Source organism: Acinetobacter sp. ANC_7512 (assembly GCF_056779935.1).
The window spans coordinates 114,369-229,711 of sequence record NZ_JBWYIX010000002.1 but is presented as its reverse complement, the minus strand read 5'-3'; the positions used below and the strand labels follow the sequence as shown (position 1 = coordinate 229,711).

The window sequence follows — 115,343 nt, the reverse complement described above, 5'->3', positions numbered from 1 at the left end:
ATACGCATTCCTATTTTTGATAGCCTGGATGCCAGCGTAATAAATATTTTTCTAAGGCAACCGCGAGTACATCCGCTAATTTACCAAGTAGGGCATACAGTAGAATCCCAACTAAAACGACATCTGTTTGTAAAAATTCACGCGCATTCATGGTCATGTAGCCAATTCCAGCTTGTGCTGAGATGGTTTCAGCCACAATTAACAGAACCCAAACTAAACCTAGTGCGAAGCGCAAACCAACTAAAATGGAAGGAAGAGCACCTGGTAAAATAATTTCTTTATATAACTGCCAGCGTGTTAAACCATAACTCTTGCCCATCTCGATCAGCTGAGGATCTACAGATCGGATACCGTGATACGTATTGATATAAATTGGGAAAAACACGCCAATCGCGACCAAAAATAATTTGGCAGATTCGTCAATTCCAAACCATAGAATCACCAATGGAATTAAAGCTAAAGCTGGAATATTACGGATCATTTGTAGGGTCGTGTCGAGTAACGTAGAGGCGACTTTAGATGAGCCATTTAACAATCCTAAAAATAATCCTAAGCCCCCACCAATCAGCAAGCCAATCAGTGCACGTCCCGCACTGACTTGGACATGTGTCCACAGTTCACCACTAAGCAATAGATGCCAAAAAGCCAAAACCACTGCGGTTGGAGCAGGCAAGACACGGCTTTCTAAAATGCCAGTGACTGAAGCAAGTTGCCAAATCACAATAAGAAAAATGGGTACTAACCAAGGCAACAAACGTTGCCCCAGTTGTTTGATTCCTCGAGAGAGAAAACCTTCAGCTTTAACCACCTTGGTTTTACTCAACACGATAGAATGTTTTTGAGTTTTATCTACCGCTGTTGTCATGCCGGCTCCTGAACCTGATCTCCTTTTTTATTTTCTTCAGGAGTATAGTTATTCGCGACAATCTCACCAAAAGGACCAGTCAGATTAGGTTGAGTCAGTTTTTGGCGTGTTTCTAATGGCAGAAGAGGGAATACCAATTCAGCAAAACGAATTGATTCCTCAAGATGCGGATAACCCGAGAAAATAAAGGTATTAATGCCTAAATCTGCATATTCTTGGATACGTGCCGCCACAGTTTCAGGGTCACCTACTAATGCCGTGCCTGCACCCCCACGGACGAGACCTACGCCAGCCCATAAGTTTGGTGACACTTCAAGTTTCGAGCGATCTCCATTATGAAGTTCAGCCATACGACGTTGACCAACAGAGTCCATTTGTTTAAATTTTTTCTGTGCCGCAGCGATGGTTTCATCATCAACATACTGAATTAATTCTTCAGCAGCTCTCCATGCTTCCTCGTTGGTTTCGCGGACGATGACATGTAAACGAATACCGTAATCTAGGGTGCGACCTTTAGCTGCCGCCTTAGCGCGGACATTTTCAATTTTTTCTTTAACCGCTGCTGGAGGCTCTCCCCAAGTTAAATAGGTATCTACTTGATCAGTTGCCAGTTCAACAGCATCATCAGAAGAACCACCAAACCACAATGGTGGATAAGGTTTTTGGACGGGTGGATATAATAATTTTGCATCATCCACGCTTAGACGTTCACCATGGAACGTGAAGCTTTCACCCGTATGAGAGCGTTTTAAAATTTCGCGCCAAATCGTAGTATATTCAGTCGCAGTTTTATAACGCGTTTTATGATCTTCATAGACGCCGTCACCTTTTAACTCTTGCTCATCACCACCAGTGACCAAGTTCAATAGAACACGGCCATTTGAAAGACGGTCAAAGGTTGCTGCCATACGTGCAGCCAGTGCAGGAGTGGTTACCCCTGGACGCAAAGCAACGAGAAATTTAAGATTTTTGGTGGCATCAATTAAACTTGCGGCAGTCAACCATGGATCTTCACAAGAACGACCAGTCGGGATAAGCACACCTTCATAACCTAGATTATCCACCGCCACAGCGATTTGTTTCATGTAGGCATGGTCGACAACACGTCCGCCTTTGCTTGTACCTAGGTAGCGACTATCACCATGAGTAGGAATAAACCAGAAAATTTTCATTACTTAAGTCCTTAATATGAGTTACTGACCAGTCCATACGACTTGGTTAATTTGTATCGGTTTAGGAATGATTTTGAGCTCAGCAAAGCGATCAGCCAGTTGTTGCTGATCTGCAATGACTTTCGCGGTTAAAGGTGCTGCATAAGATGGACGAGGTCGGCGCTGAACAAAGGTTTGGCTCACATTCGGCTTTAAACCTGTTGTTTTGGCAAAAATCGTTGCTGTAGTTTTTAAGTTCTTTTGAACCCATTTATCAGCAAGATTAATCTGTTCAATGACACCTGAAATCGCTTGAGGATGTTTGTCGATAAACTTGCCTGAAGCGAGATAGAACGTGTAATTCGGGCTCAGCCCTTGTCCAGTGGTCAAAACTTTTGCTTTATCTTCAAGTTCAGCAGCAGCGTAATACGGGTCCCAAATGGCCCATGCATCAACAGCACCTTTTTGGAATGCTGCGCGTGCATCAGCAGGACTTAACCAAATTGGTTTTACATCGCTCCATTGCAAACCTGCTTTTCGGACGGCTTGGACCAATAGATAATGTGAACTAGAGCCACGATGTACTGCGACACGCTTGCCTTTGAGGTGTTTAAGCTGAGTAATTTTGGATTTTTGCGGCACTAAGATTGCTGAAGAAAGAGGCTTCGCCGCCTCATAAGCAATGTAATGCAAAGGTTTGTTTCCTGCTTGAGCATAAACAGGGGGGGTATCACCTGTTGCACCAATATCCACTGAACCCACTGCAAGTGCTTCTAAAATTTGAGGACCACCAGGGAACTCATTCCATGTAATTTTGGCATTGGGAAATTCTTGCTCAAACAGTTTTTGCTGTTGAGCAATCACCAAATTTACGGAAGATTTTTGGAAGCCAATGCGTAATTCTTTCACTGAGGGATCAACAGCCCATGCAGCTGAGCAACCCAACATCGCACAGGCAAATAGCATCGTTGTCATTGAATGACTTGAGGTTTTAAACCAAGTGTGTGCTGTATTTCCTGATTGATGTTGAGTCATGTTCATCACCTTTTCATGTTGTTATTTGGGTGTAGGCGCAATAATTGCGGCCTGAATATTGATTTTGTTTGGAATTAACTTCTGTTGATGGAATACATCGGCAACTTTTTGCTGATGTTGAGCAACTTCAGTACTAATTGGATAAACGCCGAAGCTCATACGTCCAATTGAGGTTTGAAGAATTTTGAAATCTAGGCCTGTAGGCTTCACGAGCAGTTGAGCGGCTTCATCTTTATTGGAAGCAATCCAATCTGATGCTTCATTAAGTTCTTGAACAACGGTTTGTATAATTTCAGGATTCTGTTCAACGAACTTACGATCAGCCATATAGAACTGGTAGTTATTGGCATTCCCTTCGCCAGAAGCGAGAACACGTGCGCCGATTTGATGCTCTGCCGCTGCAAAGAACGGATCCCAGATTACCCATGCATCGACTGCACCGCGCTCAAATGCTGCGCGAGCATCCGATGGTGGTAGGTAAACCACTTCAATATCATCAAGCGTCAAATGATTCTTTTCTAAGATCTTCAAGAGAAGATAATGAACGTTAGAACCTTTGTTTAACGCTACACGCTTACCTTTAAGTTGTTGAATATCTTTGATGTTCGAATTTTTTTGAACAATCAACGCTTCAGCGCGTGGAGTCGCAGGTTGATTTGCGACATAAACCAAATTTGAATTCGCTGCTTGGGCAAAAATAGGGGGTGCTTCACCGACTTCACCAAATGAAACACTGCCGACATTCAAACCTTCTAACAGTTGTGGTCCACCTGGGAACTCTACCCATTTCACTTGAATGTTTTGATCCTTCAAAGCGGCTTCTAATTCACCACGTTCTTTAATCACGGGCAGTAAGCCATATTTTTGATAACCGATATTTAACACTTGGGTTTTATCTTCTTTTTTTGAGTCGCAACCAGTGAGTAGCAAAGCACCTGTTAACGCAGAAGACAAAATGAGTGTTTTTTTCCAAAGATTAGCGTTAAAGCTGCTCATATTGAAAATCCTGAAAACTTAAAAATAAAAAAAATCAAAAAAATAAATGCGTCATGTAACGCGCCTAAGTTAATGAATTTTCTATTTCGTAAAAAATAAGAATTCAGGAATTCCTAATGAATAAAAAAGATAAAATTAAAAGAGAAAAAAATATCTAAAAAAATGCAAAAGGCTCAATCTAAGAATAACGATATTTTTGTTTCTAAGTTTATGAAATATATAAATATATATTAAAATATTAAATTGTGATAAGGATATGATTTGTATGAATATATCGAATGATTGTGAAGATAGTTCACCTAGGAATATCGATATATAAAAGAAAGATAAAGCAGTTCATAAGGGTGCAATAAAAAAGCCACTTTAGAGTGGCTTTTTACAAACAATTGAGTTTCTTTGGAAATTATAAAGTGCCTGACGCGCTTGTGGTAAGTCATCCACCGATGCTTTGACAAACCCTTGTTCCAAAAACCAATGTGCGGTTCGTGTCGTAAGAATAAATAACTGTTGGATATTAGACTTTTTTGCTTTCTCTTCTAAATAGTGCAAGATTTGGCTACCACGATTTGATTTGCGGTAACTTGGATGTACTGCCACACAGGCTATTTCTGCAGAACGAATTTCATTTGATTCAGTTGGTATTGGATATAATGCTGCACAAGCCAGAACCATACCGTCACGTTCAATCACAGCGAAATGATCAATTTCATTTTCTAAGCGTTCTCTAGAGCGGTATACCAAAATGCCTTCTTGTTCTAATGGCCGTAATAAACTGATTAATCCACCGACATCCTGAATCGTCGCTGTGCGGACTTCTTCATAATGTGCATCGGTGATCATCGTGCCATGCCCATCACGAGTAAATAATTCTTCGATTAATGCACCATCATGTTCATAAGATAATAAATGAACGCGGTTAACGCCATTTAAAGAGGCTTCCTTGGCATTTTGTAAATGCAATGCCAATTCATAATTTTGCTCTAAAGCAACGTCAATATGTTGATCTAGCTGATGCGGGGTCACTTCGCGCAACAACTGCTGTGGGCTTTGCATTAAACCTTGTTCGGAACCGAGAAAAATGAGTTTATCGGCACCGAGTTGGATAGCTGTTTTGGTCGCCACTTCTTCAGCAAGCAAGTTATAAACTTCACCAGTGGTTGAATAACCTGAGGGGCCAAGCAATACAATATTGTGATTGTCCAAATGTTTTTGAATCGCATCTGCATCGACTGAACGCACTTCACCGGTAAGTTGAAAATCGATACCGTTACGAATGCCATAAGGTTTAGCTGTTATAAAATTACCAGATACCACATCAATGCGAGCACCATACATGGGTGAATTTGCAAGTCCCATAGACAATAAGGCTTCGATTTGTAAACGGATTGAGCCTACGGCAGACATGACCGCACCTAATGAGTCACGTGTTGTTACTCTACGATGATTATGAAAAGGGCTATCTAAATTCTTCTCAGCAAGATTTGCACTGATTTGTGGTCGTGCTCCATGAACCAGAATGAGTCGAATGCCGAGAGAATGTAAAAGGGCAATATCATGAATAATATGTTGAAAATTTGGTGATTGAACTGCTTCGCCGCCAAACATTAAAACGAAGGTTTTATTACGATGGGCGTTGATATACGGCGCTGAGTTTCGGAACCAATGCACATATTGCTGTGTCATATTTTGAGTTGTATCTATTGAGTCCGATTGCATGCATGTACCGATAGAAGCGGGAAGTGGTCATCAGATTCTAAACAAAAAAATGATTTTCCACACCTGCATTAAAATAAAGACATAAAAAAGCCCAAACTGAGTTTGGGCTGAGTGCAGGGAAGATCAATTTGAGAAGATCTAGGAATAAGCTTATCCGATGATACGCACGATGCGATCTGTACGCTCATTCACTAAGACATAGTCTCCATTAATTTTGTACCACTGCTGGTTACGCGCCGCTTTAGGTAGATTCTTCGCTTGTCGATCACTTAACTCAAATTTTGAAGAGTTGAATTGACGTGGTAACTGTTGACCTACTCGCCATTGACGGCTTGGATTTACATTTTGGAAGCCACGATTTTGTTCATAGCGGTCATGTTGATATTTCCCAGGCTGACCTTTATTCCAATGCGCTGGTGGTGGAGTTGGTTTTGAATAGTGACGACCATCGTCATGTGGACCAGCCATCGCAGATGTTGCCAATAAACCACTCATTGCTAATGTAAGTACTGATACTAACTTTTTCATGTGGGATACCTCTAACTTTGTTATTTATCCGATATCGCTAAAGTACAAAATGATTTGAGATAAACCGTGGAGAGATATAGTCAATTTGTGAAATGTATGAAGAAGTGATGAAGATGAATGATTAGGATTGAACTCAACAAAAAACCCGACATGAAGTCGGGTCGATTTAAACGTCAAAATTAATCTTGCTGGATTTTCAAAATGCTATTGCTGTTTGAATCCACCAGAATAAAGTCATTATTCACTTTGTACCATTGTTGGTTTTTACCAGGTTTTGGTAGGTTATGATCTTTATATTCGGTTTTATAACTATTGCCACGATAGTGTTGAGGCATGACGTAGCCAGTTTGCCATTTATGTTGACGTAAACGTTTTACGCCACGCTCTTCTCTGTTTTTACGACGATCTTGGAACTCTTGATCTGATGAAGCATCATATTGAGTACGTTTCTCAAATCCTTTACCACGTTCACGTGAACCTTTATCTTGGTAGTCATCAGAGTAAGGAGCAGCATTGGCAATATTTGCTGTAAATATTGCACTTAAAGATAATGTCAAAACTGTCATAATCTTTTTCATATTCCGCCCTCGTTGACCTTATAAATTGGGGTTCACACTAATGTACTGAAAAAATGCAGAGAAACTGTGAAGATAGAATGTAATTTAGATTAAAAATAACGAGATAATAAGAACATATTTTAATAGGAATGAAAATAGAAACCGATGCTTTAGCTGAGCAATCAATGCTTTGAGCAATTTTAAATTTTGAATCCTAATATGATTTTTAAATTGTAAATATTTTAATAACACAGAAGATGATTTTCTTTTAAATAAGAAAAATCATCTGATCCGTTTCATCTCAGTGCCACTGATTATGATATTCCTGCAATTGTTGAATAGCTTCGATAATGATCCACGCAGTTTCGGCATGATCTAAACCTTGAACTAATGAAGCATCCAACTGTAACTGTTCGATCGTTTGGATCGTTGATAATTTTCGAGCTTGGTCTGCCATATTATTTCCTTATAAAAGTGTTGAATTTCATGGCATTGATCATAGTTAAAATTTATAAATATAAAAAACCGAATATTTTTCTTAATTTAATCTAATTATTCGATTAAGGTTCAAATCAAATGCTTAAAAGACAGCATAATTTTTTATATCGATAAACTTAGCGTATGTATAGACTTTTGTTATAGTAAGAACAATTTTAAAGCAACACTAGGAATAGGTTATGTCTGTCGCTCCGCGTATTGGGATTTTAGGTGCTGGTGGCCGTATGGGTCGTACATTGATTCAAGCAGTTCAAGATGCTGGTTATCAATTAGCAGCAGCGGTAGAGCGTCCAGGCAGTAGCCTTATTGGCGCGGATGCAGGCGAATTAGCGGGTATTGGTACACTTGGTGTGAAAGTCGTGGGTGATATCCAAGATGTTTTAAATGATTGCGATGTATTTATTGATTTTACTGCACCAGTTGCAACTGAACAGCATTTGAAACTGTGCCGTGAGGCTGGTGTTGCATTAGTGATCGGTACGACGGGAATGAACGATGAGCAAAAAGCATTTTTAGATGAAAGTGCAACGATTGCTCCTGTAGTGTACGCAGCAAACTACTCCGTAGGCGTGAATGTATCCATTAAACTTTTAGAATTAGCATCTAAAGTCTTTGGTGACAGTGTCGATATTGAAGTGATCGAAGCACATCATCGTCATAAAGTTGATGCGCCATCAGGTACTGCTTTAATGATGGGTGAGGCGATTGCTGATGCATTAGGTCGTGATTTGAAGCAAGATGCGGTGTATCACCGTGAAGGGCATACTGGTCCTCGTGAACGTCAAAGTATTGGTTTCCAAACCATTCGTGGTGGCGATATTGTGGGTGAACATACGGTAATGTTTATTGGTGAAGGTGAACGTGTAGAAATCACACATAAAGCCACGAACCGCATGAATTTTGCTGCAGGTGCAGTACGTGCCGCTGCTTGGGTTGTCGGTAAAGCACCGAAAAAATATGACATGAAAGACGTTTTAGGCTTCAACGATATCAAAGTTTAAGTTTAAAAATACTGCGTGATCATCTAAATAATAATGTTAAATATGAAGAATAAAAATGAAGAAAATTTCTATGATCTGCTTGCTTGTCAGTGCCATTGGCCTGACAAGCCAAGTTCAAGCCAATGAAGCCTCTCGACTCACCATTAACAAAAACAATATTAAAGTGTGGACGATGCAAAATCCTGATCATCCTGTGTTGTCCTATCGTGCTGAAACAGTAGTCGATGCTTCACTCGAAAGAGCAGTTGCAATAGTTTTGGATGTGGAAAATGCAAAATCATGGGTACCCAATGTCGGTTCAGCACAGGTGATTTCTCAAGATTTGAAGCAAGGGGAATTTAAACTCTACATGGTGTTAGATTTTCCATTTCCTTTGAAAGATCGAGATCTGATTGTGCAAGGGAAAATGTATAAGGATTCAAAAGGTATTGTTCATATTAAGAATAAAGCTTCGCAAACGGGAAAATCGAAGAATCCTCAGTATATTCGGCTGCAACACTATGTTGGAGACTGGAGCTTTGAACAGATTGGACCGAATAAGGTGAAGGTCAGCACTTCAGGATATGCGGATCCAGAAGGTGCAATTCCACAAAGTGTGACCAATATGTTTGTACAACAGCAGCCTTATCAAATGTTGCAAAAAATGAAAACTGAATTAGCAAAATCTCAATCTGTGCAGATATCGTTACCAGATATTTTGAAATAATGACTTTAGATCAGGCATTTAATCATTTTTCAAAGTGTAAGCTGTAAATTGCTTTAACTCTGCTGCTTGAGGCAAATGAAAACTCAAAATTGGTTGCTTTGTCTTAGATGCCTGATCCAATAGAAAAACTTGGTAGGTCTGTTTTTTGGAATCATCACATTGAAAATTTAAATTTTTTTGTGTGGGACTATTGAGCTTGACCGCATGATCAGAAGATACGGTGTAAAGGTAAATTTTCTCCTGCTCTGGAGATTCAATACTTTTTGTAAAACGATAATGACTGTTGTGCGTCACTTTCAAGAAGCCATCAATTAATGATGTACAAATAAATTTTTGCTCAAGTGCAACTTGATCGATCGCATGCTCTGGTTGGCAAGCTGTCAAAAGTGTTACCAAGGGTAATATCAAATATAATTTATCGTTGTTCATATGGCCTCCTGTGTGTTTTTAGCTGTAAGACCATCATAAATTTGCTAGGTTTATAGATACAGATACACACATTTTATAAAAATGAGCACAGTTCATGTTTCAGTATCAAATCTTAGCCAAACATATCAAACAGAAAATTCTGAGTGGAGAACTGTGTTCAGGACAGAAGCTCATTTCCCTTCGGCAATTTTCAGCATTACATGCCGTCAGTTTAAATACAGCAAAAAATTGTTATGCATTATTGGAATCGGAAGGGCTCATCACTGTTAAAAATAAATCAGGTTATTTTGTACAACATTTGAAATCCAAAAATGATCAACCAGTATTGCCTTATCATCGTGAATTTGAAGCTGAAGCAAAGGATATCAGTAACTTAGATTTGCAAATTGAAATACAGGAGTCTTCAACCAATAATCGATCAATTCATTTAGGTGCAGTACAAATCTCTCCAAATCACGTGCCTGTAGATGCAATCCGAAAGTCAATTCAACGCGCTTTAAAACACAGTCAACCAGAAGATTTCCTTTACAGTAATCGACAAGGGCATTTGAGATTGAGACAAGCTTTATCAGACCATTGGGCTGAAGATGGTTTTTATATCAATCCAGACGAGATTTATATCACCAATGGCTGTATGGCTGCGTTATCACTCGTGGTTCAGCTCTTGACCAAGGAAGGGGATGGCATTGTGATTCCAACCCCAAATTTTAATGGTCAATTACAGTTGTTAGGGACACTGAAACGCAAGTTGATTGAGATACCTGCAAATGTGGATGGTTTTGATTTAGAACGCTTAGAAAGAGCAATGCAGCACCCCGATACCAAAGCCTGTCTATTGACTGTGAATTATCAAAATCCACTAGGATTTGAGCTTTCAAATCATGATAAACAGAAAATTGTGCAATTGGCTGAACAATATCAATGTTATGTGATTGAAGATGATATTTATGCTGAATGTAGTTTTAATTTACAGCGACCTTTACCGATCAAACATTGGGATGAAGCAGGCTATGTCATTTTATGCAGTTCAATATCAAAATCATTGTCGAGCGCATATCGAGTAGGTTGGTTTTGTTTACCGCCGAGGCTTAAATATTTGCATCGTCAAATTGTCATTCAAAATGTCAGTGTGAATACACCTTTGCAATTGGCTTTGGCTGACCTGATGTATAGTAGAGCCTATCGTGAGCATCTACTCCGATTAAAACCAAAATTAAATCATCAAGTTGATGCATATCGAAAAACGATATTAAACGCTTTTCACGGGATCGACATTGGGTTAAGTCAGCCGGATGGTGGTTATGTTTTATGGCTGCAATTGGCGACACATATTGATGGTTTAGAACTCTATTATGCTGCACGTCAACATGGTATTAACATTGTTCCCGGTGATGTTTTTGGAGAAGAACGCCGTTATAAAAATTATATTCGCTTAAATGCAGGGCATGAACTAACTCATGAAATTCATGACTCCATCGTGTTTTTAGCGGATTGGGTGAAACAAAAAATGAGGTCATCATCCCAAGCACCTTCTTAAAAAGATTATGGCGCTAAACTAAGCTTTTTAAAGCAGTGATTTTCATGATCATCAATCATTCCTACCGCTTGCAGATAAGAATAGATAATGGTTGGACCCACGAATTTAAAACCATTCTTTTTTAGAGTTTTAGACAGTTGCAGGCTTAATTCGCTTTGTGTTGGTGCTAAGCGATAGTCTGGCACAGAATGAACTTTGGGTTGATGCCCTACAAAACTCCATAACCATTTGACCATATCAGGCATGATTTGGCGCATATTCAACCATGCTCGAGCATTATCTCGAATCGCCTTTAGTTTACCTAAATGACGAATTATGCCCGGATCTTGTGCTATTTCGAATAAATGTTCATCTGTAAAAGTCGCAATTTCTTCAATGGTGTATTGAAAGAAATGATATCGATATCGCTCGCGTTTTTTTAAAACAATAACCCAAGCGAGTCCTGCTTGCTGACCTTCTAAACAGAGCATTTCAAATAAGGTGTGTTCATCATATACAGGCACACCCCATTCTTGATCGTGATAATTAATATAAATCTGCTCATCGGAGCACCAGCCACAGCGTTGAATCGTCATGCGAATGCTCTGAAGTGATCAAATGGTAAAAGCAACCCACTGATCGTTTTGATTGTCCCAAAAGAACAACTCTGCCTGTTCTAAATCCGAAAAATTAATCCAGAAATCTTTACCTGCTTTATCTGCAAACCCAGTGCTAATCAACAGAGCTTCTTCGGTAATTTCCATAATCCAGCCCTGATGGCTTTGTCCATTTAAGACAATACGTTGTTGATTGCCAGACTCTGCAAATTCAACTAGACGATTTATCAAGGCTTCTGACATGAAAACTTCCTAATAATAAAAACTTTAATTTAACGTAAATAAGGGTATGGATTGACAGGGCCTCGACCGCGACCATCTAAGTAAATTCCATAATGTAAATGAGGGGCAGTATGTCGAGCATTACCCGTATTGCCGACATAACCAATATGGTCACCTCGTCGCACGAAGTCACCCTCATTGAGACCTTTTTTATGCTGATCTAAATGCGCATAATAATGCCAAGAACCAGCGGGTCCTAAAATCCAAATGACTTTCCCACCCAGCTTATTATCGCGCATACTGCGAACAATTCCATCAGTTGCACTATAAACTTTTGTACCACGAGCCGCCAAGATATCAATGCCTTCATGTGTTCGACCGTGACTTCGTGATGCACCCCAAGTGTCAGTGAGTTGTCTCGCTTTTACACCTTGTACTGGGATAGGTAATTTGCGGTCCAAAGGAAGCATATGTAAGCGAGCAACGAGGGTTGGGTCAAGCGGCCTTTGTTTTGGAGGTTGGCTACTGCAGGCAACAAGTAAAATAGCTACACTTAGGATGATGTAATGTCGCAAATACTTAGTCACTCCAACTCCTTGATTGATACAGCCACACTTATTTGAATCGACTATGTCACAATTTCACGGCTGAGATCAATTTTTTCATCGCAGTTGGAATGCCCATTTCTGTTACAACTTGTGGAGCGAGCCATTCACCTCCTAATTCTGTTTGGAGGTATTCCATCTGGTCGAGATCAACATGGAAAATATGTGCATTCAGTAACCAGGTAAAGTGGGTGAAACTGTGTGAAATTTGAGTTGGTAATTGATTACTCACCAAACCATATTGCTGAGTCAATTGACTAAATTCTGAAGTTTCATCAATGATGGGTAAGGTCCATAAACCACCCCATAAGCCTGAATGCGGACGTTGTTGCCATAACCATGTATTTTCAGTACTTCGCAGTAATAAAACATCCGCAGTCTTTATAGGCACTGCTTTTTTTGGCTTTTTAAATGGTAACTCTTGTGTCAGACCCTGCTTTAAAGCTTGGCATTCTGACTGCATTGGACAGTACAGGCAAAGTGGTTTTTTAGGAGTACAAATTGTTGCACCCAAATCCATAATGGCTTGCGTGTAATCATGGTTGCGTTGTTCAGGACAGAGTTGCTCGGCTAATTCCCACATTGCACGTTCATGGACAGGCTTTGATAAATCATCTTCAATGGCAAAGAAACGTGCTAAAACACGCTTAACATTTCCATCCATTATCACGCCGTATTTGCGTAATCCAAGTGACATCAATGCACCAGCAGTTGATCTACCTATTCCTGGCAGGGCCATCCAAGCTTCTAAAGTCTCTGGAAAATGTCCATTTTGACTTACGATTGTGGCTGCTTTATGCAGGTTGCGAGCACGCGCATAATAGCCTAGACCTGCCCAGTAAGGAGCAACTTCATCCCAAGTAGCACGACCTAAATCGGTGACCGTCGGAAAGCGCTGAATAAAACGATCATAGTATTTCAGAACAGTTTTCACTTGGGTTTGCTGCAACATAATTTCAGAGACCCAAACTTTGTAAGGATCATCTGCGACTTGCCATGGCAGGTCATGTCGACCATGTACATCAAACCAATCCAGTAACGCAGTTGAAAAAGAAAACATGAAAATACCATTAATACAATCTGTGCTCAGTATAACCAATCTAGGCAAAGACCTTTTAAAAAAGCATGAAAAAAGGCGCATATTGCGCCTTTTTGTAAAATCAACATTACTCTTGAATAATGCCCCAACGACTATCTAATTTAAGCGGTTGGTTTTTGTAACGAGGAATAATATGGATGTGTAAATGTTCCGACTCTTCATCGCCAAAAACTTTGCCATCATTAAAAGCGATATGAAAGCCTTCCGGATGATGACGGATTTTTAACTCGTTACGTGCCAGTTCTAACAACGACTGTAAACTTTTACGCTCTTTATCGGTAATTTCAAAAAAAGAACTCACATGACGTAAAGGAATAATAACGGAATGTCCTTTAGTCAACGGCTGCTGTTCTGGCAAAATCACACCGAATTCATTTTTATCAATCACATCATATTCATCGTGATTGCAATAAGTACATTGTTCACTCATCCTTATATTCCTCTTATATTTTATCTTCTTTCTTCAATAATCTTAGCGCTAATAAACTTTGAAAGTAATTAATCTAAGTGACGCGACAGTAACTCATACATCGCAGCTAAGCTTTTTTCCTCAGCTTCAGCGTTATAACCGAGATCTACACCATTGGCTTTTGCCCGTTCATCAGCTTGTGGATTGCTAAAACCATGTTTTGCATCCTCAAAGATAATGACCTCATGTGGCACCTGAGCTGCAAACATTTCTTCTTTAAATTGTGCCACATCATCTAGCGTGACCATGCTATCTAGCTCACCATGCAAAACCAGAATTTCAGCTTTTACTTGACCTTGTTGAGCAGGTGTTTGCGCAGATAAATTAGCATGGAAGGTAGCAACTGCTTTTAAGTTCGCACCAGAGCGAGCAAGATCTAAAACAACTTTTCCGCCGTAACAAAAACCAATCGCAGCTAATCGAGTTGCGTCAACTTCAGGCTGTGCAGATAAAGTGTCTAACGCAGCTGTAGCGCGTTGTACAATCGTTTCAGGCTGTGCGAAAGTTTGCATCATCCACTCATTTGCTTGAGAAGCTTCAGTGGTTACCTTTTTGTCGCCGTACATATCAATGGCAAAAGCAGCATATCCTTGTTCTGCAAGTTCTCGAGCACGTTGTTCTGTATATTCATTACGACCCCACCACTCTGGGGCTACAATAATACCTGCAGCTCCTGAAGAGTTTTCAGGTGCGGCAAAATAACCAATCAATTGAGTACCATCTGCCGCTTTATACTGAATTTCTCTTGTTTGAATTGCTGAAGTCATTATTGAAAGTCCTTTCGTTTATGAAAATCAGCAAAGATTAAAGCATAAATGTTTTCCGAAGTGATGAATTTGCATTAAGAAAGTAAAATCAAATGTGAGAATTTATGAAAGATTGGAATATATAAAACGCGTATCAATGAACAGATAAAAAGAAATAAAAAAAGAAGAAGGAGTACCTTCTTCTTTTCATCAATCTTGTGTTTTCAATTTAATCTAGTGATTTAGAACACTAGACTTTGCCTCTTGAGATAAAGCCTACAATTGCGAGAATCACTGCAATCACAAGTAAGATAATTGCGAAATCTTTAGATAAGCCTGCTACACCACCAAACCCTAGCAAACTTGCTATCAATGCAATCACTGCAAAAATAATCGCCCAACGGAACATTTTGATTCTCCATAAATTTTTATTAATGTTCATTCAGTATAAGAAAATTAACTGAGCAAAATGTATACAAAGGGTATTTTAACGTAGAGTATTGATATTCTTTAGTTAATCAACTGTAACTGAGATTGATGAAATTTTATGAGAATTATTAGTGATATACTGACTCAAATTTTTGATATTTAGCTGAATCATGAGCACATCTTTACGCCCTGAATTTTGGAAACATTATTCACTGTTTGAAATGAACCAAGCAGAATGGGAGGCACTGTGTGATGGTTGTGGTATGTGTTGTTTGGTTAAATTAGAAGATGATGAAACCGAAGAAATCGCATATACCAAAGTTGCGTGCAAACTTCTAGATTGTCAGACGGGGCATTGTTCAGATTATGAAAATCGTCAGGTGCATGTACCTGACTGTATTCAGTTAACGCCTGAAAAATTACAACAAATACGATGGCTACCTTCGAGTTGTGCATATCGACGTATTAATGAAGGTAAAAAGCTACCGAATTGGCATCACTTGGTGACAGGCAATAAACAAAGTGTGATTAGTGCTCGAAAATCTGTAGCAGGTCGTTGTATATCTGAACAGCTTGTTAATGAAAATGAAATAGATGAATACATCGTGCGGTGGGTACGCTAGTACATTCAATTGCTAGACTACACATATTTTGTAATATAAAAACACTTTTAAAATGATCATTGCCGTTTAATCCTTGAGACTGATATTCAAGGATTTAAAAAGGGAAAGGCATGTTAAAAGCTGCAAAACTAATTTGGATTGTTGGTTTGAGCGGAATCATAGTGGCGTGTCATGCCAATCAAAATAAAGCCACTGAAGCACAGAATCCGCAGGAATCAACAGTCAAAAACGAGAATTCAAAAGCTCAAGAACAACGATATCAAGTTGAAAAAATTGCTCTATTTGATGAACCATGGGCGATAGCAACTTTACCAAATGGTCAACTGTTAATTACAGAAAAGTCAGGCATACTTAAGTTGTTTGACCCACAATCAAAACGTAGTTTTAACGTGGCTGGTGTGCCTCAAGTTGCTTATGGCGGACAAGGTGGGTTAGGTGATGTTTCGATTCATCCTAATTTCAATAATAACGCTTGGTTATATCTCAGTTATGCCGAAGAAAAAAATGGATTGTTTGGTGCAGTGGTAATCCGAGCGAAATTGGATTTATCGAATATCGAAGCACCGAAACTGACGGATATCGAACGCATATGGGAGCAAGTCCCTAAAGTGTCGGGTCAGGGGCATTATGCACATCGTATAGTGTTTGACCAGCAAGCGAATTTATGGATTAGTTCAGGGGAACGGCAGAAGTTTCAGCCTGCACAAGATATGCAGTCTAATCTAGGTAAAATTGTATATTTGTATGATGATGGTCGTGCTCAAGAATCTAATCCATTTGCCAAACAAGGTGGTGTCTCAGCGCAGATTTGGAGTTTAGGTCATCGTAATCCTTTAGGTATGGCATTTGATCATCAAAATCGTTTGTGGGTGGCAGAAATGGGCCCTAAAGGTGGCGATGAGTTCAATCTTATTGAAAAAGGTAAGAATTATGGCTATCCAATTGTATCTAATGGTGATCACTATGATGGGAAACAGATTCCGAATCATGAAACGCGACCTGAATTTATAGCCCCTAAACTTGATTGGTCTCCAGTGATTTCACCCTCGAGTCTGATTTTTTATAAATCTAACTATTTTCCACAATGGAAGAACAAAGCCTTAATCGGTGGATTATCATCGAAAGCCATTATTGTGGTAGATCCACAATCTGAACCTGTACGAGAAATTCAGCGCTTGGATATGGGGGTTCGAGTAAGAGACTTGCATGAAGCGAAGGATGGCACAATTTGGGGAATAGAAGATGGACCGCAAGCTTATTTATTCAAATTAAAAGCAAAACTTGAATCTGAGTAAAATGAAAAATGTTGAATAGTGATGGTTGTTTTGACTATTAATATTGGAATTTGACTATTACATAGTAGACTAGTCAACAGCACTTTGAGATCTATAAAAAATATGTCCGATACACAAATTCCGCTACCTGAACGCTTACGTCCACGTGATTTGTCTGAGATTATCGGACAAGATCATTTACTTGGTGAAGACGCACCTTTACGTCAAATGATTGACCAAGGACATTTACCTTCGATTATTTTTTGGGGGCCTCCAGGCGTCGGCAAGACCACCATTGCGCTATTGTTAGCTCAAGCTGTAGATCGTGCTTTTATTAGCTTGTCTGCACTCAACACTGGTGTTAAAGAGCTTCGAGAAATCATTGGGGAAAGTGGTGATCTCATTGTGCCAGTGGTTTTTATTGATGAAATTCATCGTTTTAATAAATCTCAACAAGATGCCTTACTGAGCGCAGTAGAAAAAGGCAAGATTACTCTGGTTGGTGCAACCACAGAAAATCCTTCTTTTGAAGTCAATAATGCTTTGTTGTCGCGCTGTCAGGTGTATACGCTGAATGCATTATCTGAGCATGATATTCAACATTTAATTGAACGTGCACTCAAGCAAGACCAATTTTTGAAAGACCGTCATATTCACATCGAAGAATATGATGCATTAATTCAATTTGCCTCAGGTGATGCTCGTAAAGCACTGAATTTATTGGATCTCATTGCGAGCACATTTGAAGCAGATGTTGAAAATATTGTCACCAATGCCATCGTGGTGAAAGTAGCTCAACAAAATATTGCGCGATATGACAAATCTGGTGAGCAGCACTATGATTTAGTCTCAGCATTCATTAAATCAATTCGTGGAAGTGATCCTGACGCTGCACTATATTGGATGGCGAGAATGTTAAAAGGGGGGGAAGATCCAGTCTTTATTGCGCGTCGGATGTTGATAGCCGCTTCGGAAGATATTGGAAATTCTAATCCTAATGCGTTGTTATTGGCTGGGGAGTGTTTTAGGTCCGTTCAAGCGGTTGGGATGCCAGAATGCCGTATTATTTTAGGACAATGTGCAGTGTATTTGGCCACAAGCGCGAAAAGTAACAGCACTTACTTAGCAATCAATAAAGCATTAGAGTTGGCTGAACGTACGTCAAATCTTCCAGTTCCATTGCATTTAAGAAATGCTCCAACCAAGTTAATGAAAGAGCAGGGATATGGTGTAGATTACTTATATCCACATCACTATCCAGAACATTTCGTGTTGCAGGATTATATGCCTCCAGAGCTGAAAGGCACCAAATTGTACGAATCAGCTCGTAATAAGCGTGAAGTCGAAGCAGAGCGTTTACAGCAGCGACGTTGGCAGCAAGAGCAGCAACAACAATAAAAAAAAGCCCAGTTCTATGGGAAGCTGGGCGAAAAGCGATTCATCTGGTCGGCAACTACAGTCTCTCTCTTGAGCCACCAACTCCTGTAGTTGCCTGGTATAAAAATATATTAGTTGAACTTAGTAATATTGTAAAAACGATCATTTTAATAAATAGCATTAATTTATTCGATTAATGGGTGTAAATTTAAAAACAAAAAAAACAATTGAGTTTTTTAATGATCAAAACCCCAGATTTGTCATCTTATTTAAATATCGATTCGATAAATTAATAGCATTACCAATGAGGAGAGAGCATTGGTAATGCGACTTAACAAAAATAATGAATGTATAACAACAATTTGAAAATATAAAAATAATATCAACAGATACAAAAAAGCCGAGTCATATGACTCGGCTTCATTTTATCTAAATTTTGATTTAGATATCAGAAAGGTCAACACCGATACGTGTAGCAACTTCTTCATAAGCTTCAACCACACCACCTAAACCTTGGCGGAAACGGTCTTTATCTAATTTTTTCTTGGTATCTTTGTCCCATAGACGGCAACCATCTGGAGAGAATTCATCACCAAGAACGATACGATCATGGAACACACCAAATTCAAGTTTAAAATCAACTAAAAGCATGTTGCCTTGAGCAAAAAGATCTTTTAACACCACGTTTACTTGGTGAGTTAACTCTTTCATACGCTCAAGTTGTTCAGCAGTAGCCCAACCTAAAGCAATGGCTTGAGATTCATTCACCATTGGGTCGCCCAAAGCGTCATCTTTGAAAAATAATTCAAATGTAGGTGGTGTAAGTTCTAAACCTTCTTCAACACCCAAACGACGGCAAAGCGAACCAGCTGCATAGTTACGGATTACACATTCAACTGGAATCATGTTTAACTTTTTAACCAAAACTTCGTTTGGTGTTAAAAGTTTTTCGAAATGAGTTTCGATACCTGCAGCTGCAAGTTTTTCCATGATAAAGGCGTTAAAACGGTTGTTCACCTTACCTTTGCGATCTAGCTGTTCGATTTTTTCGCCATTAAATGCTGAGGCATCATCACGAAAGACTAAAATCAGGTGGTCTGCACTATCGGTTTCATAAACGGATTTAGCTTTACCAGTATAGAGCAAGGTTTGTTTTAACATGGTGGAACCTTTTTCAGAAAAAATATGCCTAGAACGACTAGGCTGGCCAGTTTTGATAAATCTGGGTTAACAGGCTCGCAGCTTTTTGTTTGTCTGCAAACGCGTTAGTTGGGGTAAACACGGCCAAGGTATGACTCGAACCTACAGATGTCAGTTTAAGCACTAAACTTTCACCATCCACTTGAATTGTCGCGGAATGGGGATTCTTAGGTTGATTGACAAAGTTGTAGTTGAGGCTACTGAGGGTGGCGATTGTGTATTGCCAAATTGTAGCAGAATTTCCGTCAATTTTGATCAACGGATTGCCATTTCCATCAGTTAAAAGTTGTGGACGACCGACAGCAGTTGATTGTTCACTCTCAACAGGATTAGAAACGGTTGGTGCCACATTAGGACGAGGTAGCTCAAAACGATTACCTCGCTTATTAACCATTTGTGGCGCATTGTCTATTGCAAGCTGTTCAACAACAGGCGCTGGATAAAGCGGTGTTGCTGGTCTAACCATTGAACCTTCAGGGAATTTAAGCGGGGCTTGTGCAGTAGATTTTTTATAATCGAGTGAACCATTATCGATACCAATCGTACTACAACCGACCATGCTGAGGGCTGAAAGGGCAAGGGGTAAACCAAAACGTAGTTGCATAGTTGTTAAACTCTTCTTTAAATAATGCTCGCAGCTTTTAATGCATCACGCAGTGAAGCTCGATATTGTTCTGCTAATGGAGTAAGTGGTAAACGGATACCTGTACCAATTAATCCCATTTCATGAAGTGCCCATTTCACAGGAATTGGGTTTGATTCACAAAATAGAATTTCGTGTAAATTTGCAACTTGATCATTAATTGCTTTTGCTTGAGCTGCATTACCCACTAAACCAGCGGCACACACTTGGCTCATTTGCTTTGGAGCAACGTTAGCGGTCACAGAAATATTACCTTTCGCACCATGCTCAATCAGTTGATATGCTGTTGCATCATCACCTGAATAGACCACCATATCTTTGCCTTCAAGTGCTTTTAAAAGCTCAGCACCGCGAGGAACATCACCTGTTGCATCTTTAATCCCTACGATTTGAGGAATATCAGCAAGACGAACTACAGTTTCATTGCTCATATCAACGCCAGTACGGCCAGGTACGTTATAAAGAATTTGCGGTAAATCAACAGCTTCAGCAATTGCTTTGTAATGCTGATACAAGCCTTCTTGAGTCGGTTTGTTATAATATGGCGTTACTAAAAGTGCAGCATCTGCACCAAGCTCTTTAGCTTCTTTGGTAAGCTCAATCGCTTCATGCGTTGAGTTTGCGCCTGTGCCGGCAATAATTGGAATGCGTTTATTGGCCACACGAATGATTTCTTTGATCACTTGAGTGTGTTCAGCCATGCTTAAGGTCGAAGCTTCACCTGTTGTTCCCACGGCAACGATACTGTTTGTACCTTGTTCAATGTGCCATTCAACAAGCTTCTCGAGACCCTTCCAATCAACAGTTCCATCTTCAAACATTGGAGTGACGATTGCGACGATTGAGCCTTGAATTACCTGAGCTTGCTGAGTAGTCATTTTAAAACACGATCCTATTTTTCCATCCAGTGAAGGTTGAGAAGCGAAGTTTGGATGGGTATGTATTTTGATTTATATCACGATCCAATATGCCTGCATACTGGATAATGCGTATGCAAATTATGAACTAAGCTACCAATAAGAACAATATGAATTCACTTCAGTCAAAAAAAAGTTTAGTTAAAACAAGTAACTTTTTTTAAAAAAAGCAATTTTAAGACCTTATGGTTAGGCATTTAAATTACAGTGAAGATAGATGTTCGTCTATGAAAGTATTGCGGATAAAAATGAAAATTCGAACTAAAATCTGACCAATTTACCCTGAATTAATAGCTTATATCACTTACATCAGATTTAAGATGTATGTATATACAGGTGAATAGACTAATAATTTTTAAATTATGTGATTATTATAATTTATAAAACGTCTTATTTTTTTTACTTAAAGGTTAAATTATTCTAATACTTATAGATTTTATAATAGATTTTTCTTGGTTTTTTCCTAAATAAAAAAAATAATTAATCGTTTTGAAGACTAGAATTTATTTTGGTTGGCAAGAGGTATGAAATTTAATCTTATTTTGATTACATTTTATTACACCATTTGATAACTCTCACTTTCATTGACTTACATAGATAATCGGGCATCGGACTCAAATGCTGATGAGTGAGGGAAGTTCAATGCAAGAATCAGTAAGTAACAAACATGCAATTTTGACGGTAGGTATCTGCTTCCTCATTGCAGTAATTGAAGGCTTAGATATTCAGGCTGCAGGTATTGCAGCTGCGGGTATTCGTGAACATTTTGGTTTAGATAGTTCACAATTAGGTGTGTTTTTTAGTGCTGGTATTTTAGGTCTGTTACCTGGGGCACTGGTAGGTGGGCGTATTGCGGACCGTATTGGTCGTAAAACAGTTTTAATTTGGTCTGTTGCTGTTTTCGCTGTATTCACTCTATGTACGGTATGGGTAAATAGTTTTAACAGTTTATTGGCTGTACGTTTCCTTGCAGGTGCAGGACTAGGTGCAGCAATGCCAATTCTCATCACTTTGGCTTCTGAAGCTGTAACCCCACAAAATCGTGGTCGTGCTGTAGGGCTAATGTATTGCGGTATGCCTGTCGGTGCTGCGATCTTATCTTTAATTGCAAGTACAGATTTCGGTGCTAACTGGAAAAATATTTTCTATCTTGGTGGTTTATTACCATTAATTGTTATTCCAGTAATGATGAAGTTCTTACCTGAATCTAAAGAATTCTTGAAAACGCAAAATAGAACTGAAGCTGAAATTGCAGAAGCTCCACAAGGTTCGTTTAAAGATTTGTTTAATTCACAGAATCTTCTTCGTACGATGTTCATCTGGTGTAGCTATTTCTTCACGCTCATGGTGGTTTACATCATGCTCAGCTGGTTACCTTCTCTATTCCAAGAATTAGGTTTCTCAAGAAAAGAAGGTGCGACAGCGCAATTCTACTTCATGGTAAGTGCTACTGTAGGTACTGTGATTTTAGGTGTATTAACTGACCGCTGGAAAAAAGCTTATGTGATCTTGTTAATGTACGGTGGTATTTTGGCTGGCCTTCTTGCGTTGAATGCAGCAAGCTCACTCACACAAATGTATTTGGCTTCAGCATTGGTTGGTGCTTTCGTGATTGGCTGTCAAGGTGTGCTTTACGCATTTGGTGGTATTGTGTACCCAACAGAAGTACGTGGTACAGGTGTTGGTGTTGCATCAGCAGTAGGTCGTATCGGTGCTATGCTTGGGCCAGCAATTGCAGGATCATTATTAACGGCTGGATTTGGTGCAGCAGGCGTAATCTCTGCAGCAATCCCTTGTATTATTATTTCTGCAATCTTCATGTTAATGTTGGTACGTCGTATCCAGAATTAAGACAAAAACATAGATTAAAGCCTGCTTGATGCAGGCTTTTTTTATAGAATTTTGATATCAAATTTTCAACTCAAGCAATTGTAGTTCTCTTGATCCTATGCAATAGTCCCTAACAATTTTAAAAATATTGGGAGCTGAAAAGGATGTTCCAACCACAACAAAGTGCACTTATCGTTGTTGATGTTCAGAATGGATTTACCCCTGGGGGAAATTTGGCGGTAGCAAATTCAGATCAAATTATTCCAACCATTAATTCACTTGCTCGGCATTTTGACAATGTTGTCCTTACCCAAGATTGGCATCCTCAAGACCATATTTCATTTTTTGAAAATCATCCTGGAAAGTCTGCTTATGAGACGATTGAATTAGCTTATGGCCGCCAGGTGTTATGGCCTTCACATTGTGTGCAGGGTACACATGATGCAGATTTTCATCCAGACTTGAATATATCCAAAGCGCAGTTGGTCATTCGTAAAGGTTTTCATCCACATATTGATAGTTATTCTGCCTTTTTAGAAGCTGATCATCGAACATCGACTGGCTTAGCAGGTTATCTGCGTGAGCGTGGAATTCGTGACATCTTCATTGTCGGGATCGCCACTGATTTTTGTGTGGCTTGGACGGCAATTGATGCTGCAAAATTAGGTTTTAACAGTTATGTCGTGTCAGATGCGACTAAAGGCATCGATTTAAATGGTTCGTTGCAACATGCATGGCAAGAAATGCTTGCACAAGGTGTGAAACGAATTTACGCCAAAGAACTGATGACTCTCAGACACTCAGCGCAGACCATTTAAAGGCATGGCTCAAGATCATACGTCGTTAATCCAACAAGTGAACTTCTAAATGAAAGCTAGCAATCAATTCGTGCAGAAAACCTTTGCGCTGTGGGTACTCCTATTTGCAGGAATTGCCATGTATATGCCAGAAGCTTTTATTTGGCTTAAGTCTTATATCACTTGGATGCTCGGGATTATCATGTTTGGCATGGGAATGACCCTGTCGTGGGAAGATTTTAAAAGTGTTTTCAGCCAGCCTAAGGCGGTTGCCGTTGGCGTGAGTGCTCAATTTATAGTGATGCCATTATTGGCATGGGGATTGTGCATAGCATTTCGATTACCCGCTGAAATTGCCGTTGGCGTACTCCTTGTTGGATGTTGTCCCGGAGGTACAGCATCTAACGTCATTGCTTATATGGCAAAGGCAAATGTGGCTTTGTCCGTCGCGTGTACCTCAGTTTCAACGATGTTAGCACCTTTGCTGACACCATTGATTTTTTATCTCTTAGCGAGTCAGTGGATCGATATAGATGCGGTAGCAATGCTTGTATCGGTAATGCAAGTGATTTTGTTCCCTATCATTTTAGGGGTGATCGTGAGCGGCCTATTTAAGCAAAAAATAGATCGATATATCGCAATGATGCCTATGGTTTCAGTCATCGCGATTGTATTGATTGTGGCTGCGATTATTGCTGGAAGCAAAATGCAAATTTTACAGTCAGGGTTACTGATCCTTGCTGTTGTAATTTTACATAATGGATTAGGATATTTTATAGGTTATTGGGCTGCAAAATTATTGCAGCTTAATCAAGCAGATGCTAAAGCAGTTTCGATAGAAGTAGGGATGCAAAATTCTGGCTTAGGCGTTGCTTTAGCTGCGGTTCATTTTGCGGCAACACCCATTACAGCACTTCCAAGTGCGATTTTTAGTTTATGGCACAATATTTCGGGACCCATCTTGGCGAGTTATTGGGCGACGCGTGACAAAGCTCACCTTAAAAAACATGAATATGACGATGATGTGATTAAGTAGCTGATTTTATTTCATTAACTGATCTAGAAATTCTTTTTCAGTCATGATGTGAATACCATGTTGCTTTAAAAGCGCTGCTGTAACACCGTCCGCATTTATTTTTGACCCCGAAAAAGAGCCATCATAAATCTGACCAAAACCACATGATGGACTTTTAGCTTTCAAAATCGCATGAGTAATCCCATGTTTTTTCGCAAAAGCTAAGGTCTGTTTGGCACCTAAAATAAATGCTTCGGTAACATCTTTTCCCGAAAGATCAAATACTTTTGCATGGCCACTCAAAACATCGGAGCCTGTTCCTTTTTGAATTTCAGCAGGGGCTCTGGGAGTGCTAAGTCCTCCAGAAATTTCAGGGCAGATTACGACGGCCTGATCGGTATCAATGAGCATTTTAATTTTTTGTTGAAGGCAATGTTGACCATCGTAGCGAACTGGATGTCCGACTAAACATGCACTGATAAGATATTTCATTTGATAAAAAAAAGACCGATAATTTTCATTATCGATCTTTTTGTAGGCGAGTAATAAAGTTTCATACTGATCAAACCGTATCTCATTGATATTTTGACTTACCAATCAAAGGAAGAAAAAATAAAGTTTCATACTCAGCTCTATCTTTTCTTCCATTTTTATTTTTTATGGAGTAATAAAGTTTCATACTGAAATGAAACTCTAGGCTCGTTTAATTTATTTTCATATTATATCAATGATGTTAGAAAGTCAGTGTAAGCTTTCAGTTTTTCAATATCTTGAAGTAATTGGTTTTTTCTCCTTAATATTTCAGTTTTAAGTTCTGGAAATTCTATAAGGGCTTGTTCAGAAGCTTTAATTTGATTTTCATAAGTTTTTTGCTTTTCTTTTAATTCATTAGTCTTGAAATTAAGTTTTTTTGAATCACTTTTAATTGATATTAAATCAAATTGCTTTCTAAATTCGTGCATGCTTTCTGTTTCAACAAATGTTGAAAGCCTTGGATTGTCAGAATGAATATGTTTGACCAAGTGCCCTTGTCGTACCAGTTTTCTCAGAAGTCTATACAGTTGTTGCTGGTTGATTTTTTCCTTTTCATCATTTGAAAGATGCAAGTTGTTCCAAATTTCGTTTGATGTCCATCCATCGATCTGATTATGAGATAGAAGTACTACAAAAGATTGGAAGATAGGCGAAGCAATTTGTTTCATGATAAAAAACTAGAAAAAATAAAAAAGAGGATTATAGTCCGTGGATATATAGTCCTCAAATAGTGATAGTTCTGTTTTTTAAGCATTTGAATGTTTATGTCAGAACTTACTATTCAATTTGGGCAATTGGTTCGCAAATACAGAAAAGAAAGAAACATATCACAAGAGCAATTAGCATTGCTCTGTAACATGGATCGTAGCTATTTAGGACGGATTGAAAGGGGAGAAGTAAACCCTACTTTAGAAAAAATTTATGGAATTGCAGAAAAACTGGAAGTAAACCCAATAAATCTACTTCCAAATAAATTCTAAGAATTTAATTCCTTATGCTTATCAATAAATTCTTTATGATAAGTTTTTGATTGCTGTAATAACTCTTCATAGGTTTTAGCGAATACTTCACCAGATCTTTGATACGTTAAAAGTTTATTTCTTGTTTTAAAATCATCTTTCTTTGTACCACCTATTATATAGCAAACAACATTTGATATTGATGTATCAGTTGCGTATTTTTCTTTAATAAATGCCTGATATTCATATGCTTGTTCTAAAGATTTTTCATCAATCTGATACTGGCTTCTTTTAATTTCAACTATATATAATACTTGCCCTAATAAATTAGAACACAAAAAGTCAATTCTACGATCTTTCCCTTCTAACTCCTCATCTGGATATTGTTGTTTTAATATCTGGGAGTATCTTACCTCATCTTGAAATTCCAAAATTCTAGGGTCAATCAACCATGGGAACTCTTTTAAAAAGTTATGGAGGGTGGGAACTTCTTTAGTATTTTGAACAATACATTGTTCAAATTGTTTAATAACTTCAATACGTGTTTCTGCTAATGCTGCATATTGTTTAGCTTCAATTACTCTCCAATCATTTAATAATCTAATTAACTCAACCTTATTATCATCATTAATATCTAATTCAACAATGCTATGAGCATACTCCTTAAAATCTTCATTATTGAATTTAGCAATCACATTTTTAGTAACATCTAATGCCGTATCATTATCAATATTAGGAGCAAAAAGAATCGGGTCTATTATTTTTTTCCCTAATTCACGTTGATGAGAGGGCAAAGTTTCAACAAATTTTTGAACATCAACATTCTGTTTTGCCAACTCTTTAGATCTTTCTTCACCCCTTTTTTTTCTCCATTCATTATTTAGTTTTTTAATGATTTCTTGAAGATATTCTTTTAATTCTTTTGTTAAGTCATTCTCCCAATTTAAAGAGTGACGATCTGTGGAGATAAGATCTTCATCTTCATCATCAATAAAGTCGATGGCTAAATAACCTGTAACATAGGTATGAAATTGATCGTTATCACGAGCTCCGTAAAACTCTGCTTGATTTACAATCTTACCTCTAGACGTTAAATAAATACCTCTCATGTCCTGTGAACTAATAGGCGTTTTAGTGGTAATAATTTTTCCAGTAATTAAGGCTTTATTAGTATATTCATGGTTTGTTAAACTTGTTTCAGGAAAATCCCAAGAAAATTGTTCATTTAGTCCATTAAATTTTAATTCATTAGTAATTAATAACTTTCCATCTTCTAAAATAAAAGGCTCTTTTTTTTTCAAATTAGAATCTTCGAGCGTGACATTAAGTTGATCAAAAATTGTAAACTTCTTAGCTAAACTAATAGCAATATTAAGTGTATCAAAATCAGTTTTTCGTCTGATATTTTGCAGAATAATTTTCGTAGAGTTTAATTCTTCAGTCGCTTCGTTTTTTAAATTAATAATAGGAGTATATGTGCCACTAGATGAACTTAAAATTTCTTTTAGGTTCATAGTAAAACTATTTTTTAATTTATTTTTTACCGATATTACTGTAACAAGGTCACATATTCCAAATACTGAAAGTTTACCAAGACCTTTTTTGCCAATTGGTTTTCGTCCCTTAGGGGACATTGAAGTTTCTTCGCGACGATTTCTACCAATTACTAGATATTTGTCATTTAATTCGTCAAATGTCATTCCATGACCATCATCCAAATAAATAATTTCTTTTTCATTTTCATTATTAAATGAGATAGTTACATTTTCTGCATCAGCATCCCATGAATTAGATACCAATTCTGATAATACACTAGGCAATTGTGAATAAAGAGATACACCTAAGTGCTGAATAGTTTTTGGATCAAAACTTAATTCAAGATTAGTTTCCTCAACTGTCTTAGCAGTTTTTTCAATCCCCTCTAAATTTTCATTAGATTTATCTGATACCATAGCGTTTTCCATTACCATCCCTCTAATATTTTTTCGGCAATTTTCTGTGCAAGTAAAACAGGTACTGCATTTCCAATCTGTTTAAAGGCACTTGTACGTGCTGGCTTTCCTGAAACATTTTCAAAATAATAATCATCAGGAAAACTTTGAATTCTTGCTGCTTCTCTAGGTGTTAATGAACGATTTTGTTCTATATCAGGATGGATATAATGATGTCCATCTTTAGAGATATGTGCAACAACAGTATGGCAGGCGGTCAAATCTCCAGCAACCACTTTAAAACGATCAACAAAAGAATTACGCCCTTTATGACTTTTTAAGTATTCAGGTAAATCGTCATAATGGAGACGTCTTTTTTCAGTATCCCATAAATTAACAGCGTGCTTATAAATTTCTAGATCTTGCTCAGAGTGTGGACGTGCTTCATGCCAAGTTAAAGGAAGATCAGTTGATATCTGAGCATCTTTAAGCCATTGCGATGGTTCAGAGGTCGACTCTAATGGGGATGATTTACCTCCACCAGCATTTATTTTAGGAAGATCTTTGAGTAGATCCCAAACGGTTGCTTCAGGAGTCCATTTTTCAATCTCAGGGTAAAAAGATTTTTTACTACGATGTCCTCTTTTTCCTACCAAAATGATTCGCTTTCTATTTTGAAGAACACCATACTCACTTGCTGATAAAGTTTTATATTCAATTGAATAACCTATTTCGATAAATAGACTTTTCATTTTCTCGAAATAAAACTCACCATTTGGATCTTTAGCGGTTAATAGTCCAAGTACATTTTCAAAAACAAAATATTTAGGCTTATATCTTTTCAAAAATTCTGCATAGTATTTATATAGGTGATTGCGAGGATCATTAACCATGTTACTGCGTGAGCGTCCAACTAGAGAATAAGCTTGGCAAGGTGGACCACCAACAATAAGATCTAGTTTGGTATTCTCCAATAGGATATCAATTTTTTTGAAGATTGATTTAAGAGTATCGGGACCAATAAATTCATTGATTACTGAATCTATTTCGGTGGAGGGGACAGTATCATAAAGTTCTTGACGTGTTATTTCATTTTTTAAATATTTTGAATAGATGTCTAAAGCATTATTTTTTTTTAGCCAATGGAATGCTTGTCGCGTTTTAAGCGTATAGCAGGCTGAAGCATCTGCTTCGACATGGGCGACTGGTTTGAAGCCAGCACGGATAAATCCCTCAGACAAGCCTCCAGCACCAGCAAATAAATCGAGAAATTTTAAAGGGCTAGACATACAACATCAAAAGCAAATAAATAATAGCCAGGATACCAGGAAATTCTAGATTTAGCAAAATTAACTCACTTACTTTGTCAACAAAGATTCTAACCGTTTCATCCATCCTTCTAATTCTTGTTCGGATATTTCCTGATGCTTTGAATTCATCCTAGGGTGATTTAATGTACTATTTTTATAGCAAATATTTTTAAAAATTCCTTTTGGCCAACGCAAACATTGAGTGACGACAAGCTCAAGAACTTTGGCACGATCAGTTTGGTTCCATTGATTCATGTCTTTAAGTGATAAGACACGAGTTGAAAGAGGCTTTTTATTATCAGAAGTATCTACCTCTAAGATCACAATATTTTGACCATTAAATTGGAAGCTAACTTCTGCGACACATCTAGGATTTCCATCAGTTTTTATATGTTTGGAGTGACCTTGAATGTTGGGTAATTTATGGAGTTGAAAGGTAGAATTTTTAACTGTGTTTTCCTTGCAAAACAAATCAATCATTTGTTGAAATGCAGAGAAACGATCAAGATACAAATGAAGATCTTCAGTTTCATCTTCAACACCATTAAATTCAGCAGAGGGGATAGTACCCTCAGAAATAGGCTCGTTGGTGCTAACTTCCGATGTCGCATTAGTGGATGGTAAGTCTTGATCTTTTGTACCATGATTTCTATGCCTAGTTTTTTTAGAAGTTTTCCTTGTTTCAATGGCTTCTAGGAAGTCGAAGTGTGTCGGTACAACATCAATGATTTGAACATCATCACTATTGCCATCCTCGTCATCTTTGATGGTCGGTTCTTTTCCGTTATTTTTAGTTCCTGAAGAGTTTTCACCTTTACCGCCTGATTTAGACTCAATGAATTTATCGCTATAGAACTCAACTTCTTTCGAAATTCGGCTTGAGATTCTTTCGAAACCTGATATTTCATTGACAAAAAACTCAGAAGTTTCAGCCTTGTAATAGCCATATGAATCAAAGATCACTCCATTGAGTTGAGGGGGATTAAAACAAAAACTCCATATACGATATTGGTCAACGTCATAGCCATATTTGGTACAAAACTGACTGATACTTTCAAAAGATTGTCGAATATCAGGATCGAGAAGAATCCAAGATAAGATCCGTCGGATACCTGAATCATTGAAATGCGAAATTGGGTATGAACAGGCTGGTAAAATATTGATGAGGTAGTGATCTCGATTTGAAGCAATATCGAAATCGATACTCAAACTATTCTCTATGATTGCTGATCTTGCTAAATATGGAGTGTAGAAAAACAGAGATCGAGCAAGTTCAAATTGAGGGAGCTTAATTTTGATGGTTTCGGACATTGGCTGACCGAATTGATCCACACGGACTGCATCAAACAAGAAATAATGTTCTAGAAACTTTCCTTTCGGTAAGTTTGTATTATTGACAGAAGATAGCCAATCTCGAGTTGAACTAATTTTAAAGCGTAAATTGTAGCCTTTGGCATATTCTTGAGTGGGGTTGATGTGGCTATTTTTTCTTAATAATTTTGCATTAGAAAAATTAGTGAAAGTCGTCTCAGGTATTTTATTTTCATTTTCCAAAGCTAGATTTATTGCCCAACTGCCTGAGTTATGTTTTTTAAACAAAGAACCAATCTTTTTTATTTTCATATTCTTAGCGATGTGACTGATCTTAGCCATGATTAATCCTTTTAATTTGATTTAGGAATTTGAGTGCTTCATTTGTTAATCGTTCTTCACTTAATCCCGAATATCGTAATAATTGCCAACTCGCTTGGTGTTGATTAATTTTTTGAAATTGAATAATGGTTCGAGTAATTCTTCGGATTTGATATGAGCTAATATCTTCTGAAAAAGTACTCAAAAATTTATGTGTTAAGGGCAGCTGATATAGGTTTTTCTCTACGGTGGAGTGTTGCGGTAGTTGCTTGAGATACCAGTTTCTAGATTGCCTAGGTAAACTCAAATCGTCTAATGATTGATAGAATATTTTGAATAATCGCCTCACCATGTGCCAATCCCTCAGAGGCCAATCTACTTTCATGGGAATACTTGCGGGCAAAGCGTGAAAGCTTTTATTTTTTGTGAGTAACCAAGTTTTATCATTGCGATAAAGCCATGCATATAAGGCTGCATTTTTGACTCTAGATGGCTTTATTCCAAAATTTTTAATTAAAGACATCCATTCATTACGTTTTTCTTTGAGCATCAATATGTCTTTACATTTAGTTCTTTCACTAGGTGTATTAGTATTCGAGTGCTTAGCAGGTAATTGATGAATTTCATCCAGAATGGCTACCCATGTCCAGCCTTTAGGTAAAAACGTCTCTAAGACGATAATATGCTCAAGATAACTGAATGACTTACGATGCTTTCTAAAGATAGCTTTAAGCCAACTTGTTTCGGACTTCAGTTCATCTAGGTGATGTTGCTGTAACCATTTTAGATCCCATATTTTTATAACGGCTGAATAAATTTTTGAATGATCAGTGTGTTTAGAACCTTTGTTGAAACCTAACCGCTTTGCAACACGTTGATAAAATTGACTCCATTGATGAAAGGTAGGCGATGATGTTGGAGGAAGTTTTAAGAGTTCATCAACACGTCTACTCACCATTAGATCTAACTCATGAGCAGGGGTATAAGGTTGCTTGCGATCTAGGATAAAACTTGCAGGAATAAATTGATGTCGTCCATTCAAGTGGGCTGGTGGTAAAAATTCTGACAATTTAACTTTATGTTTGCTACAGCAATTTGCGCCTTGAATGTACCAAAGTCTTGACCAAAAAAATTCTCCATATTGGTGATATTGTTCTTCTAAGCAATGGTGACAATAGCGATGCGTTGTTATCTGCTTAACTTTGGATGCCGCAACTCCTAATGCTAAATGGATAGAACCTTTTGATTGACTCCCCATCCAGTGAAGGCATTTTAACCGTGTATTTTCAGGAGAAAATAGAGCGTGGATTGGAAAAAGAGTATGTTCATAAACAATCTTTTCAAGTGTGTAGTTCGGTGATAAATGTGTTAACAGGCATATGAGATGGCTAGGTAAATCAATCGTGGCAATAACCTTACGATTAGCAAATACTTCTTCAAGTAATTGCTTAGGGCTTGTAATGGCATGATGAATTCCAGCTCTAGCTATCGTGCTATAAATTAATTCATTGGGATATGGTGTAGGAAAATTCAATATGCCAATTTCACTATTACATTGATTGCACCCAAGTTTGAGTATCAAAAATTAAATCGCTCGATTGAAGAACGTCATAAAAATTTTGGGATTTTTGCTTTTGAGAAAACTTAAACCTTAAATCATCTGACGGTAAGCTCACCCATTCACTTTGTTTTATTTTTCTGAGATTCATTTTTTCAGGTTTGATTTCTTTATCCACCTCGACCTCAGTGAGCCAATTAGAAACGATAGGCATGAGTTCTTGCATATTGAGATGAGGGAAATCGACAAAGGCTTTTTTGATTACAGAAATTACTTTAGATTCTGGATATCCAGTGGCAATCAATAGGTTATGCAATCTTTGTGCATGTACATTTCCGTTATATTGTTCAACTTTTTCTTGTTCTTCTTCTATTTTTTTCTGAAGTAGAAGTAAGGTTTTGTCCACATATGGAATAGTTAAGTCAGAATAGAGTGCGATGCGATTAGGATCTCCAGACTTGAGTGCTTCTATCATTGGATGGACAAATTTGAGTTCATCCTCATAGACTTGTCTAAGCAAACTTGGCGTTATTCTTTCTAATCCTGTCATGATCGCTCGGCATTGAGCCAAAACAAAAAGTTTGACGACTATATCCAGTACGCCTTGAGACAGTTCATACCAACAATCTCGAATCTCTTCACTCAGTTGTTCTTTATTGGTTAGCCATTGGTATTTCCATAGAGCATTGGTAAAAGCCATCCATTCTGTTCTCGTCGTGGTATTTGATAATGGGGGAGTGTTCTTCATAGGTTCCCATATAACAGCTCCGAAACCAGCCCCACGACGTGCTGAACGCAGATCTCCATCAAATATAAATTTGGCTTTGGGTGTGCCGACCATAACCACTGGCAAACCTACAACATTGATTAAGGTGACAAAGAAATTCAGCATTTTTTCAGCACCACCTGAATTTTTAACACTCAGGTGTTGGATTTCATCAATGACAAGTACACCAATAGCATAGGTATTGGTAATTTGACGCATATAGTTTAGTAGAGCTTCGATTCCTAATCTTTTTAATGCCACTTTTCTTTCAAAATCTGTTCCTAATGCAACATCAATCGCCTTAAAGAAATGCAAACATAGATTTTTTAATGAGCCATCATGAGGGCAGTCTATTTTGAGATAAACGAGTTGAGTGAAGTTATATTTTTCATGATAAATTACTTGAGGATAAAGGTTCAGAATTCGCTGTAGGGTTGTGCTTTTACCACTTCCTGAACAACCGATCAGTGAATAGCTTAAAGCTGTAGATTTTGGTGCATCAAAACGAAAGGCATTAATATCTCCCGACATAATACGCTCATAACCATTTTGCAAATGTTGGTGCAATTTCCCATCAGCAATATTGCGTCCGACATAGCCTTGACGAATTAAAATTGCAATTTTTTGTTCTAATGAAATATGTCGAGTAATGGGTTGAAAAAATTGATGAAGAAGTTGCGATGAAAGATGAATTCTTTCGTTCTTAGATCTCAGAATATCTTCAGGGTTAAAGTCCACCTTTCCAATCAGATTAGCTTTGATATCCGCAATTTCTTGCATGATTGGTGGTAGAGCCTCAATAAATGGATTGTCTTTATATTCACCAAAACTAGGTGTGTAACGTGCTTGAATAAAGTTTAATGGCAAAGTCATTTAGTCATCCTCACCAAATAATTCGTCTGTTAAGTCTGGATAATGAACCGCTTCAGCATCTTGAGGCTTAATTGAGGCTTTCAGTTTAGGCATTGGAATAATATTTGTATCCAATATTTCTTGCTGTTTTACCTTAGCTTTGCGTTCAATATTTTTTTCTTTTGCTTTATTTTTAGTTATTTCAGCGATTCGTTGAGATGGTTTAATTGGATTCTTCGGAAGCTTAGTTTTAAGTTTTTCACTGATAAAAGCTTCAAGCTCTCTTCGTTTTTTTGAAGCCTCTAGTTCGTGTTGTACAAGGTGCTCTTTTTGGGCTTTTTGCCTTTCTTTGACTTCCCACAAAGTACAATCTTTAAATTCTCTCGATCGATCGGAGAGAGACCCTATCCAATATTCGAGACTATTATCTTTCGGAAAAATATAAATTTTATTCACTGAGTAAGGATCATATGCGGCTTCAAGGTTTTGAGGACGAGAACTTCCTGTTTTACGATGTAACCAACCGAGATCAAGTACTTCTTTCGCTAGGTAGTAAAGACCAAATGCTTTGATGCCTAGGTCTGATATTGTGATTTTAGTACGTGGCAATAATGCGATTCTGAGTGCTTCTTCTGGAACACTTCTCAATTTTCCTGTTCGGTTTTGAATACCCCAATTCCATAAATGTAAGGGAATAGTTGGTAAGTCATTGGGCATATCTGCTTCACGATCATATGTTTTTAGCACATGAAATTGATTATGCGAGATGATGCAAGCAAGAATGATTTCAGTAAATTGGTGAATATTTAATGTGGCATCTTGACGGTAATCATTACCACCAGTCTTTTTTACAGTTGTGCCTTCAACAATACCTTTTCCCTTACCTTCTTTTTTGAAATAAGCCTGATATGTATTGAAAGCTTGTTCCACTATGCCTTTAGCATCACCACGTCTAGCTGGCGCATTTTCAAGCCTTACAGCCAAAGTTTTCTCTAAGGCTTCAATTTGATAGCCTAATAACTCTCCTCGATCCGCGAGTAAAGCATCAGGTAGACCCACAGCTGGCCAATCTTCTGGCTGAATTGAGATCCCATACTCAGCACAATACTTAACCTTGTCGGTCATCGCTATATTCAATGCTTGTATTGCAGCTAAATATGAAGGTGATTCAAAACCGATATAAAAGCCTGCGACTAATCTACTGAAGACGTCAATCACAAAGTAAATGGTGGGTCTGCCAACGATACTTTCTGGATTTGAATTTGAAACAAGATAAATATCAGCGATCGTGGCATCAATTTCATAACGTGCACCAGGGCCTAAGGCTTGAGCGTTAGATGTTGATTGCAAAGGACGATAGTCTTTGTGGTAGTTGGATGTAACAATACGAGCTTTTACGCTTTCAATTTTTTTGAATTCTTTTTCGTAGTAATACTTAAACTGCCATATTGTTGGAATATCTGATTCGGCTGTATCGGGATAGAGATTTTTATATGTGGTTTGAAATTTTCGATATACAAATGGGAGTGAATGTTTATTGTCTTTTAAAAAGAATAATTTAATGGTGCGATAGAAAAGTTTTTCAATATCTTCATTAACATTAATGCCTTGTTCACTATTATAGATACGAGGTCGACCTAATTTTTTGTCTTTAGCTGTTCTTTTTTGACCCTTAGCTCCACTATTTCTGTAATCAGGAAGCAATGCATTAGGAGTTTGTCCTCTTTGCCAATATCTGCGAGCTAAGCGATAAATAGTCTGTTTGGTGACTTCATGTTGATTCATGATTTCACTAATTATTTTTCCTCTTTGTACTGGAATATAAAATAATTCATGAGAGATCAGAGGATAAATAAGGGCATAATTTTGGTCACGTTTTATTTCTTGTACTGATTCCTTCTCAGGCTGAATGAAAGCAAGTGACTCATGTGGGTCTATTGCTCTTTCGATATTGCCATCTTCCAAACCTTTTAAGATTTCTGTTCTACTAACTTCAATTGGAAAAGCATTTTCCAAGTCAAGATTAATCCAAATCACAGAGTCAGGTAGGACAGTTAAAATCCTAAATAAAGAGCTTTCGAAACTTAATACTTCATTGATTTTCAGCATGAAGTACCTCATTCCAAATATTAAGCTCGCCCAATTGAATATGATCTGTATTCAAATCCTTAAAAGAAATATTAAGATCAAATATGAAATACCTTTGAGCCAGCAAGTCTCTAATTTCTCTTAAAGATTGACCTAACTCAAAATGATATTTTTGATCAATGATTCTCGCTAATTCATTAATCTTTTTAGATTTATGTTTAATGAAAATATCTGAATAAAAGTTAAGTTTATCTAACGTATCTTGTTCACTCAGTTCCATGGTATTTACTGAACTGTACAACCATTGAATGTTCTGGCTGACAGTTTTAGGAACTTGGTGCTCGGTAAAAATATAAAAAGGTATGTTTTGCTGTTTCCAATATTGTCGCTCAATTTCTATTTTTTCTATTGTGCGTGGATCATTGAGAGCATTTGAATATTTAACTTGGACTACAAATTTAGGTGTTATTGAATTATGTGTATCCACTAGAAAATCACTTGTCATGATTTGATAATGTTTCCCAAATCTAGGGTGAGGGATTCCAATTGTCTTCGCAATTTCTAGAGTTTGTTCGAGGTCTAAGGGATATTGTTCTCGGATATCGATAGTCGTTGAATGCCATTCTAGTAATAGAAAAGTAGAAAGTTCTAGATCAGAGAGAAGGTGATGAGTTCTTTGGCTTTTATGACCAAAAACTCGGTGAGATCGACCTTCTGAACTCACATCTCGAATTGTGAGCCAAGGTTTATAGCTATTTCCAAAACCCTGTCCTCGTCCTTCTTTAATCCATTTTTGAATTTTGAGTTCATGATTTTGTGTGTTCTTAAAGTTGGCCATAAAAAAATCCACACATCATGCTGTTGAGAGCATAGCTTGTGTGGATTTTTTGAGCAATTCAGTATTACACTTTATTACTCAGTATGAGACTTTATTACTTAGTATGAAACTTTATTACTCTCATACACTTTTTAAGTGTAGATCAAATTGAATTATTCAACCGTAACTGACTTTGCTAAGTTACGCGGCTGATCTACATCGGTACCACGTAGTACAGCGACATGATAAGACAAAAGCTGCACAGGAATACTGTATACGATTGGTGATAATAGTGCTGAAACGCTCGGAACTTGAACGACGTGTTGGCGCTCTTTCTCCTTAATGCCACTATTTTCATCTGCAAATACAAACAGCTCACCACCACGTGCTTGAACCTCTTCCATATTTGATTTGAGCTTATCAAGCATGTCATCCTGAGGAGCAAGAATGACAACAGGCATATCATTATCAACTAAGGCCAATGGGCCGTGTTTCAACTCACCAGCTGCATAACCTTCAGCATGAATATATGAAATTTCTTTCAGTTTAAGCGCTCCTTCAAGCGCGATTGGGAATTGTGTTCCACGACCTAAAAATAGGCAATGTTGTTTTTCAACAAACAATTCAGATAGGCGTAAAATTTCTTTATCACATTGTAATGTGTCAAGAATCACTTTAGGTGTATGCCACAATCCAGTAATGATTTCTGTTACTTGGTCATTAGAAATCGTTTGTTTAACTTGACCGAACTTAAGCACGAGAAGCATCAAGGCAGCAAGTTGTGTGGTGAATGCTTTGGTCGACGCAACCCCAATTTCTGGACCTGCTAATGTCAATAAGCTGTAATCTGTTTCACGCACCATGGAAGATGTTGCAACGTTACAGATCGTCATCGTGGTGATATTAATATTTTTCGCTTTGGCACGTTTTTGTGTATCACGAAGAGCTGCCAATGTGTCGGCAGTTTCACCTGATTGAGAAATACACACATAGAGTGTATTGTTCACGATGACTGGAGTGCGATAGCGGAACTCACTTGCAATTTCAACTTGGCAAGGTACATCAATCAGTTGTTCAAACCAATATTTTGCGATCATGCCTGCATGGTAACTGGTACCGCAAGCGATAATTTGAACTTGCTGAATCTGAGAAAAATCTTCTACAGCATTTGCAAGAAAATCATCACGTAAGTGATCGGCATTTAAGGCTTGAGAGATAGTTTGCTTGATCGCTTCAGGTTGCTCATAAATTTCTTTCAGCATGTAATGCTTATATTCACCTTTTGAAGCATTACTCACTGTCGCATCAAGTTCTTTGACAGGGCGTTCAACGCGCTCACCTTGTACATAGACTTCAATAGTATCACGTGTTAAACGCGCAATATCACCTTCTTCAAGGTATATAAAACGATTGGTAATCGGTAATAGGGCCAATTGATCAGAACTGATAAAGTTCTCACCAATTCCCACACCGATCACGAGCGGTGAACCTTCACGAACAGTGATCAATTCATTTGGGTAATCTGTATGTACGATACCGAGTGCAAATGCACCTTTGAGTTGAGGCACAACTTGTTCAACGGCTTTAAGCAGGTTAGGAGCAGACTTCAGTGCATCGTGAACTAAGTGTGCAACAACTTCAGTATCTGTTTGGGATGTAAACACATATCCTAATGCTTCAAGATCATCTTTAAGCTCTTGGTAATTTTCAATAATACCGTTATGTACCACAGCGACTTGACCAGATATATGCGGATGTGCATTATTTTCTGTAGGTTTGCCATGAGTAGCCCAACGTGTATGTGCGATACCAAGCGCGCCAGTGATTGCTGCTTCTGAAACCGCTTCTTCAAGGTTGATAACTTTACCGACACGACGTTCACGTAAAACTTGACCTGCATTGATTAAAGCTAATCCCGCTGAGTCATAACCACGGTATTCAAGACGCTTTAAGCCTTCAATTAGAATATTCGTTATGCTTCGTTCTGCTACACCGCCGACGATACCACACATATTGTAATCCCCTTAATTCTTAATCTTTTGTGGACGTGGATAATTGTCTTTCACAAATTGTTTAGAGCGTTCTACCGCTAAACTATGATCATCCACATCACGAGTAATCGTCGATCCAGCACCAACTGTTGCACCATTACCAATTTTAACCGGCGCGACTAAAGAGCTGTTTGAACCTATAAAGGCTTGGTCACCAATGATCGTTTTAAACTTGTTGACACCATCATAATTACATGTGATCGTACCCGCGCCGATATTTGAACCCTCACCCACTTCAGCATCACCTAAGTACGTAAAATGATTGGCTTTAGAGCCTAAACCAATGGTGGTGTTTTTCACTTCAACAAAGTTGCCAATGTGTACTTCATTTGCCAATTTAGCACCAGGGCGCAAACGTGCGAATGGTCCAATTTGAGTCTGCTCACCCACAATGGCTGAATCAAATACGCTATACGGTTGAACTTTCGTGCCTGCAGCAATTTTGGAGTTTTTAATTACACATCCTGCACCGATTTCGACATTGTCACCAAGTTCACATTCGCCCTCGATAATGACATTGATATCGATACGTACATCTTGACCAACCTTGAGTGAACCTCGGAGATCGAAACGACTCGGGTCGATCAAATGTACACCTTGCTGCATCAGTAATTTCGCTTGGTAGGTTTGGTATTCTCTTTCCAATGCTGCCAATTGCACACGATCATTTACACCTTCAACTTCGAAAGCTAAAGCAGGTTCAACTGAAGCAATTTCGAGTCCATCGTCAATAGCCATTGCTACGATATCTGTTAAATAATATTCGCCTTGCGCATTATTATTATTCAGACGTGGCAACCACTCGTGCAATTTGGCATTGCTTACTGCATAAATGCCAGTATTAATTTCTTGAATTAAACGTTGCGCTTCTGAAGCATCTTTATGTTCAACAATGGCTTGGATTTTACCATTTTCTCTCACGATACGACCGTAACCTGAAGCATCGTCTAGTGTAAGTGTGACTAAGCCAATACCTTTAGATTGTGTTGCTTCAAGTAATTTTTGTAATGTATCGGCGGTAATACAAGGAACATCACCGGATAAAATTAAAGAAATACCATCTTTGGGTAATACAGGTAAGGTCATTTGAACAGCATGACCTGTACCAAGTTGTTCAGCTTGTTCAACCCAGTCAATATTTTCTGTCGAAAATGCTTGTTTAACTAGAGCGCCGCCGTGACCGAAAATAGTAATAATATTTTCAGCTTGTATTTTTTTTGCGGTTTCAATGACATGCCCTAAGAGTGGACGTCCTGCTAAAGGCTGTAATACTTTTGGTAGTTTTGAACGCATTCGCGTCCCTTTACCTGCAGCAAGAATAACAACTGTGGTTGACATACAACATCCTTTCTTTGGAGCTTGGCTTAAGCCATATCAATATAGAGATAAATTATAATACAAAGTGCTGCCCACAAACCTGCGATCAGGTCATCAAGCATAATGCCGAAACCACCGTCGACTTGACGATCAATGACGCGAATCGGCCAAGGTTTCCAAACATCAAAGAGACGGAAAAGTGCAAAACCAATAAAAAGCCATACCCAATTCATCAGACCTAGGTAGATTAAAGGTAGAAACGTGATCGATTGACCCGCAAATTCATCCCACACAATTCGTCCGTCATCATGGACGCGCATTATATCAGCGGCTCTTCCACAAATATATATCCCAATCAATGACATAACGATTATGGCAATCGTGCTATACAAAAAACCTATTGCCATGAAAGCAGGGATAAACAACAAGGCAAAAGCTGAACCAAAAGTACCAGGTGCTTTTGGCGCTAAACCAGAACCGAATCCAACGCCACAAAAAACAATGAAACGTTCAGACCAAGTCATCGTTTTAAAATTAATTGGTTGTTTTGGCAAAGTGCTGATATCCCTGTAATTCTAGTTCTTGTGGTTGTTGATGATGATAAAAATCTAATTGCTGAGTCTCTTTTACGACACCAATCACCGTGATCGGTGTATCGCAATGTCGAGCTTTTAATTCATCCAAGGCAGGTGAAGGAATGGTAAAACACAATTCATAATCATCACCACCTGCTAAAGCCAATTGCCATTTTTGTTGATTGGGCAATGCTTGTAAGGCAGGACTAAGTGGAAGTTGATCTAAGTGTAGGTCGGCACCAACATGAGATGCTTTGAGAATATGTCCTAAATCTTGTGCTAAACCATCGGATACGTCAATCATACTATGCGCCAATCCTTTAAGCGCTTGACCGAGTTCACAACGTGGAGTGGGATAATCGAGACGTTTTTTTAAAGCATGATCGGGATATTTTAATCCGAATGCAGCATCACCGACAGTGCCGGATACACAGATTAAATCACCTGCTTGAGCACCAGAACGTGGCACGGCTTTTCCAATATCCACCCAGCCTAGAGCGGTAACTGATAATGTGAGGTGTGGGCTTTGTGTTGTGTCGCCCCCAATTAAACTTACCCCAAATTGATCGCAACAATCATATAGACCCTGACTAAACCTTTTTAGCCAGTGATGATCAATTTGGGGTAGGCTCAATGCCAATAGAATGCTTTGAGGTTTTGCACCCATGGCTGCTATGTCTGAAAGATTCACAGCTACAGATTTCCATCCAATCGCATGGGGATCTGTATCGATGGGGAAATGTCGACCAGCAACGAGGGTATCGGCACAAATGACCAATTGTTGCTGTGGAGGTGGGGTGAGCAGGGCTGAGTCATCACCGACACCTAAATCGACTGAAGAATAACTCGGTCGATTAAAATAGGTGTCAATAATAGAAAACTCAGCCATTTCAACAACTTATTTTGCTTGTTGCTTTTCTGCTTCACGTAGGCTTTGTGCCAAACGGTCTAATACACCATTGATGTATTTGTGACTATCTGCACCGCCGAAGTGTTTAGCCAATTCAATTGCTTCATCGAGAACGACGCGATATGGAATTTCAAGATGCTCTTTCAATTCATACGCGCCAAGACGCAAAGTAGCTAATTCAACGCCGTCCAGTGCCGAGATCTCACGATCTAGTACTGGAATTAATAACGCATCCAATGCTTCATGATTTGCAATCACTTGTGTGAGCAACTCGTGATAATAGCTGAGATCCACTTTGTGCATGGCATTTTCAGCACGTGTACGTGCTTCAATTTCATGCACAGGGTTGTGGCTCATTTGCCATTCATAAATCCCTTGTACAGCAAAACGACGTGCTTTGCGTTTAGCTGCATAAGTAGCTTGGAGTGTCTGCGACATGCTTTAGATCGCCTTTAGCAAGTTAACCATTTCAATTGCAGTCAAGGCAGCTTCGCCACCTTTATTACCTGCTTTTGTACCTGAACGCTCGATGGCTTGTTCAATGCTGTCTGTAGTCAATACGCCATTGATTACAGGTAAACCAGCTTCTAAACCAACAACACCAAGGCCTTTTGCACATTCACCAGCAACAAAGTCAAAGTGAGGAGTGCTACCGCGAATAACTGCACCAAGTGCAATTACCGCATCAAACTTACCAGAATTTGCGAGTTTTTTCGCCACAACCGGAAGTTCCCAAGCGCCTGGCGCGTGAACGACAGTGATATTATCGTCTTTAACACCATGTCGATGCAATGTATCAATTGCACCTTCTAATAAATGTTCAACAACAAAGCTGTTAAAACGACCAACTAGAATCGCGTAACGATCTTCGCTCGCGAGATGTAATAAACCTTCAATACGGCGAATCGCCATAGCAACCTCGATATTTAATAAGAGTTATGAATGAGAGCTCTGATCAGCTGTGATGTATTCGACCACTTCTAAATTAAAGCCAGACAATGCATTGAAGCGTAAAGGTGAGCTCAGGAGCTTCATTTTCTGTACGCCTAAATCACGTAAAATTTGTGCACCCACACCAATGGTTTGGTATTGCTGCGATAAGGCAGCATTTGACTTGGCTGGTTTTGGCGCAGTTAATGCTTCTAATGCTGGACCTAAATCAGACGGCTGACGTTGTCCAATCCATACCAAGACACCACGATCGCTTTGAGCAATTTCTTTTAAAGCACGATCTAAATTCCAAGCTGCTTCACCATCTTGCTTATTAAGCTTTAATAAGTCTCGCGCCGGATTGAAGCCATGAACGCGAACAGTCGTCACACCCTCTTCAGGTTGACCTTTAACCAATGCCAAATGAATATCAGGATTCCCGACTTCACGATAACGGTAAAGATCAAAAGTACCATACTCTGTATCGAGTTTTTGTTGATCCAAACGCTCTACCGTTTGTTCATTGGTCATACGGTAGTGAATAAGATCAGCAATTGTACCAATTTTTAGACCGTGTTTTTCAGCAAAAATTTCAAGGTCAGCACGACGGGCCATAGTCCCGTCTTCATTGATAATTTCACAAATCACAGAAGCTGGTTCAAGACCTGCAAGACGAGCTAAATCACAACCTGCTTCGGTATGACCTGCACGATGGAGCACACCACCTGGTTGTGCCATGAGTGGAAAAATATGGCCTGGCTGAACGATATCTGCTGGTTTTGCATGTGCCGCAACTGCTGTTTGAATCGTGTGCGCACGTTCTGCTGGAGAAATACCTGTAGAAATGCCATTTGCAGCTTCAATAGAAAGCGTGAAGTTTGTCCCGTGTTGAGCGCCATTCGCATCAACCATTAACGGTAAATTTAATTGTTTGCAGCGTTCACGACTTAAGGTTAAGCAAACCAAGCCACGAGCATGCGTGATCATGAAATTAATGTCTTCAGGTCGTACGTGCGTTGCAGCAATAACGAGGTCGCCTTCATTTTCACGATCTTCATCATCCATCAGGATGACCATTTTTCCTGCACGGATATCTGCTACAAGTTCTTCTACAGTATTGAGCGACATCAACCTTCACCTTTTTGTTATGTCATTCTGACATTTGAATAAATTTGTTGCGCCATAGTCTAACGCTTTTTTAGTCAGTTTGCCTATGCTTATGACTGTACCATTCAACACAGTCCAACATACACCTTCATAGCACATTGAAAAGAGAGATAAAATTACCAAGAGAGCAATTTTGTATACAAACTAGACGCTTAGTCTAACTTTTCACGACTGTGAGCTTTTAAAAAGAAAAACCAGATTTAACTTAGCATCAAATCTGGTTTACTTATTAAAATTTAATCTAATTAAGAGCTGATTGTACGATCCGTCGAGGAGCTTTGGGCTTTGCCTTTCAAAATCTCAGTACGGATATTTTGTGCGAGTTCGGCACAGGCTTCGTTCATACCATTAATCATGAAAGCGTGACGAGTTAACACACTGGTCGGATTCGGCATCGGAACCAATTGATAGCATTCACCAATATGCTTTAACTGATCGTGGGTCAAATATAGCGCCATTTCTTTCGCAATCAGGTGATGTGTGAGTCTTTCCGCCGCTTGTACTGAATCGAGTTGCATTGCCTCCACTGGTGCGGTTACAGCACAACGTGTTTGCAATACGAACCGTTTATCTTCACGGTAACGTTTATAGAGTACTTCTGACAATAATTGAAACACCGAACCAATCATTAAGATGCAAGCAATCGAGTTATTCTTGAGTGAAGAAATACTGATGACAGCGCCTTGTTGATCAAAACTACGATTCACAACGATATCATCAACATTCAAATGATAATGCGCTGTACACAGTTCGATGCTCTTATTTAAGAAAATTTGACATAAATTAAAATAAGGTAAAGAGACAGATTTGTTGACCGTATTAATTAATTGTTTCGGATCATAAAATTGGATATTCAGTGATAAAGCATCCTGATCTAACTGCAGAGTCGGTACTTTTGGCGTAATTGCAGCTTGTTCTTTATTTTGCTCTGGCGTATGAGGTTGTTTAGGCTGACTCTTTTCCAGTTCTAATGCTTCAGTGAGCAGCTTGATCTCATGACGTAAACGGGACTCATTATTTAATCTCGCAAGATATTCGCTACGCGTAGGGCGAGCAATGGCACGATAAGCCAACCATAATAAGCCATGAATAAAGAGTGACGAGAGGATCGCCAGCCATTGTGTTCTTAATATTTCACCGATACTTGGTTTAACCAATGTGATTTCCACACTGCCAATTTTCTTTTCATTTTGTAGTGCATCTCGAACGAAGATTTCACCCTGACGCGTCTTAGACAAGCCTGCAGTTGCGAGAACTTGATCTCCTGTGCCAAGAATACGTATATATGCAACACTTGGATTCGTTGCATAGCGGTTGGCTAATAATGCAAGAGATACAGTATTGGCAGGTTCAAGTTCAGTTAAGCTATCTGCGACCAGTTGAGTCGTCATTAGCAAACCTTGGCTTGCACGGTTTTCATTTAATTGATGTGTCGTTGCAATAACCAATAAAAAGGTATGCAAGGCAAAACTTACAATCAGCAGGCTAGCAAATAGCCCTTGTCTAGGCGCATTCAACGTAAACTTCCAAAGAAAATTAATTCAATTTCGATTATGATTCTTACAATATTCGTAGCTCAGACCCGAGTCAATTCATGCGAGAAATCATTCTTATTTCATTTTTAGGACCTGACCAACCGAATCAGTTTACTCGATTGATGCAGGTGTTGTCCGTACATTCTTTGCAAATTTTAGATGTAGGACAAGCAGTTATCCATAACCAATTGACTCTCGGCATCGTGGTTGCCTCCGAAGACCAGACAGCAACAGCTTTGGCCATGAAAGATATTCTGATTTTAGCACACGATATTGGTCTTACTGTGCGCTTTAAACCGATCGATTCAGAAGATTATGAGCAATGGGTGAAAGAGGGTGGACGTACACGATATATCGTGACGGCATTGGCACCTGAACTTACTGCAGCACATTTGCAAGCAGTGACTAATATTGTTTCAAGTCAAGGGTTTAATATTGAAACAGTCACTCGTTTGTCTGGTCGCCCAACGTTGAATCATTTTGAAAATGAACCAAAACGTGCTTGTGTGCAATTTGGTTTGAGCGGTCAGATGTTAGATGCTGCAACGATGCGAGCGGCATGTTTAAGTTTATCAAATGACCTTAGTGTCGATGTTGCAGTACAAGAAGACACGCCGTACCGTCGTAATCGTCGTTTAGTTTGCTTTGATATGGATTCAACGCTGATCGAACAAGAAGTGATTGATGAGCTTGCAATTGAAGCAGGTGTCGGTGCACAAGTCGCAGAAATTACTGAGCGTGCTATGCAAGGTGAGCTGGACTTTCAGAGCAGTTTCCGTGCGCGTGTGGCGCTACTGAAAGGTATGGATGCTTCTGTATTGCCTAAAATTGCAGAACGTTTAACGATTACTGAAGGTGCAGAACGTCTTATTTCAACCCTGAAATCTTTGGGTTATCGTACGGCTATTTTATCTGGTGGCTTCCAATACTTCGCTGAATATTTACAAGCAAAACTTGGGATTGATGAAGTTCATGCCAATATCTTGGATGTTCAAGATGGGCAGGTCACTGGCGAAGTTAAAGGGCATATTGTGGATGGCGCTCGTAAAGCATTTTTATTAGGCCAAATTGCGGATGAAATGGGCATTTCACTTGAGCAAACGATTGCAGTAGGTGATGGTGCGAATGATTTGCCAATGCTCTCTATAGCGGGCTTGGGCGTTGCATTCCGTGCTAAACCATTGGTGCGTCAAAATGCAAATCAAGCCATCTCAAGTGTTGGTTTGGATGGTGTTCTGTACCTGTTAGGTGTACATGATAAAGATTTAAGTCGAGCTTAAAATCAAAAAAAGCTTATTAAAAAGGCGACCAAATGGTCGCTTTTTTTTATCTAAGTGAATCATTCTTAGACAAATTTTAATCAGCTAAGTTCAGACGAAAAAACAGATGGTCATCATCGAAAAAAAGATGTTTTTGACAAAAAATTACGAGGTATTTTTTTGTAATGACACGCCAAGTTTGACTGATTCTGACTCTATGAAAAATGTCTAATCTTAAAAAATGTAATGACAAAAGAATGTTGCGACAATATGTGTCGCTTACAAAAGCATCAGGTCTTTTTTTCTGAAAAAAACTCACCATAATGCTTTCATAGACGCCAACAAGACCATTGAAGAAAGTGAAGCGTTATTTAATTTGTTGTGAAACACCATTAGGCAGTATTTGAAACATCTAAATTTTGACGGAGATTTTTATGGTCACTTTAACTTTTGCAACGATACTCGGATTTGCTCTGATCGCTGTAGCATTGGCGGCCGTATTCTTTTCACCTTATCGTCATTGGCTAGGGTTTATGTTGGCGGGTATGGTCTTCTGGGGTTTACTTGAAGGTATTCGTTATAGTGTTCAACACGTATTTGACATGTCTTTGGCATATAGTTATTTAACAGCGATTAGCTTAGCCATGGTGGCTTTAACGGCTTTCCTACTTCGCGAAGATAGTCGTGCGCAAAAGGCTTTAGAAAATCGTCGTTATATTGAACACACTCCTGTATATGAGGACGATTAAATCCTACTCATGACAAATGATATGTAGACCAAAACTGCGTGGTAACAATTTTATATTTAAAGGTGTATCAAAATGATATACCTTTTTTTTGCCTATACGTTTTGTTAAACAAAGCTGCATTTCCTTACTTATAAGATATGCTAGGATGAATCAATTATTTTTTGATATTAAAAAAACGGACTTAGATTGTCATGAAACTATCTTCAATACCTGTTGTGAAATTACCTATCGTTGATGCAAGCACAGATCCACTAGACCTTTTGGTGTTAGGTTTGGCGTTGCGTATGAAACAATTGTCACGTACGAGTCCAAAATTTATTGAGTTAATTCATGATCGTGAGTTCCGTATTCAAATTGGTACAGATCTAGGTGTTGCACGTCAGATTTTAGTCAACAATGGCCAGATTGATTCTGTTTCAGGTGATGCAGAGAAAGCAGATTTCGTACTTCAGTTTGCTGATAGCGAGCAAGGTGTTAAAACCCTGATGAAAGGTGATCCAACTGCATTCATGACGGGTATGCAAAATGGCAGTATTAAAATGGAAGGTGATTTCAGCTTATTGGTATGGTTTAACCAAGTCGCTAAATTAATTCCACCGAAAATTCCTAAACCTGTAAAAGAAAAAATACAATTTGCTCGTCAATTTATTAAAGAAAAGACAGGTAAGTAATACAGCACCTAAATACGGACTTTTCTCGTTTTGATTCTAGAGATGAGTATTGAAATGCAAGAAAAAAAGCCCTCATCAGAGGGCTTTTCTAGTCATTCAACTTCAAGATTGAAGGTTACCGGACCATCATTGATGAGATGCACTTTCATATCCGCTGCAAAGATTCCTGTTTGTACATGTTCAAACTGAGATTTTGCGTATTCAACTAACTGTTCATACAGTTCTTTTGCTTCGAGAGGCGGCATTGCAGGGCCGAAGTCAGGACGCAAACCTTTTTGGGTTTGTGCCATCAGGGTAAATTGCGAGACTAATAATAATCCGCCTCCGGCTTGGCTAAGATTCCAACCCATTTTTCCTTGGTCATCATCAAAAAAACGGTATTTTAAAATCTTATCGATGAGCTTCTTACCTTTTTCAAAGTTATCTTCTTTGCCAATACCAATAAAAACTAAAATCCCTTTTTCGATTTGACCAGTAATCTCACCATCCACAACGACTTTCGCTTCAAGGACGCGTTGGAGTAAAGCACGCATAATTCAACCAAGTTTGATGTTTTTTAATTCAAATGAATTGTATCAAATTGGAAAAAAGATAAGGGATAAAGTCGTTATCTATCCTCATAAGCCATTGATAAAAAAATAATTAATCGGAGTATATACTTTTGATCTAATAAAGCGATTGAAATAATAAAAATTAACCTTTTTACCAATTTTGTTAAAGAAGGTAATTTACGCGTGCAGGAAAGGTAAATTTGAGAGAGAAAACGATGTTTAAGCGTTCAATGTTGGTTGCAATGCTTGCAACTGCGACAGCAGCATCAGCTGCACCATTAACAAAAGATAACGGCGCACCAGTGGGTGATAACCAAAACTCAATCACTGCAGGTCCAAATGGTTCTGTATTATTACAAGATGTACAGTTGATTCAAAAACTTCAACGTTTCGGTCGTGAGCGTATCCCTGAGCGTGTTGTACACGCACGTGGTACGGGAGCTTATGGTGAATTCGTTGCAACTAAAGATTTATCAGATCTTACTATTGCTTCACTTTTCAAAGCAGGTACGAAAACTCCAGTATTCTTACGCTTCTCTACAGTAATTCATGGTAAGCATTCTCCAGAAACTTTACGTGACCCACATGGCTTCGCAATTAAGTTTTATACTCAAGATGGTAACTGGGATTTAGTTGGTAACCAAACGCCTGTATTCTTCATTCGTGATGCGATTAAGTTCCCAGACTTCATCCACGCAATGAAACCAAGCCCAATTGACAACGTTCAAGACGCTAATCGCGTATTTGACTTCTTGTCTAGCCAGCCATGGGCAACAAATATGTTGACTTATGTATATGGTAACCAAGGTGTTCCTACGAGCTACCGTGAACAAGACGGTTTCGGTGTACATGCATTCAAATTGTACAACGACAAAGGCGAATATAAATACGTTAAATTTAACTTCCGTTCTAAGCAAGGTGTTAAAGGTCTAAACGTTAAAGAAGCTGCTGAATTACAAGGTAAAGACTTCAACCACTTAACGAATGATCTTTATAAGAACATCAACGCGGGTAACTTCCCGAAATGGGATCTTTATATCCAAGTGTTAGATCCTAAAGATTTAAACAGCTTTGATTTTGATCCATTAGATCCAACTAAAATCTGGCCTACAGATTTAGTTCCAGAAACTAAAGTAGGTACGTTAACGCTTAACCGTATGCCTAAAAACTTCTTCCAAGAAACGGAACAAGTGGCAATGGCTCCGGGTAACTTAGTACCAGGTATCGAGCCATCAGAAGACCGTCTGTTACAAGGTCGTATCTTCTCTTACTCTGATACACAAATGTACCGTTTGGGTGCAAATCACCAGCAAATTCCAGTAAACCGTCCATTGGTAAATGTGAACAACAATAACCAAGATGGTTATATGAATGTTGGTGCAACTTCATCTAACGTGAACTATGAACCAAGCCGTATGGAGCCAAAACCATCGACTCCTAAAGCACGTGCTGTTGAAACTCCACTTTCTGGCACAGTTCAGCAACGTGGTGTGAAAGAGCAAAACTTTAAGCAAGCGGGTGATTTATACCGTTCATACTCTGCTAAAGAGAAATCTGACCTCATTATGAACTTAGCAGCTGATCTTGGTAACGTAAAAGATTCAGAAACTAAACACATCATGTTGTCTTATTTCTATAAAGCAGATGCGGATTACGGCACACGTATGACTAAAGCTGTAAACGGTAACTTAGCGACTGTTAAAGCGAAAGCGGCAGCTTTAAAAGACTAATCAAGATTAGTCCTTGAATTGGTGATTAGGGTCTAAGGTGTCACCTCAAAAAAGTCCTGTAAAACTCAATTCCTTTCCTGCAACCCTAGGGGAGTTTTACAGGCACTCGTTATCGAATTTAAACTCAGGTGAGGGAAGAATGAAAAATATTGTATATAGTTTATTAATCGCTTTACTGAGTTTAAGTTCAGTAATGCTTCACGCTCAAACGACGTCTGTCAGTAGCTCACAACAATCAGATCAGAAAGAAGTGATTGACTTATTTTTTGCAGCAGCGAAAACAGGAAACAAAGAAGTTATTCATGAATTTTTGAAACATGGTTTTCCAGTCAATATTAAAAACCATGCTGGTTTTACACCATTAATGATGGCGACCTACTATGGTCATCAAGATATTGTAACGACTCTATTGGAAAACGGCGCAGACCGCTGTGCTCGTGATAATAAGGGTAATACAGCTTTGATGGGTGCTATCTTTAAGCTTGAATGGTCGATTGCCAAACAATTGCGTCAGGTCGATTGTGATGCTCAAGCGAAACAGACAGGACACAAGACCACTGAAGAATTCGCAAAAGTTATTGGGCAAGATAAAGCATTGAAAGCTTTGACTGAGTCATATAGTCAAGACAATGCAAAAAAATAATCAGTTTAAGTTTTAGTAATTAGTCGAATAATCTTCGACAATTACTAAAACGAGCTATGAATCGCAACAAAATGTGCTTTAATGCAATAAGTTGCTAAAAACTGAAAAATAATATGTCTGCCATTATTCAATCCTTACTTGATACTGACTTGTATAAATTCACGATGTTACAAGTGGTATTACATCAATTTCCTCAAACGGATAGTGTCTATCAATTTCGTTGTCGTAACCTTGAAGATACAGCCTATCCACTCGTGGATATATTAGAGGAACTGAACGAACAGTTAGATTTACTGTGTCAGCTCAAATTTAAAGAAGATGAATTACAATATTTAAGAAGTTTACGCTTTATTAAAAGTGATTTTGTAGACTATTTAGAATTATTCCAACTTAAGCGCCGCTTTATTAAAGCCAGTATCGATGATCAAGGTCGTTTAGATATTCGTATCGAAGGACCTATGGTTCAAGCAATGATGTTTGAAATTTTCGTGCTTGCAATCGTCAATGAACTCTATTTTCGTCGTATTCGCGATGAGCAGGTATTGGCAGAAGGAGAGCGCCGTCTTAAAGCTAAAATTGAATTGTTGAAACACTATGAAAGTAGTCAACAACCGAATGATCCACCATTTCTTGTTTCCGATTTTGGAACACGCCGTCGCTATAGTTTTGACTGGCAGAAACACGTGGTGGAAGAGTTTAATAAGGCTGCACCACATATTTTTCGTGGCACCAGTAATGTTTTATTGGCAAAGCAGTTGGGTATTACACCCATTGGTACGATGGCACATGAATTTTTACAAGCTTTCCAAGCACTTGATGTTCGCTTACGTGATTTCCAAAAAGCTGCACTTGAAACTTGGGTGCAGGAATATCGCGGAGATTTAGGCATTGCACTGACAGATGTTGTTGGTATGGATGCATTCCTAAGAGACTTTGATTTGTATTTTGCCAAACTATTTGATGGTCTACGACATGACAGTGGTGACCCATATGCGTGGGGCGATAAAGCCTACGCACATTATAAAAAGTTAAAAATTGACAGCAAAACTAAAATGCTCACTTTCAGTGATGGTCTAAACTTAGAGAAGGCATGGGATTTGCATCAATATTTTAAAGATCGTTTCCAAGTCAGTTTCGGGATTGGTACTAACCTCACCAATGATATGGGACAAACTGCTTTGAATATTGTTTTAAAGTTAGTCGAGTGCAATGGTCAATCAGTAGCTAAACTCTCTGATAGTCCAGGAAAAACGATGACTGATAATGATACCTTCCTTGCATATTTGCGTCAGGTATTTGATGTTGAGTCTCCTCAATCATAATTTCCCTTTTCTGATTTTTTGCTAATACCATGCAAAAAATCAGAATAATTTTGAAAAAGTCTTGTGCTAAGATTTGAACAAGGCCAATAGAACTATTCAATAAATATGACCACTAACGCTTTTGATTTCGGTCTGCTCATTGAAGCAGAACAACTTGTTCCTCATTTAGGAAGTGAAAAGTTACGTATTGTTGATTTGACCCGAAGTTCGGTCTATGAGCAATTACATATTCCGCATGCTATACATCTGAAGCCAAAATTTTTAGTGCGCCAAGAGGAACAAGCTACGGGTTTATTGCCTGATGATGAAGGGCTTCAGCAGCTAGTCCAGATATTAAACATATCACCTGAGCATCATGTCGTGGTCTATGATGATGAAGGTGGGGCATGGGCTGGTCGACTGATCTGGAATCTACACTGTATGGGTTTTTATAACACCAGTTTATTAAATGGTGGTATTCATGCATGGTTAGGCGCCAACTATCCTACTTCTTCAGAAGTTGAAGAGGTTCAGCCAGTCACATGTCTTTTTCAAGTTAAGACATCCAATGTTGATCAACACCGTATTGATTATTCAACTTTAATAAAAAAAATTGAAAATAAAACTTGCCAAGTATGGGACTGCCGAACGGCTGAGGAGTATACCGGGCAACGTCTCGCGGCACGTCGTGGTGGACATATTCCAACGGCTAGACATTTTGAGTGGAGTACTGCACTTAATCGTCAAAATCATTTAAAATTGCACCCCTTAGAACGCACGCAACAACGTTTAGAACAATTGGGCTTTCAATTTGATCAGCCAGTCGTCGTATATTGTCAGTCTCATCACCGTTCAGGTTTAGCTTACATTATTGGTCGATTACTGGGTTGGGATATCCAAGCTTATGATGGTGCGTGGAGCGAGTGGGGCAACCGCCTCGACAGTCCAATCATTACTGGAGAGTCACCTGAGTGAGTCTGACAAATTTAAAAAAGAAACTATTTATTCAAGCGCAGCAAATCGTCCCGCAACAAAAACTCAGCCGTTTGGTGGGTAAAGTCGCAGCTAGTGAAAACCCAGTATTAAAGAATGTTGTCATTCAAGCATTTAAAGCAAAATATGGCATTGATATGTCAATTGCTGAGCAACAAAATGCCTTGAAATTTAAATCCTTTAATGAGTTTTTCACTCGCTCTTTGAAAACAGGCGTTCGTTCAATTGATCCTAATCCTAAAAGTGTCGTGTCACCTGCAGACGGTGCAATTTCACAATTAGGTAAAATCAATGAGGGCGATATTTTTCAGGCAAAAGGTCAAAGCTTTTCAGTTGAAAAGTTAATTGGTGATCCTCAATTGGCAGCACCATTCAAAAATGGTGAATTTGCAACAGTGTACTTATCACCGCGTGATTATCATCGTGTGCATATGCCTTATTCTGGTACATTGACTGAAACTTTATATATTCCAGGTGAATTATTTTCAGTCAACCAAACTACAGCTGAAAATATTCCGGGTTTGTTTGCACGTAATGAACGAATGGTATGTTTATTCGATACTGATATTGGTCGTATGGCTGTTGTTTTAGTTGGCGCAATGATTGTTGCTGGAATTGAAACTGTTGCGACAGGTAAAGTAAAACCAACAGGTCGCTTAGAGCTGAACCATCATGCGATGAAACTTGAAAAAGGTGATGAGCTCGGACGTTTTTATTTGGGTTCAACGGCTGTAGTTTTGTTTGAGAAAGATAAAATGCAATGGGACCAAGCATTTAAGGCGAACTCAACTGTAGTAATGGGTGAAGCGTTGGGTCATCTTATTTGAGTATATCTTTTGAATAAGAAAAGCGCCTAAGGCGCTTTTTTTTATTCGTGCATTTTATACAAGCGTTCTTTGGGAAACACGGCAATAAATGTAGAGCCTTCGTTTTCTTTCGACTCGATTTCAATATGTGCGCCATGTTGCATAAGTACGTGCTTAACGATGGCAAGGCCTAAACCAGTACCACCTGTTTGACGACTGCGTGCACTATCCACACGATAAAAACGCTCAGTTAAACGCGGTAAGTGTTTTGGATCAATTCCAATACCAGTATCCTGAACAGAAAAATAGCCACGTTCTCCATCATCATGCCAGCCGATGGTGATGGTGCCACCTTTCGGGGTGTACTTTATGGCATTGGTAATTAAGTTGCTAAATGCACTCGCCAATTCCATATCTGAACCAATTAAGTCACAGTGGCTGTCTATATCAAGGTTAAGTGTATGACCATAATCAATATTGTAAGCTTGCGCATCATCAAACAGATGGTTCATTAAACTTGGCATTTCGATAATTTGATTTTTCGCAATTTGTTTTTCATTTTCTAAACGAGACAAAAGCAAAAGATCATTGACCAATGCATTCATGCGTTTAGTTTGCGATTGCATTTGTTCAAAGGCACGTTTCCAACGCGGATTGATATCTTCTTGATCTGTGAATGTTTCGATATACCCACTTAACACTGTGAGTGGTGTTCTTAATTCATGTGAAATATTGTCAACAAAATCTGAACGCATTTGCTCGAGATTTTTCATACGCGTAATGTCGTGCGCAACTAAGAGGCGACTTTCATTGCCAAAGCGAGTCAGTTTGATTTGCGCGTACTTATTATCATGGTTCACCAATTTAATTTTTACACCATCTGGTGCTTGATGGGTATTATGAAAATATTCAATAAAATCTGGCTGGCGAATAATCGTGAGCAGGTTGCGGCCACGATCAACAGCTTGAATGCCAAATAACTTTTCCGCAGCAGGATTCCACCATTCGATTTGATGGGAATCATCCGTAAGAATAATCGCTTCTGATAAAGCCACGAGAGAAGATTGAGTTCGATCGATCAGTCCAACCATTTCAGACTGAACAATACGTTCTTGGCGTTGAGCCCGATATACATTGAACAGTAATGCCCCCCAGATTCCATTTAAATTTGGTGGTACATCGTAAGGACGATTCGAAATCCAATCATTGACTAAATATAATGAGCGTAATTGGATACCAAAAAATATGAGACAGGCAATGCCTAAGCATATCCAAAGATAGCCAATCCCTAACCCGATACAGCCCGCAATAATCAGTAGAAATACCAGTAAACGTAAGTCTTGCTTGGCAAAAGTCCATAAACTGCTATATAGAAACTTTTGATGTTCACGTGCCAATTCTGGGACGGGGTAGGGTTCGTACATAAAATCTAAATTAACCTAAAGCAACATCAGCTCGTGTTGAAAAACGATAGCCAGTACCACGCACAGTTTGAACATAACGGTCTGCACCATAAGGTTCGAGCACCTTACGTAAGCGACGGATATGGACGTCGATGGTTCTGTCTTCAATATACACATTTCCACCCCATACCTGATCAAGTAATTGAGCACGGGTATAGGCACGTTCTGGATGAGTCATAAAGAATGCCAATAGACGATATTCTGTTGGCCCCATATCAAGAATATTTTGATTATAGCTGACACGTTGGCTTACTGGGTCAAGAATTAAGCCATTTGCATCAATGGTTTTTTCACCATTTAACGCATTTGCACGTCTTAACACCGCTTTAATACGGGATACCAACTCACGTGTTGAAAATGGTTTTGTCATATAGTCATCTGCTCCAGCATCAAGACCTTGAACTTTATGGTCTTCTTCGCCACGCGCAGTCAACATAATGACTGGAATTTCTGAAAGTGTTTCATCACGCTTAAGGCGACGACACAAATCTACGCCACTCACGCCACCCGGTAACATCCAGTCGAGTAGGATAAGCGCTGGACGTTGATCAACAATCATTTGATGTGCTTGTTTCGCATCTTCTGCTTCCAAGCATTGAAAGCCTGCCATATCTAAAGAAGTATGGATCATTTCCCGAATTGGGAGCTCGTCGTCGACAATTAAAATGTAGTCATCTTTCACAACGCAATATCCTATGATGAACGGTGAACCGTTTTATATTTATGACAGGCTTATTACAAAGATTAATTATGACAGTATCATTGCAAGATGGAAATCGAAGTTAAATATAGCAATGTTTTGTGACAATTAGGCTGATATTTTGTCTCATTGATATTTATTAATCTGAAATTAAATCAATATCTTAAATTTACTTACGATTTGTCACAATTTCTTCATCTTAATTTGATGCTACTTTTTCATTAGATCATTCAATAGGGCGAGAAAAACGGTTTTACATGCCTGAACGACCTCAGCACGTGGAAGTTTAAAACCACCTACTACCCAGCGAACAGCAACTTGAGTGACATAGCCATTTAGACCAGTTGCAATCAAGGAGATCTCTTTTTCAGTGAGATGGGTATGTGGCATCATTAATGTGACAAAGGCATGAATCATTCGGTCGAAACGGCCCATTGTTTCTTGAATGGTTGCATGATTATGAAGTTCTTGGACGAGCATTGCATCAATATAAATAATCCGAGCGGTACGCGGATCATCTTCTAAAAAACTAAAGAACGCATTTAGACCTGCATCAATCATGTTTAGAGGCTCAGGAGAGGCTTTCATAATAGCTTGCATTAATGTTTGTTGAAGCTTCTCAATCAGTTCTAAAAAGATCGTTTGGAATAAGTTTTCACTTTTCTTAAAAGATTCATAAAAGTAACGTTCAGTTAATTTCGCTTGTGTGCAAATATCTTTAACGGTTACTGAGAAAAAACCATGAGTTCCATATGCTTCAATACCCGCTTCAATAAGTTTCTCACGGCGTGCTTGTTTGCGTTCAGTTAAGGACATCCCTTTAAATTGACGCTCTTTTGCGGGAGGCTTTTCAATCGCTTGCTCGTGTTCTGATGGAGTGAGGTTCTCTGGGTTCATAGCAATTCGAGTCTTTTTATAAAAGTGTTATGCTGCGGTCAGTATAGAGTACTGATCAGCTAAAGATACTAAATTGGCCTATAGTAACAATAAAAATGGTCGATAGTTACATTGACAATAATAATTGTCAAAATTATAGTGAACATGAATGACCCAGATCAACGCTGTGGTGCATAAAAATCAAAAAAAGGATTCACAATGAAAAATTTTAAAAACAAAGTGGCTGCAATCACAGGTGCAGGTTCTGGTATTGGTCAACAACTTGCAGTGTTACTGGCTAAGCAAGGTTGTCATTTGTCTTTAAGTGACGTAAATGAAAAGGGCTTAGCAGAAACAGTTGAACTGACGAAGAATGCAAATGTACGAGTCACAACCAAGAAAGTAGATGTTGCGAATCGTGACGAAGTTAAAGCATGGGCGGCTGAAACTGTACAGAATCATGGTTCAGTGAACATGATTTTCAACAATGCTGGGGTGGCATTGGGTTCGACCGTTGAAGGCGCAACATACGAAGAGTTGGAATGGATTGTTAATATTAACTTTTGGGGTGTCGTGTACGGCACTAAAGAATTTTTACCGTATATTAAAAAAACAGGTGATGGACACATTATCAACATTTCAAGTTTATTCGGTTTAACTGCGCAACCCACTCAGTCTGCTTATAATGCAACTAAATTTGCTGTACGTGGTTTCACTGAATCTCTTCGTCAAGAGCTAGATATTGAAAATGTGGGTGTGAGCGCGCTGTGCGTACATCCAGGTGGCATTCGTACCAATATTGCGAAAGCTGCAAAAATGAATGACAGTTTAAAATCTTTGGGCATGAATCCACAGAAATCTGCACAGACATTTGATAAGTTATTACGTTGTCCACCTGAAGAAGCAGCGCGTCAAATTCTAGAAGCAGTACAAAAAGATCGCCGTCGTTTACTGATTGGCAACGATGCGAAAGTGATTGATTTGATGCAACGTGTGATGCCAACGGGCTATCAAAAAGTGACTGCATTTGCGACTAAAATGAGTAAACGTTTCGATTCTAAATAATCGTAAAAAAACCCGCGTCATGCGGGTTTTTTATTTTCCTGATTTCTAATTTAAATCAGTACTTGGACAGTTTTCTTTTTCCAAACAAATTGATAATACAAACCTTGCATCACACATAAGCAAACGAAAGCCAAAGCATAGGCGTACCAGATTCCCGCCAGCCCCCACCATGCGCTAAATAGATAAGCTGCTGGGAGTTCTATACAAAGTATGGCCACTATATTGATGATCATTGGCATAGTGACAGTGCCACTTGCACGCATAATTGAGGCGAAAATAGCACTCGCGCCAAAAAATAAAATTGACCACAGCACAATAAACAATAATTGTTGCCCGAGTATCACAACTTTATCATCTGTAATAAATAATGCCATGAGATATTTTGAGAACAAATAAGCCAAGATTACGAGCCCGCCTGTAAAGACAAAATTCATGCCCAGTGCTGTTTTAGTTACACGTGATAAAGAATCCGCTTTACCTGCACCAATCGCTTGAGCCCCAAAAATAGAAGCGGCAATTGCGATAGACAGAGCAGGGAATTGGATATAGTTCAAAACCTGATTGACTGCGCCATAAGCAGCTGTTGCTTCTGAACCATAGCGATTGACCAAGCCGACAATGACTAAACCTGCCACAGAAGTCGTGACCATTTGAATGCCAGTAGGAACGCCAAGCCTGAGAATAATTTTGCTTAGTTCAGGATTGTGGCGTACATGTTTACACATTGCTAAATCTGGACGTAATGGATGATTTTTTTTATTTAAATAAACGTACAGAAAAATAAGCACGGCCAGATAACCCACAATCGTGGCGATGGCAGGTGCAATGATACCCAATTGAGGAAATCCAAAATATCCAGCGATGAGAACAGGGGTAATAAAGAGCCCAATTAAACTGGTCATTCCCAAAGCGATGAGAGGTGTAATGCTATCACCGACACCACGTAAGATAGAGGTATAAATAATATAAATAAAAAGGAGTGGGCTACCTGCTAACATCCATTGAACATAAGGCAAAGATAAATGCATGACACTTGGGTCTGTGCCCAAGGCCTCAAGAATGTGGCGTGCAGATAGAACACCTAAAATGGCAATAATCGTCCCGCCGATCAATGTCATAAAAATAGTAGAGCCGACAACCGCTCTTACTTTTTCTAAATTTTGTGCTCCCCACGCTTGACCAACCAATACCGTCGAGCCAGCCGAAAGCCCAATTACGAAAGCCAAGAGACAGAACAAAATAGGGAAGAAGACGGAAACAGCAGCAATTGCTTGGACGCCCATCATTTGCCCGACGAAGATCGTATTAATTGTGCCTGATAAATTTTGCAGGATATTGGTTGCAATCAGCGGAACTAAAAAAACTAAAAAAACTTTCCAGAAACCAGGTTCATCAATCGGCCGTAAGGTTCTCGCCATATATAAGTCTTATCCATTATTGTTTTCTATATCAACGGATTGACCTTAACACCTTATCATTCAAATTGCTTTAGTAATAAAGTAATCCGTCTCGTCTCTTTTCGTTATTGTGATTGAACCTTCGTTAAAATTTCTCCTGCAAGATGCAAGGTTTCCTCTCGTTTTGCAAAACAGACCCGAATGAGCTTCAGATCTTGAGGTGGCTGTTGATAAAACACTGATATAGGAATCGCTACCAGTTTGTGTTGTTCTGCAAGATATTGGCACATTTCTATATCTGTGAGCTCAGGTCTTAGTGTACTGAAATCTAAGTTTTGAAAATAAGTTCCTGGTGACGGCAGATATTGAAATTTTGAATGCTGAATTCCATGGATGAATAAGTCACGTTTTGCTTGATAAAAATTGGGGAGATCTAAAATATGTTCAGGATGTTGTTCGATGAATTGATTAAGCGCGACTTGAATCGGATGGACACCACAGAAATTGGCAAATTGATAAATTTGACGAAATACTTTCATCAGTGCCTGAGGTGCAACGCAATATCCAGTTTTCCAACCAGTAACATGAAACGTTTTTCCGAATGAACCAATCACAAAACTACGATCTCGAAGTTCAGGAAAACTAAGCGCAGAATAATGTTGTTGACCATCAAACACTAAATGTTCATAGACCTCGTCAGAAAGTACACAAATGTTTTTATCCTGAATCAACTCGATCAGTTGTTGCCAATCTTGCTTGGACCAAATTGCACCTGAGGGATTATGTGGTGTATTTACAATGATTAATCGCGTTCGTTCATTTATTCGATCTTTTACCACATTCCAGTCAACATGGAAGTCTGGATGTACCAAGTTGATATGGATCGCTTGCGCCCCAGCGAGTTTCACTGCAGGTGCATAACTATCATAAGCAGGATCGAAAATAATTACTTCATCTCCAGCATTTACAACAGCTTGAATCGCACACAAAATTGCAGTCGTTGCACCAGGTGTAATGGTGATTTCGCTGATCGGGTCTAAATCGACTTGGTCTCGTTGGCAGAATTGGGCTGCAATTTTTTGTCTTAAACTCAGCAGACCGTCACCAGGTGGATATTGGTTATAGCCTTGTTGTGTGGCTTGAGCTAAAGCTGCAATTAATTCAGGAGGAGGTGGAAAATCAGGAAAACCTTGAGAAAGATTTAATGCGTTCAACTTTTGGGCGAGTGCTGACATCACGCTAAAAATAGTGACACCTAAGTCTGGTAATTTAGATTCAATTTTAATCATGCTGGATAGTAATATTTAGCCCGTTTCTTCGTAGTTTAGCAGTTGAAATGCCTGCACTAAATACAAATATCTGCGACATATTCGTTTTAATTCTCATAAGATTCTAATGATCTTCAATTAAGTTTAAAACCTTAGATGATCTATGTGATCTCATGTTAAAAATGATTGATCTGACTTTGCTTCATTTCATTTTTTAACCAATTTAAAAAAATAATCTTCCGAGGATCTTCAATAAATCTAGTATGGGACAGTAGATAATAGGCAGAACCATCCTGAAGAATTGGTGTTATTTTTTTTACAGACTTGAGCTCTAATTCTTTTTCAATCATGTAGATAGAAATGATCGTCTTTCCTAGGCCAGCCAAGCAGCCTTCTAAACATAAGTAAAAATGCTCTAATTCTATTTTGGAATGTTTCTTCAAAATATCTTTGAGTTCATCCAATTGGTGTAATTTTTTTGAAAAATAAGGGCGTGATTTAGAAATTAACAATTCTTTGGTTTTAGGGTGGTGAGATGCTTGGACTGCCACAATATATTCATCGCCAATTTTCTCACTAAACAGATGTGATCCCCATTCAAAATCATTTCTTCGTATAGCGATATCGATATTATCTTTTTCAAAGTCGACTACACCACCACCTGTGAGCAAAACCACTTCAAAATCATGTCTAAATTTTTTAAATTCAACAAGTCGTGGAATTAACCACTTCATCGAAATGGTTGGTTCACAGGACAGTACCAATTGTTTGTTTTCAGTTTTATTTTGAGTTAGTCCAATTAAACAATCATCCAATTGATTGAAAATATTCTGAGCGCAATGAAAAAGAGTTTCTCCTTCTTTGGTGAGTATCAAGGTTTTATTTCGTCGTTCAAATAATGTGATATTTAATATTTCTTCGAGATTGTAAATTTGCTTACTGACGGCACTTTGCGTAACAAATAATTTTTTTGCTGCAATCGTGACACTGCTGTATTTAGCGACAAAATAAAAAAACTTCAGTGAATTCAGAGATATTTTTTCTATCATTCCAAAAACTCATATATTTTTAGTCGATAATATTGATTTTATTTTTTTTACTTTTGTTCAAAATAAAGATTACCAAAAGCAAAATAAAGCTAATACAATGGAAAATATATTAAAATTCAGTCCATTTAACAAGCAGCATCTCGATGAATACACATATTCACAAGAGATAATCAAAAAGGGTTATGCGTTTATTGATTTAAATACATTCCAAGAAATACAGAAAAATAATAATTTACACGATGTTAATGAGCAAGATGTCAGTGATTTTATAGACAGTTGGAACGCTCTAGATTTAGATCAATTTATGTCGGATAAAGGTAAATATCGAACAAGAAAACATGCAACTTTTACTATTAATGATAAGCATAAAATTTTACTGAAAAATTCTTATATTCCTCATTTTCAGACGATTGAATACAACACTTTGAATGGTGGAATTGCGAGATATTTTTCAGAGATTGATAAAAATACAATTGAAAATCCAATTTTTAGAAATTTACTACAATTCGCATATTTCACCTTTTCAGAAATTGAAACTGAAAATTGGTTTATCGAAGCGCATCAATTTCGCATTGAAGCAAAATTTAACGATAGTGGTAAGCCAACCCCTGAGGGGATACATCGCGATGGGGTGGATTTCGTTTTAATGGCCATGATCAACCGTCAAAATGTTCAAGGTGGAATGACCCGAATTTATGACTTAAATAAGAATTTGAAAGCAGAATTTATGCTTGAAAATTTTTTAGATATCGCACTTGTGGATGATCATCAGGTCTATCACAGCGTAACGGAAATCAAAGTCAATGATTTTAGGTTGGGTGATATTGGATTAAGAGATGTATTAGTGATCACGTTTAAAAAGGCATAATGAATGGGTGAGTTTATAGCAGTTATTCTCATCACCATACTCGCTGTTGTGAGTCCTGGTGCTGATTTCGCTATCGTGACAAAAAACAGTTACTTATATGGTAGAAGGATAGGTGTTCTCACTTCACTGGGAATTTCTTTAGGTGTGTTGATTCATGTGACTTATACGCTTATTGCTGTCGCATTTGTCATGGCGTATACACCTCAAATTCTAAATATTGTGAAGTATATTGGAGCCATCTATCTCATCTATATCGGTTATAAAACTTTTGTACAAAGTCCGGTTGTCGAGACGTCATCAACTGCTGCAATTAATGCATTTCAAGCAGTGAAATATGGCTTTTTCACCAATGCACTTAATCCTAAAACGACTTTATTTGTGATTAGTACATACACTCAAATCATCAGTGTGAGTACGCCGAAAGCAATTCTGGTCGGTTATGGGCTATTTATGTCTTTTGCTCATTTTTTATGGTTTGGATTGGTGGCTTTGCTTTTTTCATCGATTGTTTTAAGACAGAAAATGTTAGCTAAGCAAGTACAGATTAACAGAGTGATTGGAACTGTATTATGTCTGCTAGGGATAGCACTTCTGTTTGCTAAATTTCAATAATAGGGTAGCAATATGAAAAAGATGGCTTTTATCGATATGGAGGGTGTTCTTGTCCCTGAAATATGGAAACACTTTTCAAATGTATACAATATCCCAGAGTTGGCGATTACAACTCGAGAAGTCGCAGACTATAAGTCTCTGATGGAATTTAGAATTAATTTACTGAAAGAAAATAAAATTCCTTTAAAACAATTAATCGATGACATTAAAGAACTGGATGTTATTCCAGATGCTAAGGAGTTTTTAGAATATTTGCAAAAGGCTGAAAATTTTGAAGTTAACATTATTTCAGATTGCTTTTATGAGTTTTTATTTCCCTTTTTTGAAAAATTAAATCTTCCTGTTAAAAATACATATTGTCATCACTTAGAAATTGGACCAGATGGATTTATAGAAAATGTTCTGTATACACGAGATAAAGGGAAACATGAAATTATTGTAAAGTTCCAAAAAGAAAACGTTTCAATGACCAATAGTATTGCGATCGGTGATGCATTCAATGATTTTTCGATGTTGCATTTAGTTGATTATGGTTTTTTATTTCAACCATCAGAAGACGTGAGAAATAACTCCCCAGCTTATTTTTGTAAAGTAGACTCTTATCAAGATATTATTTCACATTTAAATCGTAAAAAAATTATGTAACCTTATAATATTATTATGGTTTATATAAGATGAAGCAGATGGGAATGACTCTAGTGATAGCTTAGTTCTTTAAATGGATTAAGAATAATAAATACAGCCCATTCATGCAGAAATGGGCTTTTTGATGACGTCAATTCACAATGAATTCAATTTTAGTCAGCGACCAAATTTAAATTTCATTTCTAAGTTAAATCAAAAATTCAACTGCTGCTCGGATGATCCCTAACACTAAACCGATAAATGCACCAACGACAACACCGTTGACGCGAATCATATGTAAGTCACCACCGACTTCATTTTCAATTTTATCGATCATTTCTCGTGAGTCCCATTCGTGAATGCGTTCACTGATAAATAAAATGACTTTTTCGCTGTATTGATCACTGAGATTGACTGCCATTGAACTCATTTTTTCATTTAATAATTGGCGTAATGCAGGATTGGAAATGATGTTTTGACCGACTTGTTGAATCGCAACACGTAAATTTTCAGCTATACCTGAATCTGCTTTCTCCAAATCTTCACGAATGGCATTGCACAGAATGACGACGGCACCAGTAATAAAATTTAAAACTTGAGGACTATCTAACAATGCATTTTTAGTTTCATTTAATTTAAGACTCGCCTGACTTTCAGGATTTGCGAGTTCAGTCATTAAATGCTGTGCAATACTCTCAATTTTTTGACGCCATGGATGCTCTGGATCTGCCAACATTGACTCGACACGCTCTATTAAAGAGTCAATCGTTCTTTGTTGAACATCGATACCGATCCAACTTGCGCCTTTGGCTAAACGCCACACTCCGAGTTCTTTAAATAGGGTGCGGGTTAGCTCCCGAGTTTGTTCAGGATGTGAAGTCACCCAATCGTGCGCAACATCGAGACCACGTTGTAAAACATCTTGGTGGAAGTCATTTTCTAATACGGCACGAATCATTTCACTGGCCAGGGTATTGATTTGAGTGTTCTTTACCCATTGCACACTGTTAGTTTGAATAAACCTACCGACTTGTTCTTGTCCAACAAACTCAAAAACTTTAGGCACTGTCTGTTGAATCACTTGAGTCACTTGACGATTGTTATCTGGATTGGCTAGCCATTGTCCTACTGCCAAACTCACATCTGTTTGACTCAAGCTTTTTGCCACAATCTGTGGCGATAGGAAGTTTTCTTGAACAAAACGTCCCATGGATTCTGCAATACGCGCTTTGTTACGTGGAATAATTTCGGTGTGATCTTTTAAAAACTTAGGAATAGGGATACGGCCGAATGGGTTCCGAAACAAAACCGTAATGGCATACCAATCTGCTAAACCACCAACCACACCTGCTTCAGCAGACAACATTAAAATATGAATAAGCCAAACATATTCTGGAAAAATTTTGGCAGCCACCATGAGCGATATCCAAGCCAATACAGCGACAACCAGTGCGATCATGGCAAACCGTTTGCTTCGATCCAGACTAGGGGTAGTCATTGTTGGTGATACACTCATGCATAATTCCTATGTAAGCTGTTGTATTAATATTATTTTATTGTGATTGAGAAGGCTGTGTTTGTACAGGCAGTATGTCGCCTGTAGCACTTAAACCATATTTAGACCCTAAGGCCTGTAAAATTAAACGTGCATCAAAAGCATCTTGAGGTGCTGTTTTTTGATCTTTAAAACAGGTGATGGTATAGGCTACTTGAACTGGCTCTAAACTGACCACCTGTGGCACATCATAAAAAGGATCAAAGAACATAGGATGTCTACGATATCCATAACCATACGGGTAAGGATTGGAATAAACCACAGCTTGACGAGGTGGTTGTTGTGTGCGATTGCTTGGATCATCTTGGACTTTAAAAAAATGAAAGCCCTGTTTGACCGTTGTTTGTGCAGCTTTAAGTAAGGTTATTTCTTCAGCTGTACCATAGCTCATGTTAGATGAGCCTTGAAAACTAATACGATACGTTGATTGGTTCAAGGGAATAGTTGCGAATTGCCCAAGCTGATCAAATGTACGCGGTTTACTTGGCGTCGTGACACAACCAGACAGCAGGAGCATGCCAGATAATCCCAAAATCATGCATAAGTTTTTCATTTCGCTCTCCTGAAGTCTGTTGTGTCAATATCAATTTAGAAGCTACTGTTTGGCTGTTTTAAGAATTCTATTTCCTCAGGCGTAGAGAAACGATTTAAAATTTCATTACGATGAGGATAGCGGCCGAAACGTTCAATGATGACTTGATGCTTCTTCTCAAAGTCTAAATTTACAGGGTTGCCTAATGCCTCAAACAAACGAAGTGCTTGAGTGTGAATGATTTTTGATTCGCTATGCATGAAAGGCATATATAAGAAGCTACGTTGTTCAGGTTCCAGTTCGAGATCTAAGCCAAGACGAACCGCTTCTTGAGCTAGCCCAAGTGCTAATGGATCTTGGGCAAAAGATTCAGGTTTGCCACGATAAACATTACGAGAAAATTGATCCAAGACAATGATTTCTGCTAAGCGTCCTAAAGCAGTTTCCCGCCATGTCCATAGTTCGCCTGCGGCAGCTTGTTGGATGGTGTGACCAAATTGCGCTTGAATAAGTTGATCGAAAGCATCGCTTTTCGCAAACCAATGCGGTTGAGTTTCAGCACTGAACCAAAAATCTATAACGTTGTGATAATTCATATTCTTTACAGTTTGTTAGCATTTATTCTGCAATAAAATCACAAATTTCAGATGTCTTAAAGACTAAGATTGTGTTAAAAATTTGCCAAAATAAAAGGTTTATCCAACTGAAATGTATATGCAAACTGCATTTGCGAATATAAATCACGGTATACTTGATATAAATCAATAATTTTTTATCTCAGTCGTTCTTCTAGATAAGCGAGTAAGTAATGAGTCAACCCGAAGCGCTCTCTGAAACAATTTTACCAAATTGGGTGGATTCGACGGTGTTTAAAGGTATGTTACGAGGCATTGAGCGCGAAAGCCTAAGGATGCAAAGTGATGGCTTTATCTCCCAGAAAGATCATCCTAAGGGTTTAGGCTCTGCGTTAACTCATCCTCATATTACGACAGATTATTCTGAAGCCTTACTTGAGTTTATTACGCCTCCTCAATCTTCAATTTCTGAAGCATTAAGCTACTTAGAAGATATTCATGCTTTCACCCATCGACACCTAGAAGATGGTGAAAAGCTATGGCCAATGTCGATGCCATGTATGTTGGATGATGAAGAAGAAAGCATTCGTCTTGCGCAATATGGCTCATCCAATATCGGTAAATTCAAAACTTTATACCGCCGTGGTTTAGGTGTACGTTATGGTCGTCGTATGCAGACGATTTCAGGTGTACATTACAATGTTTCATTCCCTGATGCGTTGTTTGAGCAGTTGCAAGCAAACGAGCAAGATGAAGCTTTAAAACAGCTCAGTTTGCAGGATTATCGCAGCCATCGATATTTCGCTTTAATTCGAAATTTCATTCGTTTAACCCCATTGGTTATGTTCCTGATAGGTGCAAGCCCATCAGTCTGTCGTTGTTTTATGACGGGTCGTGAACATCATTTATTGCCTTTAATTAAGGGAACATTGTATTTGCCATATGCCACTGCATTGCGTATGGGGCGCTTTGGATATCAAAACTCGGCGCAGAAAGAGTTAGGTATTCATTACAATGATTTGAAAGGATATTTAGCAGGCTTACAAAAGGCGGTGAAAACGTCTTATGCTGCTTTCAGTCGTTTGGGATTAGATGACGAAGCGGGCGAACCGATCCAAATTAATGATCACGTACTGCAAATTGAAAATGAGTACTACAGTCTTGTACGCCCTAAACAAGTACCACAGTCTGGTGAAACACCATCTGATGCATTAGCAAACCGTGGTGTAGGGTATGTAGAATTGCGCGCAGTAGATGTGAATCCATACAGCCCTATTGGTATCAATGAAGATACTGCAGGCTTCTTAGAGGTATTAGCGCTTTATTGTTTATTAAAAGATAGTCCTGAGCTGCTAGATGATGAACTTGAAGTGATTGAACAAAACCAGCAAGAAGTTGTGAATCGTGGACGTGCGCCAAATGCTGCCATTGTTGAAAATGGTCAATCAATTGAAATTGAGACATGGGCAAATCAATATCTCAAACAGATGCAGCCTTTAGCAGAAAAGTTAGATCAAGCTCACTCGACCTCGTTGTATTCTGATGCAATGCAAATTATGCAATCACGAGTAGATGAAGTGGATGAAACCTTCTCTGCGAAAATAGTAGAAGATACACTAAAACATAGTGGTACTTGGAGCTTAGGTAGTGTGCTCGCGCATCAACATGCTGATCATTATCAAAATTATGTGTTATCTCAGGATAAAGTCACCTATTTTGAACAACTTACAATGCAATCACTTGAGCAGCAACAACAGTTGGAAGCAGAGTCTAGTTTAAGCTTTAAAGAATATCTAAAAGCATATCGATAAAAATATTGAGGAAAGTATATGCAGTGGCAAAATTACCGCATGGTGAGTGGCCTGTTGTTTATAGCCAGCGTGATTGGAATGGCCTTCGCGTTGTATCTCGAACATGTCCAAGGTCTTGAACCTTGTCCATTGTGTGTATTTCAACGGTTAGGTCTGATCGGATTGGGGCTGATTTCTTTTATTGCGTTTCTACACAATCCCGTCCGTAATGGTTTAAAACGAGTATATGCTTTCCTAGGGACATTATCGATTTTATGGTCAGCGGGTGTTGCTGCACGTCATGTCTGGCTGCAGAGTTTACCTCCGGATAAAGTGCCAAGTTGTGGGCCTGGTTTAGATTATTTGGTAGATGCTTTGCCGCTTAAAACAGTGCTTCAACAAGTGCTGTCAGGATCAGGCGAATGTGCGGTAGTAGACTGGACTTTCCTAGGTCAGTCTTTACCTGTGTGGTCTTTGGTATTTTTTAGTATTTTGGTGATCATCTCGATTTGGCAGTTATTCAGAAAGTATTCTGCTTAAAATAAAAAAGCCAACTAATAGTTGGCTTTTTTATTGAAGATGGTCAGGTTTCTACGATTCCTTCCATGCTTTCTAATTTGATTAAATATTTACGGATTTGCTCTTCAGCTAATTCATCGTGATGTGGATAGAACCATTTAACGATTTGCTCAGCAACACTGGAATGGTATTGAATTTCCATATGATTGAGCCCGTAGAACACCGCTTTATGTGATTCTGGCAATTTCAGTTGGAATCGCGGATTTGGATGCTCACCCAAAGCACTTTGCACACTCACTAAGTAATCGCCAATGACTTTAAGTGTACGATTTTTACGATTTTCAAACTCAATTGTTCCAGCTACTAAGAATGTATTGATATGTGAAGGCAGCGGTGCAGGTTTACGATTATCATCCATCATGCCAATACGAGCGTGATTGTGTTCCCAGTCATCATCACGGACACTACCATGGCGTAAATCCAAAATACCATCACTGCGAATATTCACAATGTGGCTGGCTAACTTGATGATGGGAAAGTGTCCAATTTTTTCTTGAACGGCAAAGCCAATACGTTCTAGAACCGCACCATGATGTGGAGAACCTAAGCAGACTAAATTCTCTGCCATGTGAAACCATTGATGGAGATTTTGTTTACCATAAAACAAAGCACTTCGAGAAACCAAACCACCCATACTGTGACCGATTAAATCAAGGCTGGTGATACGTGGATTGCGCTTTACCAAGTCTTCAAGCATATTGGCCAACGAACGACCATTCGCTGAAATTCTGCGCCCAGTGTTGTAATGCAAATAAAGCATGGTGTTGTTGTCGCGTTGTGCAAGCAGTTTTTCACCAATACCGCCATAGTTGCGATTGGTCCAATCAAGATGATTCATGCACAGACCATGGCAAAAGATCACGACACGACCTGACAGGTCACCCTGTTGTAACTCTCCATAGTGATCATACAGATTACTGGTAATCGCCAACGGATTTTGATTTTTGAGTAAATAGTCGCCAATCACGCCATTAAGAGCACTTACCAAAAAAATCATTTTTGGCGTGAGGGGCTTATCATGGAGTTTCGGAAATTGATCAATGATTTTGCGCAGGGCTGGTGCGACCAAATAATTTCCGTAATTTAGAAGCGTGTCATATGAAAATTGATATAACTTTCGAACGTACGTTTTCTTTTGAAATTCTTTTGATGTTTTTTTACTTAAACCAAATACGGTTAAGAGCACTTCACGTTGAAGTGATTGAATGAGATTTTGAACAGCAAGGTTAATTGGAGTGCTGACCAGTTGTGCCAAACCTTCAAGCACATCGGCCTGACTTGGAGGAGATCGATCCCATTTACAATAGGTTTCATGTAGTGGCGTTAAACTCGGCATCTAGTCTTATCCTGATAGTGCATGATCATCTAAAGACACTTTATTTTTAGCAATGATCACTGTATAAAATTCCTTGTATTTATCTTATGTTGTTCATCCCGAACAATTTTTAAGATAACTTTGATTTCAGATCGGCTCTAATTTTTTTGTCTGACAATATTTGTTATCGTACAAAAGAGAAACAAATATGTGATCTGATTCACAATAAAAATTAGAACAATTTTGAGGAAAATGCAATTAATCAGTTCATGAATATTATCTATCTACATGGATTTCAAAGTAGTCCTTTTTCTATTAAAGGGCAACTGATTCGTCAGTATTTTGAAAGACATGAACATGTACAAGTGCATTTGCCTGATTTAAATATGCCGCCTGATCAGGTAATTACTTTGATTTCGACACTCATCGAGTCTATGTCAAATGTCGTTTTGATTGGGAGCAGTTTAGGTGGATTTTATGCGACGCAGCTTGCCGCGAAACATGGAGTCGCAGCTGTACTGATTAATCCCGCTATGCAACCATGGAAATTATTTAGAAACTTGTTTTCAACGGCGCAGTTTCCTCATCCAGTCACTGCGAATTGGTCGTTAGATGAAGCTCAGCTTGATCAATTGGAGCATATGGCAGTTCCGTTTGTGCAAGATGCAGACAAAATCTTGGTCTTGTTACAACAAGGTGATGAAGTTTTGGATTATCGTGAAGCGGAACGTTATTATAATTGCGATGGTCATCAAGCGTTCCTCATTACAGAAACATATGGCAATCACGCGATGGATGATTTCGCGGATAAAATACCCTTGGTATATCAGTTTTTAGCTGACAGCTTAAAATAAGGAAACAATTCAACGTGTCTCAATATACGGCCCAATCCCTTGAAGTCTTATCTGGTTTAGATCCTGTACGCCGTCGTCCAGGCATGTATACCGATACCACACGTCCAAACCATTTGGCGCAAGAGGTCATTGATAATGCGGTCGATGAAGCATTGGCAGGACACGCGAATAAAATTACAGTGACTGTGTATAAAGATGGTTCATTGTCAGTAGAAGATAACGGGCGTGGTATGCCAGTTGATATTCATCCTGAATATGGTCAAAGCGGCATTGAAATCATTCTGACTAAACTGCATGCAGGCGGGAAATTCAGCACAGATAATTATCAATTCTCTGGTGGTTTGCACGGGGTTGGTATTTCTGTTGTAAATGCGCTTTCCACACGTGTGGAAGTCCAAGTTCAGCGCCAAGGTAATTTGTACAAAATGGCCTTTGAGCAAGGTGAAGCAGCGGCACCACTTGAAGTTCTGGAAGGTAAAGCACCTAAACGTGCATCGGGTACCTCAGTTCACTTTTGGCCTGAAGCGAAATATTTTGATTCACCTAAATTTGCATTAAAGGCACTTAAACACAATTTAAAAGCGAAGGCGGTATTAGCTGCTGGCTTACAAATCAATTATGTTGATGAAATTAACGACGAAAAGATCACTTGGCAGTTTGAAAATGGTCTCGTCGATTATTTGATGGATGAGTTGGAAGATCGTGAAATCATCCCTATGCCTGCATTTGTCGCTACAGGTGACGCGGAACGTGCCAGTGCGGAGTTTGCGATTTGTTGGAATGTTGAAGGCGGAGAGAGCATTCAAGAATCTTATGTGAACTTGATTCCAACGGCGCAAGGTGGCACACATGTGAATGGTCTTCGTTCAGGTGTGACGGATGCGATCCGTGAGTTCTGTGAGTTACGTAATCTCTTACCACGTAATATGAAGCTTTCAGCGGAAGATGTGTGGGATGGCGTGAACTATATTCTGTCTTTGAAATTTCAAGAGCCACAATTTTCAGGTCAAACCAAAGAGCGTCTTTCAAGTCGTGAAGCCTCTGGGATTGTGCAGAACATCGCAAAAGATGCTTTTGCCTTATGGTTGAATCAAAACTCTGAAATTGCAATGCAATTGGCTGAAATGGCGATTTCAAAAGCGGGACGTCGTTTAAAAGCTGCAAAGAAAGTTGAGCGCAAAAAAATCGTTTCAGGTCCAACTTTACCAGGCAAATTATCTGATTGTGTGGGACATAGTTTGGAAGAGTCAGAACTATTTATTGTGGAAGGTGATTCTGCTGGAGGATCTGCCAAACAGGCGCGTGATAAGAATTTCCAAGCGATTATGCCGATCCGCGGAAAAATTTTAAACACTTGGGAAGTCTCTTCAGATGAAGTACTTGCTTCTCAAGAGGTTCATAATATTGCAATCGCAATAGGAGTCGATCCGGGTTCTGATGATTTGTCTGAACTTCGCTATGGCAAGATCTGTATTCTTGCCGATGCAGACTCAGATGGATTACATATTGCGACTTTGCTATGTGCATTATTTGTGAAGCACTTCCCAAGTCTAGTTGAAGCAGGGCACTTATTTGTTGCGATGCCACCTTTATTCCGTATTGATGACGGTAAAGATGTGCATTACGCGCTTGACGAAGTAGAATTAGAAGGCATATTGAAAAAAGCCAAAACTAAATCCCCACAAATCACACGATTTAAAGGTTTGGGTGAGATGAATGCAAGTCAGCTCCGTGAAACAACATTGGATCCCAATACTCGTCGTTTGGTGCAACTAGATTTGGATGATGTGCATTTTACTTCAGGTTTATTAGATAAATTATTAGCCAAGAAACGCGCAAGTGATCGTAAAGAATGGTTGGAACAAAAAGGCAACTTAGCTGAATTAGTCGTTTAATTTTCTGCAGACACGAGCATTAAAGCCCGCAGATGCGGGCTTTTTTATACTTCACAGAGTGAACAATTCACACCACGACAGTTGTGTAGCACTGAACTGCGTGCACTATTTTTATTGGTACCTGGACCGCCCACTAAAGGTCCTGCAAGTTGTTCTGCACCTGATCCTGGGCGCCATTTGGTCTTCATGTTGATTTGTTGTCTGCCAGTGATCATCGGTTTTGCTAAGGTTTGTTGTTGGCAGTATTTACATTCGATGGTGTCAGTTGCAATCCTAGAAATAGGCACACGTTGTTCAAAAATTCCTTCGCAGTGATCACAGCGGAAATCGTATAATGGCATGGTCGTGCTCCTACTTATTTTTAAGCATGCGCATGTTTAAAAGTTAAAAAGGAGGTAGCTCGCATGCTTACTCAAGCTACCCCGTAAAATGGTGAAACCTGTAACAACAATAATGCGCTAATTAGCGTTTATGCCCCCAAAATTTATCGTCATTTAAAGCACCTTGCGGCAAGATATTTTGTTCAAAAATAGAGGTTGGGAGTGAGACGGTACATGCACAGTTTGGAATATCTACAATACCTCCGATACGACCTTCAACCGGTGCAGCGGTAAGTAACATGTAGGCTTGTGACCCAGTAAAGCCAAAGTTTTCAAGATACTTAATGGCTTTTAAACATGCTTGGCGGTAAGCCACTGTCGCATCGAGATAGTGATTTACACCATCTTCAACACTGATCCCTTCGAAAGTCAGCCATTGATCATAATTTGGACGCACATTGCTTGGAACAAAGATAGGTGAATCAATATTGTATTTTTCCATCCCACCTTTGATTAAATCGAAACCGACACGTGTAACGCCATCCATTTCTATCGCACCACAGAAACCAATTTCACCATCACCTTGTGAGAAGTGGAGGTCGCCCATTGAGAAGCCAGCACCTTTTTGATAAACAGGGAAGTAAATACGGCTTCCTGCAGCAAGGTCTTTAATGTCTGTGTTACCCCCATGTTCACGTGGAGGAACTGTGCGTGCAGCTTCAGCCGCCATACGATCAAATTCGGGGCCTTTTACACCACGCAGAACGGCTGTACGTGGATCAGGAGGGTTTGCTTGACCTTTAGGAACGAGCAATGCTTCACGGCGATTCCATTCTTTCAGTAAATCATGTGATGGTAGGGTTCCCATCAAGCCAGGATGTTTTAAACCTGCAATACGTACACCAGGGATATGACGTGAAGTTGCAAATAAACCTTTCAAATCCCAAATGGCTTTATCTGCCTCTGGGAAATAGTCCGCCAAGAAGCCACCACCATTTTCCTTGGCAAAAACACCCGAAAAACCCACATCAGAAATCGGTTGAATGTCTAGTAGATCAATGACCAACAAATCACCTGGTTCTGCACCTTCAACATAGAATGGCCCTGTTAAAGGATGAGCACGTGTTAAATCCACATTTTTAACATCAGAAATATCGTCAGTATCTTTAATTTGTGCGTCAAGGAAATCCAAACTTTCAATCAGAATTTCTTCACCAGGTTTTACTGATGTCAGAAAAGGTAAGTCTGGGTGCCAACGGTTGTGACCAATTTCGGCTTGCTCCGCAAGTGGAACTCCTGGTTTGATTTTAATATGTTGCATAATGTATCCCCTGTATTGAGGTCAAATAAAGTTTAGGTCTCAGTGTTGTTGAGATGCTTCGTGTATCAGTAACGGATCAAGTTGTTTCACTGCTGGCTCAATCATCTGAATTTGAAGCTTCGTATTGTCGTAATCGATGATGAATTCACTAATGTGCTTGTTGTTTAGAAAAGCTTTCGCGAGTTCAGGTTCAACTAACACTTTAAAACGACGGCTTAAACCCCGAGCACCAAATCGAACATCATGTCCTGAACTTAGGAATCGAATGGCAGCATCGGTCAAAGCAATGGTTCGACTTTGCTTTTTTAGACGTTGGTTCATTTTGTCAATTTCGAGTTGGACTAAGGTTGCAGCAAAATCAGATTCAACCGGCTGATAATGTAAGATTCGCTCAATGCGATTTAGAAACTCAGGATCAAACTTTTTATCGAGTGCTTTTGTCGTGATTTCACTGTCATCTAATTTCAAATGCTTGGCTAAATTCTGGAGTGGTTTTGGTAATTGACTGAGTTGTTTCAGACGCTTTTGAGCATCTTTGGCACCTACATTACTGGTCATAAAAATCATGCAGTTTTTAAAGTCTAAAACCTTTGTACCCGCAGTTAATTTTAAAGTTCCTGTTTCAAGCACATTGAGTAGCCCTCGAATGACTTCAGTACTGGCTTTTTCAATTTCATCAAAGAGAACAATGCCAGGTTTGGAGAAATTCCCTTGAATCAGGGCTTCATCGAATAAAGTATTTCCTTCTTTAGAGCCGACATAGCCTGGTGGGGCACCTGTCAGGGCGGCTGCATAATGCTCTTGTGCCAATGTATTCATATCAATTCGGCAGAATGCATCAGCTTTACCGTGTATCGCTTCAGCAATGAGGCGGACTGTTTCAGTTTTTCCTACACCGGTAGGACCTAACATCAGTGTGACACTTAAAGGACGATGAGCTGCGTTAAAATCTGCTTTCACTGTGGTGAGCATATTTTCAATTTCATCAAGTGCGGCTTCTTGTCCAATAATATGTTCACGTAGATGGGTCATCACGGCATCTGGTTCAAAACTGAATCGGGAAGTACGTGCAATACATTCCTTGCTTTGCATGTCATAGCGTTGTTTTGCCAAACTTTCCTGATTGGCATGTATACGGTCACTGGCAAATGTCATGTTCGAAACCTCCTGAAATCAAGTCGGACGAAGCTTCTTTAAGAAGCTTCTTTCTCTAACCCTTCGTGAGGTAAGTTGCCAATTGGGCACTCTGCAACGCCAATGGTTGAACGCGTAAACTGCTCAACATTTTCCTGTGCTTTTTGTGCGTCTAAGACCCATGTCTTGTAGAAGTCGAATGGACAATCGGCAACCCCTTTATCACCATCACCATTGTTGTATACGCCTGTATAGCCACGGTGTAGCAGCTTGAACAAGTGGTTTTGTGATTGATCGTATTTACGTGCATCACGTATTTCTGTGAGTGATAACTGTGCGTATTGGATACCATTTTCTTCCGTACCACATTCACCTAATGTACGTCCGTCAAAACCGACCACTGCCGAATGTCCAAAGTAGGTATACACCCCATCAAAACCAGTACAATTGGCAACAGCGACATAAACGTTATTTGCCCAAGCCATACATTTGGCCATATTGATTTGCTGTTCATCAGCCGGGTACATATAACCTTGGCATCGCACCACAAGTTCAGCACCTTTCATCGCACAGTCGCGCCAAATTTCAGGGTAATTACCGTCGTCACAGATAATGAGTGACATCTTGATGCCTTTAGGGCCCTCTGTCACATAAGTCGTATCTCCAGGGCACCAGCCTTCAATTGGGCACCATGGAATAATCTTGCGATATTTTTGAACGATTTCACCTTTGTTATTGATGAGCACTAAGGTGTTATATGGCACTTTATGCGGGTGTTCTTCGTGCTGTTCCCCAGTAATTGAGAATACGCCCCAAACATTTGCTTCAATACAAGCTTGAGAGAAAATTGCCGTTTCATCACCTGGGATTGTGGCTGCCGTTGCCATCATTTCATCATGATCATACATAATGCCCATGGTGCTGTATTCAGGAAAAACAATGAGATCCATACCTGGAATACCTTGTTTAATTCCTTTCAACATTTCAGCAATTTTTTTTGCATTCTCAAGTACTTCTGCTTTGGTGTGCAAGCGTGGAATTTTATAGTTCACTACTGCTACACCTACTGTATTTGGACTACTTGAGATATCACCGTGACGCATTCAACTTACTCCCCATATCTTTAAAATTAAAATCTATGTAAGGAGTTTCTCGTGAAATTGATCGATGCAAAATACGGTGAATTGCGTATATGAAGCGATATTTTGAATGAGTCTTTAGATCGAAATAACAATACCACTCCAAAAAATGGTCAAAAAAAATCCCCCGAAAAATCGAGGGAGATGCCAAATTAAGAATTGATGAGATGACGTGCTTTAAACTGAAAGATATTTGCTAATGGTCGCTTCATCGACATTCGCTCTGACATCTTCATAAGCAAAACGGCCTTTATCGATGACCAAGAAGCGATCTGCCATCGCCATAGTAAAGCTCAGTACTTGCTCGGAGACCACGATAGTGAGGTCTCGTTGATCGCGAATATCTTTTAGCGTTTTCGCAATATCTTTAATAATCGAGGGCTGGATTCCCTCGGTAGGTTCATCGAGCAGCAATACTTTGGGATTGGTGGCGAGTGCACGTGCAATTGCCAATTGTTGCTGTTGTCCACCAGATAAATTTCCCCCTTTGCGTTTACGCATATCCCAAAGTACAGGGAAAAGCTCATACAGATCGTCAGGTACTTTGCCATGGGCAGACGCAGGGAGACCTGTTTGAATATTCTCTAGAACAGACATGGTTGAGAAAATCATACGACCTTGAGGAACATAAGCAACACCATTTTCCACACGTTGATACGGGTCAAGCTTTTCTAAGTTTTTACCATCGAGCTTGATTTCGCCTTGAGAATTTTTAATATCACCGATAAGGGTTTTAAACAGTGTGGTTTTTCCCATCCCATTTCGACCCATAATCGCCACAATTTCTTTGGGTTGAATTTTAAGTTCTAGATCATGAATGACTTGGCTTTGTTTATAACCTGAACACAAAGAACTAATTTCTAATAATCCGCTCATAAGGCCTCCTTAGTGTCCGAGATAGACTTCAATGACTTTTGGATCACTTTGCACATCATCCATTTTTCCTGCTGCGAGGATTTTCCCTTGGTGCAATACTGTCACTTTATCTGCAATGGTTTTTACAAACTCCATATCGTGCTCAATCACGAGGACTGAGCGTCCTTTACTGATTTCACGAAGCAGTTCTGCTGTCTGTTCGCGCTCAGAAACACTCATGCCTGCCACAGGTTCATCCAGCATTAACAACTCGGGGTCTTGCATAAGCAACATCCCTATTTCAAGCCATTGTTTTTGTCCATGAGACAATAGGCCTGCGGAGGTGTGTAATAAATCAGTGAGGAAAATTTTTGAAGCGACTTCTTGGATACGCTCTTCGACATCTTTGGTTCGCTTAAAGAACAAAGCCCCAAACACATTACGACCACGTGGGAAAGACATTTCGAGGTTGTCATAGACTGAAAGGTTTTCGTAAATATTGGGATTTTGAAATTTACGACCGACACCTTTACGAACGATTTCGAACTCTTTGAGCTTAGTCAGTTCAATATCATTAAATTTGATCGTGCCAGAAGTTGCTTTAGTTTTACCGCAAATCAAATCTAACACTGTTGTTTTACCTGCACCATTAGGGCCGATCACCACGTGAACTTCGTTTTTATCGAGATAGAAGTTGAGATCGCTGACGGCTTTAAAGCCGTCAAACGAGACTGTGAGATCTTCAATTACAAGTACAGGTTTTGGCATTTCTACGCCGACTTTACTCATTTCACACCTCCTTCTACTTCAATATTGCTATCTTTTTTGGACTCCGTGGGTTGATGGGGGATAGGTGAAGCCGTTGTTTTTTTATCTTTGAAGATAAGTCGGCGAACATATTTTTCATATAAGCCAGCTAAACCATTCGGTAAGAACATCACAACGCCTATGAACAATGCACCAAGGAAGTACAACCATACTTCAGGGAATGCTTCAGAGAAGTAAGTTTTACCGAGGTTAACTAAAACTGCACCATATACAGCTCCAATCAGTGATAAATGACCGCCTACTGCAGCCAAGATCACCATTTCAATAGATGGGACGATGCCAATAATCGTAGGTGACATGAAGCCGACTTGCAGCGTAAACATTGCCCCACCGACGGAAGAAACGACTGCCGCAAAGCAGAAGATAAAGACTTTGTACATTGAAACGTCATAACCAGAAAAACGTACACGTTCTTCTTTTTCACGCATTGCAGAAAGTAAGCGACCTAACTTTGAGCTGAGAACAAAGCGACTGATCATGATGACTGCGATGAGTAATAATGCATTGATGTAATACAGAACGTACTTTGCCTCATCCGTACGGATGTCCCAGCCATGTAATGTCTTGAGATCAGTAATACCGTTGATACCACCAGTAAAGCCTTGTTGACCAATAATCAAAATTGTCAAAATCGCCACAATCGCTTGCATGATGATAGAGAAATACACGTCTCCTACACGACGAGTAAACATTGCAAAACCAATAATAAAAGCCAATAAAATTGGAATAATTACAATCGCGAATAGGGTAAATGTGAAACTATGGAACGGTTCCCAGAACATTGGTAGGCTGGTAATTTGGTTCCAGTCCATAAAATCAGGAATACCGGGTGTGGTTTGAGCTGCTGTGGATTGCATGTCAGAAGCTTCGAGCTTGAGGAACATGGCCATACAGTAGCCACCGATCCCAAAGAAAATACCCTGACCTAAACTCAAAATGCCGCCGTAACCCCAGCACAGCACTAAACCAATCGCGACAAAGGCAAACGTAAGATATTTACCCATTAAATTGAGACGGAAAACATCTAAAAACATGGGCATTACAAATAGGATCAGTACTGCCAATATAGCCAGTCCAATCGCACCTTCTTTACCGCCTAACAAGGCATTCATTGGATTACTCATATCAATCTCTCCTGAATACCTATTTACGAACTTTGATTGAGAACAAACCTTGAGGACGTAACATCAAAATGATGATGACCGTCGCTAAGGTAATGACTTTGGCAACAGAGCCTGACAGGAAGAACTCTAGGATTGATTGGGCTTGTGCAATACTGAAAGCCGAAGCGATAGTGCCTAATAGACTTGCAGCTCCACCAAACACCACAACCAAGAACGTGTCTACGATATAGAGAGAGCCTGCAGTTGGACCAGTTGAGCCAATTGTCGTAAACGCCGCACCAGCAATACCGGCCAAACCACAACCTAATGCGAATGTTAGACTGTCCACACGCTTTGTATTAATACCAACGGCACCACTCATGAAACGGTTTTGGTTTGTCGCACGAAGCTGTAAGCCCCAGCGAGAACGATAGATGAGGAAATAGACGAAAGCGGTCACGGTGAGTGTGACACCGACAAGGAATAAGCCATTAATAGGAATATCAATCGTCTCTGTCGGTTGATAAGAGCCCATAAGCCAATCAGGTAGTGTTGGACTCACTTCTTTGGGACCAAATGTAGAGCGAAACACTTGTTGCATGATTAAGCTCAAGCCCCAAGTTGCAAGCAAAGTATCGAGTGGCCGCTGATAAAGCCGACTAATCATGAGCCGTTCGACCATATAGCCGATAATGCCTGCTGTCAGAAAAGCTGCCACAATCGCTACAATAAAATAATAGGGAAGCAATTGAGGAAAATAGCCTTCAGTCAGGGTTGAAATGACAAATGTGGTATACGCGCCTATTGTGAGGAATTCACCATGTGCCATATTGATGACACCCATTTGCCCAAAAATAATTGCAAGGCCCAGTGCCATTAACAACAGCACACAGAAAACAGAAAGACCATTAAAGCCTTGCATCGCAAATATTGCACCGAAGTCAGCTAAAGATAAATCCATCGCCTCATCCTCCAAGCTTTAAATAATAGGTTTGAAATGAAAAGATCAGGAGAGGTCTCTCCTGATCATGTGCTATCGATTAGTAGCCTTTAGGGAATGGATTAGGCTTGATTAAACCTTTTGATTCGTAGACCACTTTGAATTGACCATTGGTTTGCACTTGTGCAATACGTGATTTGCTCCATAAATGATGATTGGCATCAATTTTCACGTAACCTTCAGGCGCATTTTTCATTTCGATGCCTGGAGAGGCTTTGGTAACTTTGGCAACATCAAAACTACCAGCTTTTTCAACTGCGGCTTTCCATAACCACGGACCAAGATAAGCGGCTTGAGTCACATCACCAATTACTGCTTTAGGACCGTATTTCGCTTTAAATGCTTTTACGAAAGCTGCGTTACTTGGATTATTTAGACTTTGGAAATATTTCATTGAAGAGTAGAAACCCTTCATATTTTCGCCACCAATCCCCAGTAATTCATCTTCTGTCACAGAGAAGGTGAGCAGTGTTTGCTTATCGCCAGTCACGCCTGCAGCTTTCATTTGCTTATAGAATGAAACGTTTGATCCACCCACCACGGCAGCGACAATTGCATCTGGTTTACGAAGTTTGGTTTTGTTAATTAAAGAACCAAATTGCGTATGGCCAAGCGGGTAGTATTCTTCACCGACGACTTTACCTTTCAACACTTTTTCAATGTGTGTACGGGCAATTTTCATGGTGGTACGTGGCCAAATATAGTCAGAACCGATCAAATAGAATGTTTTGGCTTTTTTCTCACGTGCAAGCCAATTCAGAGACTCAAGCACCTGTTGTGTAGCTTCTTGACCGGTATAAATCACATTTTTAGATTGTTCTAGACCTTCATAGAATGTTGGGTAATACAGAAGCGAATTATTTCGTTCAATAATAGGTAATACGGCTTTACGAGAAGCTGAAGTCCAGCAACCAAAAATTGCTGCAACACGATCCTTTTCAGTTAATTTTCGGGCTTTCTCAGCGAAAGTTGGCCAGTCAGATGCACCATCTTCTTGAACAATTTTAATCTGACGACCTAATACACCACCTTGTTTGTTGATCTGCTCAATGGCTAAGCGTTCTGCTTGGATGGCCCCTGTTTCAGAGATTGCCATCGTTCCCGTCGCTGAATGAAGCTGACCGACATAGACGAATTTATCATTTACGTTAAGTTTGGTTGTATTTACTTTTGCTGTCGCTGGAGCACTCGCAGTGGTCAAGACAGGTGCCAGTAAAAAAGGAACAGCGAGTAGTCCTGCGAGTAAGCCAGATGTTTTAACTTTAGATTTTAAGGTCATTGGTGTTCCCCTGATGAAGTGGATAAGGCCATTGCGCGATTTATTGTTTGCGCTTGCTATGGACTTAAGCCTAAGGGGTGTTAAAAAATGAGCATATACGTCACTTTACGTATATCGATGTTCCTCAAAATGTTTTTTGATGAAAGTTAAGCTGGGCATAGATTTTGCTAACTGTAAGGGTCTATTTAAATTGCCTAGCTTTATGGTTTCATCTAGCAATACTCCTCAAGCACCGCAACGGGTGATTCATACACGCCGTAAATACAATACTTGGGTGGTTGATGAGAGTATTGAAGACTATGCACTACGCTACGCACCGAGGTCAGTAAGACGGTGGTCCCTTTGGACGGTGACCAATACAGCGCTTGCAGCAGTCAGTTTTCTAGCGATGGAAGCGCTTGGTGCAACCATGTTATGGCAATACGGCTTTAGCAATGCATTCTGGGCCTTAGTGGTCGTTTCAATCATTATCTTTTTGACCAGTTGGCCTATTGGATATTACGCGGCCAAATACAATGTTGATATTGACCTACTTACACGGGGCGCAGGCTTTGGCTATATCGGCTCATCTATAACTTCAGTCATTTACGCCAGTTTTACTTTCATCTTCTTTGCTTTTGAAGCCGCTATCATGGCTTTGGCGCTTGAGCTTGGTTTAGGTGTGCCGCTGAGTCTAGGTTATTTAATTTCTGCGCTTATTATTCTGCCCCTAGTGATCAAAGGCATAGGATTTATTAATAAAGTACAAGCGTTTACCCAACCATTATGGATTTTTTTATTATTACTACCATGGTGCTTTGTTTTGGTGAAGCATCCGACTCTGCTCTCTGAAGTTGCCCTAATAGAAGGCGCGCAAAGTCAAAGTGCAGGATTCAATTTGGCTTTTTTTGGCGCATCTTGCACTGTTTTGTTTGCGCTGATTACGCAGATTGGTGAACAAGCTGATTATTTAAGATTTTTGCCAGACAAAAAACATGCTCAAAACAAATGGAATTGGGCGGTATTTTTAGGCGGTCCTGCATGGATATTGGTGGGATTCATTAAAATTTTTATGGGCATGATTTTAATGGTACTCGCCCTTAAATTTATGGTGCCGAATCATGAATTAAGCAATCCGAATTATCTATATTGGATCGCCTACCAACAAGTGATTGAGCATCCTGGTGCTGCATTATTTCTTACAGTCATGTTTGTGTGTATCGCACAGTTAAAGATCAACGTAACCAACGCTTATGCTGGCTCATTGGCGTGGTCTAATTTCTTTGCACGCTTAACACACAGTCATCCCGGACGTGTGGTTTGGTTAGTGTTCAATATTTTTATTGCGCTATTGTTGATGGAGCTAGGCGTCATCCATGCGGTGGAGCGTGTATTGGGGCTTTATAGTAATGTGGCCTTGGCATGGGTGGGAGCCATCGTTGCTGATCTCATCATTTGTAAGCCATTGGGGCTGAGCCCGAAAGGAATTGAGTTTAGGCGTGCCTATCTCTATGACATTAATCCAGTCGGTGTTGGCAGTTTATGTATTGCATCCTTGTTGTCGATTTTATGCTACTGGGGATTATTTGGTGATATCGCAAAATCCTTAGCAGGATTTATTGCTTTAGGTTCAGCTATCGTCTGTGTCCCAATGCTTGCTTATTTTACTCGTGGCAAATACTACATCGCACGTCATGAAGATAAATCATTAAAACCAATAGAGACACAACGATGTGTGGTTTGTGAGCATGAGTATGAAATGGCTGACATGGCGACTTGTCCTGCTTATAACAATATTATTTGTTCTTTATGCTGTACCTTAGAAGCTCGTTGCCATGATTTATGTAAGCCTCATGCACGGTGGTCTGCACAACTTAAGCATTTTGCAGTTTGGTTTCTACCGCGCCAATGGTTGAGATACATCAATACTAGATTGAGTCTTTATATTTTGATGATCTTTGTTCTGAGTGTGGTTTTGGCAGTCAGTTTAAGTCTGGTTTATTTACAAGAACTGAGTAAATTCGGCACAGTATTTGGATCAACTCAACAGCATGAGTTGCTGATGCTATTTGTGAAAATTTATGCCGTATTATTTTTACTGTTATGTGTTGCAGCATGGTGGTTGGTGCTGAATGATGAAAGTCGCCGACAAGCTCAGCTTGAAAGTAATATGCAAACACAACTGCTCATGGACGAAATTGAAGCGCATAAAATTACAGATCGGCAATTACAAGATGCACGAACTCAAGCTGAAAAAGCCAATGAGGCCAAAAGTCGTTATGTTGTTGGAATTAGTCATGAACTGAGAACACCTCTAAATAGTATTTTAGGATATAGCCAGTTACTCAATAAACAAGAACAACTCTCTGAACAAGGAAAAGCTGCGCTGGGCGTGATTCGTCGTAGTGGACAGCATTTAACGTCCTTGATTGATGGTTTACTTGATCTTGCAAGGATTGAAACAGGTAAAATTTCTTTAGAAATGTCGAATATTGAATTTCCGAAGTTTCTCCAACAAATCGTGAATATGTTTGAGCCACAATTCCAACAAAAACAACTGAAATTTACGGTCGAAATTAGTGAAAAAATACCACAATACGTACGTATAGATAAAAAAAGACTTGAACAGATCCTTATCAATTTAATGGGAAATGCTTTGAAATTTACGCTCGAAGGAGAGGTGAAATTTCGAGTAGATTATCGCTTTCAGACGGCATATTTTGAAATTTATGATACGGGATGCGGGATTGCTGAAGCAGATCTAGAGCGAATATTCCAGCCTTTTGAGCGCGGACAAAATGTCGTACAAGGTAGTTTTGCTGGAACAGGTTTGGGTTTACCAATTGTTAAACTATTGGTGGATATTCTCGGTGGGGAGCTAAAGGTCAGCAGTAGGTTAAAAAACGGTTCAGTTTTTAAAATAAAACTATATTTACCTTCAAAGTCGGTCATTCATCCCATTGCTGATGTCGCATCGAATACAGTATCTGGCTATATGGGACATCGCCGTAAAATATTGGTCGTAGACAATGAAGCAACTGATCGTGGACTAGTTTTAAATTTCCTTAAACCTCTCGGCTTTATTTTTGAAGAAGCAGAATCGGGATTGCAATGTCTAAGAAAAGTCCCTGAATTTCGACCAGATTTAATTTTAATGGATTTGAGTATGCCTTTGATGGGAGGGTGGGAAACTGCGAAATTATTGAGAAATAATAAAATGACCAATGTTCCCATCATCATTATTTCCGCAGATGCCAATGAACGAATGCAGAACCCTGAAACCGATGTATTGAATGAAGACTTTCTGGTCAAACCAGTGGACTTAAATCTGCTACTGAACAAAATTGGAGATAAATTAGGCTTGAACTGGGTTCATCAGAATGAGCCAACTCAAGTCGCAGAAGAACCTCAAAAACAGGTTGAACCCTTACACTATGATAGTAACGCTTTATCTGTCAGCGTGATTGATGAGGATGATGTAGCACCAGAACAAGCGCTAATCAAACTAGAAGATTATTTGAGTATTGGTTATATCCGTGGAGCCAAAGAGATGCTCGAAATTTGCAAGAAACTCAATGTCTGTGATCCTTCTATATGGCAGTACATAGAATTTGATATTCAACGCTTCGATACCCAACGTGCATTACAACGATTACACGAGCACCAATCTGATATCAGATCTGATTTGGAAGGGAGTTAAGCTATGTTAGAAAGCATTTTAATTGTGGATGATATTCCTGAAAATCTAAGTTTATTACATGAGAGTCTTGATCAAGCAGGCTATCAGGTCTTAGTTGCTACCAATGGTTTTACTGCTATTGAAATTGCGCACCGTTCACAGCCAGATATGATTTTATTGGATGGGAGTATGCCTGAGATTGATGGCTTTGAAACCTGTATCCAGCTTAAAGCGAGTCCAATGACTGAGCACATCCCTGTCATATTTATGACGGGTTTGACGGAAACCGAACATATTGTAAAAGGCTTTCAAGTCGGGGGCGTAGATTATGTGACAAAGCCACTGAATATCGATGAAGTACAAGCACGTGTCAAAACGCATTTACTGCAAGCCCGTTTAATGCACCAACAGAAACAAATGCTCGATGCAACAGGCAGTGCAATTTTGTCGATGAATATGGATGGGGAAATTATTTGGCAGACACCTGTAGTGCAAGGTTTATTAACGCAACATGGAATTGATATTACTCATTTTAGAAAGAGTATAAATCATTGGTTAAAAGCACTTTTCCAGCAATCGTATCAAGAAGAAATGTTACATGGTCAATATGGTCATGGGCATCAGCAATTACAATTAAAATTATTGACCAAGCTGAAAGAAGGACAATTACCTAAACATGTTTTGGTTCAGATCAAAGAGCAAACACACATGCCAAGTGTTGAAGAGATCGCTCAAGCTTGTCCGAATTTAACACCACGTGAAGCTGAAGTTATGCATTGGGTAACGCTTGGCAAAACCAACCGAGATATTGCAGAAATTTTGGAGTTGAGTCCACGCACCGTCAATAAACATTTAGAGCACGTTTTTGAGAAGCTGTTTGTGGAAACGAGAACTGCTGCGGTGTTACATGTCATGTCAGCTTGTCAAAATCAAGCAGTCGTATAGAACTCATCGTTTCTAGCAAAATCTTTAAATCGCTATACCAGCTGATAGTGATCTTTCACTCTCCCTTCATTAACCTCTTTTTATCCTAAGATAAAAAGAGTAAATAAAATGAGTATGATCAATTCACTTCAAATCATAGACCAAATGTTTGAGGCATTTAGGTCTCAAGATTTACAGGCTGCTGTTGCAACAGTAACTGAGGATACGGTATGGATTCACCATGGCTCACAAAAACTGCCTTCAATTCGATTTGAAGGAAAAACGGGTGTAGAACAGTTCTTCAATACCAATTTCACAACCATGCATGTCGCATACTTTGATATTTTACGTATGGTCAAAGAAGGTAACAAAGTGGTGGTTTTTGGACGCGAAAAATTTACGATTGATGGTCAAGATGGTGAATTTGAGCAAAAATGGGTACAAGAGTACACCATTGAAAATGGACTAATTTCAAGAATGGAAGAATATGCGACATCGGTGAATGACAATGATTACCTGGTTGTAAAATAATAGTCAAAGATGGACATAAAATTAGATGGTCTCATGATCTGCATAACTGAGATGCATAAGCACCAGATTCAATGTGATATTTCAATTTGATCAAACTGAAACACATCACAATTATTCCCAGCACCAATCCGATCCACCACCGCAAAATCACTCGGGCTTTCCAATGTTAAAAGTGGATGATGCCAAGTCCCCGCCCGATAGTTCACACCTTGAGAGCCATTGGTTATAAAAGCTTGTAGGTTTGAAATATCGGGCTGATCCGCATTTAAGTTTGGTGCAACCACTACTAAAAACTTTTGTCCCTGCATCGGGATGAAAGCTTGTGATCCATGAGGATGACGTTCAAGCATTGAAATTTTGAACGGAATATTGGTACTTTGAATATTTCGAAAAATACTAATCCCGGCTTTGGCATCGCCAATAATTTCAGTGGTCACTAAAGCATGATAGCGCTCTGTATGCGCATCGTTAATATGAAAATAATCATTTCCTTGGCAAGCAATGACGTCACCAAAAGGTGCAAAATTTTCGGAGGTTAAAGGTTGTAGGGTAATGGTATGCTTCATAAAAATTCGCTAAAAAGATACTGCATTTTCAATTTAGAATTGAGTCGAAAATGCAGTCAAAATAAGATCGCTTTAAAAGTAACAAATGCTCAACTAAGGATTCACTTTACCCCAGAGGCGAATACGACTAATCCCACCATCAGGAATCATATTTACCCGAATATGAGAAATTTTTTCGTGTCCCAACACTTCATTTACAAAGTTATGAATGTGATCCATTTGCATCGGTTGAGGTGCGAGTAAAAAAGGCCAAAACATACTTTGAGGGATCAATTGAGGATCCGTTGCATCTTCTATATAAATGGCTTGAATGGACACTTCAGCAGGATAATTCCCTTTAAAGTGGGCTGTATCAATATCAATCTTTTCAATGTGACCAGCTTGCCCTAAAGCTAAAATACACCAGTCGAAACCGGGTGCACGACGGCGTGCGGTTTCCCAACCATCACCCATATTAACCCCACGTCCTGGATTGATCAGATTACGTGGATGTCCGAAGTGTGCATCACTATAGGCAATAACACGTCCACCATTTTCAAGTGCAAGCAGGTCGAGGGTTTGGCTTTGATCTTGGATTTTAACGCTGACTTCACCATATACGCGGAATCGTGCGATACCCCCATCTGGAAAAATATTTAAACGAAGATGGGTAAAGATCTGATTCATTGAAACTTCAAAGACATGGTGCTGACTTGGTCCCAATATACTATTTGGTAAAATTTGGTGCCATTCAGCATCATCTAAGTTTTCATTTGGTGCATAACACCCTTCTACTGAAGCAGAAGCTGGATAATTACCACTAAAAAAAGTGGTATCAATATCGAGTGCTTGAATTTTACCTGCAACACCTAACTGAACAATCGCCCAATCATAACCACTGTGACGTTTACGACGGGTTTCCCATCCATCCATCCACTTGCCATGATCATCAAATTTACCTTCTACAAAGATAGGCGCATCAAACTGAAGCATACGTTGAGCTTCAGCAAAAAATTCATCAGAACATGTTGTTACTTTTGCACCAATTCGGGCATCTGCAAGGTTAGTAAGTTGCTGTAAATGAGTAGGGATTTCAAATTCCGGTGCCAATAGTGTTGCCATGTTATCTTCCATTATTGCTTTAAAACTTGATTCTTATCAAAAGAATGCATTCTTAGAATCGTAATGCGTTGTTATGTCGCATCTGCTTAAGGGCTTTAAAAAGAATGCACAGCATGTGCCAACCTTGCACTTATGTAGCGCTCTATTGGTGGAAATGGCACGTTTTTCGCTTTAAGCAGTGGGTTAAAGCAAAAAAAATTGTGGAAGTAAAAATGAATATCACCATTATTGGTGCCGGAATGGCAGGATTAACGACCGGAATTGCGCTGAAGAAATTTGGTCATCAAGTTTCAATATATGAACAAACTGAAAAAATTTTACCCGTGGGTGCTGCGATTTCATTGTGGTCAAATGGTGTGAAATGTTTGAACTATCTAGGACTCACGGATCAAGTCGCTCAACTTGGTGGGAAAATGGATCACCTTGCTTATGTCGATGGGCTTACGGGTGATGTCATGACGCAATTTAGTTTATATCCATTGATTGAAGAAGTCGGGCAGCGACCTTATCCTGTTTCTCGCGCTGAATTACAAAATATGTTAATGGATGAGTTTGGACGTGAAGATATTCATCTTGCAAAAAAAATGATCGGACTTGAGGATCAAGGTGATGACGTCAAAATCCATTTTGCTGACGGAACACAAATAACCACGGATTTATTGGTCGGCGCGGATGGCACTCATTCGATCACGCGTGCCTATGTTTTAGGTGAGCAAGTTGAGCGTCGTTATGCCGGTTATGTGAATTGGAATGGGTTGGTCGAAATTTCTGAGTCGCTGGCACCTGCTGATCAGTGGACCACCTTTGTAGGAGAAGGGAAGCGAACTTCTTTAATGCCAGTCGCAGGTAATCGTTTTTATTTCTTCTTTGATGTACCACTTGAATTAGGTTTGGAAAATGATCGTACTCAGTATAAAAAATTACTAAAACAATATTTTGACGGTTGGTGTCCGCAAGTACAAACTTTGATTGATGCTATTGATGAACAGCGAACCAATCGTGTTGAAATCCATGATATAGAACCATTTGCAGATTTCTATAAAGGGCGAGTGGTGATTGTTGGCGATGCAGCACATAGTACAACACCTGATATTGGGCAGGGCGGTTGCCAAGCGATGGAAGATGCCATTTATTTGGCTCGGGCATTACAGATTAATACACTGGGAATTCAGGATGCTTTAAGACGTTATCAAAACAAACGTAATGAACGCACTTCTGAAATGGTATTGAGAGCGCGTAAACGTTGTGATGTGACGCATATGAAAGACGAATCGATTACTCGTGAATGGTATGAGGACTTAAGAAAAGAACAAGGACCTCATATTATGAAAGGTATTATCAGTAATATTGTTGGAAATCCTTTGGATTAAAGATTTCAACTAAAAGGGCTAAATGCCCTTTTTAAGTATTTAGATTCAGTTGGAATAAGACGAGATTGCGCCAAGATCCAAATTTTTGTCCGACTTCAGGTAAATAGCCTGTTTGTTTAAATCCAAAGTATTCATGTAATTTGATGGATGCAAAATTTTCATGATCTATAGCAGCGATCATGACATGAATTTTATGTTGGCTTGCGTGTTGAATTAAATGTTGGAGTAAAGCTTTGCCTAAACCCAAACGTGTAAAATTGGGATGAATATACACAGAGTGTTCGACAGTTTGTCTAAAACCACTGATCGCTCTAAATGTACTATATTCAGCATAACCTGCAATTTGTTGGGTGAGTTCGTTTTCAACCACAAAAATAGGGAAATGATCTATTAGATGCTGACGATACCAATTCTGATAATAATAAATGTCTTGATCTTGCTCATTCCATGTTGCAAAACCATTCAGAATTTCATCGTTGTAAATATCTTGGATTTGAGTTAAATCCTGTTCAGTTGCGAAACGAATTTTAAAAGACATTTTTTATTCTAATCGTCAGTATTTATAACTTTATTTTGATTATTGAGCATAAAAAAAGCAAGACACTAGTCTTGCTTTTTTATTATAAATATCAATTAGAAATGATATTTAACCAATGCGCTTACATCGTTTTGGTCTTGACCTTTTTGACCGAATTTATTGTTCCAGACAGAGTGTTCAACACCTACATACAATTTGGTTTTTGGAGAGATATGTTTACCAACATTCCATTTATATTGGCTTGTCCAGTTCAATTCACTCGCATGTCCAGGACCTTCATTTGTAGACCAATCAAGGAATGCATCTGCCAAGAATTCTTCATTGCCTAGCTTGAATGGAACAGCGTAAGTGATCGTCATTTGGTAGTCATCTTCAGTCAAGTCATTGTCAACTCGATAGAAGTTAATATTTGCATATTGCGTGTAAGGAATATCTAAAGCAAAGCCTACGCCATACAAGAAGTTATTGAACTCAGTATTGTTGTTATAACCAGCGTTGTGTTCCCAAGTCGTTGCAATCAATACATCTTTGATTGGACCAGCGCTTAGTTTTTGGCCAGAAACTTCACTTAAACTTAATCGTGGAGCTAATTCAAGGTAAGTTGAATCGCCATCTTTTCCGCCCCATTGTTGATCGACGAAAAAGAAAACATCCGAGTACTTAAGCTTTGCAGCATATTCAGCAGTGATGGTATAGCGTTCACCTTCTTGTTGAGAGAAAGGGTTTAGGTAGTTATCGCCATAAAGACCAGTTAGGCTGAAATCTTGCCAAACAATTGGACTTGCTTGAGTAAACGCTGCTGTAGAAGCTAATGCGCAAAGTGCTGCGATTTGATTAAGTTTCATAAAAGAATCCCCAGAGAAAGCGGTAACAGAATAACGATTCTTTTGCAAAAATAAAGCCAAAAGTGGATGAAAGGAAAAATTAATGCCCACGTATGCAGGCATTGATACAAAGATGGTTTAAATTAATGATGAGAATCAATTATTTGTTTACTTTTAATACTAATTTTCGGTCCAAATAATTTTAAGTGATTAAATAATATATTGAGGATTATCGCCATTAAGCAGGTTGAGCTAATACCCGAATGGAACAAGGTTTGGACCCATTTTGGGAAGTCGGAATAGAATGAATGGTCAATAATGGGTACCATTCCTGCAGCAATTGAAGTCGCGACAATAATTAAGTTTTTCTGATCGTTATAATCAATTTTTGCCAGTGTACGGATACCACTCGCGGCTACTGTACCAAATAAAACAAGGCCAGCCCCCCCAAGTACAGGCACAGGAATCGCTGCAATAAAACGCCCCATCACTGGGAGTAATCCAAGTACGACCAGAATTATCCCGCCAGCAGCGACAACATAGCGACTTTTAATCCCTGTTATTGCAACTAAACCAACGTTTTGCGCAAACGCACTTTGCATAAATGAACCAAAGATCGGTGCTGCTGCACTTGATAACATATCTGCGCGTAGACCATCTGAAATACGTTTTGAATCTACATCCGTACCGATAATTTCACCGACTGCAATAATATCAGCTGTAGTCTCAGTCATAATCACGAGGGTAACAATGATCATGGAAAGTATTGCTGTAAACTCAAAGGTCGGCATACCAAATGCAAAGAAGCTAGGAACCTGTAACCAATGACCTTCCCCAACTTTGCTAAAATCACCAAAGCCAAACATAAATGCTAAGACAGTGCCAAGAATAATTGCCAGTAAAATTGAAAGGCGTCGAATTGTGGCACTGCCAGCCATATTCAATATTATGACGATTGCAAGCGTCGCTAACGCTAAACAAATATTTTCAGCACTTCCCCAATCAGGTGCACTTTTATTGCCGCCCATCATCCAACGCACAGCAACTGGCAGGAGTGATAAGCCTATGATTGTAATTACACAGCCTGTAACAACTGGGGGAAAAAATCGAATAATTTTAGAGAAGTAGGGCGCTAAGAAAAACCCTAAAAGTGATGCCACAATGACGGCACCATAGACTGCCTGTAATCCGCCACCTGTGGTGACAATTGCGACCATTGTGGCTACACCAGCAAAAGAGACACCCTGAACCAAGGGCAATTGTGCACCAATATGTTTAACGCCTATGGTTTGTAAAATTGTCGCTAAGCCACCGACAAATAAAGCAGCAGCGATGAGTAGCCCAATTTCCATACCTGATAAGCCTGCAGCCGTACCAACGATCAGAGGAGGCGCTATAATACCACCATACATGGTTAAAACATGTTGTAAGCCATAAGCAGCACTTTTACCAGTACCAAGATATTCATGTTCGGGTGATTGTTGTTGTTCGTGTGCAGTCATAATAAATCCCTCTATATTTTAAATTTGCGAGTGCTCAGCTGCCACGATAGGTGGAGTAGGCATAAGGGCTAATCAGCAAGGGAATGTGGTAATGTTGGTGAGCGTCGTTTACTGAAAAATGAATGACGGCTTTTGGAAAAAAAGTTGGGATGTTCTGCGCTGAGAAATATGCTTGCGTCATAAATTCGATGCTGTATTCAGCGACATCAATTTGATCGAGTCCAAAATCTGCTGCTGTCACACGTCCATCAGAATTGGTTTTGGCTATCGCTAATAACTCTCCAGACGCAGAAAAAAGCTTAACTTCAACATTACTTGCAGGACGTCCAAGGTGGGTATCTAAAATATGTGAGCTGATCATGCTTGAATTTCCTGTGAGAGGCGCAATAAAGCAATTTCTAAAAGTTGGCGATGGACGATTCTTTTTTCGGTCTCAAAATCGTTTAGTAAGCGGTATTCCAATGCTGTCAGAATCTCTTCACTATTCAAACCAGAAGCTTTAATCAGAAAAATAAAACCGAATTTTTTTTCATAGGCCAAGTTGCCTTTATATAACGTATCTAGAACTTCTTGATCATGTGTGATGCGTGCTTGTTCACGCCTTGAAAAAGTTTGTTCTTGTTCTGATAATTCAAGTTTTGCTTTTCTTTCGCCAATCCTTGGGTGTGTATTTAGGGCTGCTAAAATTTCATCCCATGTCCATGTAATGGCATGTTGTTCAGCATACTTTAATAGTCCTTCTCGTGTGTCAAAAGGACCGTGATGAATGATTTCCTCGCCCCATCGTGGGATATGAACACATTGCAATAAAAATGCTTTCTGATGTTCAACAGATGTTTGATTAAATTCTGAAAGCAACACAATTCAAACCTATACATTGAAACTTTAGGCTTAAATTGCAATAACAATGCCAACGTAGATTTGGTGGAAAAAGTGACTGAAAAAAATCAAAAGAGCACTTTATAAAGCACTCTTTATCTCATGAATGTGAAATTATGGTGCGAAATGATCGATCCAATGTTGCGCAATATCTCCACGACGACAAATCCAAACATGTTCATGAGATTGAACATAGTCTAAGAACTGTTGTAGTGCCTTGAAGCGTCCTGGGCGTCCTAAAAGACGGCAGTGCATCCCAATAGACATCATTTTTGGTGCAGTTTCCCCTTCGGCATACAAGACATCAAAGGCATCCTTTAGATATTGATAAAATTGTTCACCATGATTGAAGCCACCTGCTGAACTAAACTTCATGTCGTTGGTGTCCAGAGTATAAGGAATAATTAAATGCGGATGCTGCTCGCCATTGGGATGGGTGAGCTGTGTCCAAAAAGGTAAATCATCGCCGTAATAATCACAGTCGTATTTGATTTGAGGAAATTCAGTTAAAAGTTGACGTGTGTTGGGACTATCTCGACCTGTGTACCAACCGATTGGGGCTTGTCCGAATAGCGTTTCAAGTACACTAATGGCTTGATCCATATGCTGCCTTTCGGTCTCAATATCCATATTCTGATAATGCAACCAACGTTGACCATGAGATACCACATCGTAATCCGCAGATTTAATTGCTTCGACCACATCTGGATGACGTGCCAAAGCCATTCCCACACCAAAAATAGTCATGGGTAATTGACGTTTCTTGAACTCATTATGAATACGCCAAAAACCGACTCTTGACCCATACTCATACATAGAATCCATTGACATATGCTTAGCATTAAAACTGGCAGCACCAACGATTTCAGATAAAAATTGCTCTGAACCTTGATCACCGTGCTCAATGTGGTTTTCACCACCTTCTTCATAATTTAAGACAAATTGCACTGCGATACGCGCTTGATTAGGCCAATGAGGATGAGGTGGATTCGCCCCATAACCTCTCAAGTCTCTGGAATAAGGTGCATTTTGAATCGAATCAATAAGCGCCTGTCCGCGTAAGTAAGTACTTGTCACAATGAGTAATCCTTTTATTAATTTTTTAAAATACCACTTGCATATTTTTGAGTTAGGCCCGATATTCAAAGTATAAGGACACGGTTCTGCAGACTCAAAAAGTGTTCATCATTCAATGTGGAGGGACGTATTCCAAACAGCAATTGAAGATGTTCGATGCAATTAGATTGCAAGCTACAAACGTGCCAAGATAAAAAGTTTTGCACAAAAATGATTCAGAAGAAGAGTGAGGATGATATTTATGAACATAGAAATCCGTACAGATAAGAATATTCAAAACAGTGAGCGATTAATTGATTATGTACGTGCAGAACTAAATACAGAGTTTCAACGCCATAGTGAAAGAATTACCCATTTTTCGGTTCATTTAAGTGATGAAAATGCCCATAAAGGCGGTGCAGACGATATTCAATGTATGATCGAAGCTCGCCCAGCTGGACTAAAACCAGTTGTGGTCAATCACAGAGGTCATAATATCGACACAGCGATTCATGGTGCGATTGACCGATTAAAGCGTAGTCTTGAACATGTATTCGAGAAAAAAGAGAACCCTCGTGGAGCGCCCATCCAACTGAAAGAAGATGAAGTGGATGTGGAATAGCAAAAAGCCCTTCGGGGCTTTTTTTTTGAATAAAATTTTGAATGAACAGTTTTGATTTATTTAATTGAATAATGATCTGCATTATTAGGCATAATGTCGTTATAGATAAATAGTAGAGAAAGTAAATGCTAACAGCACATCAACAAGTGTTTTTACAGGCCTTAGAAGAATTAGACCTAGCACAGGTACAGCGCCTGTTAGCAGAAGGTTTAGATCCAAACTTTATCGCAGGAGAGAAAGGCCCTGCGGTTTCTGTGTGGTCAGACACTTTATTTCAATGGTGGGAAGAAATTTGTGAAGCGTATGAGCAAGGAAATGCGCTTTCAACAGAAGAAAAACAACAGAAATTACAAGTACATCTTGATATTCTAGATGCACTGATTGCAGCGAAAGCTAATTTCCATTTATGGGATGCAGAGGAATGTTACGGCCCACTTTGGGATGCTGCGAGTGCTGCATGTGTGCCTGCAGTTCAACGCTTACTTGATCATCAAGTTGATCCTAATACCAAAGATGAAGAGGGGAATACCATTCTGAGTTCAATTAGTGATTTATTTTTCGACTGCGATTTTGATACCATTGATTGGTCACAGGCTTTACCGGAAGAACGTGAGACACTCGAGTTATTACGTAGCCGTGGCGCAAAAATGACGAAAGAATTAAATTAATTTGGGTGCCCCATGACAAAATTAAAACAACTGAGCTTGATACTTTGCTCAACCGCGAGTGTAAGTGCGATGGCTGCAGATTTTGCCTTCGATCGACCTGGTACGAGTTTCAGCACAGGCATTACGCCCGTAGGTCAATTGGCATGGGAGCAGGGACTTCCAACTGCACAGTATGTTGAAAGTACTGAAAATGGTTTTAAAAATAAATCATTGCGACTCAATGCTGATGTCCTGTTGCGTACGGGATTGAGTAAGAATACTGAGCTTCAATTGGGTTGGGATGGCCCAGCGTGGGAGCGGACCCGAATCCAAAATCGAACTGATGACCATGATGGTTTAGGTGATGTTTCTGTTGGGATTAAGCATCAGGTTGACTTACAAGATGATCAACTGAAAATGGCAATTTTGGCACAAGCTAAAATCGCAACAGGAAATGATCGTTTTACTTATGTTGATGATATTTATACTTTGGGCTCATCTGTTGAGTATCAATATAACGATACTGTAACGACAGGAATAGGAATGTTCTATTCGGCTCAAAATAGTGACTGGTCGGTGACTGCTGTACCTACTATTGGGTATAAAATCGTGGGTAATTTATCGGGCTATTCTGAAGCAGTATTTACCAAGAAAGAAAGCCAAGAGCGAGAGTATGGACTGGCATCTGGTTTAATCTATGCCTTGAATGATCGTGCGCAGTTAGATGCAAGCATCGGTGTAGACCTAAGTGGATCCGATCGAAGTTATCATGGTGGATTTGGTGTCTCATACTTATTCTAAATGAATAAAAAAAGAGTAGCTTACGCTACTCTTTTTTATGTTTACTTCAGTTTTGATTCAATCAGTCTTTATCCAAACGATGGGCAAACTCTGCGATATCGGTCAAAGCTTGCTTTGCTTCATCAAACCAAGCGCTAAACATTTGGAAGTTATGCCACATACCGGTGTATAACTTAAACTCAACATCCACTCCAGCTGCTTTAGCCTTTTCTTCAAATCGCGTAGAGTCGTCTAACAAAATTTCTTTTGAACCCACCTGAACCAATGTCGGTGGCAATCCTTTGAGATCTCCAAAAATTGGGGAAATTTCGGGAATTGAGACATCTACACCTTTAGGAACATAATGATTTATGCCTGCTTCTAAAGCTTCAATTGACAATAAAGCATCATGCTTTTGATTGTAGCGTAGAGATTCACTGGTCAAAGTTAAGTCAAGAAAGGGTGACATTAAAATCAAGCCACTTGGAAGAAGTTTTGGATTTTCTTCTTTTAAACGTAAAGCCAGTGCAAGTGCTAAATTGGCACCACAAGAATCGCCAGATAAAATAATATCTTTCGGTTGAGCACCTTGCTCTACCAATAATTGGTACACATCATAGATTGCTTCTCCGAGATCGGGGAAACGTTGTTCAGGTGAAAGAGGGTAATCGATATGTAGCACTTGCATTTGAGTCCGAAGTGCCATTTCAGTCATCAATGCGCGATGTGTATTTAACGATCCTAAAAAGAATGCGCCACCATGAATGTGAAAAATGAGCTGAGTCGTTTCAGGTTGAGGCAAAATTTCTTCGGCACGAATACCTGCGATTCTTAGTTTTCGAATATTGACATCTTTGGACTGTGGAAAAACACGCGTCATCTGCTCTAAGGCAACACGAAGTACGGTGGGGGGAAGATTAAAGCGACTCGGAAAGCGAAGACTCGTTTTTAAAAAAGACTCTGTTATGTATTGTTTCAAAACCGGATTGATCTTCATTGTTTTTCCATATTAATGAAATTATGTTTATTATCAGCACACAGCATTACAATGGTACACTAAATAGTCACATTCAAAAATTGCTTAAATGTTATCAATTTTTAATAATATTCAAGTCAATTCAGCAAGGGAAACAAAAAACAATGAAAAAAATTGCACTAGCGTTAGGATTACTCGCTTCAGCAGTATTTGCAAATGCTGCAGATCCACTCAATGGTACCGTGTGGAATACGATTGATGAGAAAACTAAAAAAGCTAAAGCTTTTGTAAAATTCACTGAACAGCCAAACGGAACATTGAATGCAACGATTCAGAGTGTTGTCACACCGGGTCAAGAAAATTCATGTACGAACTGTGAAGGTCCCTATCACAAGAAATCTTTAAAAGGTTTAACCATTGTGAAAGGTCTTAAAAATGTAGGTGGAACGAATTACGATGGTGGTTCAATCTTAGACCCACAATCTGGAAAAACTTACAAATTGAAGGGTTCATTGAAAGACGGTGGTCAAAAGCTCGAACTTCGTGGTTTCATCGGCGTATCAGCGCTTGGTCGTAACCAAACTTGGGTACGCGTGAACTAATTTAAGATTCATAAAAAAGCCGAGTAGTTGCTCGGCTTTTTTTATTTCTTATTTCTTTAATGCTTTTATCGCATTCTCATCAAAACCTACTACATAGCCTGATTCAGTAGTGATCACTGGTCTTTTAATAAGGCTCGTATGTGTAGTCAGTGCTTCAATCAAACCCTGTTCAGATGCAAGGGCAATTTGTTGATCTTCCTCAGACAATTTACGCCAAGTCGTTCCCTTTTTATTGAGGACAAGTTCAGCACCAAGATCCTTTAGCCATTTTTGTACTGTTTCAGCATCAATACCTTGTTTCTTATAATCGTGGAACTCATAACTAAGCCCCAACTCATTGAGTAAATCGAATGCTTTTTTCATCGAGTTGCAATTTTTAATGCCGTAAACTTTAATCATCTCTAACAGTCTTATTCATTGTGATCAGTCTAGAGCTTAGCAAAATTTACGCAAAAACATAAATGTGATCAGAATATTTTAAATAGGTTTGAAATCTACAGTGTGGCTTCATGGTGGTTATCAATAAAATGGTGGAAAATTTCTTATCTTAAAATTTGTATTGATCTTTTAAATAGAGAAAACCCGCATTAAATCATCCTGATCATGCGGGTCTCAATTCAACGTCCAATGTCTTCATCCTTGGAAAATAAACCGAAATTTATTTTCTTTTCATCCTACGGCTTCCAATCCCTATTGTCATCCTGACATGTCCCTGTGCCGTGCGACAATAATGCACTGAATTAGTCGGAATAAAAATACGTTAACACGACAAGATTTGTGAGCAATTAGCGTGCATTTAGTAAACAGTTGTTCACTCAGTTTGCACGGCACTAAATTTTATAATCGATAATGACAGGGGCATGATCACTAAACCACGTTTCTTTATATACCCATGCATTCACAGTACGATCTTTCCAATCTGGTGAGCAAGCTTGATAGTCAATCCGCCAACCCACGTTCTTGGCACGGGCTTGTCCTCGGTTTGACCACCATGAATAAAGTTCTGCTTCTTTACGCACTTCACGGAAGGTATCGACATAGCCTAAATCATCATAAATATGATCGAGCCATGCACGTTCATGTGGTAAACAACCTGAAGCTTTTTGATTGCCTGACCAGTTCTTAATATCAATGCGTTTATGTACGATATTGTAGTCACCGCAAACAATCACAGATTTACCTTCATCACGCCATTGTTTTAAGATCAGCTTATATTCATTTAGAAAGTGATCTTTACGTGCTTGTGCTTCTTCACCAGAAGAACCTGATGGTAAATAGAGTGAGCAAATATGAGCTGTTTTCTCTAAGCCTAGATCAAATTCTGCTGAGATAAAACGACCTTGTGAATCAGCCAATTCAAAACCCAGACCATCGGTAACTGAGATAAACGGCAAACGACTATAGATTGCGGTACCAGCATAGCCAGGACGCTCAGCTGGGAATAGGTGTGTATACCAACCTTCTGGCTTAAATTTATCTGTCCATTGTTCGTGTGTAATACGGGATTCTTGCATGCAAATGACATCGGCATCTGAAGTTGCCATCCAGTCAAAAATTCCTTTTTTTTCTGCAGAACGAAGACCATTTACGTTGATTGATACGACACGTAAAATTTTTTGATCACTAGGATAGCTACTCTTTGGTATCATGCTCGAGTTTAACCTCAATTTAATAAATGGAGCACCTCATGACAGCGCAAGCGGCATTTAATCCACAAGCTTTTATCGAACTGGCATTATCACGTGGTGTGCTTAAATTTGGTGAGTTTACTTTAAAATCAGGTCGTGTGAGTCCTTATTTTTTTAACGCCGGTTTGTTAAATGACGGTGAAGCCTTAACTGGCTTGGCTTCAGGCTATGCAGCAAAATTAACTGAATGTGATAATGTTGAAGTGATTTTTGGCCCTGCGTATAAAGGTATTCCATTTGTCGCTGCAACGGCTGTGGCATTGTCACAAAACCACGGTGTAAGTGTACCTTGGGGCTTCAACCGTAAAGAAGTTAAAGATCACGGTGAGGGGGGGGTTTTAGTTGGTGCTTCAGTTGAAGGTAAAAAGGTATGGATCATTGATGATGTAATCACTGCGGGTACAGCCATTCGTGAAGTTGTGACCATTTTAAAAAATGCAGGCGCGCAAATAGCGGGTGTATTGGTAGCACTTGATCGTCAAGAAAAAGGTCAGGGTGAATTGTCTGCGATTCAAGAAGTTCAAAAAGAGCTTGAAATTCCTGTGCATGCGCTTATCACAATGAAAGATTTAATGGATTACTTAGATGCTAAAGGCGACAAAGATGCTTTAGCGAAAATGGAAGCGTACCGTGTGAAGTACGGAATCTAAGTCTTATAAAGTTCTACTTAATATTAATGTGAAACATTGCTTAATAAATAAGCGTGGAACTTGAAGAATCTATAAAAAAGCCCAGATCTATAGGTCTGGGTTTTTTATATTGATATAAGTTATTGATTTGTATTTAATAAAAAATCATTTTGCATAAGGTGTATTAAGTTAATTTTAGGAAATCTAGATACTCTTTTGATTCACACGCTTTGAAAGCTCTTCTGCACTTTCTACACGTTCAGAGTAACGGTCAGTGAGATATGAGGACTGTCCCCTGGTTAAAAGCGTAAATTTATAAAGTTCTTCCATCACATCGACAATCCTCATGTAATAAGAAGAAGGCTTCATACGACCATCCTCTTCAAACTCTAGAAATGCTTTAGGGACTGAGGACTGATTTGGTATCGTGATCATACGCATCCAACGCCCTAAAATACGTAATTGATTTACAGCATTAAAGGATTGCGAACCTCCACAAACTTGCATTACAGCTAAGGTTTTACCTTGCGTTGCACGGATTGCACCCGCTGCTAATGGAATCCAATCAATTTGAGCTTTCAATATCGAACTCATTGAGCCATGACGCTCAGGAGAGCACCACACCATGCCTTCTGACCATGCTAAGAGTTCATGGAGTTCCTTAACCTTTGGATGTTGCATATCACCATCTTCAGGGAGGGGTAGCCCTTTTGGATGGAAGATTTTCACTTCCGCACCAAAATATTCAAGGATTCGACCAGCTTCCTGAACAGCTAAACGGCTATATGATCTATCACGATTTGAGCCATACAAAAGCAGTATTCTTGGTGGATGTTTAAGGTTCTTTGCCTGAACTTTTTCTAAAGTCGGTTTTTCTAAAAGACTAGGATCAATATTCGGTAGGTTCATTCGACTCATGCCTCTTTAAACACTTTTTTTCTCAGCCATAGCGAAACTGTCACTAAGGCAATCAATACAGGCACTTCAACAAGCGGACCAATCACGGTTGTGAAAGCCACAGGTGAAGCTAATCCAAAAGTGGCAATCGCTACAGCCAGTGCTAATTCAAAATTGTTGCCTGCCGCAGTAAAGGAAATAGCAGTTGTTTTAGGATAATCGTTACCCATCCACTTACTCATAAAGAAGCTGATGAAGAACATCGCAACAAAGTAAATTGTCAAAGGAATAGCGATCCTAAGTACATCTAGAGGAAGGCTAACCACTTCACCACCTTTAAGACTGAACATGGCTACAATCGTGAATAAAAGGGCAATAAGGCTGATTGGGCTAATCTTTGGGATAAATTTATCCTGATACCAAGCCAAACCATTCTTTTTAACCAAAATCAGTCGGGTTAAAAACCCAAGTAAGAACGGAATACCTAGATAAATAAGAACAGCATGGGTAATTGTCCAAAAGCTCACATTAATGATTTGTGCTTCTACCCCAAAGAATGGTGGTAAGAAGGTTAAGAATAACCAAGCATAAGTACTAAAGAATAAGATCTGGAAGATACTGTTAAACGCGACTAAGGCAGCGACATATTGATTATCCCCACATGCCAGATCGTTCCAGACGAGGACCATCGCAATACATCGGGCTAAGCCTATGAGAATTAGGCCAGTCATGTATTCAGGATAGGCATGTAAAAAAATGATTGCCAAACCAAACATTAAGCAAGGTGCTATTAGCCAGTTTTGAACGAGAGATAATGTAAGGGTTCGCTTGTCCTCAAAGACTTTAGGCAAAGTCGCATAGTCTACTTTGGCAAGTGGTGGATACATCATCAAAATAAGCCCTATTGCGATAGGGATATTCACTGAATTAATGCTTAATTGATCGAGTACCACAGATGCTTGAGGAAAAAATACACCAATACCTACTCCTAATGCCATGGCAATGAAAATCCATAGCGTTAGATTTCGATCTAAGAATGAGAGCTTTGATCCGGACATTGAATTACTCGCATTGCATAGAGATAGATAAGTTGCTTGCAGGTTTATTCAGTATTTCATCATTTAAGACATTGAGCACTGCATTTACCCATTCTGGTAAATCAGGATTTAATCGGTAATACACCCATTGTCCCTTGCGCTCATCTAGCAAAATTGAGAGGTTACGGAGTAAAGCCAAGTGACGAGAAATTTTGGGTTGGCTCAGTTGTAAGATCTCTGTGATTTCACAAACACATACATTTTGTCTTGCTAAAATAATTTTTAAAATATCTAGACGTGTCGGGTCAGATAGGCATTTAAAGAAATCTGCTTGATCCATCATCTACACTCCAATATATGCTATTGCGAATATACGCATATCCATATATAAATGCAATATTATTAAGTTCTGAGTTAATCCAATGTCATCGAAAGTTAAGATCTATCACAACCCAGCTTGCGGAACATCAAGAAATACACTAGCTCTCATTCGAAATACAGGAGAAGAACCTGAAATTATTGAATACCTTCTTACCCCTCCGAGCAAGAGAGAACTGATTAATTTAATTGAAAAATCAGGTCTTTCTGTACATGAAGCTATTCGTAAAAATGTAGAACCTTTTGAAACTCATAAATTAGATGAACAACATTGGACAAATGAACAACTTATTAATTTTATGGTTGAGTATCCAATTTTAATTAACCGTCCATTTGTAGTGACTGAATTAGGTGTAAAACTATGTAGACCATCTGAACTCGTTTTAGATATTTTGTCTGCGCCTCAATTAGGAGCTTTTATCAAAGAGGATGGTGAAATAATCATCGATAAAAATGGTAAGCGGATTAAATAAATCCCCCCATTTAACATAATAGAGCTTATGCGAAATGCAATCATAATAATCATTCAAAATCAATAACTTAAAAATATTTACCGACCCCGAAAAACAGCAAAAAGCCGACTTTGAAACATGTCGGTTTCTTTTTGAGCAATTTTGATACTTCTTGCCAATAAAATTGTTCAAAAAGTGATCAGAAACCGCAATTCCCTATAAGATATATGCCTTTTAAGATCAAATTCATCCCCAATTTCTGCGGACAACTTTTGGGATAAGTTTTAATCAATTTTGTACGCCTTGGCTCACATTCATTCAAGTATTTTGCGTCTATACCAATCCCCCTCAATTTTCTATGATGAACACATAGAGAGCAGGATGCTCCAGATAACAATAAGAAATCGTAGCAATGGAATATGCAGGTACGACAGGAGTTATACCAACGCATCAAATACGTAAAAAAGCCTAACAGGATGTTGGGCTTTTTTTATGTCTGAAAAAATAAGATATGCTAATTTTAACTATGAAGTAGCCGTATCACAGACCTTAAAAGGCTTAATTAAATGCATATAACTATTTTAACTTTTGATCAATTTAACGAACTCGATTCATTCATTGCTTTAGGAATTTTAAATCGAATTAAAAAGCCTGATTGGAAAGTCAGTATAGCTAGTGATAATAAATATATTCGTTCCATGAATGGAGTCTTAATAGAGTCACATTGTTCTTTAGAAGAAGCCAATGAAGCGGATGTAGTCCTTATTGGAAGTGGAATGAAGACACGAGAAATTGCAGTAGATCAAGACATAATGAGCCTACTAAATCTAGATCCAAATCGGCAACTAATAGGTGCTCAATGTTCTGGAACATTAATTCTTTCAAAACTAGGGTTGCTCAATAATATTCCAGCATGTACCGATGTCACTACAAAACCCTGGGTAATAGAGTCTGGTACATCAGTTCTAAATCAGCCATTTTTCGCTAAAGACAATATTGCTACAGCAGGTGGGTGTTTATCTTCTGTCTATCTAGCTAGTTGGGTAATTGCTCGACTAGAGGGAGTTGATGCTGCTAAGCAAGCTATAGATTACGTAGCTCCTGTAGGAGAAAAAGAATATTACGTTCGTAAAGCTATGAGCAATATTGACCCTTACCTTTAATTTCGCATAAGAGTTTTTATGTTAAATAGATATTAAGAACATTTGGAGAATCAAAGAATAATGCTTACATTTTTAGAAATTCAACGTAAGGTTGATCAAATTTGTGAAAAAATTGGGCTGGGAAAAAAAAGAGTTTGGCCCGCAGTTCAGAATGATGGAGCTCCATATGTATTAATCCATGAAAATAAATATTGGTATATTTCTGAAGAAAGAGGAGAAGTTTTTTTTGAAAAAACAACTAAGGATTTTGAAGAGTTGCTTTATTGGATAATGGATAATTTTATATCTAGCTATTCGTTTGAGTTTGAACTTAAGAATAGAACTAGAGGACAAGATTTCCGTCGACTCGCTTTTTCAAAACAAATTGAACTTTTTGGTTTAATCAGTGATCAATGGAAAGTAAAAAAAGAAAATGAGATAAAAAAAGTATTAGAAACAGCTCCTTTTAGAGATATTTGATTTATAAATATTTATTTTCAAGAGAATTAAAATATCTATGGAATTTCGCATAACAGCCATTATGTTAAATAGAGCAACTAGAAGCCTCTAAATTGATGCAATTTAGTTGCAAGTTCTTCATTCATCTTTATGAATTCTATTAAATATTCTTCAGTAAGTATCTCTTGTGTTCCATCTTTATGCTTAGTTGCTAGCATTTGATTATCTGGATCATCAGTAGTACCTGCTGGAGCTGTAATTTGAAAGCTATGTACTATTCGATTTCTTCTATCAACAATAGTACTAAAAAGTTTTGCAATAGTATCGTCAGAATTGGCAGTGATCGTCTGTTCAATATCATCATTAAGCCGACCTGATACTTTGTCTATAAGTTTATGCCATTCATATTGACCAGTCTGATCTACTCTTAAGATGTTTTCGATCACAAAGCTATTATTTGAATTAAATACGCAAATAGCCGTTCCTATAAGTTCTCTATATTTTTTTGATGGCAAAGCTTGACGTGTGTAATTCTCATACATGTTATTAATTCCTAAATTTAATTTTTTAAAGATTTTCTAAAATTAACATAATACACCTTATGCGAAATTCTTATCTGCATCACACAAATTACATTTTTACGTTATGCCCAACTTTTCATTCAGTTCTTGTTACCTCATCACTCAAGGACGATTTTGCCACGGTGGGGTATATCAAATGTATAACCTGATCGCAGGCAAGAATCATCTAATCAATGATTTTTATCTTCTGAATAAAAGACGATCATGGCGGGTTGCATCATTAGAAACCCCGGGAATAAATTGTAGTTTAAATAAGTTAAAGAGACTCATAAAAGAGCGCTGTGCTGAATATCCCATACCCAGCGATGGTCATGAGGATCGCGCCACACAAGGCTAAGATTTTTGAATAAATACGTTGTTGAGAAATAGCGTTAAACCCTAAATAGACTAAAGATAGTACGACAAAATCCAAAATGATCCATGTGATGATTAACAGCGTCAAACTTAAATCTATATTTGGCGTAATTTGAATAAACTGCGGAAAAAAAGCAGTGAAGAAAATAATATCTTTAGGATTGGAAATACCAACTAAAAAACCTTTGGAAAAACCACTATCGATCGGCTTGATCTTTGAAGAGGCAGTTTGATTGTGCTGAAAAGTTTCTCTAAGAATTTCAAAACCTAAATAGCCAATGTAAAGACATCCTAGGACTTTGATGACATTGAAAATATGCTCATTAAAATGCAGAACACCCTTAAGTGCAAGAATTGAAAGGGTAATTAAACATAGTGAGGCAACATTAGTACCTAAAATAGTCTGTAATGCTTTTCGATAACCGCCTTTTGCACCTGCACTGGCCACCAAAATCATAACAGGGCCTGGAGTGGCAATCATAATAATGACGGTGAAAATATATAAAAAATACTCAAGATAGTTCATGAAAATACTAATTTTTAAATTTTATTTATATAAATATTACAACCTCTTTAGATTTCATACATCTCATTTATTTAAAATATTTCATAGAGTGAAATAAATAATAAAAAAGGAAGCTTAAGCTTCCTTTTTTATTATATTATTGAATATTAATAACCTACGCTAAAGCGCTCTTGAATATGGTTATTATTTTCAAGCTCATCACTGAGCGCTACTGCGAAATCTTCTGCAGAGATTTTACTGCCTTCTTCACCAACGATAAGTTCATCTTTACCAGAGCGATATTCACCAGTTCGCTTACCAGGACCGAATTCCGCTGCAGGAGCAATAAAGGTCCAGTCAATGTCGTCCACTTGTTTTAACTTGTCAAAGAACTGAATGCCTGCTTCCGCCTCAGCTTTATATGCATCAGGGAAGTCTTCTGTATCGATTACACGCACATTTTGATTTGGTACAGTTAAACCGCCAGCGCCACCAACAACAATATAACGTTTAACTTTTGATTCACGAATAGCATTAAGAAGTGAATTGATATCAAGACCTTGGAAACGTACTGCACTAATTACAGCATCTTGACCTTTCAGCTCATTTACAAGTGCTTCTTGATCATTTAAATCTAAATCTACAGTTAACACACGCTCTGTATCTGAAACTTTGCTTGTATTACGCGCAATCGCTTTGACGTAGTGTCCACGTGAAACAAGCTCTTCAAGAATACGAGAACCTGCCATGCCTGTTGCACCAATTAAAACTATTTTCATAATGCCCTCATTAAATTTATAACTATGATTATTGGAGTGCTAAATATTTAGTCATCACGATTAAAAAAATGAAATCATGAATGATTAAAATGTAATATTAATTTAGCTTAAAATAAAAAAGATTAATGTATTAAATCTATGTTGATTTATAGTTAAAATAGGAGTGAGAAGTTATTTAATTATTTTAAATGTAAATTTTATGTAATTATAAGCTTGAAAAATATTCATATAAAACCAGTCTAACTTTTATTTATTGTTGAAGTTGGTTTAAAGAAAATCGCCATATATCATTTTTATATCCATAGCTTTCATCTTTCGAGCTTGGTGGATGCTGTAAGATAAAATTATGTAGTTGCTTTTTTTGATCATTATTCAGAACTTCAACAATAGCTGGTTGGTCGACAATTTGATTATTTAAATTCGCAATAATGTCTTCAATCATCTTCGGATTTTTATGCGCAAGTTGTTCTAAAGTTGTGTTATTTCCCTGACCATTTAGCAGATATTGAGAAAGAAATTGTGCTTCGTTTGGTGAGATAGAATTTTGTTGAAGAAGTTCTTGTACAAGATTGTGCTGAGTTTGGACAGATGCGGTATGCGGTAGGCTAGAAATAAGAACTTGTTTAACCTTTGGATCTAAATTTGGATCCTGAAAACGTTGCTCTAAAGCGTGACTAATTTTCTGTCGAATCAAATCATTTTCAGGTAGGGATTTTTTGAGTTCATGTTCTCGATCAGTCAGCAACATCGCATTATTCAGTGCGCCTATCGCTAAGCTTTGAATTTTAGGATTTTGATGTGTGAGAAATGGCAAAATTTGTTCAGTTGCTTCTAAAGGATTGAGAGAAGTAAGTTGAGTCAGGATTTCTTCTATTGCATTTTCATCATGCTGGTTTTGTTCAAGGAGCTGAATTAAATCATGTATTTTTTCTTCTCGATTCGCAGTAGATTGATCCAGTTGAAGTAACTTTTTTGCCCATACGGGTAGGTTGCTAGTGTTGAGTTCCATATCTGCACTATTTTCAGACAAGCTAGTCGCACGATCTTCATTGCTTTTTAGCCTTGAAGTATTATTGTTTTGATTTGATATACTTTGAGTCGTATCTGCTGTCGATTTCAAATACATCCATAAAATTACTGCACAGATCACGAAGATCAAAATAACCAAAAAAATATTTTTCTTATTCATAATATTAAGCTGTCGTTGCCTTCAACATCAGAGATGTGAAGGCAATATAATGGGAATGATTTATTTACACTCGTGTAATTGTGAGTAAGCTACTGTTGAAAGTTCCACGCGGTGTGCTTCCTCCTAGATTACCATTACCTGTCTGAGTGTAGAGCCATTTCGTAAAGCTGTCACATCGGAACGTTCCCTTTTGCCATGTATATTTGCTACAAGCACCGTTGGAGTTATATTGTGAACAGACTTGCACAGCTGGGTTCGGTGTTGCTGAATACAGCGTGTAAGCGACATGAGGTCGTTGCTGATTTGAAATCGCAGTGATTTGATTAGCAGCAGATGAGTAAGGAGATTTATATCCAAAACTTGTTTTGGCCTTTGCTCCCCAATATTTTGTAGTTTTAAATCCACTTAAGCTGACATATTCAATCACATCTACATATGCCGTTTTGTTCATGACTTGAACAATATTGTTTGAACTTACATATACACCTGTATGCCCTAATGCACCAACAATTGGAACGTTGAGGTCTCGACCGAGTACATCACCGACTCGTGTAGGATTGCCTGCTGCTAAAGTAACTGAACTGATAGTGAGTAAACATAGTGTAGAAATTATTTTAATCATGGACTTGTACCTATTGTTGGAATATTAAGTCCTGTTAGTTTTATTCAACGATGTTAACGTTTGATGTAATTCGTATTTGAAGTTGTAACAATAATTTTGTAATTTTTCTTAATAATTTAATTTGAAATAGTAATATTATTTTGTGAGTAAACCTTAATAAAAACGTAATAATTTTAGCGTAACTATGATATTTATTTAGTTATTCTTAAGGATTAATTGTGCTTGATCAATTAGACGCTAATACTGAATCGTATAGCAATTTGACTGCTATAAAAAATCAAGAAATTGATTTGAAGAATACCTTCAAATCAAAAGGGTATCTACATTATAAATCTATAGAGGTGGATCATTTTTCTAAACTATTACTAGCTAAAGAGTTTGAAAAACTTGAAAAAGATCCTTTTGCACCTACACATACTCAAAGGTTTAGAAGATACGGAAATGCCTTAATTTTACCTTGGGAAAAAGATCTTAAGCCTATTTGGTTGCCGACAGTGCGTGATAATATAGGGCAGGAGTTATCTGGATATGATCAGGGAGGGAACAATCCCGAGCATCAGTCGATTCGTTATTTTAACGCGTTGAGCCAAGAAGCTAAATCTACTCAATATCTTAATGATTTGATTGTAGATGATTATCAACTTACTTTTGGTTTGGAAAATGCCTATCTGCCAATTTACGTGGGTGTCCATTTTGTCAAACTGCGTTCAACTCATGCCGATCAGCTAGGAATTAGTTCGCCTAATTGTTTTCATCAGGATGGTGAGCCATTCACATTTGCTCATTTGTTTTATAGGAGCAATAACATTGAAGGAGGTGAAAACTTTATTGCATCACCTCAGGAAAGAAATAAGCGTTTAGATGAGGTAAATAATTATAATATTTATCAAAAATTTACGTTGAGACAAGCTTCTGAAAGTTTTGCTGTACACGATCCAGCAGTTTCACATTATGTATCACCTATTAGAAAAATAGATCAAGGCACAAATGCTGAGGCTGGTGAGCGCTGGATGATTTTGATTGATTTCTCTCTTACAAAGCAAAAAATATGATTCAAAATTTAATAATTTCGCTTTTACCTATTCTCATTTCTCTTATATTGGGTTGGGGCATAGGTAAAGCTGCAAACGTTCAAGTTCGCAATATATTGGTTGGTCAAATTACGTTTTTGGTGTGGTTGCTCCTCATCTCTATAGGCTTTCAATTTGGCAGTGTCTTGTTTGATAAAGATCTTGGTTCAAAAATATTAATTGAAGCTTTTATTTATTCTACAGTGTTAAGTGTGATTACCTTTGGACTTTTATTTAATCGTAGCCACTTTAAGGCTGAGCACCAAAAATCATTCAAGGATATGCTCAAACCTATTACCGAATGCTTGATTGCGATTGGAATGGTGTTGATCGGGATGGGGCTATATTGGCTATTACCCAAGACTTTATCAGGGGAAATGTTAAGCGCGATACTATTGTATGTGTTGATTTTTTTAATCGGAGTGGATTTGTCTACGATTAAAATTCAAGCCCTCACTATGAATCATATTAAAGTGCCATTTTTTTCAATCATTGCACTATTTATTGCGGCTTATTTGACGAGTCATATCATGACTCAATCTTTTGTCGAACTCGTTGTGATGGGGAGTGGATTTGGTTGGTTCTCTCTTTCTGGTCCTTTAGTTGCTAAAGTTTTAGGACCTGAGCAGGGAACTTTTGCTTTGATCACAGATCTTGTACGAGAGTTTTATGCGATTGCATTGTTGTATTTATTAGGTCAGCGTTATCCAAAGCCAATCATTGGTGTATGTGGTGCCACGGCGATGGACTCGACTTTACCCTTTGTAAAAAACAATTGTTCACCATTAGATGTACAAATTGCAATTCTCAGTGGATTTTTCCTGACGCTCATTGCGCCGTTTTTTATTATTTTTTTTAGTAGTTTGATATGAATCCAAATTCTAGTGCTCAGCAGAAATAGGAAAGAGCTTCTCTGAATTTATACAATTGATCCTTTGATAGATCAGTAGATCGTTCACTAAACTTCGTTATAATCGCTTCATTGATAAAATAGAGAACAGATCATGCGCGTACTTGTGGTGATGGATCCCATCGAAAATGTAAACCTCAAAAAAGATTCGACCATGGCAATGCTTTGGGCTGCTGCACGTCGCGGTCATGAGTTAGGGTATGCACTTCAGGAAGATTTATATATCGACCAAGGCAAAGCTTTTGGTTTGATCTCACCACTTAAAGTGTTTGAGGATTATAATCATTACTATGAACTTGGTGAAAAACAGAAAGAATCTTTAGCCGCATACGATGTTGTACTCATGCGTAAAGATCCACCTTTTGATATGAACTTTGTTTATACAACTTATATTCTGGAACAAGCGGAACGTGAAGGTTCCTGGATTATCAATAAACCTCAAAGTTTGCGAGACTGTAACGAAAAGCTGTTCGCTACACAATTTCCAGAACTGCAGGTTCCGACTTTGGTAACTTCACAGCAAAGTTTAATCCAAGAGTTTATTGCTGAACATCAAGATGTGATTGTAAAACCGCTAGATGGGATGGGCGGTATGGGGATTTTCCGTTTAACTGCTGCAGGGGCAAATATCGGTTCAACTTTGGAAATGTTGACTCAAATGGGGCAGCAACCGATTATGGCGCAACGTTATATTCCTGAAATTGTGGATGGGGATAAACGTATTCTGATGGTCAATGGTGAGCCAATTCCATATTGTTTAGCGCGTATCCCACAAAATGGTGAAACGCGAGGTAACCTTGCTGCTGGTGGGCGTGGTGAAGCACGTCCGTTGACTGAAAATGATAAGGCGATTGCTGCTAAAGTTGGACCATTCTTGCGTGAGAAGGGGCTAGTATTTGTGGGCCTTGATGTCATTGGAAACTATGTAACAGAAATTAATGTGACTAGTCCAACATGTATACGTGAAATAGACGCACAATTTGGTACTTCTATCGCAGATACATTATTTGATGTTTTAGAAGCTGGACGTTAGTTGATCTGCAAAAAAGAGCCTAAATAGGCTCTTTTTTTTGCGTATATATTTTAAATAAATAATAGCTGGTCAATAGTCCTAGGGTGGAAAGACTTACGGTAACCCATGCGGCATTGGACCACTGGTGAGAAGACGAAACGAGAGCTGCTGTTGCTGGGGGAACAAGGAACTGCGCACATGCAGAAATTTGCAGCACTAAGCCCATACTGGATGCTGCTGCATTGACCTGTGGCGCGTATCTAAGCGTATTGGCAAAGACGGTCGTCGGAATAATGCCACCGATAAAAGAAAACAAAATAGCGCACAAATATTGCAACTCAAAAATCAACCAATTGGGTTGTGAAAATACAACCCAGCTACATAAAATTAGACTTAAAAAACTAAATTGAAGTAATTTAAAAGGAGCTATGCCTTTTTGAAGTAATACGCCTGCGCCAAAGGTTCCACCTAAGTTAGATAACACAACCATTGACACCAAAATTCCTGCAAGCTTTAAATCCATATTGAATGAGACATAAAGACTGGGTAAAAAACCTGTGAGTGTGATCCATTGACTGGTATAGCAAGCAAAGATAACGGCTAGACAGAGAATGGGTGGATTGGTCACGGTGGCTTTAACAATAGATAAAAAAGAGTTGGAGGTTGATGTGTTCAGTGGTGCTGTTGTTACAGTGGTTTGTTTATCGTCATAACGTAAAAAATGGTAAATCATCAAGGCAACTAGCCAACACAAGGCACCAAATAATGCCCAAATGTGTTGCCAACTGAGCCATTCGAGTAATACAGGAATGGTCAAAATAGCAAGACTAACCCCAACTCCCATATAAGAACTCCATAACCCCATTTTAAAATTCATGGTTTCAGGTGTGCTCAGTCGTTTTAAAATTGCGGGAGCGCAAAGACTAATGGTGAGAAATCCAATGCCTTCCATAAATCGAAAAAAATAAAGGCTAATACTATGATCAATCCATAAGCCTGCAAAACTACTCATCCCCAATAGAATGAGTGCAAAAATAAGACATTTTTTGAGTCCTATTTTCTCAGATACAGCACCAATACACAGGGCAAATAGCATTCCAGCACCTTGAACCAGTGATAAGGATAGGCCTGCTTGGGTGAAACTTAGATTTAAATCTTTTTGAAGAATTGGAATAACAGCAGAAAGTTTACCGACATGAATTGCAGCAAGGTAGCCTGCCAAAATAATCCAAATGTCATAAGATGATATTTTTGACATTTGCGTTTAAAAATCCTTTTATTCGCGAGCTGAATCTCAATGAGATATAGCAATATCATAAATAGAACTATTGCCTCATACCATTTAGACATAAGTTTATATCCAACATGGTGGTAGCGCAGATACGAAGGAACAATAGAGCCAATACTGTGGTGGTTTTTAATGTGCACATTAATCATTATTTTGGTGCGTTATAAACTAGATCGAATGGTAAAATACATAAAAAAGGCACAACTCATAATAAATCTAGTTTAAACTCTGGAATCATATGAAAAAAACAATTAAAGGGTCCGTGAAAAAAAGTAAATAAACTTTCATGGATATACGATTGTGATTACAATTGATGCCTTATATAAAATTTTCTGTTAGCTCTTAGATTTGAAGAATTAGACCGTGACACAAGCTCAGCATAAACAACCTAAACATGTCATGATGATGGCTGCAGGTACAGGTGGACATGTATTTCCTGCCCTAGCAGTTGCTCAGGAATTACAACAGCAAGGTGTCGAAGTGTCATGGTTGGCAACGCCTTCAGGTATGGAAAACCGCTTGCTTAAAAATCACCAAATTCCAATTTATCAAATTGATATTCAGGGTGTGCGTGGCAATGGAATCGTCCGTAAGCTGCAAGCCCCTTTTAAAATTTTAAAAGCAACGCTTAGCGCAATGCGCTATATGAAACGATTAAACGTAGATGCAGTCGCTGGTTTTGGCGGTTATGTTGCAGGTCCTGGTGGTTTGGCTGCGCGTATTCTTGGTATTCCTGTCATCATTCATGAGCAAAATGCAGTAGCGGGTTTCACCAATACCCAATTGGCTCGTGTTGCTAAAACGGTCTGTCAGGCATTCCCGAAAACATTTCCAGAAAATCATAAAATCGTGACTACAGGTAATCCCGTACGTAAGGAAATTTCTGCGATATTGAGTCCTGCTTGGCGATATCAAGAGCGAGAAAAAGCCAATCAACCTATTCGTATTTTAATTGTAGGCGGCTCCTTGGGCGCACAAGCATTGAATGAGCGCGTACCCGAAGCACTGAAACAATTAGATGTTCCTTTAAGTGTTTATCATCAGTGTGGTCAAAATCATGCTGATAGCACGCGGGCACGTTATGCCGATGCTCCTGATCATTTACAGGTAGAAGTTCAACCGTTTATTGAAAATATGGCGGAAGCCTATGCCAATGCCGATCTTGTAATCTGTCGTGCTGGTGCACTGACGGTCACTGAGATTGCTACTGCGGGTGTTGCAGCCGTATTTGTACCTTTGCCAAGTGCAGTAGATGACCACCAAACCGCGAATGCCAAATTCCT

General features: G+C 38.8%; 120 protein-coding genes (2 of these 120 cut by a window edge). 43 read left to right on the top strand and 77 right to left on the bottom strand.

The genetic code is table 11. The features are described 5' to 3' along the window. From AC1M9H_RS03725 to AC1M9H_RS03685, 9 genes are all read right to left on the bottom strand, one after another. On the bottom strand, window positions 1–2 hold a 2-nt sliver of the coding sequence (locus AC1M9H_RS03725; protein ID WP_481612782.1) for an ABC transporter ATP-binding protein. It extends 793 nt beyond the left edge of the window; only 2 of the gene's 795 nt are visible here; the start codon is cut by the window's left edge — 2 of its three bases fall inside, at window positions 1–2; its stop codon lies beyond the left edge, outside the window. An 8-nt stretch (window positions 3–10) separates the two neighbouring features. After that, complete coding sequence (ssuC, locus tag AC1M9H_RS03720) at window positions 11–808, bottom strand: aliphatic sulfonate ABC transporter permease SsuC (RefSeq protein ID WP_481586967.1); 798 nt, start codon at window positions 806–808, stop codon at window positions 11–13. Window positions 809–861: 53 nt separating this feature from the next. Next, on the bottom strand, window positions 862–2,037 hold the full coding sequence (gene ssuD, locus AC1M9H_RS03715) for an FMNH2-dependent alkanesulfonate monooxygenase (RefSeq protein ID WP_092766595.1): 1,176 nt from the start codon (window positions 2,035–2,037) through the stop codon (window positions 862–864). A 21-nt stretch (window positions 2,038–2,058) separates the two neighbouring features. Beyond that, the gene (locus AC1M9H_RS03710; protein WP_481591998.1) at window positions 2,059–3,051 is read right to left on the bottom strand and encodes a sulfonate ABC transporter substrate-binding protein; all 993 of its coding nucleotides are present in this window, start codon (window positions 3,049–3,051) and stop codon (window positions 2,059–2,061) included. 21 nt (window positions 3,052–3,072) lie between these two features. Next, on the bottom strand, window positions 3,073–4,047 hold the full coding sequence (locus AC1M9H_RS03705) for a sulfonate ABC transporter substrate-binding protein (RefSeq protein WP_481591997.1): 975 nt from the start codon (window positions 4,045–4,047) through the stop codon (window positions 3,073–3,075). A gap of 363 nt (window positions 4,048–4,410) precedes the next feature. After that, complete coding sequence (gene argA, locus AC1M9H_RS03700) at window positions 4,411–5,763, bottom strand: amino-acid N-acetyltransferase (RefSeq protein ID WP_035264904.1); 1,353 nt, start codon at window positions 5,761–5,763, stop codon at window positions 4,411–4,413. Window positions 5,764–5,913: 150 nt separating this feature from the next. After that, window positions 5,914–6,291, bottom strand: a complete 378-nt coding sequence (locus AC1M9H_RS03695; protein ID WP_035264902.1) for an RcnB family protein — start codon at window positions 6,289–6,291, stop codon at window positions 5,914–5,916. Window positions 6,292–6,470: 179 nt separating this feature from the next. Then, window positions 6,471–6,869 (bottom strand): RcnB family protein, encoded by a 399-nt coding sequence (locus AC1M9H_RS03690; protein WP_092766593.1) that lies wholly within the window; start codon window positions 6,867–6,869, stop codon window positions 6,471–6,473. Between the two features lie 280 nt (window positions 6,870–7,149). Beyond that, the gene (locus tag AC1M9H_RS03685) at window positions 7,150–7,305 is read right to left on the bottom strand and encodes a hypothetical protein (protein ID WP_171076739.1); all 156 of its coding nucleotides are present in this window, start codon (window positions 7,303–7,305) and stop codon (window positions 7,150–7,152) included. A gap of 220 nt (window positions 7,306–7,525) precedes the next feature. Between AC1M9H_RS03685 and dapB the strand changes: the two genes are divergently transcribed. Together dapB and AC1M9H_RS03675 are read left to right on the top strand one after the other, a co-directional pair. Next, window positions 7,526–8,347, top strand: coding sequence for a 4-hydroxy-tetrahydrodipicolinate reductase (gene dapB, locus AC1M9H_RS03680; protein ID WP_035264896.1), 822 nt, complete (start codon window positions 7,526–7,528; stop codon window positions 8,345–8,347). 55 nt (window positions 8,348–8,402) lie between these two features. After that, a complete protein-coding gene (locus tag AC1M9H_RS03675; RefSeq protein ID WP_481612781.1) occupies window positions 8,403–9,053 on the top strand; it encodes an START domain-containing protein in 651 nt (216 codons plus the stop codon). Between the two features lie 18 nt (window positions 9,054–9,071). On the opposite strand, the gene AC1M9H_RS03670 is transcribed toward AC1M9H_RS03675, so the two are convergent. Then, window positions 9,072–9,482, bottom strand: coding sequence for a hypothetical protein (locus tag AC1M9H_RS03670; RefSeq protein WP_481594536.1), 411 nt, complete (start codon window positions 9,480–9,482; stop codon window positions 9,072–9,074). A gap of 94 nt (window positions 9,483–9,576) precedes the next feature. Between AC1M9H_RS03670 and AC1M9H_RS03665 the strand changes: the two genes are divergently transcribed. Next, window positions 9,577–11,019 carry an aminotransferase-like domain-containing protein gene (locus AC1M9H_RS03665; RefSeq protein WP_481595687.1) on the top strand — a complete coding sequence of 481 codons (1,443 nt, stop codon included), beginning with the start codon at window positions 9,577–9,579 and terminating at the stop codon, window positions 11,017–11,019. A gap of 5 nt (window positions 11,020–11,024) precedes the next feature. On the opposite strand, the gene AC1M9H_RS03660 is transcribed toward AC1M9H_RS03665, so the two are convergent. The 7 genes from AC1M9H_RS03660 to AC1M9H_RS03630 all read right to left on the bottom strand — a co-directional run bounded on the left by AC1M9H_RS03660 (window position 11,025) and on the right by AC1M9H_RS03630 (window position 15,165). Then, window positions 11,025–11,594 (bottom strand): DNA-3-methyladenine glycosylase I, encoded by a 570-nt coding sequence (locus tag AC1M9H_RS03660; protein WP_481607156.1) that lies wholly within the window; start codon window positions 11,592–11,594, stop codon window positions 11,025–11,027. An 18-nt stretch (window positions 11,595–11,612) separates the two neighbouring features. Continuing rightward, window positions 11,613–11,858, bottom strand: a complete 246-nt coding sequence (locus AC1M9H_RS03655; protein ID WP_035264881.1) for a hypothetical protein — start codon at window positions 11,856–11,858, stop codon at window positions 11,613–11,615. 29 nt (window positions 11,859–11,887) lie between these two features. Next, window positions 11,888–12,412: a M23 family metallopeptidase gene (locus AC1M9H_RS03650; protein ID WP_481612789.1), complete on the bottom strand. Its 525-nt coding sequence runs from the start codon at window positions 12,410–12,412 to the stop codon at window positions 11,888–11,890. Between the two features lie 58 nt (window positions 12,413–12,470). Then, a complete protein-coding gene (mutY, locus tag AC1M9H_RS03645; protein WP_481612780.1) occupies window positions 12,471–13,502 on the bottom strand; it encodes an A/G-specific adenine glycosylase in 1,032 nt (343 codons plus the stop codon). 106 nt (window positions 13,503–13,608) lie between these two features. Continuing rightward, window positions 13,609–13,977, bottom strand: a complete 369-nt coding sequence (locus tag AC1M9H_RS03640; RefSeq protein ID WP_265596980.1) for an HIT family protein — start codon at window positions 13,975–13,977, stop codon at window positions 13,609–13,611. A 62-nt stretch (window positions 13,978–14,039) separates the two neighbouring features. Then, complete coding sequence (locus tag AC1M9H_RS03635; protein WP_035264872.1) at window positions 14,040–14,777, bottom strand: dienelactone hydrolase family protein; 738 nt, start codon at window positions 14,775–14,777, stop codon at window positions 14,040–14,042. A gap of 229 nt (window positions 14,778–15,006) precedes the next feature. Beyond that, the gene (locus tag AC1M9H_RS03630; protein WP_035264869.1) at window positions 15,007–15,165 is read right to left on the bottom strand and encodes a DUF1328 domain-containing protein; all 159 of its coding nucleotides are present in this window, start codon (window positions 15,163–15,165) and stop codon (window positions 15,007–15,009) included. Window positions 15,166–15,355: 190 nt separating this feature from the next. Between AC1M9H_RS03630 and AC1M9H_RS03625 the strand changes: the two genes are divergently transcribed. The 4 genes from AC1M9H_RS03625 (at window position 15,356) to AC1M9H_RS03610 (ending at window position 18,656) form a co-directional block, all read left to right on the top strand. Beyond that, a complete protein-coding gene (locus tag AC1M9H_RS03625) occupies window positions 15,356–15,808 on the top strand; it encodes a YcgN family cysteine cluster protein (RefSeq protein WP_481591991.1) in 453 nt (150 codons plus the stop codon). A 110-nt stretch (window positions 15,809–15,918) separates the two neighbouring features. After that, window positions 15,919–17,103 (top strand): PQQ-dependent sugar dehydrogenase, encoded by a 1,185-nt coding sequence (locus tag AC1M9H_RS03620; protein ID WP_481612779.1) that lies wholly within the window; start codon window positions 15,919–15,921, stop codon window positions 17,101–17,103. 102 nt (window positions 17,104–17,205) lie between these two features. Then, window positions 17,206–18,480: a replication-associated recombination protein A gene (locus AC1M9H_RS03615; protein ID WP_481612778.1), complete on the top strand. Its 1,275-nt coding sequence runs from the start codon at window positions 17,206–17,208 to the stop codon at window positions 18,478–18,480. After that, the gene (locus AC1M9H_RS03610; protein WP_481612777.1) at window positions 18,453–18,656 is read left to right on the top strand and encodes a hypothetical protein; all 204 of its coding nucleotides are present in this window, start codon (window positions 18,453–18,455) and stop codon (window positions 18,654–18,656) included. Before AC1M9H_RS03615 ends, AC1M9H_RS03610 begins: the two co-directional genes overlap by 28 nt. 244 nt (window positions 18,657–18,900) lie before the next feature. Here the strand turns inward: AC1M9H_RS03610 and purC are convergent, their stop codons facing one another. Genes purC through dapA form a run of 3 tightly spaced genes read right to left on the bottom strand, consistent with a single transcriptional unit; the run spans window position 18,901 to window position 21,180 of the window. Further along, complete coding sequence (gene purC, locus AC1M9H_RS03605; RefSeq protein WP_092766585.1) at window positions 18,901–19,620, bottom strand: phosphoribosylaminoimidazolesuccinocarboxamide synthase; 720 nt, start codon at window positions 19,618–19,620, stop codon at window positions 18,901–18,903. 37 nt (window positions 19,621–19,657) lie between these two features. Further along, a complete protein-coding gene (locus tag AC1M9H_RS03600; protein ID WP_092766584.1) occupies window positions 19,658–20,263 on the bottom strand; it encodes a lipoprotein-34 precursor (NlpB) in 606 nt (201 codons plus the stop codon). Between the two features lie 17 nt (window positions 20,264–20,280). Further along, window positions 20,281–21,180 carry a 4-hydroxy-tetrahydrodipicolinate synthase gene (dapA, locus tag AC1M9H_RS03595; protein WP_092766583.1) on the bottom strand — a complete coding sequence of 300 codons (900 nt, stop codon included), beginning with the start codon at window positions 21,178–21,180 and terminating at the stop codon, window positions 20,281–20,283. 681 nt (window positions 21,181–21,861) lie between these two features. Between dapA and mhpT the strand changes: the two genes are divergently transcribed. The 3 genes from mhpT (at window position 21,862) to AC1M9H_RS03580 (ending at window position 24,882) form a co-directional block, all read left to right on the top strand. After that, on the top strand, window positions 21,862–23,070 hold the full coding sequence (gene mhpT, locus AC1M9H_RS03590; RefSeq protein ID WP_035264856.1) for a 3-(3-hydroxy-phenyl)propionate transporter MhpT: 1,209 nt from the start codon (window positions 21,862–21,864) through the stop codon (window positions 23,068–23,070). A gap of 143 nt (window positions 23,071–23,213) precedes the next feature. After that, window positions 23,214–23,867, top strand: a complete 654-nt coding sequence (pncA, locus tag AC1M9H_RS03585) for a bifunctional nicotinamidase/pyrazinamidase (RefSeq protein WP_481595696.1) — start codon at window positions 23,214–23,216, stop codon at window positions 23,865–23,867. Between the two features lie 49 nt (window positions 23,868–23,916). Further along, window positions 23,917–24,882: a bile acid:sodium symporter family protein gene (locus AC1M9H_RS03580; protein ID WP_481595697.1), complete on the top strand. Its 966-nt coding sequence runs from the start codon at window positions 23,917–23,919 to the stop codon at window positions 24,880–24,882. Window positions 24,883–24,888: 6 nt separating this feature from the next. Here the strand turns inward: AC1M9H_RS03580 and AC1M9H_RS03575 are convergent, their stop codons facing one another. Then, on the bottom strand, window positions 24,889–25,353 hold the full coding sequence (locus AC1M9H_RS03575) for a 2-thiouracil desulfurase family protein (protein ID WP_481588764.1): 465 nt from the start codon (window positions 25,351–25,353) through the stop codon (window positions 24,889–24,891). 227 nt (window positions 25,354–25,580) lie between these two features. Continuing rightward, window positions 25,581–26,063 carry a hypothetical protein gene (locus AC1M9H_RS03570; protein WP_481612776.1) on the bottom strand — a complete coding sequence of 161 codons (483 nt, stop codon included), beginning with the start codon at window positions 26,061–26,063 and terminating at the stop codon, window positions 25,581–25,583. 90 nt (window positions 26,064–26,153) lie between these two features. On the opposite strand from AC1M9H_RS03570, the gene AC1M9H_RS03565 reads away from it, so the two are divergent. Beyond that, entirely contained in the window at window positions 26,154–26,375 is a 222-nt protein-coding gene (locus AC1M9H_RS03565; protein WP_481612775.1) for a helix-turn-helix domain-containing protein, read from the top strand. On the opposite strand, the gene AC1M9H_RS03560 is transcribed toward AC1M9H_RS03565, so the two are convergent. From AC1M9H_RS03560 to AC1M9H_RS03490, 15 genes are all read right to left on the bottom strand, one after another. Further along, on the bottom strand, window positions 26,372–28,318 hold the full coding sequence (locus AC1M9H_RS03560) for an ATP-binding protein (RefSeq protein WP_481612774.1): 1,947 nt from the start codon (window positions 28,316–28,318) through the stop codon (window positions 26,372–26,374). The two genes, AC1M9H_RS03565 and AC1M9H_RS03560, sit on opposite strands and share 4 nt — an antisense overlap. Next, window positions 28,318–29,574, bottom strand: coding sequence for a DNA cytosine methyltransferase (locus AC1M9H_RS03555; protein WP_311092351.1), 1,257 nt, complete (start codon window positions 29,572–29,574; stop codon window positions 28,318–28,320). The genes AC1M9H_RS03560 and AC1M9H_RS03555 overlap by 1 nt, the downstream gene beginning before the upstream one ends. 69 nt (window positions 29,575–29,643) lie before the next feature. Next, a complete protein-coding gene (locus AC1M9H_RS03550; protein WP_481612773.1) occupies window positions 29,644–31,248 on the bottom strand; it encodes a Tn7-like element transposition protein TnsE in 1,605 nt (534 codons plus the stop codon). Next, complete coding sequence (locus tag AC1M9H_RS03545) at window positions 31,241–32,761, bottom strand: TniQ family protein (RefSeq protein WP_481612772.1); 1,521 nt, start codon at window positions 32,759–32,761, stop codon at window positions 31,241–31,243. The genes AC1M9H_RS03550 and AC1M9H_RS03545 overlap by 8 nt, the downstream gene beginning before the upstream one ends. A 16-nt stretch (window positions 32,762–32,777) precedes the next feature. After that, window positions 32,778–34,424 (bottom strand): AAA family ATPase, encoded by a 1,647-nt coding sequence (locus AC1M9H_RS03540; protein ID WP_481612771.1) that lies wholly within the window; start codon window positions 34,422–34,424, stop codon window positions 32,778–32,780. After that, entirely contained in the window at window positions 34,425–36,512 is a 2,088-nt protein-coding gene (locus tag AC1M9H_RS03535; RefSeq protein ID WP_481612770.1) for a transposase, read from the bottom strand. Then, window positions 36,496–37,329, bottom strand: coding sequence for a TnsA endonuclease N-terminal domain-containing protein (locus AC1M9H_RS03530; RefSeq protein ID WP_481612769.1), 834 nt, complete (start codon window positions 37,327–37,329; stop codon window positions 36,496–36,498). The genes AC1M9H_RS03535 and AC1M9H_RS03530 overlap by 17 nt, the downstream gene beginning before the upstream one ends. A gap of 152 nt (window positions 37,330–37,481) precedes the next feature. After that, window positions 37,482–39,320 carry a glutamine--fructose-6-phosphate transaminase (isomerizing) gene (gene glmS, locus AC1M9H_RS03525; RefSeq protein WP_481595698.1) on the bottom strand — a complete coding sequence of 613 codons (1,839 nt, stop codon included), beginning with the start codon at window positions 39,318–39,320 and terminating at the stop codon, window positions 37,482–37,484. 12 nt (window positions 39,321–39,332) lie between these two features. Then, complete coding sequence (gene glmU, locus AC1M9H_RS03520) at window positions 39,333–40,697, bottom strand: bifunctional UDP-N-acetylglucosamine diphosphorylase/glucosamine-1-phosphate N-acetyltransferase GlmU (RefSeq protein ID WP_481612768.1); 1,365 nt, start codon at window positions 40,695–40,697, stop codon at window positions 39,333–39,335. A 26-nt stretch (window positions 40,698–40,723) separates the two neighbouring features. Next, complete coding sequence (locus AC1M9H_RS03515) at window positions 40,724–41,200, bottom strand: phosphatidylglycerophosphatase A family protein (RefSeq protein ID WP_081403227.1); 477 nt, start codon at window positions 41,198–41,200, stop codon at window positions 40,724–40,726. Window positions 41,201–41,210: 10 nt separating this feature from the next. Then, window positions 41,211–42,140, bottom strand: coding sequence for a thiamine-phosphate kinase (gene thiL / locus AC1M9H_RS03510; protein ID WP_481612767.1), 930 nt, complete (start codon window positions 42,138–42,140; stop codon window positions 41,211–41,213). Window positions 42,141–42,149: 9 nt separating this feature from the next. Then, complete coding sequence (nusB, locus tag AC1M9H_RS03505; protein ID WP_035264834.1) at window positions 42,150–42,599, bottom strand: transcription antitermination factor NusB; 450 nt, start codon at window positions 42,597–42,599, stop codon at window positions 42,150–42,152. Window positions 42,600–42,602: 3 nt separating this feature from the next. After that, window positions 42,603–43,073 (bottom strand): 6,7-dimethyl-8-ribityllumazine synthase, encoded by a 471-nt coding sequence (gene ribH, locus AC1M9H_RS03500; RefSeq protein ID WP_035264832.1) that lies wholly within the window; start codon window positions 43,071–43,073, stop codon window positions 42,603–42,605. 24 nt (window positions 43,074–43,097) lie between these two features. Next, window positions 43,098–44,219 carry a bifunctional 3,4-dihydroxy-2-butanone-4-phosphate synthase/GTP cyclohydrolase II gene (gene ribBA / locus AC1M9H_RS03495; RefSeq protein WP_035264829.1) on the bottom strand — a complete coding sequence of 374 codons (1,122 nt, stop codon included), beginning with the start codon at window positions 44,217–44,219 and terminating at the stop codon, window positions 43,098–43,100. A gap of 284 nt (window positions 44,220–44,503) precedes the next feature. Beyond that, on the bottom strand, window positions 44,504–45,775 hold the full coding sequence (locus tag AC1M9H_RS03490) for a hypothetical protein (RefSeq protein WP_092766563.1): 1,272 nt from the start codon (window positions 45,773–45,775) through the stop codon (window positions 44,504–44,506). Between the two features lie 77 nt (window positions 45,776–45,852). Between AC1M9H_RS03490 and serB the strand changes: the two genes are divergently transcribed. The 3 genes from serB (at window position 45,853) to AC1M9H_RS03475 (ending at window position 48,472) form a co-directional block, all read left to right on the top strand. Further along, window positions 45,853–47,073: a phosphoserine phosphatase SerB gene (gene serB / locus AC1M9H_RS03485; RefSeq protein ID WP_035264823.1), complete on the top strand. Its 1,221-nt coding sequence runs from the start codon at window positions 45,853–45,855 to the stop codon at window positions 47,071–47,073. A 413-nt stretch (window positions 47,074–47,486) separates the two neighbouring features. After that, window positions 47,487–47,801, top strand: a complete 315-nt coding sequence (gene aciT, locus AC1M9H_RS03480; protein ID WP_035264816.1) for a ciprofloxacin tolerance protein AciT — start codon at window positions 47,487–47,489, stop codon at window positions 47,799–47,801. A 191-nt stretch (window positions 47,802–47,992) separates the two neighbouring features. Beyond that, window positions 47,993–48,472 (top strand): SCP-2 sterol transfer family protein, encoded by a 480-nt coding sequence (locus tag AC1M9H_RS03475; RefSeq protein ID WP_035264813.1) that lies wholly within the window; start codon window positions 47,993–47,995, stop codon window positions 48,470–48,472. A gap of 92 nt (window positions 48,473–48,564) precedes the next feature. On the opposite strand, the gene dtd is transcribed toward AC1M9H_RS03475, so the two are convergent. Further along, complete coding sequence (dtd, locus tag AC1M9H_RS03470) at window positions 48,565–49,005, bottom strand: D-aminoacyl-tRNA deacylase (protein ID WP_035264810.1); 441 nt, start codon at window positions 49,003–49,005, stop codon at window positions 48,565–48,567. 233 nt (window positions 49,006–49,238) lie between these two features. Between dtd and AC1M9H_RS03465 the strand changes: the two genes are divergently transcribed. The 5 genes from AC1M9H_RS03465 to asd all read left to right on the top strand — a co-directional run bounded on the left by AC1M9H_RS03465 (window position 49,239) and on the right by asd (window position 54,517). Further along, window positions 49,239–50,753 (top strand): catalase, encoded by a 1,515-nt coding sequence (locus AC1M9H_RS03465; RefSeq protein WP_481612766.1) that lies wholly within the window; start codon window positions 49,239–49,241, stop codon window positions 50,751–50,753. 139 nt (window positions 50,754–50,892) lie between these two features. Next, the gene (locus AC1M9H_RS03460; protein WP_180028377.1) at window positions 50,893–51,396 is read left to right on the top strand and encodes an ankyrin repeat domain-containing protein; all 504 of its coding nucleotides are present in this window, start codon (window positions 50,893–50,895) and stop codon (window positions 51,394–51,396) included. 113 nt (window positions 51,397–51,509) lie between these two features. Next, window positions 51,510–52,718, top strand: a complete 1,209-nt coding sequence (pncB, locus tag AC1M9H_RS03455) for a nicotinate phosphoribosyltransferase (protein ID WP_481612765.1) — start codon at window positions 51,510–51,512, stop codon at window positions 52,716–52,718. A 105-nt stretch (window positions 52,719–52,823) separates the two neighbouring features. Beyond that, a complete protein-coding gene (locus AC1M9H_RS03450; protein ID WP_092766557.1) occupies window positions 52,824–53,672 on the top strand; it encodes a sulfurtransferase in 849 nt (282 codons plus the stop codon). Continuing rightward, window positions 53,669–54,517, top strand: coding sequence for an archaetidylserine decarboxylase (gene asd / locus AC1M9H_RS03445; protein WP_035264801.1), 849 nt, complete (start codon window positions 53,669–53,671; stop codon window positions 54,515–54,517). The genes AC1M9H_RS03450 and asd overlap by 4 nt, the downstream gene beginning before the upstream one ends. A 41-nt stretch (window positions 54,518–54,558) precedes the next feature. Here the strand turns inward: asd and phoR are convergent, their stop codons facing one another. The 3 genes from phoR to AC1M9H_RS03430 form a co-directional block, all read right to left on the bottom strand. After that, on the bottom strand, window positions 54,559–55,920 hold the full coding sequence (phoR, locus tag AC1M9H_RS03440; protein ID WP_035264800.1) for a phosphate regulon sensor histidine kinase PhoR: 1,362 nt from the start codon (window positions 55,918–55,920) through the stop codon (window positions 54,559–54,561). A gap of 10 nt (window positions 55,921–55,930) precedes the next feature. Then, window positions 55,931–56,641, bottom strand: a complete 711-nt coding sequence (phoB, locus tag AC1M9H_RS03435; protein ID WP_035264799.1) for a phosphate regulon transcriptional regulator PhoB — start codon at window positions 56,639–56,641, stop codon at window positions 55,931–55,933. 228 nt (window positions 56,642–56,869) lie between these two features. Then, entirely contained in the window at window positions 56,870–57,556 is a 687-nt protein-coding gene (locus tag AC1M9H_RS03430) for a TetR/AcrR family transcriptional regulator (RefSeq protein WP_035264798.1), read from the bottom strand. A gap of 198 nt (window positions 57,557–57,754) precedes the next feature. Here AC1M9H_RS03430 and AC1M9H_RS03425 point away from each other — a divergent pair, with 198 nt between their 5' ends. After that, window positions 57,755–58,600: an SDR family NAD(P)-dependent oxidoreductase gene (locus AC1M9H_RS03425; protein WP_035264797.1), complete on the top strand. Its 846-nt coding sequence runs from the start codon at window positions 57,755–57,757 to the stop codon at window positions 58,598–58,600. A gap of 50 nt (window positions 58,601–58,650) precedes the next feature. Here AC1M9H_RS03425 and AC1M9H_RS03420 read toward each other — a convergent pair whose 3' ends face one another. The 3 genes from AC1M9H_RS03420 to AC1M9H_RS03410 all read right to left on the bottom strand — a co-directional run bounded on the left by AC1M9H_RS03420 (window position 58,651) and on the right by AC1M9H_RS03410 (window position 62,314). Beyond that, the gene (locus AC1M9H_RS03420; protein ID WP_035264795.1) at window positions 58,651–60,018 is read right to left on the bottom strand and encodes an MATE family efflux transporter; all 1,368 of its coding nucleotides are present in this window, start codon (window positions 60,016–60,018) and stop codon (window positions 58,651–58,653) included. Window positions 60,019–60,122: 104 nt separating this feature from the next. Then, window positions 60,123–61,286, bottom strand: a complete 1,164-nt coding sequence (locus tag AC1M9H_RS03415; RefSeq protein WP_481588769.1) for a methionine aminotransferase — start codon at window positions 61,284–61,286, stop codon at window positions 60,123–60,125. Window positions 61,287–61,441: 155 nt separating this feature from the next. Next, a complete protein-coding gene (locus AC1M9H_RS03410) occupies window positions 61,442–62,314 on the bottom strand; it encodes a LysR family transcriptional regulator (protein ID WP_481612764.1) in 873 nt (290 codons plus the stop codon). 97 nt (window positions 62,315–62,411) lie between these two features. Between AC1M9H_RS03410 and AC1M9H_RS03405 the strand changes: the two genes are divergently transcribed. From AC1M9H_RS03405 to thrH, 3 genes are read left to right on the top strand one after another with little or no spacing between them, the layout of a single operon-like run. After that, a complete protein-coding gene (locus AC1M9H_RS03405; protein ID WP_481612763.1) occupies window positions 62,412–63,182 on the top strand; it encodes a 2OG-Fe dioxygenase family protein in 771 nt (256 codons plus the stop codon). A gap of 3 nt (window positions 63,183–63,185) precedes the next feature. Then, window positions 63,186–63,794, top strand: a complete 609-nt coding sequence (locus AC1M9H_RS03400) for a LysE family translocator (protein ID WP_481612762.1) — start codon at window positions 63,186–63,188, stop codon at window positions 63,792–63,794. A gap of 12 nt (window positions 63,795–63,806) precedes the next feature. Then, window positions 63,807–64,439, top strand: a complete 633-nt coding sequence (thrH, locus tag AC1M9H_RS03395) for a bifunctional phosphoserine phosphatase/homoserine phosphotransferase ThrH (RefSeq protein WP_481612761.1) — start codon at window positions 63,807–63,809, stop codon at window positions 64,437–64,439. Window positions 64,440–64,626: 187 nt separating this feature from the next. Here the strand turns inward: thrH and AC1M9H_RS03390 are convergent, their stop codons facing one another. From AC1M9H_RS03390 to AC1M9H_RS03380, 3 genes are read right to left on the bottom strand one after another with little or no spacing between them, the layout of a single operon-like run. After that, a complete protein-coding gene (locus AC1M9H_RS03390; RefSeq protein ID WP_481612760.1) occupies window positions 64,627–65,934 on the bottom strand; it encodes a DUF445 domain-containing protein in 1,308 nt (435 codons plus the stop codon). A 37-nt stretch (window positions 65,935–65,971) separates the two neighbouring features. Further along, window positions 65,972–66,526, bottom strand: coding sequence for a CC0125/CC1285 family lipoprotein (locus AC1M9H_RS03385; protein WP_180028385.1), 555 nt, complete (start codon window positions 66,524–66,526; stop codon window positions 65,972–65,974). A gap of 35 nt (window positions 66,527–66,561) precedes the next feature. Beyond that, a complete protein-coding gene (locus AC1M9H_RS03380; RefSeq protein ID WP_481612759.1) occupies window positions 66,562–67,101 on the bottom strand; it encodes a DUF924 family protein in 540 nt (179 codons plus the stop codon). 212 nt (window positions 67,102–67,313) lie between these two features. Here AC1M9H_RS03380 and gshA point away from each other — a divergent pair, with 212 nt between their 5' ends. After that, the gene (gene gshA / locus AC1M9H_RS03375; RefSeq protein ID WP_481612758.1) at window positions 67,314–68,891 is read left to right on the top strand and encodes a glutamate--cysteine ligase; all 1,578 of its coding nucleotides are present in this window, start codon (window positions 67,314–67,316) and stop codon (window positions 68,889–68,891) included. A gap of 18 nt (window positions 68,892–68,909) precedes the next feature. Then, window positions 68,910–69,410, top strand: coding sequence for a disulfide bond formation protein B (locus AC1M9H_RS03370; RefSeq protein ID WP_092766544.1), 501 nt, complete (start codon window positions 68,910–68,912; stop codon window positions 69,408–69,410). Window positions 69,411–69,453: 43 nt separating this feature from the next. Here the strand turns inward: AC1M9H_RS03370 and AC1M9H_RS03365 are convergent, their stop codons facing one another. Then, complete coding sequence (locus tag AC1M9H_RS03365) at window positions 69,454–70,785, bottom strand: PGAP1-like alpha/beta domain-containing protein (protein ID WP_092766543.1); 1,332 nt, start codon at window positions 70,783–70,785, stop codon at window positions 69,454–69,456. A gap of 248 nt (window positions 70,786–71,033) precedes the next feature. Between AC1M9H_RS03365 and AC1M9H_RS03360 the strand changes: the two genes are divergently transcribed. Together AC1M9H_RS03360 and parE are read left to right on the top strand one after the other, a co-directional pair. Then, the gene (locus AC1M9H_RS03360) at window positions 71,034–71,618 is read left to right on the top strand and encodes a YqiA/YcfP family alpha/beta fold hydrolase (protein WP_481595710.1); all 585 of its coding nucleotides are present in this window, start codon (window positions 71,034–71,036) and stop codon (window positions 71,616–71,618) included. A 14-nt stretch (window positions 71,619–71,632) separates the two neighbouring features. Further along, entirely contained in the window at window positions 71,633–73,513 is a 1,881-nt protein-coding gene (parE, locus tag AC1M9H_RS03355) for a DNA topoisomerase IV subunit B (protein ID WP_481612757.1), read from the top strand. A 44-nt stretch (window positions 73,514–73,557) separates the two neighbouring features. Here the strand turns inward: parE and AC1M9H_RS03350 are convergent, their stop codons facing one another. The 9 genes from AC1M9H_RS03350 to urtA all read right to left on the bottom strand — a co-directional run bounded on the left by AC1M9H_RS03350 (window position 73,558) and on the right by urtA (window position 82,492). After that, the gene (locus AC1M9H_RS03350; RefSeq protein WP_481591968.1) at window positions 73,558–73,854 is read right to left on the bottom strand and encodes an FmdB family zinc ribbon protein; all 297 of its coding nucleotides are present in this window, start codon (window positions 73,852–73,854) and stop codon (window positions 73,558–73,560) included. 121 nt (window positions 73,855–73,975) lie between these two features. After that, entirely contained in the window at window positions 73,976–75,154 is a 1,179-nt protein-coding gene (fmdA, locus tag AC1M9H_RS03345) for a formamidase (RefSeq protein ID WP_092766540.1), read from the bottom strand. 39 nt (window positions 75,155–75,193) lie between these two features. Further along, entirely contained in the window at window positions 75,194–76,309 is a 1,116-nt protein-coding gene (locus AC1M9H_RS03340; RefSeq protein WP_481612756.1) for an AAA family ATPase, read from the bottom strand. 38 nt (window positions 76,310–76,347) lie between these two features. Further along, entirely contained in the window at window positions 76,348–77,391 is a 1,044-nt protein-coding gene (locus tag AC1M9H_RS03335) for an aliphatic amidase (protein WP_035264753.1), read from the bottom strand. Window positions 77,392–77,604: 213 nt separating this feature from the next. Continuing rightward, complete coding sequence (gene urtE / locus AC1M9H_RS03330; RefSeq protein ID WP_481612755.1) at window positions 77,605–78,303, bottom strand: urea ABC transporter ATP-binding subunit UrtE; 699 nt, start codon at window positions 78,301–78,303, stop codon at window positions 77,605–77,607. 9 nt (window positions 78,304–78,312) lie between these two features. Next, the gene (gene urtD / locus AC1M9H_RS03325; protein ID WP_481612754.1) at window positions 78,313–79,071 is read right to left on the bottom strand and encodes an urea ABC transporter ATP-binding protein UrtD; all 759 of its coding nucleotides are present in this window, start codon (window positions 79,069–79,071) and stop codon (window positions 78,313–78,315) included. Continuing rightward, window positions 79,068–80,234 (bottom strand): urea ABC transporter permease subunit UrtC, encoded by a 1,167-nt coding sequence (urtC, locus tag AC1M9H_RS03320; RefSeq protein ID WP_481612753.1) that lies wholly within the window; start codon window positions 80,232–80,234, stop codon window positions 79,068–79,070. The genes urtD and urtC overlap by 4 nt, the downstream gene beginning before the upstream one ends. A gap of 19 nt (window positions 80,235–80,253) precedes the next feature. Beyond that, complete coding sequence (gene urtB / locus AC1M9H_RS03315; protein WP_481612752.1) at window positions 80,254–81,174, bottom strand: urea ABC transporter permease subunit UrtB; 921 nt, start codon at window positions 81,172–81,174, stop codon at window positions 80,254–80,256. 79 nt (window positions 81,175–81,253) lie between these two features. Further along, the gene (gene urtA, locus AC1M9H_RS03310) at window positions 81,254–82,492 is read right to left on the bottom strand and encodes an urea ABC transporter substrate-binding protein (RefSeq protein WP_179999684.1); all 1,239 of its coding nucleotides are present in this window, start codon (window positions 82,490–82,492) and stop codon (window positions 81,254–81,256) included. Between the two features lie 202 nt (window positions 82,493–82,694). Here urtA and AC1M9H_RS03305 point away from each other — a divergent pair, with 202 nt between their 5' ends. The 3 genes from AC1M9H_RS03305 (at window position 82,695) to AC1M9H_RS03295 (ending at window position 87,605) form a co-directional block, all read left to right on the top strand. Beyond that, window positions 82,695–86,171 carry a hybrid sensor histidine kinase/response regulator gene (locus tag AC1M9H_RS03305; protein WP_481612788.1) on the top strand — a complete coding sequence of 1,159 codons (3,477 nt, stop codon included), beginning with the start codon at window positions 82,695–82,697 and terminating at the stop codon, window positions 86,169–86,171. Between the two features lie 3 nt (window positions 86,172–86,174). Continuing rightward, on the top strand, window positions 86,175–87,095 hold the full coding sequence (locus AC1M9H_RS03300) for a response regulator (protein WP_481612751.1): 921 nt from the start codon (window positions 86,175–86,177) through the stop codon (window positions 87,093–87,095). A gap of 108 nt (window positions 87,096–87,203) precedes the next feature. After that, window positions 87,204–87,605, top strand: a complete 402-nt coding sequence (locus AC1M9H_RS03295; protein WP_218945362.1) for a nuclear transport factor 2 family protein — start codon at window positions 87,204–87,206, stop codon at window positions 87,603–87,605. Window positions 87,606–87,673: 68 nt separating this feature from the next. Here the strand turns inward: AC1M9H_RS03295 and AC1M9H_RS03290 are convergent, their stop codons facing one another. Together AC1M9H_RS03290 and alc are read right to left on the bottom strand one after the other, a co-directional pair. Next, window positions 87,674–88,171: an ureidoglycolate lyase gene (locus AC1M9H_RS03290; RefSeq protein ID WP_481609717.1), complete on the bottom strand. Its 498-nt coding sequence runs from the start codon at window positions 88,169–88,171 to the stop codon at window positions 87,674–87,676. Between the two features lie 93 nt (window positions 88,172–88,264). Beyond that, complete coding sequence (gene alc / locus AC1M9H_RS03285) at window positions 88,265–89,272, bottom strand: allantoicase (protein ID WP_481612750.1); 1,008 nt, start codon at window positions 89,270–89,272, stop codon at window positions 88,265–88,267. 212 nt (window positions 89,273–89,484) lie between these two features. On the opposite strand from alc, the gene hpxO reads away from it, so the two are divergent. Beyond that, entirely contained in the window at window positions 89,485–90,642 is a 1,158-nt protein-coding gene (gene hpxO / locus AC1M9H_RS03280) for an FAD-dependent urate hydroxylase HpxO (RefSeq protein WP_481612749.1), read from the top strand. Between the two features lie 31 nt (window positions 90,643–90,673). Here hpxO and AC1M9H_RS03275 read toward each other — a convergent pair whose 3' ends face one another. The 6 genes from AC1M9H_RS03275 to puuE form a co-directional block, all read right to left on the bottom strand. Beyond that, window positions 90,674–91,180 (bottom strand): GNAT family N-acetyltransferase, encoded by a 507-nt coding sequence (locus AC1M9H_RS03275; protein ID WP_179999697.1) that lies wholly within the window; start codon window positions 91,178–91,180, stop codon window positions 90,674–90,676. A gap of 95 nt (window positions 91,181–91,275) precedes the next feature. Then, window positions 91,276–92,025: an outer membrane protein OmpK gene (locus AC1M9H_RS03270; protein ID WP_035264928.1), complete on the bottom strand. Its 750-nt coding sequence runs from the start codon at window positions 92,023–92,025 to the stop codon at window positions 91,276–91,278. 122 nt (window positions 92,026–92,147) lie between these two features. Continuing rightward, window positions 92,148–93,506: a nucleobase:cation symporter-2 family protein gene (locus AC1M9H_RS03265; RefSeq protein ID WP_481591961.1), complete on the bottom strand. Its 1,359-nt coding sequence runs from the start codon at window positions 93,504–93,506 to the stop codon at window positions 92,148–92,150. A gap of 34 nt (window positions 93,507–93,540) precedes the next feature. Further along, window positions 93,541–93,867, bottom strand: a complete 327-nt coding sequence (gene uraH, locus AC1M9H_RS03260; protein WP_035264724.1) for a hydroxyisourate hydrolase — start codon at window positions 93,865–93,867, stop codon at window positions 93,541–93,543. After that, complete coding sequence (gene uraD / locus AC1M9H_RS03255; RefSeq protein WP_481612748.1) at window positions 93,864–94,367, bottom strand: 2-oxo-4-hydroxy-4-carboxy-5-ureidoimidazoline decarboxylase; 504 nt, start codon at window positions 94,365–94,367, stop codon at window positions 93,864–93,866. The genes uraH and uraD overlap by 4 nt, the downstream gene beginning before the upstream one ends. 132 nt (window positions 94,368–94,499) lie before the next feature. After that, window positions 94,500–95,462 (bottom strand): allantoinase PuuE, encoded by a 963-nt coding sequence (gene puuE / locus AC1M9H_RS03250; RefSeq protein WP_481588788.1) that lies wholly within the window; start codon window positions 95,460–95,462, stop codon window positions 94,500–94,502. Between the two features lie 241 nt (window positions 95,463–95,703). Between puuE and AC1M9H_RS03245 the strand changes: the two genes are divergently transcribed. The 3 genes from AC1M9H_RS03245 to AC1M9H_RS03235 all read left to right on the top strand — a co-directional run bounded on the left by AC1M9H_RS03245 (window position 95,704) and on the right by AC1M9H_RS03235 (window position 97,511). Further along, the gene (locus AC1M9H_RS03245; protein WP_035264715.1) at window positions 95,704–96,063 is read left to right on the top strand and encodes an HPF/RaiA family ribosome-associated protein; all 360 of its coding nucleotides are present in this window, start codon (window positions 95,704–95,706) and stop codon (window positions 96,061–96,063) included. Window positions 96,064–96,188: 125 nt separating this feature from the next. After that, window positions 96,189–96,731 carry an ankyrin repeat domain-containing protein gene (locus AC1M9H_RS03240; RefSeq protein ID WP_035264700.1) on the top strand — a complete coding sequence of 181 codons (543 nt, stop codon included), beginning with the start codon at window positions 96,189–96,191 and terminating at the stop codon, window positions 96,729–96,731. A 12-nt stretch (window positions 96,732–96,743) separates the two neighbouring features. Then, the gene (locus AC1M9H_RS03235; protein WP_481612747.1) at window positions 96,744–97,511 is read left to right on the top strand and encodes a transporter; all 768 of its coding nucleotides are present in this window, start codon (window positions 96,744–96,746) and stop codon (window positions 97,509–97,511) included. Window positions 97,512–97,572: 61 nt separating this feature from the next. On the opposite strand, the gene AC1M9H_RS03230 is transcribed toward AC1M9H_RS03235, so the two are convergent. Continuing rightward, window positions 97,573–98,487: an alpha/beta hydrolase gene (locus tag AC1M9H_RS03230; RefSeq protein WP_481612746.1), complete on the bottom strand. Its 915-nt coding sequence runs from the start codon at window positions 98,485–98,487 to the stop codon at window positions 97,573–97,575. A gap of 143 nt (window positions 98,488–98,630) precedes the next feature. Between AC1M9H_RS03230 and AC1M9H_RS03225 the strand changes: the two genes are divergently transcribed. Continuing rightward, complete coding sequence (locus AC1M9H_RS03225; RefSeq protein ID WP_035264927.1) at window positions 98,631–99,068, top strand: DUF2147 domain-containing protein; 438 nt, start codon at window positions 98,631–98,633, stop codon at window positions 99,066–99,068. Window positions 99,069–99,116: 48 nt separating this feature from the next. Here AC1M9H_RS03225 and AC1M9H_RS03220 read toward each other — a convergent pair whose 3' ends face one another. Then, window positions 99,117–99,467: a Spx/MgsR family RNA polymerase-binding regulatory protein gene (locus tag AC1M9H_RS03220; RefSeq protein ID WP_035264692.1), complete on the bottom strand. Its 351-nt coding sequence runs from the start codon at window positions 99,465–99,467 to the stop codon at window positions 99,117–99,119. Window positions 99,468–99,898: 431 nt separating this feature from the next. Continuing rightward, window positions 99,899–100,717: an exodeoxyribonuclease III gene (locus AC1M9H_RS03215; protein ID WP_481588791.1), complete on the bottom strand. Its 819-nt coding sequence runs from the start codon at window positions 100,715–100,717 to the stop codon at window positions 99,899–99,901. A gap of 38 nt (window positions 100,718–100,755) precedes the next feature. Here AC1M9H_RS03215 and pyrE point away from each other — a divergent pair, with 38 nt between their 5' ends. Further along, window positions 100,756–101,406 carry an orotate phosphoribosyltransferase gene (pyrE, locus tag AC1M9H_RS03210; protein ID WP_035264688.1) on the top strand — a complete coding sequence of 217 codons (651 nt, stop codon included), beginning with the start codon at window positions 100,756–100,758 and terminating at the stop codon, window positions 101,404–101,406. 183 nt (window positions 101,407–101,589) lie between these two features. Here pyrE and arsH read toward each other — a convergent pair whose 3' ends face one another. From arsH to AC1M9H_RS03195, 3 genes are read right to left on the bottom strand one after another with little or no spacing between them, the layout of a single operon-like run. Next, window positions 101,590–102,294: an arsenical resistance protein ArsH gene (gene arsH, locus AC1M9H_RS03205; protein WP_481586963.1), complete on the bottom strand. Its 705-nt coding sequence runs from the start codon at window positions 102,292–102,294 to the stop codon at window positions 101,590–101,592. Between the two features lie 5 nt (window positions 102,295–102,299). After that, on the bottom strand, window positions 102,300–103,340 hold the full coding sequence (gene arsB, locus AC1M9H_RS03200; RefSeq protein ID WP_481590156.1) for an ACR3 family arsenite efflux transporter: 1,041 nt from the start codon (window positions 103,338–103,340) through the stop codon (window positions 102,300–102,302). A gap of 4 nt (window positions 103,341–103,344) precedes the next feature. Continuing rightward, window positions 103,345–103,659 (bottom strand): ArsR/SmtB family transcription factor, encoded by a 315-nt coding sequence (locus tag AC1M9H_RS03195; RefSeq protein WP_481586962.1) that lies wholly within the window; start codon window positions 103,657–103,659, stop codon window positions 103,345–103,347. Window positions 103,660–103,741: 82 nt separating this feature from the next. Here AC1M9H_RS03195 and arsC point away from each other — a divergent pair, with 82 nt between their 5' ends. The 3 genes from arsC to AC1M9H_RS03180 all read left to right on the top strand — a co-directional run bounded on the left by arsC (window position 103,742) and on the right by AC1M9H_RS03180 (window position 105,771). Continuing rightward, a complete protein-coding gene (arsC, locus tag AC1M9H_RS03190; RefSeq protein WP_481612745.1) occupies window positions 103,742–104,170 on the top strand; it encodes an arsenate reductase (glutaredoxin) in 429 nt (142 codons plus the stop codon). Between the two features lie 545 nt (window positions 104,171–104,715). Further along, the gene (locus tag AC1M9H_RS03185; protein WP_481612744.1) at window positions 104,716–105,312 is read left to right on the top strand and encodes a DJ-1/PfpI family protein; all 597 of its coding nucleotides are present in this window, start codon (window positions 104,716–104,718) and stop codon (window positions 105,310–105,312) included. A 60-nt stretch (window positions 105,313–105,372) separates the two neighbouring features. Next, window positions 105,373–105,771: an Imm63 family immunity protein gene (locus tag AC1M9H_RS03180; protein ID WP_481607200.1), complete on the top strand. Its 399-nt coding sequence runs from the start codon at window positions 105,373–105,375 to the stop codon at window positions 105,769–105,771. Between the two features lie 77 nt (window positions 105,772–105,848). On the opposite strand, the gene AC1M9H_RS03175 is transcribed toward AC1M9H_RS03180, so the two are convergent. From AC1M9H_RS03175 to AC1M9H_RS03155, 5 genes are all read right to left on the bottom strand, one after another. Then, complete coding sequence (locus AC1M9H_RS03175) at window positions 105,849–106,292, bottom strand: selenium binding protein (RefSeq protein ID WP_481607201.1); 444 nt, start codon at window positions 106,290–106,292, stop codon at window positions 105,849–105,851. Between the two features lie 295 nt (window positions 106,293–106,587). After that, complete coding sequence (locus tag AC1M9H_RS03170) at window positions 106,588–107,211, bottom strand: LysE family translocator (RefSeq protein ID WP_481595735.1); 624 nt, start codon at window positions 107,209–107,211, stop codon at window positions 106,588–106,590. A gap of 146 nt (window positions 107,212–107,357) precedes the next feature. After that, window positions 107,358–107,969, bottom strand: a complete 612-nt coding sequence (locus tag AC1M9H_RS03165) for an NAD(P)-dependent oxidoreductase (RefSeq protein ID WP_092766521.1) — start codon at window positions 107,967–107,969, stop codon at window positions 107,358–107,360. A 250-nt stretch (window positions 107,970–108,219) separates the two neighbouring features. After that, window positions 108,220–109,158 (bottom strand): hypothetical protein, encoded by a 939-nt coding sequence (locus tag AC1M9H_RS03160; protein WP_481612743.1) that lies wholly within the window; start codon window positions 109,156–109,158, stop codon window positions 108,220–108,222. Between the two features lie 64 nt (window positions 109,159–109,222). Continuing rightward, window positions 109,223–109,780 (bottom strand): hypothetical protein, encoded by a 558-nt coding sequence (locus AC1M9H_RS03155; RefSeq protein ID WP_481588798.1) that lies wholly within the window; start codon window positions 109,778–109,780, stop codon window positions 109,223–109,225. Between the two features lie 218 nt (window positions 109,781–109,998). Between AC1M9H_RS03155 and AC1M9H_RS03150 the strand changes: the two genes are divergently transcribed. The 3 genes from AC1M9H_RS03150 (at window position 109,999) to gshB (ending at window position 112,793) form a co-directional block, all read left to right on the top strand. Beyond that, on the top strand, window positions 109,999–110,832 hold the full coding sequence (locus AC1M9H_RS03150) for a 2OG-Fe dioxygenase family protein (protein WP_481612742.1): 834 nt from the start codon (window positions 109,999–110,001) through the stop codon (window positions 110,830–110,832). Further along, window positions 110,829–111,722: a LysO family transporter gene (locus tag AC1M9H_RS03145; RefSeq protein ID WP_035270265.1), complete on the top strand. Its 894-nt coding sequence runs from the start codon at window positions 110,829–110,831 to the stop codon at window positions 111,720–111,722. The genes AC1M9H_RS03150 and AC1M9H_RS03145 overlap by 4 nt, the downstream gene beginning before the upstream one ends. A 132-nt stretch (window positions 111,723–111,854) precedes the next feature. Further along, window positions 111,855–112,793 (top strand): glutathione synthase, encoded by a 939-nt coding sequence (gene gshB, locus AC1M9H_RS03140; protein WP_481612741.1) that lies wholly within the window; start codon window positions 111,855–111,857, stop codon window positions 112,791–112,793. A 19-nt stretch (window positions 112,794–112,812) separates the two neighbouring features. Here gshB and AC1M9H_RS03135 read toward each other — a convergent pair whose 3' ends face one another. Next, window positions 112,813–114,030 carry an MFS transporter gene (locus tag AC1M9H_RS03135; RefSeq protein ID WP_481612740.1) on the bottom strand — a complete coding sequence of 406 codons (1,218 nt, stop codon included), beginning with the start codon at window positions 114,028–114,030 and terminating at the stop codon, window positions 112,813–112,815. 393 nt (window positions 114,031–114,423) lie between these two features. On the opposite strand from AC1M9H_RS03135, the gene murG reads away from it, so the two are divergent. Continuing rightward, window positions 114,424–115,343, top strand: the 5' portion of a protein-coding gene (gene murG / locus AC1M9H_RS03130; RefSeq protein ID WP_481612739.1) for an undecaprenyldiphospho-muramoylpentapeptide beta-N-acetylglucosaminyltransferase. 178 nt of this gene lie beyond the right edge of the window; 920 of the gene's 1,098 nt are visible here — the first part of the coding sequence; the start codon lies at window positions 114,424–114,426; the stop codon falls past the right edge of the window.

Coding starts and splice junctions, on each gene's coding strand:
- AC1M9H_RS03170 (WP_481595735.1), bottom strand. CDS start 107,211: ATGAACTATCTTGAGTATTTTTTATATATTTTCACCGTCATTATTATG.
- AC1M9H_RS03530 (WP_481612769.1), bottom strand. CDS start 37,329: ATGGCCAACTTTAAGAACACACAAAATCATGAACTCAAAATTCAAAAA.
- urtE (WP_481612755.1), bottom strand. CDS start 78,303: ATGAGCGGATTATTAGAAATTAGTTCTTTGTGTTCAGGTTATAAACAA.
- AC1M9H_RS03145 (WP_035270265.1), top strand. CDS start 110,829: ATGATTCAAAATTTAATAATTTCGCTTTTACCTATTCTCATTTCTCTT.
- AC1M9H_RS03415 (WP_481588769.1), bottom strand. CDS start 61,286: ATGATTAAAATTGAATCTAAATTACCAGACTTAGGTGTCACTATTTTT.
- glmU (WP_481612768.1), bottom strand. CDS start 40,697: ATGTCAACCACAGTTGTTATTCTTGCTGCAGGTAAAGGGACGCGAATG.
- AC1M9H_RS03215 (WP_481588791.1), bottom strand. CDS start 100,717: ATGATACCAAAGAGTAGCTATCCTAGTGATCAAAAAATTTTACGTGTC.
- AC1M9H_RS03570 (WP_481612776.1), bottom strand. CDS start 26,063: ATGAAACAAATTGCTTCGCCTATCTTCCAATCTTTTGTAGTACTTCTA.
- AC1M9H_RS03350 (WP_481591968.1), bottom strand. CDS start 73,854: ATGCCATTATACGATTTCCGCTGTGATCACTGCGAAGGAATTTTTGAA.
- AC1M9H_RS03155 (WP_481588798.1), bottom strand. CDS start 109,780: ATGATTAAAATAATTTCTACACTATGTTTACTCACTATCAGTTCAGTT.
- ssuD (WP_092766595.1), bottom strand. CDS start 2,037: ATGAAAATTTTCTGGTTTATTCCTACTCATGGTGATAGTCGCTACCTA.
- AC1M9H_RS03240 (WP_035264700.1), top strand. CDS start 96,189: ATGCTAACAGCACATCAACAAGTGTTTTTACAGGCCTTAGAAGAATTA.
- alc (WP_481612750.1), bottom strand. CDS start 89,272: ATGGCAACACTATTGGCACCGGAATTTGAAATCCCTACTCATTTACAG.
- AC1M9H_RS03690 (WP_092766593.1), bottom strand. CDS start 6,869: ATGAAAAAGATTATGACAGTTTTGACATTATCTTTAAGTGCAATATTT.
- gshA (WP_481612758.1), top strand. CDS start 67,314: ATGAGTCAACCCGAAGCGCTCTCTGAAACAATTTTACCAAATTGGGTG.
- AC1M9H_RS03410 (WP_481612764.1), bottom strand. CDS start 62,314: ATGATAGAAAAAATATCTCTGAATTCACTGAAGTTTTTTTATTTTGTC.
- AC1M9H_RS03160 (WP_481612743.1), bottom strand. CDS start 109,158: ATGAATAAGAAAAATATTTTTTTGGTTATTTTGATCTTCGTGATCTGT.
- uraH (WP_035264724.1), bottom strand. CDS start 93,867: ATGATCAGCTCACATATTTTAGATACCCACCTTGGACGTCCTGCAAGT.
- mutY (WP_481612780.1), bottom strand. CDS start 13,502: ATGTTTTCTTTTTCAACTGCGTTACTGGATTGGTTTGATGTACATGGT.
- ribH (WP_035264832.1), bottom strand. CDS start 43,073: ATGGCGATTCGCCGTATTGAAGGTTTATTACATCTCGCGAGCGAAGAT.
- urtC (WP_481612753.1), bottom strand. CDS start 80,234: ATGAGTAATCCAATGAATGCCTTGTTAGGCGGTAAAGAAGGTGCGATT.
- AC1M9H_RS03265 (WP_481591961.1), bottom strand. CDS start 93,506: ATGACTGCACACGAACAACAACAATCACCCGAACATGAATATCTTGGT.
- AC1M9H_RS03340 (WP_481612756.1), bottom strand. CDS start 76,309: ATGACATTTGCCAGTGACCGTATACATGCCAATCAGGAAAGTTTGGCA.
- AC1M9H_RS03710 (WP_481591998.1), bottom strand. CDS start 3,051: ATGACTCAACATCAATCAGGAAATACAGCACACACTTGGTTTAAAACC.
- AC1M9H_RS03390 (WP_481612760.1), bottom strand. CDS start 65,934: ATGAGTGTATCACCAACAATGACTACCCCTAGTCTGGATCGAAGCAAA.
- argA (WP_035264904.1), bottom strand. CDS start 5,763: ATGCAATCGGACTCAATAGATACAACTCAAAATATGACACAGCAATAT.
- AC1M9H_RS03175 (WP_481607201.1), bottom strand. CDS start 106,292: ATGTATGAGAATTACACACGTCAAGCTTTGCCATCAAAAAAATATAGA.
- mhpT (WP_035264856.1), top strand. CDS start 21,862: ATGCAAGAATCAGTAAGTAACAAACATGCAATTTTGACGGTAGGTATC.
- urtA (WP_179999684.1), bottom strand. CDS start 82,492: ATGACCTTAAAATCTAAAGTTAAAACATCTGGCTTACTCGCAGGACTA.
- AC1M9H_RS03575 (WP_481588764.1), bottom strand. CDS start 25,353: ATGAAATATCTTATCAGTGCATGTTTAGTCGGACATCCAGTTCGCTAC.
- urtD (WP_481612754.1), bottom strand. CDS start 79,071: ATGAGTAAAGTCGGCGTAGAAATGCCAAAACCTGTACTTGTAATTGAA.
- purC (WP_092766585.1), bottom strand. CDS start 19,620: ATGTTAAAACAAACCTTGCTCTATACTGGTAAAGCTAAATCCGTTTAT.
- serB (WP_035264823.1), top strand. CDS start 45,853: ATGCGAGAAATCATTCTTATTTCATTTTTAGGACCTGACCAACCGAAT.
- AC1M9H_RS03270 (WP_035264928.1), bottom strand. CDS start 92,025: ATGAAACTTAATCAAATCGCAGCACTTTGCGCATTAGCTTCTACAGCA.
- gshB (WP_481612741.1), top strand. CDS start 111,855: ATGCGCGTACTTGTGGTGATGGATCCCATCGAAAATGTAAACCTCAAA.
- AC1M9H_RS03370 (WP_092766544.1), top strand. CDS start 68,910: ATGCAGTGGCAAAATTACCGCATGGTGAGTGGCCTGTTGTTTATAGCC.
- AC1M9H_RS03275 (WP_179999697.1), bottom strand. CDS start 91,180: ATGTCTTTTAAAATTCGTTTCGCAACTGAACAGGATTTAACTCAAATC.
- AC1M9H_RS03430 (WP_035264798.1), bottom strand. CDS start 57,556: ATGAACCCAGAGAACCTCACTCCATCAGAACACGAGCAAGCGATTGAA.
- dtd (WP_035264810.1), bottom strand. CDS start 49,005: ATGCGTGCTTTACTCCAACGCGTCCTTGAAGCGAAAGTCGTTGTGGAT.
- AC1M9H_RS03230 (WP_481612746.1), bottom strand. CDS start 98,487: ATGAAGATCAATCCGGTTTTGAAACAATACATAACAGAGTCTTTTTTA.
- pncB (WP_481612765.1), top strand. CDS start 51,510: ATGTCTGCCATTATTCAATCCTTACTTGATACTGACTTGTATAAATTC.
- fmdA (WP_092766540.1), bottom strand. CDS start 75,154: ATGCAACATATTAAAATCAAACCAGGAGTTCCACTTGCGGAGCAAGCC.
- AC1M9H_RS03665 (WP_481595687.1), top strand. CDS start 9,577: ATGTTTCAGTATCAAATCTTAGCCAAACATATCAAACAGAAAATTCTG.
- AC1M9H_RS03425 (WP_035264797.1), top strand. CDS start 57,755: ATGAAAAATTTTAAAAACAAAGTGGCTGCAATCACAGGTGCAGGTTCT.
- AC1M9H_RS03655 (WP_035264881.1), bottom strand. CDS start 11,858: ATGTCAGAAGCCTTGATAAATCGTCTAGTTGAATTTGCAGAGTCTGGC.
- thiL (WP_481612767.1), bottom strand. CDS start 42,140: ATGGCTGAGTTTTCTATTATTGACACCTATTTTAATCGACCGAGTTAT.
- AC1M9H_RS03540 (WP_481612771.1), bottom strand. CDS start 34,424: ATGACTTTGCCATTAAACTTTATTCAAGCACGTTACACACCTAGTTTT.
- AC1M9H_RS03185 (WP_481612744.1), top strand. CDS start 104,716: ATGCATATAACTATTTTAACTTTTGATCAATTTAACGAACTCGATTCA.
- AC1M9H_RS03635 (WP_035264872.1), bottom strand. CDS start 14,777: ATGACTTCAGCAATTCAAACAAGAGAAATTCAGTATAAAGCGGCAGAT.
- AC1M9H_RS03300 (WP_481612751.1), top strand. CDS start 86,175: ATGTTAGAAAGCATTTTAATTGTGGATGATATTCCTGAAAATCTAAGT.
- AC1M9H_RS03535 (WP_481612770.1), bottom strand. CDS start 36,512: ATGCTGAAAATCAATGAAGTATTAAGTTTCGAAAGCTCTTTATTTAGG.
- AC1M9H_RS03550 (WP_481612773.1), bottom strand. CDS start 31,248: ATGGCTAAGATCAGTCACATCGCTAAGAATATGAAAATAAAAAAGATT.
- AC1M9H_RS03360 (WP_481595710.1), top strand. CDS start 71,034: ATGAATATTATCTATCTACATGGATTTCAAAGTAGTCCTTTTTCTATT.
- ribBA (WP_035264829.1), bottom strand. CDS start 44,219: ATGTCGCTCAATACTGTAGAAGAACTTGTAGCAGATATCCGTGCAGGA.
- AC1M9H_RS03365 (WP_092766543.1), bottom strand. CDS start 70,785: ATGCCGAGTTTAACGCCACTACATGAAACCTATTGTAAATGGGATCGA.
- AC1M9H_RS03705 (WP_481591997.1), bottom strand. CDS start 4,047: ATGAGCAGCTTTAACGCTAATCTTTGGAAAAAAACACTCATTTTGTCT.
- arsH (WP_481586963.1), bottom strand. CDS start 102,294: ATGAACCTACCGAATATTGATCCTAGTCTTTTAGAAAAACCGACTTTA.
- AC1M9H_RS03555 (WP_311092351.1), bottom strand. CDS start 29,574: ATGTCTAGCCCTTTAAAATTTCTCGATTTATTTGCTGGTGCTGGAGGC.
- AC1M9H_RS03165 (WP_092766521.1), bottom strand. CDS start 107,969: ATGAAAATAGTTTTAATTGGTGCAACAGGCATGGCAGGTTCTCGTATT.
- AC1M9H_RS03670 (WP_481594536.1), bottom strand. CDS start 9,482: ATGAACAACGATAAATTATATTTGATATTACCCTTGGTAACACTTTTG.
- AC1M9H_RS03565 (WP_481612775.1), top strand. CDS start 26,154: ATGTTTATGTCAGAACTTACTATTCAATTTGGGCAATTGGTTCGCAAA.
- AC1M9H_RS03235 (WP_481612747.1), top strand. CDS start 96,744: ATGACAAAATTAAAACAACTGAGCTTGATACTTTGCTCAACCGCGAGT.
- nusB (WP_035264834.1), bottom strand. CDS start 42,599: ATGTCGCAGACACTCCAAGCTACTTATGCAGCTAAACGCAAAGCACGT.
- AC1M9H_RS03515 (WP_081403227.1), bottom strand. CDS start 41,200: ATGACTTGGTCTGAACGTTTCATTGTTTTTTGTGGCGTTGGATTCGGT.
- AC1M9H_RS03400 (WP_481612762.1), top strand. CDS start 63,186: ATGGGTGAGTTTATAGCAGTTATTCTCATCACCATACTCGCTGTTGTG.
- AC1M9H_RS03560 (WP_481612774.1), bottom strand. CDS start 28,318: ATGGAAAACGCTATGGTATCAGATAAATCTAATGAAAATTTAGAGGGG.
- AC1M9H_RS03220 (WP_035264692.1), bottom strand. CDS start 99,467: ATGATTAAAGTTTACGGCATTAAAAATTGCAACTCGATGAAAAAAGCA.
- pncA (WP_481595696.1), top strand. CDS start 23,214: ATGTTCCAACCACAACAAAGTGCACTTATCGTTGTTGATGTTCAGAAT.
- AC1M9H_RS03685 (WP_171076739.1), bottom strand. CDS start 7,305: ATGGCAGACCAAGCTCGAAAATTATCAACGATCCAAACGATCGAACAG.
- urtB (WP_481612752.1), bottom strand. CDS start 81,174: ATGGATTTATCTTTAGCTGACTTCGGTGCAATATTTGCGATGCAAGGC.
- AC1M9H_RS03420 (WP_035264795.1), bottom strand. CDS start 60,018: ATGGCGAGAACCTTACGGCCGATTGATGAACCTGGTTTCTGGAAAGTT.
- AC1M9H_RS03295 (WP_218945362.1), top strand. CDS start 87,204: ATGAGTATGATCAATTCACTTCAAATCATAGACCAAATGTTTGAGGCA.
- AC1M9H_RS03335 (WP_035264753.1), bottom strand. CDS start 77,391: ATGCGTCACGGTGATATCTCAAGTAGTCCAAATACAGTAGGTGTAGCA.
- AC1M9H_RS03620 (WP_481612779.1), top strand. CDS start 15,919: ATGTTAAAAGCTGCAAAACTAATTTGGATTGTTGGTTTGAGCGGAATC.
- AC1M9H_RS03380 (WP_481612759.1), bottom strand. CDS start 67,101: ATGAATTATCACAACGTTATAGATTTTTGGTTCAGTGCTGAAACTCAA.
- glmS (WP_481595698.1), bottom strand. CDS start 39,320: ATGTGTGGTATCGTCGGCGGTGTAGCAGAACGAAGCATAACGAATATT.
- AC1M9H_RS03385 (WP_180028385.1), bottom strand. CDS start 66,526: ATGAAAAACTTATGCATGATTTTGGGATTATCTGGCATGCTCCTGCTG.
- AC1M9H_RS03475 (WP_035264813.1), top strand. CDS start 47,993: ATGAAACTATCTTCAATACCTGTTGTGAAATTACCTATCGTTGATGCA.
- AC1M9H_RS03460 (WP_180028377.1), top strand. CDS start 50,893: ATGAAAAATATTGTATATAGTTTATTAATCGCTTTACTGAGTTTAAGT.
- pyrE (WP_035264688.1), top strand. CDS start 100,756: ATGACAGCGCAAGCGGCATTTAATCCACAAGCTTTTATCGAACTGGCA.
- AC1M9H_RS03245 (WP_035264715.1), top strand. CDS start 95,704: ATGAACATAGAAATCCGTACAGATAAGAATATTCAAAACAGTGAGCGA.
- AC1M9H_RS03225 (WP_035264927.1), top strand. CDS start 98,631: ATGAAAAAAATTGCACTAGCGTTAGGATTACTCGCTTCAGCAGTATTT.
- arsC (WP_481612745.1), top strand. CDS start 103,742: ATGTCATCGAAAGTTAAGATCTATCACAACCCAGCTTGCGGAACATCA.
- hpxO (WP_481612749.1), top strand. CDS start 89,485: ATGAATATCACCATTATTGGTGCCGGAATGGCAGGATTAACGACCGGA.
- AC1M9H_RS03625 (WP_481591991.1), top strand. CDS start 15,356: ATGAGCACATCTTTACGCCCTGAATTTTGGAAACATTATTCACTGTTT.
- AC1M9H_RS03305 (WP_481612788.1), top strand. CDS start 82,695: ATGGTTTCATCTAGCAATACTCCTCAAGCACCGCAACGGGTGATTCAT.
- phoR (WP_035264800.1), bottom strand. CDS start 55,920: ATGTACGAACCCTACCCCGTCCCAGAATTGGCACGTGAACATCAAAAG.
- AC1M9H_RS03695 (WP_035264902.1), bottom strand. CDS start 6,291: ATGAAAAAGTTAGTATCAGTACTTACATTAGCAATGAGTGGTTTATTG.
- AC1M9H_RS03600 (WP_092766584.1), bottom strand. CDS start 20,263: ATGCAACTACGTTTTGGTTTACCCCTTGCCCTTTCAGCCCTCAGCATG.
- AC1M9H_RS03180 (WP_481607200.1), top strand. CDS start 105,373: ATGCTTACATTTTTAGAAATTCAACGTAAGGTTGATCAAATTTGTGAA.
- AC1M9H_RS03195 (WP_481586962.1), bottom strand. CDS start 103,659: ATGGATCAAGCAGATTTCTTTAAATGCCTATCTGACCCGACACGTCTA.
- thrH (WP_481612761.1), top strand. CDS start 63,807: ATGAAAAAGATGGCTTTTATCGATATGGAGGGTGTTCTTGTCCCTGAA.
- aciT (WP_035264816.1), top strand. CDS start 47,487: ATGGTCACTTTAACTTTTGCAACGATACTCGGATTTGCTCTGATCGCT.
- AC1M9H_RS03465 (WP_481612766.1), top strand. CDS start 49,239: ATGTTTAAGCGTTCAATGTTGGTTGCAATGCTTGCAACTGCGACAGCA.
- AC1M9H_RS03405 (WP_481612763.1), top strand. CDS start 62,412: ATGGAAAATATATTAAAATTCAGTCCATTTAACAAGCAGCATCTCGAT.
- arsB (WP_481590156.1), bottom strand. CDS start 103,340: ATGTCCGGATCAAAGCTCTCATTCTTAGATCGAAATCTAACGCTATGG.
- AC1M9H_RS03450 (WP_092766557.1), top strand. CDS start 52,824: ATGACCACTAACGCTTTTGATTTCGGTCTGCTCATTGAAGCAGAACAA.
- AC1M9H_RS03675 (WP_481612781.1), top strand. CDS start 8,403: ATGAAGAAAATTTCTATGATCTGCTTGCTTGTCAGTGCCATTGGCCTG.
- AC1M9H_RS03290 (WP_481609717.1), bottom strand. CDS start 88,171: ATGAAGCATACCATTACCCTACAACCTTTAACCTCCGAAAATTTTGCA.
- dapA (WP_092766583.1), bottom strand. CDS start 21,180: ATGACTACTCAGCAAGCTCAGGTAATTCAAGGCTCAATCGTCGCAATC.
- AC1M9H_RS03615 (WP_481612778.1), top strand. CDS start 17,206: ATGTCCGATACACAAATTCCGCTACCTGAACGCTTACGTCCACGTGAT.
- AC1M9H_RS03660 (WP_481607156.1), bottom strand. CDS start 11,594: ATGACGATTCAACGCTGTGGCTGGTGCTCCGATGAGCAGATTTATATT.
- AC1M9H_RS03630 (WP_035264869.1), bottom strand. CDS start 15,165: ATGTTCCGTTGGGCGATTATTTTTGCAGTGATTGCATTGATAGCAAGT.
- AC1M9H_RS03135 (WP_481612740.1), bottom strand. CDS start 114,030: ATGTCAAAAATATCATCTTATGACATTTGGATTATTTTGGCAGGCTAC.
- AC1M9H_RS03580 (WP_481595697.1), top strand. CDS start 23,917: ATGAAAGCTAGCAATCAATTCGTGCAGAAAACCTTTGCGCTGTGGGTA.
- dapB (WP_035264896.1), top strand. CDS start 7,526: ATGTCTGTCGCTCCGCGTATTGGGATTTTAGGTGCTGGTGGCCGTATG.